This window comes from Rhizobium sp. rho-13.1, from assembly GCF_007000305.1.
Lineage (GTDB): Bacteria > Pseudomonadota > Alphaproteobacteria > Rhizobiales > Rhizobiaceae > Rhizobium > Rhizobium rhododendri.
Window position 1 is genome coordinate 1 of record NZ_SCFL01000016.1, and the last position, 86,003, is coordinate 86,003.

An 86,003-nucleotide genomic window follows, 5' to 3' on the forward strand; every position below is an offset into this window, starting at 1 on the left:
GTGCCGGCCTGTCACGCCGGAGGTCGCGGGTTCGAGCCCCGTCACTCGCGCCATTTCAAGTTAAGCAGATCTTCTGAAGATCGCCTTTCCGGTTGTTTGGGGCCACGGCTTTAGGGCCACATAATATGCGCGGGTGTAGCTCAGTTGGTTAGAGTGCCGGCCTGTCACGCCGGAGGTCGCGGGTTCGAGCCCCGTCACTCGCGCCATTAGCCAACGCTGATGACCCCTCCCAGAAAACCTTCGAAAGTGCGGCATAGTGGCATCGAAGCCGTGCGGTTTCTCCTGCTACGTGATCCGATGTCTGGTCACTCAAGACATTGCGGCTTCCGATAAGTCTTTATTTTCAATCATAATTCAGTACCTTGCCGACCTGTGCTGCCCTGTCGGTTTCTCTGTCTGCGCGCATAGGTATTAAGCTTTGCAGCCGACGTGTCCTGATGCGCGTCCAAATCCCCCGTCAAAGCTCTTGCACCGGCGCGTCGCCTGCGCTAACCACGGCGTGTTGCAATGCTCTTTCGCTTGCTGGGCAATCGCCCCGAGGTGCCGCCCCGGCGCTTCCCCCCGCAGGCAGGGATGGACACCATGACTGGACTTCTGAGCGCCTATATTCCGATCGCAATCTTCATCGGAATTGCCCTGATCATCGGCCTTGCGCTGCTGGTCACGCCTTTCGCCGTCGCCTTCAAGGCACCGGATCCGGAAAAGCTTTCGGCTTTCGAATGCGGCTTCAACGCCTTCGACGATGCCCGCATGAAATTCGACATCCGCTTCTACCTGGTATCGATTCTCTTCATCATCTTCGATCTGGAAGTTGCCTTCCTGTTTCCGTGGGCAGTGTCGTTCTCATCGATCGGCTGGTTTGGGCTGTGGTCCATGATGGTATTTCTCGGCGTGCTGACCATCGGATTCGTCTATGAATGGAAAAAGGGAGCCTTGGAATGGGAGTAGGCAATAGCAACGCGACGCTGATCGCGCCGCAGCCGAAGGGCCTTGTCGATCCGTCGACCGGCCGTCCCATCGGCAGCAACGATCCGTTTTTCGGCGAAGTGAACAACGAGCTGGCCGACAAGGGCTTCTTGACGACAACCACCGACAACCTCATCACTTGGGCTCGTACCGGCTCGCTGATGTGGATGCAGTTCGGGCTCGCCTGTTGCGCCGTGGAAGGCCTGATGCAGGTCTCCGGTCCGCGTTACGACATGGAGCGCTTCGGTGTTGCACCGCGCGCCTCTCCGCGCCAGTCCGACGTGATGATCGTGGCGGGCACTCTCACCAACAAGATGGCCCCGGCGCTCCGCAAGGTCTACGACCAGATGCCCGAGCCGCGCTATGTGATCTCGATGGGATCCTGCGCCAATGGTGGCGGCTACTACCACTATTCCTACTCGGTCGTGCGCGGCTGCGACCGCGTCGTGCCTGTCGATATCTACGTCCCGGGCTGTCCTCCTACGGCAGAAGCGCTTCTCTACGGCGTGCTCCTGCTGCAGAAAAAGATCCGCCGCACCGGCACGATCGAACGCTAGATCGAGGGACAAAGTATCATGACTGAAGCCCTGAGCGAACTTGCTGCCTACATCGGCGAAGCGCGCGGCACGCTGGTTTCCTCGTCGGAGATCAAGTTTGGCGAACTGACGCTCACAACGGATGTTGATAACATCGTCGCGCTCCTGACATTCCTGCGTGACGATCCGAAATGTGCGTTCATCGCGCTCACCGATATCTGCGGCGTAGACTGGCCACAGAGGCCGGAGCGTTTCGACGTGGTTTATCACCTTATGTCGCCGACGAAGAACCTACGCATCCGCATCAAGCTCGTTACGACGGAAGACCGTGCCGTTCCGTCCGCCGGCGGTGTATTTCGCGGTGCAGACTGGTTCGAGCGCGAGGCATGGGACCTGTTTGGGATCACATTCTCCGGCCACACGGACCTTCGCCGTATCCTTACCGACTACGGTTTCGAGGGTCATCCGCTGCGCAAGGATTTTCCGACAACGGGCTTCGTCGAAGTACGCTACGATGATCTGGCCAAGCGGGTCGTCTACGAGTCGGTCGAACTGAAACAGGAATTCCGCAATTTCGACTTCCTCAGCCCCTGGGAAGGCACAGACTACGTCCTGCCGCCCGTGGTGCTGCCGGGTGACGAGAAGGCGAAGCAGTAGGCGGCAGATTAGGCTATGGGGAATAGGCAGTAGGCAATAGTAGGGGAGACTGCGACGGCGATTAACTCTTATCAGGATCTGATAGTGTGGAAGCGCTCGATGGATATTGCAGTTGACTGCTACAGCCTGACCAAGACTTTTCCCAAAGACGAAATCTACGGCCTCGTTTCGCAGATAAGACGTTCCGCGGCCTCTGTTGCGGCGAATATTGCCGAAGGTTACGGACGAGAAACGACGGGCGCGTACCTTCATCATCTGAAGATCGCGCAGGGTTCGCTGAAGGAATTGGAAACGCATCTTATCTTGTGTTCACGCGTGGGATTGATTGAAGCGCATCAACTTGAAACGGCGCTTTCCACAAGTGAAGAAATCGGAAAAATGCTTCGCTCTCTCGTGCGGCGCCTGCAGGAGGTACGGAGCAAATGAAGGCTAAGACTGAACCGACTGCCTATTGCCTAATGGCTAATGCCTGCAGGAGCGGAGCGACGAGCAATGACTGAACACAACGTCCGTAATTTCACGATCAACTTCGGTCCGGAGCATCCGTCTGCGCATGGCGTGCTGCGTCTGGTGCTGGAGCTGGATGGGGAGATTGTCGAGCGCGTCGATCCGCACATCGGCCTGCTGCATCGTGGCACCGAGAAATTGATCGAGACCAAGACCTATCTGCAGGCTGTGCCCTATTTCGATCGGCTGGACTACGTTGCGCCGATGAACCAGGAGCACGCCTTTGCGCTCGGCGTCGAGAAGCTGCTTGGCCTCGAGATCCCTATTCGTGGCCAGTTGATTCGCGTGCTCTATTCGGAAATCGGCCGCATCCTGTCGCACATCATGAACGTCACGACCCAGGCGATGGACGTGGGCGCCATGACGCCGCCGGTCTGGGGCTTCGAAGAGCGCGAAAAGCTGATGATCTTCTACGAGCGCGCTTGCGGCGCTCGGTTACACGCAGCCTATTTCCGTCCGGGCGGCGTCCATCAGGACATTCCACCGGAGCTCGTCGAAGACATCGGCAAGTGGTGCGATCCCTTCCTGAAGATCCTCGATGACATCGAAGGCCTGCTCACCGGCAACCGAATTTTCAAGCAGCGCAACGTCGATATCGGCGTCGTGAAGCTGGAAGACGCATGGAACATGGGCTTTTCCGGCGTCATGATCCGTGGCTCCGGTGCCAAGTGGGACCTGCGTCGCTCGCAGCCGTACGAATGCTATTCCGATCTCGAATTCGACATCGCCATCGGCAAGAACGGCGACTGTTTCGACCGCTACCTGATCCGCATGGAAGAGATGCGCCAGTCGGTGCGGATCATGAAGCAGTGCGTCGACCGTCTTCTCGGTGTTGCAAAGACCGGGCCCGTGTCGTCGCTGGACGGCAAGGTCGTGCCGCCGAAGCGCGGCGATATGAAGCGTTCGATGGAAGGCCTCATCCACCATTTCAAGCTCTACACAGAGGGCTACCACGTGCCGGCCGGCGAAGTTTATGCGGCCGTCGAAGCACCGAAGGGCGAGTTCGGCGTCTACCTGGTGGCCGATGGATCGAACAAGCCATACCGCTGCAAGATCCGTGCGCCTGGCTTCGTTCACTTGCAGGCAATGGATTTCCTCTGCCGTGGGCACCAGCTGGCCGACGTCACCGCAGTTCTCGGCTCGCTCGACATCGTCTTCGGCGAGGTCGATCGCTGATGCAGCGTCTTCCCCTCGTCATTGCCGCTTTGATGTTTGCGTCGGTTGCCTCTGCGCAGCAGACGACGACCAAGCTTGGCTCGATGGGGCAGGTGGTGGGCAAGCCGATTACCGGCGACAGCACCGGGTCGGGTGCAGCCTCTGGCGAGCAGACCATGGCAGAGCTTCTGAACAAGGGTTATGATATCAAGGCCGCCGTGCCGAATGGCGGCAAGTTCATCGTATTTATGCAGAAAGACCAGTCGGCCTATGCCTGCGAGTTCCAGTCCCTGACGGGCGCGCGGTGTGGTTCCATAAACTGAGATAAGGCGTGAAAGTATGTCCGTTCGTCGACTAGGAGAAAATCAGTTCCAGCCTGCCGGCTTCGCGTTCAGCGACGAGAATTCCGCATGGGTGGACCGGACTATCCAGAAATATCCGGAAGGTCGCCAGCAATCGGCGGTGATCCCGGTGTTGATGCGCGCGCAGGATCAGGAAGGCTGGGTGTCCAAGGCTGCGATCGAAAAGGTCGCAGATATCCTCGGCATGGCCTATATCCGCGTCCTGGAAATCGCCACCTTCTACACCCAGTTCCAGCTGCAACCGGTCGGCACCCGCGCCCATGTGCAGGTATGCGGCACGACCCCTTGCATGCTGCGCGGCTCGCAGAAGCTGATGGATGTCTGCAAGAGCAAGATCCACGAGCACACCTTCGCCCGCAATGCCGAGGGCACGTTGTCCTGGGAAGAGGTCGAATGTCTCGGGGCCTGCGTCAATGCACCGATGGTGATGATCGGGCGCGATACCTACGAAGACCTGACACCGGAACGGCTTGGCGAGATCATCGATACTTTCGAGGCCGGCAAGGGCGCCGAGATCAAGCCGGGTCCGCAGATCGACCGCTGGTTCTCGTCCCCGGAAGGTGGCCCGACGGCTCTTCTCGGCGAATACCAGCCCTACACCAAGGCAGAGGACAAGCCGCCGGAGCCTGCTGCCCCTGCCGCTGAAGGCGCGACAACGCCGCCGTCTGAGGCAGCCAAGCCGAAAAGCACGGATGCCGAGACCAACGCTGCGCTGAAGAGCCCGGCCGATGGCAAGTCGGCAGCGCCAGCGGGTACTCCGAACGCACAGCCGGCAAAAGCGGACAACACTGCGTCCGGTCCGGCCAAGGCCGGCGCGACAGAGCCGGCTGAAGCGCCTGCAGCGCCGACGCCCAAGAAGCCGCAGTGATGATGACAGGAATGGCCAACGTCACGAATGATCGTCTCCAGATGAGCATGAAGCCTTTTCTGGCCGACATGGTTTTCGGAAACGCCGAAGCGGATGAATGCGTCGCGTCGATCCGTGGTCGGCTTCCAGTCCATACGCTAAACGCAAACGCTGCTCGCGGCGACGTTGCCAATCTGTATAGATCTGTTGGACGTATGAACATGCGACTGTCACGCATCGAAACACGTCTCGAAATAATCGACGAACCGGCGGAATAAGCACATGCTGAACGATCAGGATCGCATCTTCACAAACATCTACGGCCTTCGCGACAAGTCGCTGAAGGGCGCCATGAGCCGTGGCCACTGGGACGGCACCAAACAGATCCTCGAAAAGGGTCGCGACTGGATCATCAACGAGATGAAAGCCTCTGGCCTGCGCGGTCGTGGCGGCGCCGGCTTCCCGACCGGGCTTAAATGGTCGTTCATGCCGAAGGAAAACGACGGCCGCCCGCACTACCTCGTCGTCAACGCCGACGAATCGGAGCCGGGCACCTGCAAGGACCGCGACATCCTGCGCCACGATCCGCACACGCTGATCGAGGGCTGCGTCATCGCGTCCTTCGCCATGGGCGCCAACCACGCCTACATCTACGTTCGCGGCGAATACATCCGCGAGCGCGAGGCGCTTCAGGCGGCGATCGACGAATGCTATGATGCCGGCCTGCTCGGCAAGAACAACAAGCTCGGCTACGACATCGACATCATCGTCCATCACGGTGCCGGCGCCTACATCTGCGGCGAGGAAACCGCGCTGCTCGAAAGCCTCGAGGGCAAGAAGGGCCAGCCGCGCCTGAAGCCGCCGTTCCCGGCCAATATGGGCCTTTACGGCTGCCCGACGACGGTCAACAACGTCGAGTCGATCGCCGTTGCGCCGACCATCTTGCGCCGTGGCGCTGCATGGTTCTCCGGCATAGGCCGCCCGAACAACGTCGGCACCAAGCTGTTCATGCTGTCCGGTCACGTCAATAAGCCGGTCACCGTCGAAGAAAGCATGGGGATCACCTTCCGCGAGCTCGTAGAAAAGCATGCCGGTGGCATCCGCGGCGGCTGGGACAATCTGCTGGCGGTCATTCCCGGCGGCGCATCCTGCCCGATCGTTCCTGCCAAGGACATGATCGACGGCATCATGGATTTCGACGGCATGCGGGCGGCGGGTTCGTCCTTCGGTACCGGCGCCTCCATCGTCATGGACAAGTCCACCGACGTCATCAGGGCGATTGCCCGCATCTCGGCCTTCTTCAAGCACGAGAGCTGCGGCCAGTGCACGCCGTGCCGCGAAGGTACCGGCTGGATGTGGCGGGTGCTCGAGCGCATGGCGAAGGGCAATGCCCAGAAGCGCGAGATCGACATGCTTCTGCAGGTCACCAAGCAGATCGAAGGCCACACGATCTGCGCACTTGGCGACGCGGCATCATGGCCCGTGCAGGGCCTGATCCGGCATTTTCGTCCCGAGATCGAAAAGCGTATCGACCAATACAGTGCCAACGCGCTGGACCACGGCGCCGTACTCGAGGCGGCGGAATAGGAATAACGGCAATGGCGACGCACGAAGAGGCGCCGCTCTCCGACTGTGGCGGGGCAGCGAAAGCGGTGACCCGACGAGATGGCGACAGATACGCGGTTGACCCGGGCAACTGTCGGTAGAATGAAGGAAGCAGCCGTGTTGCGGATCGTCTCCGTTGATTCGGGTGCTTGGGGGGCAGGGGGCGACCAGGTGGTGGTCTCTGTAGGCGGAATGCTAGGCAATTGCATCGCGCGCGGCTTCTCGGCCGTTTGACGGCGAGGCTGTTGCGGTCATGAATTTGTTGCAGCCGGGTCCGGCGGCAAATGCGAAACAGGACTGAGTGGACGATGGCAAAACTGAAGATTGACGGCAAAGAGATCGAAGTCCCGGATCACTACACGCTCATCCAGGCGTGCGAGGAAGCCGGCGCCGAAGTTCCGCGCTTCTGTTTCCATGAACGCCTGTCGGTTGCCGGCAACTGCCGCATGTGCCTGATCGAGGTCAAGGGCGGACCGCCGAAGCCGCAGGCTTCCTGCGCCATGGGCGTGCGCGATATCAGAGGCGGCCCGAACGGCGAGCTGCCGGAAATCTTCACCAACACGCCTATGGTCAAGAAGGCCCGCGAGGGCGTGATGGAATTCCTGCTCATCAACCATCCGCTAGATTGCCCGATCTGCGACCAGGGTGGCGAATGCGACCTGCAGGACCAGGCGATGGCCTTCGGCATAGACTCGTCGCGCTACCGCGAAGACAAGCGTGCCGTCGAGGACAAGTACATCGGCCCGCTGGTCAAGACCGTGATGAACCGTTGCATCCACTGCACGCGCTGTGTCCGCTTCACCACCGAAGTCGGCGGCATCTCCGAGCTCGGCCTGATCGGCCGTGGCGAGGATGCAGAAATCACCACCTATCTCGAGCAGGCAATGACCTCCGAGCTGCAGGGCAATGTCGTGGACCTCTGCCCGGTCGGCGCGCTGACATCAAAGCCATTCGCCTTCACGGCCCGTCCTTGGGAACTCAACAAGACCGAATCGATCGACGTCATGGACGCGCTCGGTTCCGCCATCCGCGTCGATACCCGTGGTCGCGAAGTGATGCGCATCCTGCCGCGCACCAACGATGCTATCAACGAGGAATGGATCTCTGACAAGAGCCGGTACATCTGGGACGGCCTGAAGACGCAGCGTCTCGACAAGCCCTATGTCCGTCGCGACGGTCGCCTGCAGGTCGCTACCTGGGCAGAAGCCTTTGCCGCGATCAAGTCGGCAGTCGCCTCCACGTCGGGCGACAAGATCGGCGCAATCGCCGGCGATCTCGCCTCGGTCGAGGAAATGTACGCCCTTTCCGAACTCATGAAGGCGCTCGGGTCTGAAAACCTCGACTGTCGCCAGGATGGGGCGGCATTCGATCCGTCGCTCGGTCGCGCAAGCTATGTCTTCAATCCGACCATCGAGGGCATCGAGGCGGCAGACGCGCTGCTCATCGTCGGCGCCAATCCGCGGTACGAGGCCGCTGTCCTAAACGCGCGTATCCGCAAGCGCTGGCGTCGTGGCAAGTTCCCGATCGGCGTGATCGGTGAAGGCGGCGAGATGCGTTACAAGTACGATTATCTCGGTGCAGGTCCGGATACGCTGCTGGATGTCGTCAACGGCGGCCACGCTTTTGCAGAGATCCTGAAGAATGCCGAACGCCCGATGATCATCGTCGGATCCGGCGCGTTCATCCGTGAAGATGCGGCTGACATCGTTGCCAACGTCGCTAAGCTTGCCGTCGGAGTTGGTGCAGTCACCGAGGGCTGGAACGGGCTTGCCGTTCTGCACACGGTTGCCTCCCGCGTCGGTGGCCTCGATCTCGGCTTTGTGCCGGGTGAGAAGGGCGTCAACGCGGCCGCCATGCTGACGGCGATGGATGTTCTGTTCCTGCTCGGCGCCGACGAGATGGATTTCTCCGGCAAGACCGCAAAGTTCACGGTCTACATCGGGTCGCATGGCGACCAGGGTGCCCACACCGCCGACGTCATCCTGCCCGGCGCGACCTATACCGAGAAGTCGGGTATCTGGGTCAATACCGAGGGCCGTGTCCAGATGGGCAACCGCGCCGGCTTCGCACCGGGCGATGCGCGCGAGGATTGGGCGATCCTCCGGGCTCTCTCCGACGTCCTCGGAAAGAAGCTGCCATTTGATTCGCTGAGCCAGCTGCGGTCGAAACTCTACGCTGCATTCCCGCATTTCGCTGAGATCGACGAGATCGCCGTGGCTGACAGTGCCAGAATTGTCGCTTTGTCGAAGAAAGCCGGGAAGATGGGCAAATCCGCGTTTGCGTCGCCGATCAAAGACTTCTATTTGACGAACCCGATAGCGCGCGCCTCCGCTGTTATGGCGGAGTGCTCGGCATTGGCCCGCAACAACTTCCAGGCTGCGGCAGAGTAAGGGTAGGGGACGATGGATTCATTCTTCATGGCCTACGTCTGGCCGACGATCATCATGGTTGGACAGTCGCTCCTGCTGCTCGTCTGCCTGCTGATCTTCATCGCCTTCATCCTGCTTGCCGACCGCAAGATCTGGGCCGCAGTGCAACTGCGTCGCGGCCCGAACGTCGTAGGTCCTTTCGGCCTCTTCCAGTCGTTTGCCGACCTTTTGAAGTTCATGTTCAAGGAGCCGCTAATCCCGGCGGGCGCCAACAAGGGCGTCTTCCTGCTGGCGCCTCTGGTTTCGGTGACGCTGGCGCTGATGACCTGGGCGGTCATTCCGTTGGCCAACGGCTGGGTCATCGCCAACATCAATGTCGGCATCCTCTACATCCTGGCGATCTCGTCTCTCGAGGTCTACGCCATCATCATGGCCGGCTGGGGATCGAACTCGAAATATCCGTTCCTCGGCGCGCTGCGTTCTGCGGCACAGATGGTCTCCTACGAAGTCTCGATCGGCCTCGTGATCGTTACCGTGCTGCTCTGCGTTGGCTCTCTCAATCTCTCCGACATCGTGCTGTCTCAGAAGATCGGCCTTGGCACCAAGATCGGCTTGCCCTCGTCCTTCCTCGACTGGCATTGGCTGTCGCTGTTCCCGATGTTCATCATCTTCTTCATCTCGGCGCTGGCCGAGACGAACCGTCCTCCCTTCGATCTTCCTGAAGCGGAGTCCGAGCTGGTGGCCGGCTACATGGTCGAGTACGGCTCGTCGATGTACATGATGTTCATGCTTGGCGAATATTGCGCCATCGTCATGATGTGCTCGCTGACGACGATCCTGTTCCTCGGCGGCTGGTTGCCTCCGTTGGATGTCTGGTTCCTGAACTGGGTTCCCGGCGTCATCTGGTTCCTGATCAAGTCGTGCCTGGTGTTCTTCATGTTCGCCATGGTCAAGGCCTTCGTTCCGCGCTACCGCTACGACCAGCTCATGCGCCTCGGCTGGAAGGTATTCCTGCCGCTGTCGCTCGCCATGGTCGTCATCGTCGCATTCGTCCTGAAGCTGACGGGATGGGCATGATCATGTCCGTCTCGCTTTCATGCAGATTTGGAGTTTAAAATGGCCGGATTATCCAACGCCATCGGCTCGCTGTTTCTGAAGGAATTCGCCGGCGCCTTCCTGCTGACGATGCGCTATTTCTTCAAGCAGAAAGCGACCATCAACTATCCCTTCGAAAAGGGACCGGTCAGCCCGCGCTTCCGGGGCGAGCATGCGTTGCGCCGCTATCCGAACGGCGAAGAGCGCTGCATCGCCTGCAAGCTGTGCGAAGCGATCTGTCCGGCGCAGGCGATCACCATCGAGGCTGGCCCGCGCCGCAACGACGGAACCCGCCGCACCGTCCGTTATGACATTGACATGGTGAAGTGCATTTATTGCGGCTTCTGCCAGGAAGCCTGCCCGGTCGACGCCATCGTCGAGGGGCCGAATTTCGAGTTTGCCACGGAAACCCGCGAAGAACTGTATTTCGACAAGCAGCGGCTTCTGGATAACGGCGATCGCTGGGAGCGCGAAATCGCTCGCAACATCGCAATCGACTCGCCCTATCGCTGAGCCGTTGCGCCTGAATATGCCATGACGGCCGGCGGCACTATTCGCCATCGCCATGGTTCAAGATAGACCGGGGCTTCGCGTCATTGTTGCGAAGCCGCATCGGGCCGGGGGTTTTCTCCCGATTGCCCGGGGGAAGATGAAAAAGGCACCAACATGGGTCTGCAGGCTCTATTTTTCTATCTGTTCGCCTTCATCGCGGTAGCGTCGGCGTTCATGGTCATTTCGGCGCGGAACCCGGTTCACTCGGTCCTGTTCCTCATCCTGACATTCTTCAACGCGGCCGGCCTGTTCTTGCTTCTGGGTGCCGAGTTCCTGGCGATGATCCTGCTGGTCGTTTATGTCGGCGCCGTGGCGGTGTTGTTCCTTTTCGTCGTCATGATGCTCGACGTCGACTTTGCCGAACTGCGCTCCGGGCTTTTGAGCTACGCGCCGATCGGGGCGATAATCGGGATCATCCTCGCCGCCGAACTGATCGTCGTGGTCGGCGGCAGCGTCATTTCGCCTGAGATCGCCAAGACCGTGGCGATGCCTATCCCCGATCTTGCCACCCGCACGAACACCGCAGCGCTCGGCGACGTGCTCTATACAAACTACGTCTTCTTCTTCGAGATCGCCGGCCTCGTGCTGCTGGTGTCGATGATCGGCGCCATCGTGCTGACGCTGCGGCATCGGGTGAACATCAAGCGCCAGGATATTTCCAAACAGGTTGCCCGTACGCCGGCGACTGCCGTCGAGGTAGTTTCCGTCAAGCCCGGGCAGGGCATCTGAGCTGAGACGCGGGGATAAAGGAACAACACTATGGTCATCGGTCTTTCCCACTACCTGACGGTCAGCGCCATCCTCTTCGTGCTCGGCGTCTTCGGCATCTTCCTGAACCGCAAGAACGTCATCATCATCCTGATGTCGATCGAGCTCATCCTCCTTGCGGTCAACATCAACATGGTTGCCTTCTCGTCCTTCCTGAACGACATCGTCGGCCAGGTCTTCGCGCTGTTCATCCTGACCGTCGCTGCTGCTGAAGCTGCCATCGGCCTTGCAATTCTGGTGGTCTTCTACCGAAACCGCGGCTCCATCGCCGTGGAAGACGTCAATGTGATGAAGGGCTGATCGCGCTATGTTGTTGTATAAGGCAATCGTCTTTCTTCCCCTGATCGGTGCCCTGATCGTCGGCTATTTTGGCCGGCAGATGGGCGCCAAGGCGTCGGAATACCTCACATCCGGCCTGATGATCATCGTCGCCGTGCTGTCGTGGATCGTCTTCTTCCAGGTTGCCCTCGGCACCCAGGAAACGCTCGTCGTAGACCTGTTCCGCTGGATGCAGTCCGGCCGCTTCGATGTCTCCTGGCAGCTGCGCATCGACACGCTGACCGCCGTCATGTTCGTCGTGGTCAACACGGTCTCGACACTCGTGCACATATACTCGATCGGCTATATGCACGACGATCCCAACCGTCCGCGTTTCTTCGCCTATCTGTCGCTGTTCACCTTCATGATGCTCATGCTGGTGACCGCCAACAACCTGCTGCAGCTGTTCTTCGGCTGGGAAGGCGTCGGCCTGGCATCCTACCTGCTGATCGGCTTCTGGTTCCAGAAGCCTTCGGCCAACGCCGCCGCTATCAAGGCCTTCGTCGTCAACCGCATCGGCGACTTCGGCTTCCTGCTCGGCATCGCCGGCGTCTTCGTGCTGTTCGGCTCGGTCAGCTTCGACGTGATCTTCTCCAACGCCCAGTCCTTTGCTGCAAATAGCCGCGCCGATCAGGTGGTGCTTAGCTTCCTCGGCATGCACCTCAACCACACCAACGCCCTGACCGCCGTCTGCCTGCTGCTGTTCATGGGTGCCATGGGCAAGTCAGCGCAGTTCCTGCTGCACACCTGGCTGCCGGATGCCATGGAAGGCCCGACACCGGTGTCGGCGCTGATCCATGCCGCGACCATGGTGACGGCCGGTGTGTTCCTTGTTGCCCGCATGTCGCCGCTGTTCGAACTGTCGCCGGATGCGCTGGTCGTCGTCACCACCATCGGCGCCATCACCGCGTTCTTCGCGGCAACCGTCGGCCTGGTCCAGAACGACATCAAGCGCGTCATCGCCTATTCGACCTGTTCGCAGCTCGGCTACATGTTCGTGGCGCTGGGCGTCGGCGCCTATGGCCCGGCGATCTTTCACCTCTTCACCCACGCCTTCTTCAAGGCGCTGCTATTCCTCTGCGCCGGCTCTGTCATCCACTCCGTCGGCGGCGAGCAGGACATGCGCAAGATGGGCGGCCTGCGTCCACATATCCAGAAGACATTCTGGATGATGATTGTCGGCACGCTGGCAATCACCGGTTTTGGCATTCCGTTCACCTCGATCGGCTTTGCCGGCTTCTTCTCCAAGGATGCCATCATCGAGGCCTCCTTCGCCTCGAACAGCCCGGTCGCAGGCTTTGCCTTCACGCTGCTGGTCATTGCCGCGCTATTCACCAGCTTCTACTCCTGGCGCCTGATCTTCCTCACCTTCTTCGGCAAGCCACGCGCCTCGCACGAGGTCATGCACCATGTGCATGAATCCCCCAACGTCATGCTGGTGCCGCTCTATGTGCTCGGCCTCGGCGCGCTGGCGGCCGGCTTCCTCTTCCACAGCGAATTTGTCGGCGAAGGCTTCGAGCACTTCTGGAAGGGCGCCCTGTTCATGGCGCCGACCAACCATATCCTCGAAGAGATGGAGCATCTGCCGACTTGGGTCGAACTCAGCCCGTTCATCGCCATGGTGATCGGTTTCGTGCTGGCCTGGTACATGTACATCAAATCGCCGGAGACGCCGAAGGCGCTGGCCCGCCAGCAGCGCGTGCTCTACGAATTCCTGCTCAACAAGTGGTACTTCGACGAACTCTACGACTTCCTGTTCGTCCGGTCCTCCAAGGCCCTCGGCCGCTTCCTGTGGCACGGCGTGGATGAGGGCACGATCGATCGGTTCGGCCCGAACGGTGTTGCCGCCCGTGTCGTCGACCTTGCCAACCAGGTCGTTCGCTTGCAGACCGGCTACCTCTACCACTATGCCTTCGCGATGCTGCTCGGCGTTGCAGCCCTCGTTACCTGGATGATGCTCGGGAGTTCTATCTGATGACCGATTGGCCAATTCTTTCCACGGTCATTTTCCTGCCGCTGGTCGGCTGCCTGCTGTTGTTGTTCATGCGTGACGACACACCCGCCGGCCGCCAGAATATCATGATCATCTCGCTCGTGACGACGCTCGTCACCTTCGTGGTGTCACTCTTCGTCTGGATCGGCTTCGACAACGGCAATGCCGGCTTCCAGATGGTCGAGAAATACAACTGGCTTGCCCGCGGCATCTCCTATCATGTCGGCGTCGATGGCATTTCCATGCTGTTCATCGTGCTGTCGACCTTCCTGATGCCGTTCGGCGTGCTGACCTCATGGAATGCGATCACCTACCGCGTTCGCGACTACATGATCGCCTTTCTGGTGCTCGAAACGGTCATCCTCGGCGTGTTCGCGTCGCTCGATATCGTGCTGTTCTACGTATTCTTCGAGGCCAGCCTGATCCCGATGTTCCTGATCATCGGCGTATGGGGTGGCCCACGGCGCATCTATGCCTCGTTCAAGTTCTTCCTTTATACGCTGCTCGGCTCGATCTTCATGCTGGTCGCGATCATCGTCGTCTATAACGAGGTCGGCTCCACCGCCATTCCGGACATCCTTGCCCATCATTATACGGAGCGAATGCAGTTCTGGTTGTGGCTGGCGTTCTTTGTTTCCTTCGCGGTGAAAGTGCCGATGTGGCCGTTCCACACCTGGCTCCCCGACGCCCACGTCGAGGCGCCGACCGCAGGCTCGGTCGACCTTGCGGCGCTGCTTCTGAAGTTCGGCGGCTACGGCTTCCTGCGCTTCTCCCTGCCGATGTTCCCCGACGCGTCTGCCTATTTCGCGCCTATGATGATGGTGCTTTCGGTCATCGCCATCATCTACGCGTCCTACGTGGCCCTGATGCAGACGGACATCAAGAAGATGATCGCCTACTCCTCGGTCGCCCACATGGGCTACGTGACGATGGGTATCTTCGCGGTCAATCAGCAGGGCATCCACGGCGCCCTTTTCCAGATGCTGTCGCACGGTCTTATCTCTGGCGCGCTGTTCCTTTGCGTCGGCGTTATCTATGAGCGCATGCACACCCGCGACATCACCGCCTATGGCGGCATCGTCAGCACCATGCCGAAATACGCGGTGGCCTTCATGTTCTTCACCATGGCCAATGTCGGTCTGCCCGGCACGTCCGGTTTCGTCGGCGAGCTGCTGACTACGATCGGCGTCTTCCGCATCAGCACCTGGATGGCGTTCTTTGCCGCTACCGGCGTTATCCTGTCGGCTGCCTACATGCTCTGGCTCTATCGCCGAATGATCTTCGGTGCGGTCACCAACCCGAAGATCAAGGACCTCCTCGACATCTCGATCCGGGAAAAGTTCATCGTCTATCCGATGATCCTGGTGACGCTGTTCTTCGGGATCTATCCGCAGCCTGTTTTCGACGTCTCCGCTGCGTCTGTCGACTTGCTGATACATAACTACAATGCTGCGCTGCACGTCACGCCGCTTGCACCACAGCCGAAGTAAGAACGGGACGTATGGACATGATCGCGGAAACAATTTCAGCTAGTCTTTATCTCTCCGTCCCGGAGATCATCCTTGCTATCGGCGCGCTGGTGCTGCTGATGGTCGGCGTGTTCGCAGGTGAACGCTCGGGGCGGCTGGTCACCGGACTTGCCATTCTGGTGCTCATCGCCGCAGCGCTGTGGATCTTGTTCGTCCAGGGCACCGGCTCAGCCTATGGCGGTGCCTACGTCGCCGATGGCTACGCGCGCTTCATGAAGATCACGGCCCTGGTGGGCTCTGGCGTCGCCATGTTCATGGTGATGGGCGAGGGCAGCGACGAGCAGCTCGACCGCTTCGAATATCCGGTCCTGCTGCTGCTGGCGACGCTGGGCATCGTCCTGATGATCTCGGCCCACGACCTGATTTCGCTCTACCTGTCGTTGGAACTGCAGTCGCTGGCACTTTACGTCGTCTGCGCCATCAATCGCGACAGCCTGCGCTCGACGGAAGCCGGCCTCAAATATTTCGTCCTCGGCGCCCTCTCGTCCGGCATGCTGCTCTACGGCATGTCTCTGGTCTACGGCTTCACCGGCCACACGACGTTCGATGGCATCGCCACGGCGCTGGCCGGCGGACGGTCGCTCGGTCTGGTGTTCGGCCTGGTCTTCGTGATCGCCGGTCTCGCCTTCAAGATCTCGGCCGTGCCGTTCCATATGTGGACGCCTGATGTGTACGAAGGTGCACCCACCGGCGTTACAGCCTTCCTCTCGGGCGCACCTAAGGTCGCCGCCATGGCGCTGCTTGTGCGTATCACCACCACCGCTTTCCACCCCGTCATCGGCGACTGGCAGCAGATCATCATCTTCGTCGCAATCGCCTCGATGCTGCTCGGTTCCTTTGCCGCTGTCGGCCAGCCAAACATCAAGCGGCTGATGGCCTATTCGTCGATCGCAAACATGGGTTATGCGCTGGTCGGCCTTGCCGCCGCAAATGCACACGGCGTGTCGAGCGTGATGATGTATATGCTGATATACATGATCATGACGCTTGGCGCCTTTGCCTGCATCATGGCCATGCGCCTGAAGGACGGAACACGCGTAGAGAAGGTCAGCGATCTCGCCGGCCTGTCGGTGACCAACCCTTTCATGGCATTTGTGCTGACGATCCAGATGTTTTCCATGGCCGGCATTCCGCCCATGGCTGGCTTCTTTGCCAAGTATTTCGTCTTCACGGCGGCCGTCGAAGCGAAGCTCTATGCCCTGTCGGTCATCGGCCTGATGGCCTCGGTCGTCGGTGCCTACTACTATCTGCGCGTCGTTCGTGTCATGTGGTTCGATAAGGCGACTGTCGAGTTTGCGAGGGTTCCCGGCACGCTGCGCATCGTCTTCGGCGCTTCATGCATCTTCGTGCTCGCCTATGCCTTCTTCGGCGGCGCGCTTGGAACGGCGGCAGACGTCGCGGCCACGACGCTGTTTTGACGGCGGCGGATACAGGACGTCGGCGGGAGGTCGACTATCGGCACGTGGCGCTTGGCGAGACTATCTCTACCAACAGCGAATGCCTGTCGCGGGCACGGGCCGGCGACAGCGGCAATCTCTGGGTCACGGCTTCACGGCAGACAGGTGGGCGCGGGCGTCGTGGCCGTGCCTGGGCGTCCGAGCCTGGCAATCTCTATTCTTCCCTTCTGCTCATAGATCTCGCGCCGATGGAGCGGATTGGGTCGCTTCCTCTGGCTGTTGCGGTTGCGGTCCAGGAGGCAGTGCGATCGGTGATGCCAGCCGGCGGTAACCCGGTCGAAGTCAAATGGCCGAACGATGTCCTGATCGGCCGCAAAAAGACCAGCGGCATCCTGATCGAGGGCGAGGCGCTGTCTGACGGCCGCTACGCACTTGTCATAGGCATCGGCATAAATGTTGCGGTCATGCCCGACAACCCGCTATACCCGGTGACTTCGCTTGCCGAGCAAGGTGCTGCAGTTTCACCGGAAGAGTTGTTTGCGCACCTCTATGCGGCGATGGCAGAGGCTTTGAAGGAATGGAACGGCGGCCACGGTGTGGCGGATACGGTGGCGCGTTGGCGAAGGGTCGCCTGCGGCATCGGTGAGAAGATAATGGTAAACCTGCCTGACCGGTCGATTTCCGGCCATTTCGCAGGGATAGATGATAGTGGCTTGCTCAAGCTCGATACCGGCGATGGCCGGCTGATGACGATCGCCGCAGGCGACGTCTTTTTCGGATAATGGATTAAAGAACAGAATGGCTAATCAAGACGAACTGGTGTTCCTGCCGCTGGGCGGCGTTGGCGAGATCGGTATGAATCTCGCGCTCTACGGCTACGGCCCCAAGGACCATCGTCAATGGATCATGGTCGATTGCGGCGTGACTTTCCCCGGTCCGGACCTGCCGGGCGTCGATCTCGTGCTGCCTGACATCCGTTTCCTCGCCAAGGAACGCAAGAACCTCAAGGCGATCATCATCACCCACGCCCACGAGGACCACTACGGCGCCCTCAACGATCTGTGGCCAGGCCTGAATGTCCCGGTATACGCCTCCGGGTTCACCGCCGGCCTGCTGGAAGCCAAGCGCAACTATGAGCGCAACACAATGGGCCAGATCCCGATAACGCCATTCAAGGCCGGCGACCGGGTAAATATCGGTCCGTTCGAAGTCGAGGCTATCGGCGTGAACCACTCCATTCCAGAGCCGATGTCGCTTGTCATCCGAACGCCTCTGGGCAATGTCGTCCACACCGGCGACTGGAAGATCGACCACGAGCCGTCGCTTGGACCTTTCACCGATGAAGCCCGCTTCCGCCAGGTTGGCGACGAGGGCGTTCTGGCGCTGCTCTGCGATTCTACCAACGCCATGCGCGACGGCGTTTCCCCTTCCGAAAAATCCGTGTCCGAAAGCCTCGGCAGGATCATCGCCAGCGCCGAAGGCCGGGTGGCGATCACCACCTTCTCCTCGAACGTCGGTCGTATCCGCACCGTCGCCCAGGCTGCGGAAGCAGCCGGACGCGAGATCCTGCTGCTTGGTTCGTCGCTGAAGCGCGTCGTCGAGGTTGCACGCGACAATGGCCTGATGGAGGGCATTAAGCCGTTCATCGCCGAAGACGAGTACGGCTACATCCCCCGCGACAAGGTCGTCATCATCCTGACCGGCAGTCAGGGCGAGCAGCGCGCGGCACTCGCCAAGCTCTCCCGCGACGAGATGCGCAACGTCGCGCTGTCGTCCGGCGACATCGTCGTGTTTTCGTCGCGCGCCATTCCCGGCAACGAAAAGGCCATTGGCGATATCAAGAACGGCCTCATCGAGCAAGGCATCCAGATCATCACCGACAACGATGCCCTCGTGCATGTCTCCGGCCATCCCCGCCGCAACGAATTGCAGCAGATGTACCAGTGGGTTCGCCCACAGGTGCTCGTGCCTGTGCACGGCGAGGCCGCCCATCTCGTCGCCCAGAAACTGCTCGGCGAGCAGTCCGGCATTCCGCTCGTGCCGAAGGTTCGCAACGGCGACATTCTGCGCCTGGCGCCAGGTCCCGTCGAAGTCATCGGCGAAGCGCCGCACGGCCGTATTTTCAAGGACGGCACGCTGATCGGCGACTACGATGAAATGGGCATCGGCGACCGCAAGAAGCTCTCCTTCGTTGGCCATGTCACCATCAACGTTCTGCTCGACAGCAAACTGGACATCGTCGGAGACCCCGACCTCGTTGCAATCGGCCTGCCGCAGTTCGACGTCGAGGGCGAAGAGATGGAGGACACGCTGTTCGACGCGGTCGTCAGCGCCATCGAAAGCATTCCGCGCGCTCGCCGCAAGGATATCGCCATGCTGCAGGAAGCGGTACGCCGCGCCGTTCGCTCGACAGCCAATGCCGTCTGGGGGAAGAAGCCGATCGTCACCGTCTTCATGAACAAGATCTGAGGCATCACACACGGAGGCAGCCATGCTCGGGCGGGTTAATCACATTGCCATTGCCGTTCCCGACCTGGCTGCCGCTGCTGCTGTCTACCGGGACACACTGGGGGCGGCAGTGTCTCAGCCGCAGGCGCTCGCCGACCACGGCGTGACAGTCGTCTTCGTGGAACTTCCCAATACCAAGATCGAATTGCTGGAGCCGCTCGGCACCGGCTCGCCGCTTTCGGCATTCCTTGCCCGAAATCCGGATGGCGGCATGCACCATGTCTGCTACGAGGTGGACGACATCATCGTGGCCCGCGACCGGATGCTTGCCGGCGGGGCGAGGGTGCTTGGCGACGGTCAGCCGAAGATAGGCGCCCATGGCAGGCCGGTGCTCTTTCTCCATCCAAAGGATTTCATGGGCACGCTGATCGAGCTCGAACAGATCTGACAAGAAGCATGCGGCAGTGCTTGGCGCCGCCCCGCGTTGCCCTTATAGTCGGAGCGGGAGAGTGTGCAGTCCGGTCTTGATTTCCGCTGGCTGCCATCTGTGGTGAGGAGCGCAGCATGATACAGCCTGTACTATCGGCAATGGCAGTCTATTTTGTAGTGTGGTGGATCACGCTCTTCGCCATTCTGCCAATCGGCCTCCGGACGCAGGAGGAAGATAACCATGTTGTGCTCGGCACCGTGGCAAGCGCCCCAACGAAATTCAGGGCTGCAAGGGTGGTGATGCTGACGACGCTGACATCCGGTATTCTCTACGGCACGTGGTATATCTGTTCCACCTATCTGGGCCTCAGCATCGACGCCATTCCGCAGATCGTTCCGCGCTTCGAATAGTGGAATTGGATGTGGCAGCGCTTTGCGCGCGATAATCGGCAAGGTTGCTGTCATCGCTGCAACCCATGCAGTGTGTCATACGCCCGTCATCTATCGGATGCATAGACCGCACTGCGGGAAGTCCGATCCGCCGCCTGGATGTTAATATTTCGGGCTTCGTGAAAGGCCAAAAAAAAACAAGGCCAGAAGCCTTGTTTTCAAAGTATCGCGTGATCCGTAACCGTTACCGGGGCTGCGACTAAGCGCGCCTAAGATCTAATCCTCCCAAGACTTGACCGCGAGATCGACAGGAATTTAATCATCCTGCCTCTTTTGTGAGCTGAAACTAGCCCAAGGAGGGGGCTTTGTCATCTGTTTTTTTGCATATTTGTTACACCTGCGCAAATTTTTTCTGTTGACAAGTTTTTGCTAAAGTCGTCAATCGTGCGTCATTTTGGCGCGGTGGGCCGAAAGGTGGGGATGGCGCATCCGGTCCCCCGATGCGCCGTGAAGGCGGGCAAATGCGGGTTTCTTTCCGTCCGCGAAGCAGCTATGAACGCCCCCAGCGTTAACTTTTTTGCGATTCCGCCAATAGCGGATTCGTACAACCTCTGGAATATGCGATGCGCCTGTCCCGATACTTCATGCCTATCCTCAAGGAAAATCCCAAGGAAGCGGAAATCGTCTCGCATCGACTGATGCTGCGCGCCGGCATGATCCGCCAGCAGAGCCAGGGCATCTACTCGTGGCTGCCGCTCGGCAAGCGTGTTCTCGACAAGGTCAACAACATCATTCGCGAGGAGCAAAACCGCTCCGGCGCCATCGAACTGTCGATGCCGACCCTACAGTCAGCCGAACTCTGGCAGGAAAGCGGACGTTACGAAGCGTACGGCAAGGAAATGCTGCGCATCAAGGACCGTCAGGACCGGCCAATGCTCTACGGCCCGACCAACGAGGAAATGATCACCGACATTTTCCGTTCGTCGGTCAAATCCTACAAGGATCTGCCCCTCAACCTCTATCACATCCAGCTGAAATTCCGCGATGAGATCCGTCCGCGCTTCGGCACCATGCGCTCGCGCGAGTTCATGATGAAGGACGCCTATTCCTTCGACCTGACCAAGGAGGGTGCCGAACATTCTTACAAGAAGATGTTCGCGGCCTACCTGCGGACGTTCGAGCGGCTTGGCCTGCGCGCCATCCCGATGCGTGCCGACACCGGCCCCATCGGCGGCGACCTTAGCCATGAGTTCATCATTCTGGCCGACACCGGCGAGTCGGAAGTCTTCAGCCACCGCGACTTTGTGAAATTCGACATCCCCGCCGAGGACACTGACTTCGACGATATCGCCGGCATCAACGCGATCTTCGAAAAGTGGACATCGGTCTACGCCGCCACTTCCGAAATGCACGACGAGGCGGCCTTCGACGCCATCCCCGATAGCGAGCGCCTGTCCGCACGCGGTATCGAAGTCGGCCACATCTTCTATTTCGGAACCAAATATTCCGAGCCGATGAACGCCAAGGTACAGGGTCCCGATGGCAAGGAGCACCTCGTTCACATGGGCTCCTACGGCATCGGACCGACACGTCTGGTGCCTGCCATCATCGAAGCGTCGCACGATGAAAACGGAATCATCTGGCCAGCATCCGTGTCCCCCTTCGATGCCATCATCATCAACATGAAGGCGGGTGACGAAGCCTGTGATTCTGCCTGCGAAAAGCTTTATTCGACGCTTACCAAGGCGGGTAGGGACATCCTCCTCGATGACCGCGACGAACGAGCCGGCACGAAATTCGCGACGGCAGACCTGATCGGCGTGCCGCTGCAGATCATCGTCGGTCCGCGCTCCGTTGCGTCGGGCGAGGTGGAGGTCAAGGATCGCAAGACCGGTGCGCGCGAGACCATGACCATGGACGCTGCAATCAACCGGCTTCTGGGCTGAGCGAAGGACGACAGGGTATGGCGGTAAGCGGCGCAGCAGTGGCCAAACAGGAAAAGACATCTGGCGCTCGCTCGCCGTCGCGTGCATTTTCTGCATTCGAACGGCTCGTTGCCTGGCGCTACCTGCGCGCCCGGCGCAAGGAAGCCTATATCTCGGTGATTGCGGGCTTTTCCTTCATTGGCATCATGCTCGGCGTCGCGACGCTGATCATCGTGATGGCGGTCATGAACGGTTTCCGCACCGAACTGATTTCGCGCATCCTCGGCCTTAACGGCCATGTCATCGTCCAGCCTATCGACACTCCGCTGAACGACTACGCGGCACTTGCCAAGAAGTTTGCGGCCGTTCCCGGCGTGACCATGGCCCTGCCGCTGGTGGAGGGCGAAACGCTCGCCTCCGGCCGGGGTGGCGTCGGCAGCGGTGCGTTGATCCGCGGTATTCGTGCCGAGGATCTTGAGAAGCTGAAGACCGTCTCCGGCAACATAAAGAGCGGCGACATGGTGGGCTTTGCCGCCGGCACCGGTGTGCTGATCGGCTCGCGCATGGCACAGCAGCTGGGGCTGGCCGCCGGCGACCAGATCACTCTCATTGCACCCGACGGCGACGTCACGCCATTCGGCGTCAACCCGCGCGTAAAATCCTACACCGTCTCCGGTATCTTCGAGATAGGCATGTCCGAATACGATTCCTCCATCGTCTTCATGCCGCTCGAAGAGGCGCAGCTCTATTTCAACTCGCCCGGCATCGTCCAATCCATCGAGATCTTCGTCAACAAGCCCGACGATGTCGACACCATCAAGCCTTTGATAGAGGCAGCAGCCGGCCGGCAGGTCTACCTCACTGACTGGCGCGCCCGCAACGAGACGTTCTTCTCGGCCCTCCAAGTCGAGCGCAACGTCATGTTCATGATCCTGACGATGATCGTGCTGGTCGCGGCACTGAACATCATCTCCGGCCTCATCATGCTGGTGAAGGACAAGGGCAGCGACATCGCCATCCTCAGGACGATGGGGGCGACATCCGGCTCCATCATGCGGATATTCTTCATGACCGGGGCAGCTATCGGCATCGTCGGCACTTTTGGTGGGGTCGCGCTCGGCGTCCTCGTTTGCATCAACATCGAATCCATCCGCAAATTTTTCTCTTGGGTTTCCGGCACCGTGCTGTTCGATCCGCAGCTGTATTTCCTGAGCAAGCTGCCGGCCGAGATGAACCTCAGCGAAACTGTCACTGTCGTCGTCATGGCGCTTGGCCTGTCGTTCCTCGCCACGATCTTCCCCGCCTGGCGTGCCTCGCGGCTCGACCCGGTCCAGGCGCTGCGCTATGAATAAGGATGCCAGCATTTCCATGAAATCCAACGTCGTGCTTCAGCTGACCGGCATCGATCGCCACTATGGTGAGGGCGAGACCATGCTCTCCATCCTGAAGGATGCAGATTTCGCGCTCCATCGCGGCGAAATCGTCGCGCTCGTTGCACCGTCCGGCACCGGCAAGTCGACGCTGCTGCACGTCGCCGGCCTGCTCGAGCAGCCCGATGCCGGCGATGTCACGATCAACGGCAATCCCTGCAACAACCTCACCGACGAGAAGCGCACGGCCATCCGTCGCAACGACATCGGCTTTGTCTACCAGTTCCACCACCTGCTGCCGGAGTTCTCGGCCATCGAGAATGTCATGATGCCGCAGATGATCGCCGGACTGACGCAGAAGGAAGCCCGGGCCAGGGCAAGCCAGCTTCTCGACTACATGCGCGTCGGCCATCGCGGCGAGCACCGCCCGGCCGAGCTCTCCGGCGGCGAACAGCAGCGAGTCGCCATCGCCCGTGCCGTCGCCAACGCGCCACTGGTGCTTCTCGCCGACGAACCCACCGGCAATCTCGACCCCGGCACCGCCCACTACGTCTTCGATGCCCTGGAGGCGCTGGTGCGCCAATCGGGACTGGCCGCGATGATTGCCACCCACAATCACGATCTGGCTGCCCGCATGGACCGTCGCGTTACAATCTCGGGCGGCAAGGTCGTCGAATTCTGATCGTCGTGCCGGTCAAGGCACGATGAGGCCGCCGCGATAGTCGAGTTCATAGGCCGCGCGACCGTCTACGATGATATGCTCGCGCCCGCTGAAATGGGTGCAATCACCGCTACTCTCGTCCGTGTAGCGACCGAAGTCATGGTCGAACTGCAACCCACCGAGGAACCGCTTCTCCTCGACATACAGATGCCGCAACGCTGCCTTGATGACGCAGCCCGCCTTCACAGCATCGATCGTGCCGGCTCGATGATCCTCCCGAAATAATTCATCGCCCAGACGGGATCGCCTGATAACCACACCACCTCCTGGCCGGCAAAATCGGAGCCTCCGAAATAGCTGTCGAGATAACGCCACCGACCGCGCTCGTAACCGGTGTCGTGAGACCCCGGACGACAGGAAGATAGTTTTACCGCATCCGCTACATAGGTCTGCGATTTCGCCACGACAATAAAGTCATTCAGCAGCGTCCGATCCATAACTGCTCCCCTGGATGCATTCCCAGGGTTGCATTTTCACGCGGCCATGTAAAGAACAAAATAAGAACAAAGGCATCTGGCTGCAGGCGCTGTAATTGTCCCGGCGCTCATTCATCGCGGATGCCACACGCGTCCATGGCAGTTTGATCCGCCCAGTCGGCAACTGCGACCGTCCTCGCGTCGACTTTGCGTTCCTTGCCACCGCTGCTGACCTTGCCGCTGAGCACATTATAGTCGCAGGTGCCGCTGTTGTCGGGATCCAGCGTGTCGTGATGGGTGTAAGTGAAGCCGGCAACGACGAACGTCGCGTTGCGATAGGCGATCGTCAGCGTCTGCTCCCAGCGGTCGCGTCCACCACCGCTGTTTTCCGAATGGACGGAGATCGAGCCGTTAGGCAGCGTCGATATGCCTGCGTCCCTGCCGAACATTCCGTCGAGACTGGTATTGCCGGATACCTTGTTCGGTGCTGCTGCGGCGAGATGAAGGAGAAGATGCTCCCTGTCGCGCACGTAGATGTAGATGCCGATGTCGTCGCCATCATCCTCAGGGGCAATCAGCAGGGCGAGGTCAGCATTGCCGTCCCTGTTCCAGTCGCCGATCGCAGCTCCGATGATCTTTTCCGGCGCGATATCGCCGGCAAACGCACTCGACACGCATAAGGCGGCACCGACCAGCGCCAAGGCCAAATTTTTCATGATCATCTCCTCCACGCACGCTCATAGCATGGCGTCGGTGTACGTCCCAGCCATAGGGAATAGCGTAGCAGCATTTGAATCAAGCTCGCTGAAATGCTGTTGACAGGTGAATATAAAGGGAACATATAAGGAACATAACAACACCGGAGAGGCCCAATGACCGATATTATTCGAGACGTCGCCGCTTTCGCCTCCATCGTCATGTTCGTCACCAGCCTGTCGATCATCGTCATGGCGATGTAAGTTTTCGGGTATGACGACCGCCACGTGGTCTTGCCGACCTGAGTTGTTCTGGACTTTGCTAACCGCTATGCCGACAATAGGACCGATTCATTCGGGCATGCGGAAGGGCTTATCATGGCAGAGGCAACTGACAGGCAGGGCGGACCCTCTGGATCGTCGCCGGAGTTCGTGCATCTGCGTGTGCATTCGGCATATTCGCTTCTAGAAGGCGCTTTGCCGCTGAAGAAGATCCTCGCCAAGGCTTCAAGCGACAGCCAGCCGGCTCTGGCGATCACCGATACCAACAACCTGTTCATCGCGCTCGAGTTCTCCCAGAAGGCGATGGACGAGGGTCTGCAGCCGATCATCGGCTGCCAGGTTTCGATCGACATGGAAGACAGTGTCGAGGGCGAGAAGCGCAACGGCCAGCAGGGGCTCGCCAAGCTGCCTGCCATCGTGCTTCTGGCGGCCAGCGACGCCGGCTACGAGCGCATGGTCGATCTCGTCAGTCGCGCCTATCTCGGCGGCGACAATAGTCAGGCCGTGCATGTCAAGGCGTCCTGGCTGGAGGAGATCGGTACCGACGGCCTGATCGCGCTGTCCGGCTCCGTTGGCGGGCCCGTCGATATCGAAATCAAGGAAGGCCATCCGCAGAAGGCGGTGGCGAGGCTGCTGCGCCTGAAGGCGCTTTTCGGCGACCGGCTCTATGTCGAGTTGCAGCGCCACGGCACCTATGATCGCCGCCACGAACAACGCATGATTGCACTCGCCTACGAGCACGAACTGCCGTTGGTCGCCACCAACGAGGCCTTCTTTCCGACCCGCGACGACTACGATGCCCATGATGCGCTGATGGCTGTCGCCCACAATGCGATCGTCTCGGACGACAGCCGGTTTCGCCTCACGCCGGACCACTATCTGAAAAGCCGCGCCGAAATGGCAAGGCTGTTTGCCGATCTGCCGGAGGCGCTGGCCAACACCGTCGAGATCGCCGAGCGCTGTGCTTTCGTGCTGCAGACCCGCAAGCCGATCCTGCCGCGCTTCACCGGCGCCAGCGATGATCCGAAGGAGGCTGAGCGCGCCGAGGCACTCGAATTGCGGGCGCAAGCTGTCGAGGGGCTCGACCTGCGGCTGGCGACGCTCGGCACGGCGCCGGGCTATGACGAACGGGTCTATCGCGACCGGCTGGAATTCGAACTCGGTGTTATCGAGCGCATGGGTTTTCCGGGCTACTTCCTGATCGTTGCCGACTTCATCAAGTGGGCGAAGAACGAGGATATCCCGGTCGGTCCCGGGCGCGGATCGGGTGCGGGCTCGCTGGTGGCCTATGCCCTGACCATCACCGACGTCGACCCTTTGCGTTTCTCGCTGCTGTTCGAACGCTTTCTCAATCCCGATCGTGTGTCGATGCCAGACTTCGACATCGACTTCTGCCAGGACCGGCGCGAAGAAGTCATCCGCTACGTCCAGAAGAAATACGGCCGCGAGCAGGTGGCGCAGATCATCACCTTCGGATCCCTGCAGGCCCGCGCTGCCCTGCGCGACGTCGGCCGCGTGCTGGAAATGCCCTATGGCCAGGTCGACAAGATCTCGAAGCTGGTGCCGAACAACCCGGCCAATCCGGTGACGCTCGCACAGGCGATCAAGGACGAGCCGCGATTTCAGGAGGAGGCCGAGAAGGAGCCGGTGGTCGCCCGCCTGCTTGACATCGCGCAGAAGCTGGAGGGTCTTTATCGCCACGCCTCGACCCATGCCGCCGGTATCGTCATCGGCGACCGGCCGCTGTCGAAGCTGGTGCCGATGTACCGCGATCCGCGCTCCGACATGCCGGTCACCCAGTTCAACATGAAGTGGGTCGAACAGGCGGGCCTCGTCAAGTTCGACTTTCTCGGCCTCAAGACCCTGACGGTGCTGAAGACGGCAGTCGATTTTGTGAAGCTACGCGGCATCTCGGTCGACCTCGCCACCATTCCGCTTGATGACGCGGTAACCTACGAGAAGCTGGCGCGCGGCGAAACGGTCGGCATCTTCCAGGTGGAAAGCCAGGGGATGCGCAAGGCGCTGCTCGGCATGCGGCCGGACTGCATCGAGGACATCATCGCACTGGTGGCGCTTTATCGTCCCGGCCCGATGGAAAATATCCCGACCTACAATGCCCGCAAGCACGGCGAGGAGGAGATCGAGTCGATCCACCCGATGATCGATCACCTTGTCAAGGAAACGCAGGGCGTCATCGTCTACCAGGAACAGGTGATGCAGATCGCCCAGGTCCTGTCAGGCTATTCGCTTGGCGAGGCGGATCTTTTGCGCCGCGCCATGGGCAAGAAGATCAAGGCGGAGATGGACCAGCAGCGCGTTCGCTTCGTCGAAGGTTCGATGAAGAACGGCGTCTCGAAGGTGCAGTCCGACAACATCTTCGAACTCTTGGCCAAATTCGCCAATTACGGCTTCAACAAGTCGCATGCCGCCGCCTACGCCATCGTCTCCTACCAAACGGCCTATATGAAGGCCCATTACCCGGTCGAGTTCCTCGCCGCGTCGATGACGCTGGATATGGCCAACACTGAAAAGGTCAACGATTTCCGCCAGGATGCCAAGCGCCTCGGCATCGAGGTCGTGGCGCCGTCGGTACAGACTTCTTTCCGCCATTTCCAGACCGGCGACCGAACGATCTTTTATTCGCTGGCTGCCATCAAGGGCGTTGGCGATGCCGCCGTCGAGCACATCGTCGAGGTGCGTGGCGACAAGCCTTTCGCTAGCATCGAGGATTTCTGCCTGCGCATCGACCCGAAACAAGTCAATCGCCGTGTCCTCGAAAGCCTGCTCTATGCCGGCGCCTTTGATTGCTTCGGCATCGACCGGGCCCAGCTTCTGGCGGGCATGGAACGGCTGATCGGCTATGCCCAGCTTGCACAGGAAAACCGCCGCAGCGGCCAGCATGACATGTTCGGCTCGGGCTCCGCCTCCGGCCCGGAAAAGATTTCCTTCCCGGCCTTCACGCCGTGGCTTGCGTCCGAACGGCTGCTGAAGGAGTTCCAGGTACTCGGCTTCTATCTCACGGCCCATCCGCTCGATGCCTATAGCGGCGTGCTCGACAAGTTACGGGTGCAGAGCTTTGCGGACTTCTCTGCCGGCATCAAGCACGGCGCCGGCAATGCGCGGCTGGCCGGCACCGTCATCGCCAAGCAGGAGCGCAAGACGCGCACCGGCAACAAGATGGGGATCTACACATTCTCGGATGCCACCGGGCAGTTCGAGGCTGTCATGTTTTCCGAACTGCTGGCCCAGTACCGCGAAATCCTTGAGGTGGGCAAATCCTTCGTGCTGACCGCCGCCGCCGAGGAGAGGCCGGAAGGTATCAGCCTGCGGCTGAATTCCGTGCAGTCGCTGGAGGAAAAATCGCTGCAGATGCAGAAGGCCATGCGCGTCTTCGTGCGTGATTCAGGCCCGCTGAAGATGGTCGCCGCTCATCTCAACGCCAGGGGCGACGGCTTGGTATCCTTCATCGTCATCAAGGAAGACGGCAAGCGAGAGGTCGAAGTCGCACTGCCCAACAAGTATCGCATCTCCCCCGAAATCGCCGCCGCGATGCGCTCCGCACCGGGGGTGATCGACGTCGAACTGGTTTGATAGGTTACCCCTTCGTAGCCAGCCCGCCATGCCGCGTGATAGTGATGAAGTCGGTGCCTTCGCCGGTCTCCGGGCCGACGCCGGTGTCCGATATGGTCAGCGACGATCCCGTTGTCAGCAGGCCCTCGATCTTTTGCCTGACGTCGTCGGGGATCGAGATGCGGTCGAGTGCCCGGTCGGCGGCATCCAAGGCTTCCGATTGTTTCTCGCTGGTAATGCCGAAGCGCTTTTTCGTATCCCTGGACAGGTCGCCCTCAAGCGTCATGCCGTACCACTGCGCCTGGCCAATGGCGCGTTCCACGTCGTGGGCGGTAAAGAAATGCGTTCCGAGAGCTTCCTGTGGCTCCGCAATGGTTGCCGACGCCTCGAGCACCGGCTTGAAGCCCTGGCGGACCATGATGGCACCGTTCGGTGGTTCGCCCTTGCCGGCGGCGGCATAGACGGCCTTCATCAGTTCCGGCCCGATCAGCCCGCCTGTTGCGGGGAGACCATGGGCACTCCGAAAATCGCGGATAGCCCGGACGGTGGCAGGGCCGAGATAGCCGTCAGGAAGGCCTGCATCGAAGCCGAGCGTGGATAGAAGTTGCTGCAGGTCGCGGACGTTTTCGCGCAAGCCCCGTCGGGTGATCAAGATGCTCAGCGGCGCCTCGTTGCGCGGGGCAGTGAGTGCCGGCGGCGGTGGCAGCGCGGCAGTGTCGTTCATGGCTACTTCCACCGGCTCGGCGCGCAACAGAAAGCCTGACGTCGTCGGACGCAGAGACAGCTCGGAAAACATCGGGCCACTGACCGTCGGGGCCAGCGGATGAAACAGCGTCGCATGCTCGATCGGCTGGGGTACGACGGCGGCGTCATTGATGACAACGTGCACGCCGGGCTGCGTCATTGCGTAGAGCTTCTTGGCGAAGGCTTTTGGCATGCGGACGCAGCCGTGAGAGGCCGGATAGTTCGGCACAGAGCTGGATTCGTGGAGCGCGATGCCCGACCACGTCAGCCTTTGCATGAACGGCATCGGCGAATTCGAATAGATGTTTGAGCGGTGGTAGACCTCCTTTTCCAGGACCGAAAAGATGCCCGATGGCGTCGAATGGCCGGATTTTCCAGTCGATACTTTCGAGGTCGCGACCACGGTGTCGCCGTCATAGACCGATAACTGCTGCCGGTTCGTCGACACGACGATCTGAAGCACCCGGGCATCGGCCGCCTCGGCCGGATGGGTCACTGCGGTAGCCGAAAGCAAGCCGATACCAAGAACCAGACGCGTAAACATGATGTCCACCAAAAACGCAATACTCGTGACTATGACCATAGCAAGGGAAGTTTAAGGAAGACTTGAGACCGCATCGAATGCAAGTTAAGATTGTGTCGAGCGGGGATACCACTTTCATAACGGTTTAATAATAAACCTCTTGGCAACAACTCAAGAGATTGGTATTGCATCGAAAAAGCGGTATAGGTTGCTGTATGTTTCTGTCATGCGATGCACTTATACGTCTGCATGAATGACAGTTTATCGTAAATACTAATGAACCTTAAGGTAGATTAAATGTCGTCTACCGCCGTATATTCGGAAGGTGTCTCGGTATTAAGCCTCAGTGAGTTAGCCAGTTTGGAATATCTATGTCTGATAGTGATGTCGAAATGAAAATGCCGCACCAAGAGACTGCGTCGCGGATAGAAACTGTTGCTGTTATAATACCCTATTATAATGGTTCGAAATATATTCGTAGGTCGGCCGAGAGTGTGTTGGCGCAGACCGTTCCTGCGACAGAATTTGTAGTCGTCGATGACGGATCTTCACCAGAGGAAGCCGCCTTGCTTGACGAAATAGCCCAGTCCATGGGCTTTCGTGTCTTGAGAAAAGAGAATGGCGGCCAGGGGACTGCAAGAAACTACGGTGTTGCACATACGTCTTCGAGGTTCATCTGCTTTCTCGATCAGGATGACTTCTACCTGAAAACGCATATAGCAACGCTCCTCGACGCAGTTCCTCTTGACGATCCGCATTTTGGTTGGGTTTATGGCGACCTGATGGAGGCGGATGGCGAGGGCAATATAGTGCGCTCGGACATGGTCAAGCAGCATGCGTTGCACCCTAAGCGGTTCATCAATGACCTGCTTGCGAACGACATGTTTGTACTGCCGTCAGCGTCGTTGATCGAGCGCACAGCTTTCGAGGCAGTCGGCGGCTTCGATCCGCAATTTACCGGCTACGAAGATGACGACCTTTTCCTGCGTATCTTCCGTCGCGGGTATACGAATTACTTTGTCGATAAAGCCGTCACCGTCTGGTGCATCAACAGTGAGAGCACGTCGTACAGCATCAAGATGAGCCGAAGCCGGCTTCGCTATGTGAAAAAGCTCTGCTCGCAGTTTCCCGATGATGTCGACAAGAGGCGCAACTATGTGAGGGACCTCATCGCGCCGCGTTTTACGCATATGATAATTTCGGATGCCTTTACGGCCGTGGCATTTTCCAAGACGCCGCAACAGAAAAAGATGGCGGCTTACAAGGACGAACTGGTCGAAATCATGAATGGTTATGTAGAAACCATATTCGGATGTACGAAGCTGAGTATCAAAAATCGTATTGCGATATATGTGCAGTCAAAGATCATCAATCTGAAGTCGAAAAATCTTTCGTTGGCGGCGTTGTATCTTTTCCGGACGTCTAGACGGGCGAGAAATTTCATTCGGTGAAAATTGAGTGTGTCCACATCAGGCCTATCTCTATTTGCCACCAAGGCTCCCGACCATGTCTTTCGTGACCTCGACGATAAGGGATCTTAGCCAGCGGTGAGCCGGGTCTTGGCGATAGCGCACGTGCCAGGCCATTTCGACGGGAAATGTGCCGAGGTCCACGGGCGCAGGCAGGACCCGCAATCGCGGGTCCGCAGCAAGGTGGCGGCAAATAAGGCCGGGCAGGGTGGCGCAGTAGTCCGTCACGGCGATCATCTCCGGCACGGCCAGAAAGTGGGTGACGGACACAGCGACCTCGCGGTTCAAGCCCTTCTGTCCAAGCGCCTGGAAAAGACCGGCCCGCAGCCGTCCAGGCGGGATGACGTTGACATGCTTGAGGGTCTCGTACTGTTCCCGTGAAATACCGTCGCGGATGTCGGGATGTCCGGCTCTCACCACGCAGGCCAGCCCGTCGTCCATCAGGTGCTGGACGACCAGATTATCCGGCGGATCTACGATCCGGCCCATCACCATATCGGTCGCACCGGATACCGCGCCGGCTTCCGTGGCATCGTTGTTGAAGGGTATGAGACGCAGCCTGATGCCGGGCGCGCGTTCGCGTAGTTTCGAAACGATCGAGGGCATCAGGACAAATTCGACATAGCTGTTCGGTGCGATAGTGAAGAGCCGCTCGGCGTGCCACGGATCGAAATCCTGTTGCCCGACGATTGCCTCGTCGATCTTGGCGAGAGCATCGATGATCACAGGGGCTAGCTCTTCTGCCATCTGCGTCGGCCTCATGCCATAGCGCTCCCGGATAAACAGCGGGTCGCGCAGTGTCTCTCGCAGTCGGTTCAGGGCGTTCGACAAGGCCGGCTGGGTTATGCCCAACCGCTCGGCTGCACGGGTGACATTGCGCTCCTCCATCATGACGATGAAGACCGGTAGCAGATTGAGATCATACTTCATCCAGTCATCATCTTTCATGAATATCTGAAATACAACTAATAAATTTCCGAAATTCCTCGCCGAGGCGCATAGTCACCTCATCGGAAACGATGGCCGCGCCGCAAGCGGTTCGTCGGTACCGGAAGGAGGGCGTGGCGTGGTGCCGGGCCCGATTTCAAAACCCTCGATGGGATCTATAAAATGAAAATTCTGATGGTTCTGACCTCGCATGACGAACTCGGCAACACTGGCCGCAAGACCGGTTTCTGGCTCGAGGAGTTCGCCGCTCCCTATTATGCTTTCCTTCAGGCAGGCGCTGAGATCACCGTTGCTTCGCCGGCTGGCGGCCAGCCGCCTCTCGATCCGAAAAGCGACGAGGAGGGCTCCCAGACGGAGCAGACCCGCCGTTTCCATAACGACCAGAAGGCCCAGGCGGTTCTCGCCTCCACCGTCAAGCTTGGCTCCGTTTCGCACGAAGACTTTGACGGCGTCTTTTATCCCGGCGGCCATGGCCCCCTGTGGGATCTTGCCGAAGACAAGACCTCGATCGCGCTGATCGAAAGCACTTATCGGGCGGGCAAGCCGGTTGCCCTCGTCTGCCACGCGCCGGGTGTCCTGCGCCATGTGAAGGCTGCGGACGGAACACCGCTGGTGAGCGGCAAGAAGGTCACGGGCTTCAAGAACTCGGAAGAAGATGGCGTCGGCCTCACGGATGTCGTGCCTTTCCTGGTCGAGGATATGTTGAAGCAGAACGGCGGCGTCTATTCCAGCGGCGATGACTGGGCGTCCTACACGATCAAGGACGGTCTCCTGATCACCGGCCAGAATCCAGGCTCTTCCGTTGAGACGGCAGGCATCCTTGTCGCAGCACTGACCACCGCCAAGGCTGTGTAAGCACGGTTAACAGCTTTTCTCGCAGATATTTTTCGAACAATGGCCAGGCCGTCAAGCCTGGCCATTTTTATGGGGCCATGAGAGTTGCGGCAGGTGTGTCGTCTCCGAATTTGGCTCGGCTGACCGCTTCGGTCGCCTTCACTTTTCGGATGCCGGTTCGTTTTCCCATTGAGATTGGGCCCGTGAACTGCTGGTATGCCATTCATTAGTCCAGAGTTTTCGCTTTCCGATGATCACCGGAGCGGCTTATGTCGATTTCAAATGCGATCTATCGTCCCTTCGAAACCTTGATCCGGCCGCTCGATATCCCTTATCGGCCATTACCCACCAAAGGCCCCATCGCAGTTCTGCTCCACCTGATTAAGATGTTCCGCGGCGTGCTGATTGCCATGGCGCTGTGTTCGATGGTGGTCGAGGCGATCAACCTTACGATCATCTGGGGGCTCTCTGTGATTGTCGATGGCATCACCACACAGGGCGTCGCGAGCTTTGTCGATAGCAGGTCAGAACTGCTGGTCTTGCTTGCCCTCATGATCTTCCCGGTCATGCCGATATTTTTCTACGTCACCAACATCCTGAATTCCCACACCGTCGGCATCAGCCTGCCCATCGCCATCCAGTGGCAGGGGCACATGGCGGTGGAGCGGCAGGACCTTGCCTTCTTCCATGACCTGTTTGCAGGCCAGGTGGCGTCGCGGCTCAATCAGGTTGCCTATGCCGTTCAGCAACAGATGCTGATTACCTTCCAGACAGCACCGCGCTTCATGTTGCAGATTGTCGGCTCCGTATTCCTGCTGCTGACATTGTCGTGGCAACTGGCGCTTCCCGTCATCGTCTGGATTGCGCTGAACATTGCCTTCACCATCAAGGTCGTCCCCGATTTCACGGAGCGTGCCCGTCGCTCCGCCAAGCAGAACAGCCTTATCTCCGGTGCGCTGACAGACCTCTACAGCAATATCCAGATGGTCAAGCAGTTTGCCGCCGAAGACAGCGAGGCGGGCACGCTGAGGAAGATCATGTCCGAGGCGGTGCGTACACTCCATCATGAGCAGCGTATCTACCGGACGACCGAACTGGTCGTCATCAGCTTCAATATGCTGCTCTGGCTGGTGATGCTGGGGATCGGGTTTGTCGGGCTCTACGACCGCTTTGTCACCGTCGGCGATTTCGTGGCGACGGTCTATATCCTGCAGCGTCTGTCGGCGGGATCCTTCACCTTCCTGCAGATGGGCCAGCAAATCTTCAAGGCGCTCGGCACCATCAAGGACGCGATGCCTGTGATGACGACGCCGCCGACGATTACCGATATGCCCGGTGCGAAGAAACTCTCTGTGTCGCATGGGGAGATCCGCTTCGAGGGCGTCGCCTTCTCCTATGCATCCGGCAGGGCCATCATCACCGATCTCTCGCTGACGATAAGACCCGGCGAAAAGATCGGGCTTGTCGGCCTCTCCGGCGCCGGCAAGACGACGTTGGTGAACCTGCTGCTTCGATTTTATGATATCACTGCCGGCACGATCCGCATCGATGGCCAGGATATCCGGGAGGTCACCCAGGCGAGCCTGCGCAAGGGGATCGGCGTCATCGCCCAGGATGTAGCGCTCCTCCACCGCTCGGTTGCCGACAATATCCGCTACGGTCGCCCCGACGCGGATCAAGCGGAGATCGAGGCAGCAGCACAGGCTGCACGGGCCAACGATTTCATTGCCGAGCTTGCCGATGGCGAGGGGCGCAAGGGATTGGATGCCTTCGTCGGAGATCGCGGCATCAAGCTCTCCGGCGGCCAGCGCCAGCGGATTGCGATTGCACGCGTCATTCTGAAGGATGCGCCGATCCTGGTGCTCGACGAGGCGACCTCCGCCCTGGACAGCGAGTCGGAGGCGGCCATCGAGGAAAGGCTGAGCGCAGTGATGGAAGGGAAAACGGTGATTGCCATCGCCCATCGACTGTCGACAATTGCAAGAATGGACAGGATCGTGGTGCTCGATCAGGGAAGGATCGTCGAGGAGGGCACGCCGGATGCGTTGATCGAACAGGACGGTCTGTTTGCTCGTCTGTGGAAACGCCAGACAGGTGGCTTTATGCCGGAGGAGATCGGCTAGAGAATTGCATGCATCGCAGTTTTGCTGGGCGGCTCTGGCAGCATCAGTGAAGGGGGCACCTGTTCAGGCCTTCAAGACCGCTCCCGCTTGCCGGCGCCAAACGTGTACCCCGTTTCCACCGACGCATCCCCGAACTTGGCCCTGAGCTTGTCCATCGCTGCCTCGGCTGCAGCCCGGCGGGCGGCGGGTTCGTCCACCAGATCTGGCGGATCGGCGCGGCCGGCGTCGCAGAGGTCGCCGACCCCGATGCCGAGAAGGCGGAATTTCGTGCCGTCGGTCTCGGCCTCCAGCAGCCTGAGCCCGGTCCGGAAAATCCGGTCGGCCAGTTGTGTCGGGTCTTCGAGCTTGCGGTTGCGGGTGCGGCTCTTGAAGTCCGCCGTCTTCAGCTTCAGCACCACGGTATGGCCGGCGATGTCGCCCTTCTTCAGGCGTCTCGACACTTTTTCGGAGAGGTTGCGCAGAACAGGCACTAGGTCGTCATATCGGGAGATATCTTCGAAAAAGGTCGTCTCCGCAGACACGCTCTTGGCCGGGTCGTTCAGATGCACCTCGCGATCGTCTATGCCGCGCGCCAGCCGGAACAGCCGCTGCCCCATGACGCCGTAGCGGCGCATCAAGGCTCCTTCGTCCATTGCCTGCAACTGGCCGATGGTGCGGATGCCGTCGCCCTCCAGCGTCGCGGCAAACGCCTTGCCGACACCCCAGATGGTGGTGACGGGACGTGGCGCCAGGAACTCGACTGCCTCCTGTCGGCCAATGATCGAAAAGCCGCGTGGTTTATTGAGGTCGGAGGCGACCTTGGCGAGGAATTTGCAGTAGGACAGGCCGACCGACACCGTGATGCCGATCTCGGACTGCACCCGCCTGGCAAACTTCGCCAGGATACGGGCAGGGCGATCCTGGTGCAGAAGCTGCGTGCCGGCAAGTTCGAGAAAGGCCTCATCGATGGAAAGCGGCTGCACCAGAGGCGTCAGTTCCTCCATCATCGCCCTGACCTCGCGCCCGACCCGGACATATTTCTCCATGTCCGGGCGAATGACGACCGCGTTGGGACAGGCCTCGAGCGCTTTGTACATCGGCATGGCCGAACGAACGCCGTGAATGCGGGCGACGTAGCAGCAGGTCGAGACGACGCCGCGCTTGCCGCCGCCGATGATCACAGGCTTGTCTGCAAGCTCCGGATTGTCGCGCTTTTCGACCGACGCGTAGAAGGCGTCGCAGTCGATATGCGCGAGCGTCAGGTCGTTGAGTTCGCGGTGGTAGACAAGCCTTGGACTGCCGCACGCACGGCAACGCTTCACGACCGCCGGCTGTTCGCTCAGGCAATCGCGGCAGAAGCCGGGCGTGGTATCAGGCAAGTTGGTCATGATGAGAACAAATGGTGAACATCATCACTCTATGCATTATGGTCTAGCCACTCAAGGATGAAAATCGGCGCAAGAGGTGGAGCATGTATAAGTGCCTGCAGTCCAGGACCTCAAAGCCCGATATGCGCCCGGATCAACATGTCCGCCGCAGACCAGTCCTCGACGCTGACGATCCCGGGCGAGGGCACTGGAAGGAACGGCCGGAAATCGGCATTGGCCATGAGGTTGACCAGCAGGCAATCCGGCACGGCCTGTCCGACGGAGAGCAGATTTCTCTCGATGTCGTCCAGAAACACAACCGGCTGCGGCCTGTCGCCATGCAGCTGCGCGAGCACCGGCCCCTTTGGCTGCTCGGTAGCGATCATCGGGAAATGAAGCCCGAACCTGTCGAGCACGGCGCGGCGGGTTTGCTGGTGGCGCGGCGGCATGGCCGTCAGGAAGACGATATCGGCATCTCCGGCAAGGCCGGTGAGCGTTTCGACGACGCGCTCGGCCGGCGTCTGCCACTGGTCCTGCGTCAGGAAGAAATCCTCGAGGAAGGCCGAAACGGTTTCGTCGTCCGGCACCGTCCCATCCTGGTTCGAGACGACGTTGCCGTGAATACGGAAGGAGCGCGCCAGAAGGTCGTGATCCCTGGCGCGCAAAAAGCGGGTGAACGGCGTCAGAAACTCCAGAACAACCTCGTCGATGTCGCAAACCACGAGAGGTCTGTCCCGAAGCGGCACATGTCCTATGTCAGTTGTCTCGTCCAAGATCAGTATTCCCCCGAGCCGAGGCCTGGAGCTGAGAAGTGTGCGGAAGCCGCCATGACCGCCTCCGGCGCAGTGCCTGTCGCCGCACAGAAGGCCATAAGCGATGGCTCGTGGTTCATCAGGAAATCCAGGAGACCGCCGAGAAAGCTTGGCTCGTTGACAGCATTGCGCAACTGGGCGGCCTCCATTCCGGTCAGTGCCAGGAAGCGGCCGAACATATCCGGCTCGTTCGCCAGCCATCCGAGTACAGCGATAGCGATTTCCTGCGGATCTGCGTCAGATCCTTTCGGCTTCTTGAAGTTGCTTTGCATTTCGCGGGGCAAATTACCTTTTTCTCAACCAAATGCCGCTAGCGTCACCCTAACGGATTTATCGAATCGGCTTCCGCGCGACCTTATATTTTCGCTGAGTGGATTCAAGGCCGGTGGCGAGGACACTGTATTATGCCGAAGCAAGTGATGATTGTCGAAGACAACGAGCTGAACATGAAGCTCTTTCGCGATCTCATCGAGGCGTGCGGTTACTCGACGATCCAGACCCGCAACGGCATGGAGGCGCTCGAACTCGCCCGCAAGCACCGTCCCGACCTGATCCTGATGGACATTCAGCTGCCGGAAGTCTCTGGGCTGGAAGTGACGAAATGGTTGAAGGAAGACGACGAGCTGCACGTCATTCCTGTGATTGCCGTCACTGCTTTCGCGATGAAGGGCGACGAGGAGCGTATCCGCCAGGGCGGCTGCGAAGCTTATGTCTCCAAGCCGATTTCCGTGCCGAAATTCATTGAAACAATAAAGACCTATCTGGGCGACGCCTGAGCGTTGAAAAAGGCCATATGACCGCGCGAATTCTGGTTGTTGACGATATTCCGGCGAATGTGAAGCTTCTCGAAGCAAGGCTTCTGGCCGAGTATTTCGAAGTGCTGACCGCCGATAATGGCAGGGATGCGCTGGCCATCTGCGACACCACCCAGGTGGATCTCATTCTGCTCGATATCATGATGCCTGGCATGGATGGCTTTGAGGTCTGCGAGCGGCTGAAGGCAGATCCGAAGGTTGCCCATATCCCTGTTGTCATGGTGACGGCGCTCGACCAGCCGGCAGACCGTGTTCGCGGCCTCAAGGCCGGTGCCGACGACTTCCTGACAAAGCCGGTCAATGACCTCCAGCTGATTTCACGCGTCAAGAGCCTGCTGCGGCTGAAGACCCTGAGTGACGAGCTGCGCTCGCGTGCCGAGACCGCACGCACGCTCGGCTTTGAGGATGGCAGGATCGGCGAGGGCAAGGGCGAGGAGATTGCGCAGGTCCTGCTGGTCGACGGCCGCGCCAATTCGCAGGAGCGCATCGTGCGCGCCTTGAAGCCGATTGCCAATGTCGTGGCCATGTCCGACGCCCAGGCAGCCTTATTCGAAGCAGCGGAAAGCTCCTTCGAGCTGGTGATCGTCAACTCCAATTTCGACGACTATGATCCGCTGCGCCTTTGCTCGCAGTTGCGCTCGCTGGAGCGGACGCGATTTCTTCCGGTCCTGCTGATCACCGATCAGGGTGCCGACGAGATGATCGTCCGGGCACTCGAGCTCGGGGTCAACGATTACATCGTGCGTCCGGTGGATACCAACGAGCTCGTGGCGCGCTGCCTGACGCAGATCAAGCGCAAGCGCTACAATGATCGTCTGCGCGCCAGCGTCCAGGAGACCATCGAGCTTGCCGTCACCGACGCGCTGACCGGGCTGCACAACCGACGTTATCTCGACAACCACCTGGCCATTCTCTTCAAGCGATCCGTCCAGCGCGCCAGGCCGCTTTCGATCCTCATCAGTGATATCGACCGCTTCAAGGCCGTCAATGACCTCTACGGTCACGATGCCGGCGATCAGGTCCTGCGGGAATTTGCCGCCCGCGTACGCTCCACCGTCCGGGGCGCCGATCTCGCCTGCCGTTTCGGCGGTGAGGAATTCGTGGTCGTCATGCCGGATACATCGGCACCGGTCGCAGCCGCTATTGCGGAACGACTGCGTTCAGCCGTCGAAAGTACACCATTCACCCTGCGTGGAACCGGCCAGACCATCGCCATCACGGCTTCTTTCGGGATCTCATCCCGCGAGACATCGCTCGATGGGCCAGACGAACTGCTGAAGCAAGCCGACCGCGCCCTCTATGAGGCGAAAAACGGTGGACGAAACCGCGTGGTCGCTGCGGCCGCCTAGGACTGCAGCGCGTCCGGCGGTGCGAGAGGAAGTCAATCCAAGCTGTTTTGTGCGGCCATTACAAAAGTTTAATATCTGAAAAGTATCGCTTCCGGAATTCGTTCGCAGAAGATTAATAAGTAATTCTGCGTCATTTTATTTTCAAAGTCGCGAGAGTTCGCAATTTCAGTCAATAAGCACTTAAGATATATTGAGTTTTCGACAGTAGTGCAGGATGATTTCTGTCGTAATGCTGGCATACATCCATATCCATGCTGATGTCTTCGGACACAGATTTTGCAAGCAACGCCTGCTCAGTATAAAAAGATTGAGTCGTAACTGAAGGTATACTGACGTTTTACAGTATTTTTGAGTTTAAGCTAAAAAGCGTCGCATCCCAAGCTAGTTTCAACCGCATCCTATTTAACCATAGAGTCAGTCTGACCTCTTTTGACACTGAAGACTTCTTGATTTTAACCGACTTTTAAGCGAGTTTGCCGAGGTCGAACATCGTCCAGCCGGACAGAAATACCCCATGATGCTCAGGTCCGCCGCATCACCTGGTTCGTGGGGTCGGTCGGTCGGATGCATGCCCTGCGGTTCCTCGTACCGCTTTGCATCCGTCCGACCCCTAGTGAGCGCCGCTCTTTCCCGCCGGAAGAGCGGCGTTTTCTATAATGACAGGTCACGCGAACCGCTACCGCCGATCGGAGTTCGATACATCATATTAGTGATGTATGATTTATCATGCCGCGATTTTGCGTGCAATATCGCCCAGGAGATCGGTAGATATTAAACAAACGATCGGCAGACATTAAAAAAGGCGCAACCCCTGCAGGTGCGCCTTCTAAAACCTGAAAACCATAATGATCTTACTTGATCTTGGTTTCCTTGAACTCGACGTGCTTCTTGGCAATCGGGTCGTACTTCGTCTTGTTCATCTTGTCGGTCATCGTGCGGCTGTTCTTTGTGGTGACGTAGAAGAAGCCGGTGTCGGCCGTCGACAGAAGCTTGATCTTGATTGTTGTTGCCTTGGCCATGGTCGTCCTGCCTTTAAGAAAAATGATGCCGTGGACGGCCGGTTGCGGTCCACGGCAAATTATGGCGCGAAATTACAAATCGCGCCCGAAAAGTCAACCCCTCTTCCCCAGGAACAACAGTCTGACCCCGGAAAGCAACACATAAAGCCCGAAGAAACCGGCAATTGCCCAGGCAAATCCATCGGTGCCTGCTGCGTCGATAGCTGTACCGATCGCCTGTGGGCCGGCAACCGTGCCGATTGCATAACAAAACACGAATGCCGCATTGGCAGCGGCAAGATCCGGCCCTGTCAGCTGGGATCCGAGGTGGCTGAGGCCTACCGTATAGAGGCCGGAGACGCATCCTCCGAAGAAAAGAAGCAGGCCTGCGGTTATCATCCAGTTGCCCACCACCCATGGCAGCGCGAGCGCGCCGACCAGGCCCATGCAGGCCATGATGACTAGCAGCGGGCGCTTGTCCGTCAGTTTGTCCGATAGCAGGCCGAGCGGGATCTGGAAGACGACGTTGCCTATACCCATCATCGTCAGCAGCAAGGCGGCATGCGATTCGGTAAAGCCGGAGCGCGTCGCATAGATCGGAAACAGCGACAGACCGCCTGCCTCGACTGCGCCAAACACGAACACCGCGGCGGTAGCCGTCGGCACCAGGAAGACATAGCGCATGAAATGCATCTCGGGCTTTTCTTCCAGCACCGGGCTTTCGTTGCGGGCAATGAAGATTGGGATGGCGGCAACGAGAATGGCGACCGCGCCGATCAGGAAGGGCAAAATACCCTCGCTGCCAACCATGGAGAAAATCAGCGGTCCGGCAGCAAATCCCAACGACAGGACCGTGGCGTAGAGCCCGAGCACGAAGCCGCGCCTTGCCGGGGGAGAGGCGGCATTGATCCAGAATTCCGAAAGGATGAACAGCGTGGTCGTCGCGCCGTGGAAGACCAGCCGCAGCGGGAACCACATCCAGAAGGCCGTCGCATAGTAGAAGCCGACAGCGCTGACGGCCGAGAGAAATACCGCCCACATCATTGTCGAGGCAACGCCGAAGCGGTGCGCCAGCCGTGTGGTGATGGGCGCGGCGATCATTGCCGCGATCCCTGCCATCGCTGTGTTGAGGCCGATCAGCGACGACGAGATACCGCGCTTTTCAAGGATGATGCTGAAAAGGGGCAGGCCGAGACCGATGGCAATGCCAACGGCCGAAATCGACGAGATCGCGGCGAAAAGCGAGGGCCAGTGAATTTCTTCGACATGGCCGACCTTGCCGTTCGTCGGTTCAGTCATGGTTGATCCTTAGCATGGAGCGAACGAAACGTCCGCGTCGCAGAATTGAGAAAGGCATCTTGCCGGCTAATCCAGAGCGCCACATTCCGGGGCGTCCGGTCGATCGCAGCGGCCGGAGCATGCCCGACAATGCTGGCAATGTTCAGACAAGAATTAGCCTCCATGTCAACCCATGGCCGGTGCTGATGTCAGGTCGCGTGGGGAAAACCCTGCCGTTTCGGCTTGTCGCGGCGTCCTGCAGCCTTACCCGGTGCCGTTGCCTTCATCGAACTCGTCCGGCCGGTCTTCGTGACCGCCGAAGCCGTGCATGCGCAGAGCCCATTGCAGGCCGATCACGCCACCCTTGATCGGCTGGATGACGGCAAGTGCCGTCAGCACCGTGATCGGCGCCCAGATGGAAAGCGTCGCCCACATCGGCAGATGGTGCATCGTGTCCGATATCATGTAGCCGCCGACGACAACGTGGCCGAGCACGAGGATGACGAGATAGGGCGGCAGGTCGTCCGAGCGGTGGTGAAACATCTCCTCGCCGCAGACAGCGCAACTGTCCACCGGTTTCAGAAACGCCCGGAACAGCTTCCCACGTCCGCAGTTGGGACAACGGCTGCAGGCGCCGCGCAGGATAGCCTGGCCGAGCGCGCGCTCGGTTTTTTCAGGCCCGCCATAGCGAATGACGGGTGTCGAACCGCTTGCTGTCATCACTCCTCCTCCAGCCGCCCTCCAGCAGCTATTTACGTCCGCGCGGTGGCCTTGTCCCCGGCTTCTTGCGCACCGGCGTCGCGCCGCGTCCAGACTTGTGGAACGAGCGCATGCCACGCGGCAGTTCGCGGCCCTCGCTCAGCATCTCGAAGCGCAGGGCGCCCGCCAGCGGCACCGCTTCAACCAGCTTCACCTTGACGCTGTCGCCAAGCCGATAGCCGAGCCCTGTGCGGTCGCCGACCAGCGCCTGGTGCGCCTCGTCATAGATGTAATAGTCGTTGCTGAGCGTCGAGATCGGAATGAAACCATCGGCGCCGAATTCCGGCAGTCCGATGAACAGTCCCGACTTGGTGACGCCGCCAACGCGGCCGTCAAACTCTTCGCCGACACGGTTGCTCAGGTGATGGGCAATCAGGCGGTCTACGGTCTCGCGTTCGGCCGCCATGGCGCGCCGCTCGAAGGTCGAGATTTCGGCTGCGATGTCGTCGAGACCGGCTTCCTGCTCCGGCGTGATGCCGCCTTCGCCAAACCCGAGCGAACCCACCAGAGCGCGGTGAACGATAAGGTCGGCGTAGCGGCGGATCGGCGAGGTGAAGTGGGCGTACTTCATCAGGTTGAGGCCGAAATGGCCGATGTTTTCCGGGCTGTAGATCGCCTGGCTCTGGGAGCGCAGCACCATCTCGCTGACCATCGTCTGGTGCGGCGTGCCTTCTGCCTTGGCAAGGATACCGTTGAAATTGTTGGCCCGCATGTTGCCGCCCTTGGCGAGCGGAATGTCGAGCGTCGCAAGAAACGTTCTCAGGATCTCCTGCTTGGCGAGCGACGGGCCGTCATGGATGCGGAACACCAGCGGCTGCCGCTGCTTTTCCAGCGTCTCGGCAGCAGCGACGTTCGCCTGGATCATCATCTCTTCGATCAGTTTGTGCGCATCCAGCCGCGGCGGCACGACGACACGGTCGACAGTCCCGTCCGGCTTCAGCTGGATCTTGCGCTCGGGCATGTCGAGTTCCAGCGGCTGCCTGCGGTCGCGGCCGCGTTTCATCACGCCATAGGCATGGTAGAGCGGCTTCAGGATCGGTTCCAGCAGCGGTCCTGTCTGATCGTCAGGTGTTCCGTCGATCGCTGCCTGCGCCTGCTGGTAGGAGAGCTTGGCGGCACTCTTCATCATGATGCGGTGGAAGGTGTGGCCAATCTTGCGGCCCTCGCGCGAAAACACCATGCGCACGGCAATCGCCGGCCTGTCGACGCCTTCCTTCAGCGAGCAGAGATCGTTGGAGATCCGCTCCGGCAGCATCGGCACCACCCGGTCGGGGAAATAGACCGAGTTGCCGCGCTTCTGCGCCTCGCGGTCGAGCATGGAATTCGGCCTGACATACCAGGAGACGTCAGCGATTGCGACGTTGACGATGACGCCTTCGACATTGTCGGGAGAAGGGTCCAGCTCGGCATATACGGCGTCGTCGTGGTCCTTGGCGTCGGCCGGATCGATGGTGATCAATGGCACGTTGCGCCAGTCTTCGCGGCTTTTCATCGTCGCTGGCTTGGCATCGTCAGCCTCGGCCAGCACCGGCAGCGGGAAGATGTAGGGGATGCCATGGGCATGGATGGCAATCATCGAGATTGCCTTTTCCGAGCCGACGGAGCCAAGCACCGACAGGACTTTGGCGCGCGGCAGGCCAAAGCGGCCGAGACGCGCAACTTCGATCTCGACCAGGTCGCCATCCTTCGCGGTGCCGATATCCTCGGGATCGATGACCATTTCCTCGCCGCGCCGCTCCACCGGCATCAGCCGTCCGCCACCACCGGGCGTCTCTCGGAAAACGCCAAGTGCAGCACTGCGGCGGCGGTCTAGAACCTTGATGATCCGTGCCGTGTAAGCCGGTCCGCCGCGGTCTCCGGCCGGAAATATCTTTGCCAAAACCCGGTCGCCCATGCCGGCCACGGGTGCCTTGCCCTTGCCGTTGCGGCCGGCGGGCGAAGACGTCTGGCGGATGGCAACGGCAGGCGCGACGCCGGCATCTTCCGGCCATTCGGCCGGGCGGCCGATCAGCTCGCCGTCCTTGTCGCGGGTGGTGATGTCGAGCACGGTCACGGGGGGAAGGGCGCCGGGTCGCATCAGCGACTTGCGGTTCTTCTGCACCATGCCGTCCTCTTCGAGGTCGCGCAGCAGGTTTTTCAGCTCGACGCGTTGCTCGCCCTTCAGCCCGAAGGCCTTGGCCAGTTCGCGTTTGGAGGCTTGCTGTGGATGGTCGGCAATGAAGCGCAGAATGACTTCGCGCGGCGGCAATACACCCTGGACGATCGTGTCCCTGGCTGGCGCCGTAACATCACCCTTGGCAGCGCCAGTCTTGGCGGCACGCACGGGCTTGCCGAGACGACGTTCGACTGGCGACGGTCTGCTGCGCGGTTCTCTGCTCACTCTGCTGCCTTCTTCACTGTCTTCTTGGCGGCTGGCTTGGCCTTGGCCTTGGCTGCCGGCTTGGCGGCGGTCTTGGTCGTCTTTGCCAATGCGGCAGCGGTCTTCGTCTTCGCTGCTGCCTTCGCCTTCGGTGCGGCCTTGGCCTTGGCGGCAGCCTTCGGCTTGGCAGGCTTGCCGGCCTTCTCGACGATCAGGGCAAGCGCTTCCTCGACACTGACGCTCTGCGGATCCTTGCCCTTCGGCAACGTCGCATTGACCTTGCCCCAGTTGACATAGGGCCCATACTTGCCGTCGCGCACGGTGATCTTGCCGCCACCGTCCGGATGGTCGCCAAGGTCCTTCAACGCTGCCGGCGTGCCGCGACCGCTTGGGCCCTTGGCCTGCTTGTCGGCGAGCACCGTAACGGCGCGGTTGAGACCGACGGTGAATACGTCCTCGATGGTCTCGAGGTTGGCGTAGGAGCCGTCATGCAGCAGGAATGGCCCGTAGCGGCCGAGGCCGGACGAGATCATCTTGCCGCTTTCCGGATGCTTGCCGATATCGCGCGGCAGCGCGATCAGTGCCATCGCCTTCTCGTAATCGATATCCTCGGGCTTCCAACCCTTCGGCAGCGACGAGCGCTTGGCTTCCTTGCCCTCTCCACGCTGGATGTAGGGGCCGAAGCGACCGGAGCGCAGTGTCAGCTCTTCCTCGGTCACCGGATCCTTGCCGAGCGCCTTCGGCTCGCTGAGGCCGGTCGATTCCGCATCCGTGCCGCCTTCCGACGAGAGCTGGCGGGTGAAATTGCAGTCCGGATAGTTCGAGCAGCCAACAAAGGCGCCGTACTTGCCGAGCTTCAGCGACAGGTTGCCGGTGCCGCAGACCTGGCAGATGCGCGGATCGCTGCCGTCTTCGCGGGTCGGAAACACCAGCGGCGCCAGCGCCTCGTTCAGCGCATCGAGGACGTTGGTGACGCGCAGTTCCTTGGTGTCGTTGATCTGGGCGAAGAAAGCCGTCCAGAATTCGCGCAACACGTCCTTCCAGTTCAGTTCGCCGGCCGAGATTCGGTCGAGCTTTTCCTCGAGGTCGGCGGTGAAGTCGTATTCGACGTAGCGGGTGAAGAAGTTTTCGAGAAAGGCGGTGACCAGCCGGCCCTTGGCCTGCGGCACCAGCTTGCGCTTGTCGATCGTCACATAGTCGCGGTCGCGCAAGGTTGCCAGCGTTGCGGCATAGGTGGAAGGCCGGCCGATGCCGAGCTCTTCCATCTTCTTGATAAGTGTTGCTTCCGAATAGCGCGGTGGCGGTTCGGTGAAATGCTGCGTCGAGTTGATCTTCTGCTTGGCGAGGTTCTCGCGGGCGTTGATCTCCGGCAGGCGGCCGTCCTCTTCGCCATCATCGCTCTGCTCGCCGTCTTCCTTCTGGTCGGTATAGGCGGCGATGAAGCCATCGAAGCGGATGACGGAGCCAACGGCCCGCAGGCCGGCTTTGTCGCCACCATTGGTCGCCAGGATCTCGACGGTCGTCCGCTCGATCTCGGCAGACGCCATCTGGCTGGCAATCGCCCGTTTCCAAATCAGGTCGTAGAGACGAAGCTGGTCGGCATCGAGGGCGCTGCGCAGGTGATCGGGAATGCGTTCGAAGTCAGTAGGACGCACGGCCTCGTGCGCTTCCTGTGCATTCTTCGCCTTGCTCGAATAGAAACGGGCCTTTTCCGGCAGGTAGCGATTGCCGAACTGGCTGCCGATGGCGCTGCGCGCCGCATCGATCGCCTCCGGCGCCATCTGCACGCCATCGGTACGCATATAAGTAATAAGACCCACGGTCTCGCCACCGATGTCGATACCTTCATACAGCCGCTGCGCGACCTGCATGGTACGCGATGCGGAGAAGCCGAGCTTGGAAGAAGCCGCCTGCTGCAGCGTCGAGGTGGTGAACGGCGGCGAAGGATTGCGCTTGACGGGCTTCGCCTCGACGGTGTCGACGACGTAGCTGGCGCCTTCGAGCAATGTCTTGAGATTGCCGGCCTGTTCGCCGTTGGCAATCGAGCGGGCCTGCAGCCGCTTGCCGTCGGCGACCGTCAGGCGGGCTTCGAATTCATCGCCGCGCGGCGTCTTCAGCAGCGCCGAGAGGTTCCAGTATTCTTCGGAGACAAAGCGCTCGATTTCGGATTCGCGGTCGCAAACCAGACGCAGGGAAACAGACTGCACGCGGCCGGCAGAGCGGGCGCCGGGCAGCTTGCGCCATAGCACCGGCGACAGGTTGAAGCCGACGAGATAGTCGAGGGCCCGGCGCGCCAGATAGGCATCGACCAGCGGTCCGTCGATATCGCGCGGGTTGGCCATGGCGTCGAGAACGGATTTCTTGGTGATGGCGTTGAAGACGACGCGCTGCACCTTCTTGGTGCCGATCACCTTCTTCTTGTTGAGAAGGTCGAGCACATGCCAGGAGATCGCTTCACCTTCGCGATCAGGGTCGGTCGCGAGGATCAGGCCATCGGCCGTCTTCATGGCGTCCGTGATATCCTTCATGCGCTTGGCCGAGGCCGCGTCGACTTCCCAGAGCATCTCGAAGTCCTGGTCGGGCAAAACCGAACCATCCTTGGCGGGCAGATCGCGCACGTGACCGAAAGACGCCAGGACCTTGTAGTTGGGTCCCAGATATTTGTTGATCGTCTTGGCCTTGGCAGGCGATTCTACCACTACAACATTCATGATCATTCTCTAATTAGGAGGTCGCGCTGAGGAGAAACAGGCGGGTGTCCGGGCAATCTTCACTTCCCGGCCCCTCGACATGGACAGTGAAATCGCTGCGGTCAAGAGGGACGGTGCATTTTTGCCGCCTGCAACGTGACGCAACTTTTACGAGATATTAAACGTATTGCAATTATAGATAAATGCTTTATCGTCTTTGATATGCAGAGATAACGACAGTCCATGCAGTGATACACCCTTGCGACGGGAAGACGAAATGACGTCCAAACCTGTGAAAAATAAGGGAGGGCAGACCTCCATGGAAAGCTTTGCATTCATCCGCCAGATGTTGGGCGAGTTGCGGCAGGTGGCAGAAAGGGAACGTGCCGATCTTCTGTGCTACCTTCTGGAGATGGCCTACGTCGAGGCCGGCGACCTCCAGGCCGGCCATCGACCCCTCGCATCAATCCAGCATGGCGAGCGACACTAGCCCGCCGGGGTGTCGATGCAACCGTCCGGCGAGATCGAGTTCGATCAGGACCAGGTAGACCGATGCCGCCGCCAGCACCGTGTGGCGGATGATGTCGTCGATCTCGACCGGCGTGGGCCCGAGCGAATCGACGATGCGGGCGCGGTCGTTGTCATCGGGCGGCAGGAGCATCGGCTTGCCGGGATCTTCGCCAGGCTCCTCCGCCATCGGCGTCGAGAACAGGTCGATCTCCGACAGCGGCGCCAGCGCCTCGATGATATCGCCGGGGCTGGTCGCGATCATTGCGCCATCCTTCAGCAAGCCGTTCGTTCCCTGACAGCGCGGATCGAGCGGCGAGCCGGGCACGGCAAACACCAGCCGCCCGAATTCCCCGGCAAGCCGCGCCGTGATCAACGAGCCGGAGCGTGTCGCCGCCTCGACGACCACCAGACCCAGCGCGGCCCCAGCGATAAGTCGATTGCGACGGGGGAAGTCGCGGGCCCTCGGCTCCCAGCCGAATGGCATCTCGCTCAGCGCCATGCCATCGCCGTTCCAGATTTCATTGAGCAATCCGACGTTTTCGGGCGGGTAGGGCTGGTCCAGTCCTCCGGCCAGTGCCGCGATGGTGCCGGTCTCGATACTGGCCCGATGGGCTGCCGTATCGATGCCGCGCGCCAGCCCAGAGATCACCGCATAGCCGGCACGACCGCAGTCCCGCGCGATCATTGCCGCGAACTTGGCGCCGCTGATCGAGGCATTGCGCGAGCCGACGACACCGACCACGGGCTTCGTGCCCGTGGCAAGATTGCCCTTGGCCGCCAGCAGCGGCGGAGCACCGTCGATCTGCCGCAGCGCCGGAGGATAGTCGGGTTCGCCGATGCCGATGAAGCGCGCTCCGAAGCGCTCGGCAATCTCCAGTTCGCGCAGGGCATCGCTTTCGCTGCAGATGCGGATAGCCCGCGTTGCGCCGCCGCGCTGCGACAATTCCGGCAGCATCGCGAGCGCGGTTTCGGCCGAGCCGAAGTGGTTGATGAGGTCGCGGAAGGTGGCAGGCCCGACATTGTCGGAGCGGATCAGCCTGAGCCAGGCAATCCGTTGTTTTTCCGTCAGCGCAATCCCAGACCGTCTTGCGCTGTCCGTGGCCATGAACCTACCCCTTGGATCCGATCTTGCTTTCCGTCCCTGCAGTCAGCCTGGCGATGTTGGCCTTGTGTTTCCACCAGCAGATGAGGCTCATCAGCGTCATCGCCGCAGCAATCTTGTCGGGTCCCACTATCCACAGCGCAACCGGAATAACAAGTGTTGCAACCAGTGCGGACAGCGACGAGTACCGGCTGAGGAAGGCGCAAGTGAGCCAGACGACCGCAAACAGCAGCACCATAACCGGCGCCAGCGCCAGCAGGATACCGATATAGGTTGCCACACCCTTGCCGCCCCTGAAGCCGATCCAGACCGGAAAGATATGGCCGATGAACGCAGCAAAGCCCGCCAGCAGACCGGCCTCTGCGCCAAAAAGCCGCGTGCAGACAAATGCGGCGAGGGTGCCTTTGAGGGCATCGAGCAGCATCGTTGCGACTGCGAGCTTTTTGCTGCCGGTGCGCAGCACATTGGTTGCCCCGATGCTGCCGGAGCCGATTGACCTGACATCGCCGAGCCCGGCCATGCGGGTCAACACCAGTCCAAAGGGGATGGAGCCCAGCAAATAGCCGATAGCAAGGGCTGCCAGCGCTAGCGGCACGGTGATCTGCCAGTTCATGATGTCGTTCAAATCGTCCCCCTATAGTCCGGCATTTCCATCCGTTTTCAGTTCAGCGAATAGACCAATGCGCCCCCCACATAGGTCGCTACCGCCCGGCCGCTGAACCGGGCATCCTCGAACGGTGTATTCTTCGAGCGCGACAGAAGCATGTCCTTGGCGACAAGCCAAGGCTCGTCGATATCGATCAGCGTGATATCGGCTTTCGCGCCCGGCTGGAGCGTGCCGGCATCGAGCCCGAAGATCTGGGCCGGTCGCGTCGAGAGAGCATCGATCAGCCGCATCAGGCTGACCTGGCCGCTGTGGTGGAGGCGCAGGGCCGCGGCCAGCATGGTTTCCAGCCCGATGGCGCCGTCCGCCGCCTCAGCGAAAGGCAGCCGCTTGGTGTCGACATCCTGCGGATCGTGCGAGGAGACGATGATGTCGATCGTGCCATCGGCGAGCGCTTCGATCATAGCCATCCGGTCGTCTTCGGGTCTGAGCGGCGGATAGAGCTTGAAGAACGTACGGTATTCGCCGATGTCGTTCTCGTTCAGCGCCAGATTGTTGATTGAGATGCCGCAGGTGACCTTGGCGCCGCGTTTCCGGGCGCTCCTGATCGCCTCGGCCGACTCAGGCACCGAAATCATCGCGGCGTGGTAGTTGCTGCGGGTCAGTGCCGCGATCCGGAGGTCGCGCTCGAGCGGGATGATCTCTGCTTCCTTCGGAATACCCGACAGGCCGAGCCAGCTGGCGAACAGGCCTTCGTTCATGACGCCCTCTGCGCCGAGATGTTCGTCGCGCGGCACGGAAGCAATGACGGCGCCGAACTCGCGGCCGTAGGTCATAACCCGGCGCAGCACCTGCGCGTCGTGGATGCTGGCATGGCCATCTGTAAAGGCCACGGCGCCGGCTTCCCTCAACAGGCCGATCTCGGTCATTTCAGTGCCGGCCAGCCCCTTGGTAAGGGCAGCGGCGGGATAGACATTCACGACCGCCTTGTCGCGCGCCGTTTTCTTGACGAATTCGACCAGCGCGATGTCGTCTATGACGGGATCGGTATCCGGCATCATGATAAAGGAGGTTATGCCGCCGGCTGCTGCAGCGCGGCTGGCCGAGGCAATCGTCTCGCGGTACTCGCTGCCGGGTTCGCCGACATGCACGCGGGCATCCACGAGGCCGGGCACCGCTATCAGCCCGGCGCAATCGCGCACGGTGGCGCCCGCCGGAAACGGCAGGCCATCGGCTTGCTTGCCGGATGCAACGATGACGCCGTTCTCGACGATAACGGTGCCGGTCTCGTCGAGCTGGCGTGAGGGGTCGATGATGCGGACGTTGGTGAGGACGATGGTGTTCATGCGCGCGGCCCCTGGTTCTGCGAGACAAGCAGCGTTTCCATCACGGCCATCCTGACGGCGACCCCCATTTCCACCTGTTCGGCAATGACGCTCTGCGGGCCGTCGGCCACCTCGGAGGCGATTTCGACGCCACGGTTCATCGGCCCCGGATGCATCACAAGCGCATCCTCCTTGGCGGCTTTCAGCGTCTCGGCATCGAGCCCGTAGAAATGGAAATACTCGCGCACCGAAGGCACGAAGGCGCCGGACATGCGCTCGCGCTGCAAGCGCAGCATCATCACCACGTCTGCATCCTTCAAGCCTTCCTTCATCGAGTGGCAGATTTCCACGCCCATCTCGGCCATCCCGGTCGGCAGCAGCGTCGCCGGCGCCACGACGCGCACCCGGGCGCCCATGGCGTTGAGCAGCAATATGTTGGAGCGGGCGACGCGCGAATGCAGGACGTCGCCGCAGATAGCAACGATGATCCGCGACAGCTTGCCCTTGGCACGGCGGATGGTCAGCGCGTCCAGCAGCGCCTGGGTCGGATGCTCGTGCTGGCCATCGCCGGCATTGACGACGGCGCAGGAGACTTTTTGAGCCAACAATGCGGCAGCGCCGGCGCTCGAATGGCGGATGATCAGCACGTCCGGCCGCATGGCATTCAGCGTCATCGCCGTGTCGATGAGGGTTTCGCCCTTCTTCACCGAGGAATTGCCGACCGACATGTTCATGACGTCGGCGCCAAGCCGCTTGCCGGCGAGTTCGAACGACGCCTGCGTCCGCGTCGAGGCTTCAAAGAAAAGGTTGATCTGCGTCAGCCCGCGCAGCGTCGACGTCTTCTTCTCGCGCTGCCGGCTGATCTTCACCGCCTCGTCCGCCTTGTCGAGCAGATAGGTGATATCCTGCTCTTTGAGACCTTTGATGCCGATAAGGTGGCGGTGGGGAAAAAAGACCATGCGGGCGCCCTCGGATGTCGTCAGGGGCTCTATAATGAGCGCGCGGCGAGGGGGCAAGGCGGTTCGGAGAGTTCAGGCCGGGCGGGGCGACTTCGGCAACATGTTTATGGTGTTCCTTGGCAACTCGGGATCTATGCGTACCCGCTTGGGTCGGGCGGAAGAGAATGGCTTGCGCAATATCCCCGTCCGCCAATGTCCAATGGCCGACGTATTGCTTCAGGCTAGATGAGTTTGGGAATGACTCGATAGGTCGGAGCGCGCTCAATCCGATTACAGATAGCGGCCATGCGCGGATTTGCACGTTTGGCCTGTCGAAAACTCTCAAATGTCCGTTTGTCGACCATTGTAACGTCGGCATAGGGCGCAAGGCACGCCAGATAGCCATCGTTGAGTTCGCTGCCTTTGCGTTCGTTAAGCGTGGCGGCATGTTTGCGCAAGTTTGACGAGATGATCCACGATGGCAACCGATCCATCTTGACCGAGCGTTTCAGTTCAGGGAACGGAATGCCCATCCCCTCAGTGCAAATCTTCATCTGTTTTAGAAACTGCCCATGGTCGAGCACCTCGCCAAGGGTAGCGGTAACGTCGACGTCTGAAGGCTCTATTTCAAAGTATGCGAGAGATTGCCACACAAGATCCGCAGCCTTCAATGGCAAATGCTCGATCTCATCCGCGACTTTTTCCATGAACCCGCCAGCAATATCGTTGGGATCGGAGATCCTTCCGTCACCATATTTTCTGATATCCATCGCCAGACTGCCTCGAATCACATCCAATTGGCGACTCATGGACACCTTCGAACGGATCCGGCCGCCCAGTAATTCCGACATGGGTTTTGATCTTAGATCGACCGCCGTCGAGTGTGTGATAGCGACGTGGCTGCGGGCCTTGTGAGAACGAGCAAGAAAAAGCTTCCGCAATGCGAGCCAAACGTCTGGGTCAGAGCCGAGCATGTCTTCGCCGGTGCCTACGCGAATGATGGAACTGGTGACACGCGAACGCAATGTGGCGAGGTCATCGCCTGGATTGTGGTAGGCGGACAGGGCCTCTGCACCTAATATCGAGGTTATGCCGCCAATATCACCCTGCACGGATGACGTCGCAATCCAGGCAACGAGAGGCAGTGCATGAAGGAAGCGCAGGCGCGATCGCACCAAAACTTCATCATCGATAGCGCAAAGCTCTTCTAGATGATGGAGCGTCACCATAGGGATCGTGCCGGAATCCTCTAGCCACGACGAAAATTCCTCCGAATGGCGGCGTGCTACTGCATCGGTCGAAGACTTGTCACGCTGCCATTGCGTTAAATGTGACGTGTCGAGCGCCAAGTAGGTTGGCTTCAGTAGGATCACCCGGCATCCCTTCATTAGTCAAAAAATTACATCTGGTTGTCGTCCCAACGCTGCGCACAAAACGGTGAGGGCTTGGCTGACTGTTGTCGATCCAAAGTAAAGTCGTATTTCAGAAACGGCTTCAGGAGGTGGTAGCACACGAAACTGGTTCAAATCCTCCAGCATATTGAACAAAGTATCATTAGAGCGTTTCGGGGCCTAGTATGGGATACGATGGCACTACAGCTACCCAGAAGTACTTGGCGGTCGCCTCCAGTTTCACGGGCATACGCAGACATGGCGGTTGCCATCCCGCTGGCGGAGGCCAAGACCAACTGCTCCGTGTGGGAATGCGACGACCTTTCGTCTGAAGCTTCGCAGCATCCAGCGCGAATAAGCCAGCCCCACTGTGTACATCGCCATGAATCTTTTGCCTGGACGTTTCCACCATAGGTGACTTCGGCTAGAAGCGAATCATGACCCAAGCGCCCCGGAACGAAGACCCGTTGACCGATCTGAACCAGCCGAGCCTTTGGTCCGGCATCAATGCCTACCGTTCCGATCCGCTGATCGTTGACCTGACGGCCAATCTGCCGCGCAGCATTCGCGAAGACCTCGAGCAGATGGGGCGTTTCGTGACGTCGCATGAAGCGCAGGAATTGGCACGGATGGCAAACCAGGGCGTGCCGCAGCTGAAGACGCACGGGCCGCGCGGCGAACGGCTGGATATCGTCGAGTTCCATCCGGCCTGGCATGCGCTGATGCGCCGCTCGATGTCGGCGGGGCTTCATTCCTCGATCTGGGATCCGCAGGCGGATGTCGAGGCCAAGGACCAGGCGCACAAGGTACGAGCCGCGCGCTTCTACCTGACAGCGCAGCTCGAATGCGGCCATCTCTGCCCGCTGACGATGACCAGCGCCTCGGTGGCGGCGATGATGGCAGCCCCTGCGGTCCAGAAGGACTGGGCGCCAAAAATCCTGTCGCGGAAATATGATTCCACCAACAAGCCGGCCATGCAGAAATCCGCCGTCACCATCGGCATGGGTATGACGGAAAAGCAGGGCGGCACGGATGTGCGCGCCAATGTCACGTCGGCCGAGCGGGTGGGGGAGGGCATCTATCGGCTCTCCGGCCACAAATGGTTCCTGTCGGCGCCGATGAGCGATGCCTTCGTCATGCTCGCCCAGACGGGCGACGGGCTGGGCTGCTTCCTGGTGCCACGGCTGCTCGAGGACGGCTCGGCCAACGGGCTGCATTTCCAGCGCCTGAAGGACAAGATCGGCAACCGCTCGAATGCGTCCGCCGAAGTTGAATTCACCGATACGTTCGGCTTCCTGCTCGGCACTCCCGATGGCGGCGTCCGGACGATTCTCGACATGGTGACCCTGACGCGGCTCGATTGTGCGCTGGCGTCGTCGGGCATCATGCGCGCGTCGCTCGCCGAAGCGGTGCACCACGCGCGCGGTCGCAGCGTGTTCGGCAAGCCGCTGGTGAGCCAACCGATCATGACGCGCGTGCTCGCAGACATGGCGCTCGACGTCGCCGGTGCGACTGCCCTTTCGTTCCGTCTGGCCGAAGCCTTCGACAAGGCCCGCGACAGCGCTGACGACGCAGCCTACGCCCGGGTGATGACGCCGGTTGCCAAATACTGGTGCTGCAAGATCGCCCCGGCGCTGATCTACGAGGCGATGGAATGCATCGGCGGCAGCGGCTATATCGAGGAACGCCCCATTGCTCGCCACTACCGCGAGGCGCCGGTCAACGCCATCTGGGAAGGCTCCGGCAATGTCATGGCGCTCGATCTTCTGCGCGTTCTCAACCGTGGTCGAGACCTGTTTGAAACGGTATTCGCCGGACTTGCCCGCGATCTCGGTCCGGCCGGCAAGAAGACCATCGCCGTGCTGCGTGCCGCCATGGCGCTCTGCGAGCGCGACGAGGGCGCTGCCCGGCTGCTGATCGAGCAGCTCGCCTTGGCTGCCGCCGCCGCCGAACTCTACCGGCTCGGTGCCGGCAAAGTCGCCGATGCCTTCATCGAAACGCGTCTGGCCGGCGGCTGGCGCTCGACCTACGGCATGCTCGACAGCCGTTTCGACGCCAGCTACATCGTCGACCTGCTCTATCCACCCGCGACCTGACGGAGAGTTCGGCGCGCATCGAAACGCAAGGGGGGACATGTGGTAACGCTTCGCAGCTTTCGTCCCTCCGATATCGACAGCCTCTACGCCATCTCGCTCGCGACAGGCCATGCCGGCGGCGATGCCTGGCACCTCTACATCGATGGTCGGTTGATGGGGCATATCTACGTTGGCCCCTATGCGAAGTTCAGTCCGGAAACCGTGCTCGTAGCCGAGGACGAGGAGGGTGTCGGCGGCTATATCCTCGGCGTGTTCGACACGGCCGCCTTCGAGGACAGGCTTGAAGAGGACTGGTGGCCTGGTCTTCGCGCGATCTATCCGGAGCCGAGCGGCCCATCGTCGCAATGGAACGCCGACGAGCGCCGCTGCTTCATGATCCACCACCTCCGCCATACGCCCGAAAGCCTCATCGAACCTTATCCGGCGCATGTGCACATGAACCTTCTGCCGCGCCTGCAGCAACAGGGAATAGGCACAGCGCTCCTCGACCGCTGGATCACAATGGCCCGACAGGCCGGCGTCGGCGGCATCCACTTGGGAACCAATACTGCCAACCACGGCGCCTCGCGCTTCTGGCCGAAGCGCGGATTTGCGCAATTATCCCCACCCGTAGCGCCGCTCTCCGAAACCACGGTGTGGTTCGGGCGTAGGCTTTGATTACAATGAAAATCAGTGCGTCACGACTTTCAGGCCGAGATGGTCCCGCATGGGATCGAAATCGCGATCACGATGCAGAAGGCTATCCCGCAGACTACTGACAACCCTGAAGAAATGTGTTTGACGAGATCGATACCATACTCTCCCTCATACTCGCTCTTGTTGCCGGGCCAGCGACACGACGTCTGTCGGGTCAAACGACTCTTTCAGCTCACAGGGACTTGAGCTGACTGGATCCCCGCCACAAGGGCGAGGAGGAGGGAGGGCGAGGATGAGGGGAGTTTGGCAACCGGCTCAAATTCCCGAGTGACCTGCAGAGTTGTCGGATAATACCTTTGTCAGCAGTCTGAGGCTATGGCCCTCTTCTACGCAGGCCCTCTTCTACGCAGAACGTGCCATGATGAGATCGATTGACTTGCGGATAGTGATGCTCTTTTCGCGCAGCAGCCTTTAGTTCATCCAACGCTTTACTCTGGCGGTGTTACTTGGTGCAGCGCTATCCACAACCTTTGAAAAGCCCTGCGTTGTCGGCGAAATGACCGGCTGATAGTCACTGGCGATGACCACAGACAAAAACGATATGGCAGATTCGGTCCTTTTTCTGGAGAAGAACTCCGTTGCGCTTCTCTCCGAGCCGGTAAAGCCGCTGCGCAACCGACTTGCAACCGAACGCAATATCCTCGAATCCGCCAAGGCACTCCTGGCCGAACACGGCTTCCAGGCGTTCGGCATCAATGCCGTGGCCCGTCGCGCCGGCTGCGACAAGCAACTGATCTACCGCTATTATGGCGGGCTCGACGGTCTGGTCGAGGCTATCGGTGCTGATCTTGGCAGCTGGGTGAGGGATCGCATTCCCGACGACAGCGGTGGCATGTTCATGCTGACCTACGGCGACTTGATGGAGCGGCTGGCGCTGCTTTTCCTGGCTGCACTGCGCGCCGATCCGCTGATGCGTCGCATCGTCGCCTGGGAGGTGTCGGAGCAGACGGAACAAGTGCGAAAATTGTCCGAGGCGCGATCCAAGGCGCTGGCCGCCTGGATCGACCGGATGCGCGGATCGCTTGTGCCTCCCAAAGGTGTCGATGCGGTTGCCGTCAACGCCATCATTCTCGCGGCCATCCAGCATCTGGTGCTCTCGGCAGCCATCGGCGGCCAATGCGCGGGATTGTCGCTGAGGAGCGAGAAGGACTGGGACAAGGCAGCCACCGGCCTGAAGCGCATCGTCCGCGCCGTCTACGGCTGAGACAAGTTCTCCACAGGCCGTTAACCTTAACGAATGGTTTACGTTGCGGGAGGCCGGCTGACGGCACAAGGTGGCGCGGTCATCAATTGTTAACCAGTGTGGCCATGACAGCAAAACCGGCTAAAGCCGCTCTATTCCTGATTTCAATGATGTTTTTCGCCGTCCTGGCTCTCAATATTGCAGTGCCTGCGGTGATTCTGGGCTCATTGGCGCTGGTGAGCGGGCTGGTCCTTTGCAGCGGAGATGGCGTCGGATATCGGGGAGAGGCCGCATGAAGTGGTTTCTGCTGTTCTGGGGCGGGCCGATCTTCTTCCTCGGCAGCTGGTACTGGCTGTCCTACTACGACATCAGTTTCGGCATATTCATGTACACCCGCGAGGTTCACGACCTGACATTTCAGGTCTACGGTAAAGTCCTCGGACTACCCCCGGAATCGATCCCACCGCTGGTGCTGCGCGCTATTATCGTCGATAGTCTCGTGGTCTTCGCGCTGATCGGCTTTCGCAAGCGCAAGCTGATTGCAGCCTGGTGGCAGGCGCGTCAGGCCTCGAGATCCGGCGATCGATTGCGGGACAGCGAAGACAGCCTGTCGAGCGCGCCCTGAAGAATGAAGCTGGCCGCTGCCGAATCGATGCGCTCGGCACGTTTTGCCCTTGAAACATCCATGGCGATCAGCTGACGTTCTGCTGCGACCGTCGACAGGCGCTCGTCCCAGAAGACGAAGGGCAGGGCGGTCTTGTCCGACATGGCCCGCACGAAAGACCGGGTCGCCTGGACCCGCGGCCCCTGCGAGCCGTCCATGTTGACTGGCAGGCCGATGATGAACGCTGCTACTTTTTCCTTCTCCGCAAACGCCAGCAGTGCTGCAGCATCGGGCGTAAACTTCACCCGCCGCAGCACCGGACGTGGCGTCGCCAGTCTTCGCCCGATATCCGACATCGACAGCCCAATGGTCTTCGTACCGAGGTCGAGGCCTGCAATCGCCTGATTCGGCAGCAGGGTTTCCGCCAGTTCTTCGATGGTGAGGACTGTCATCGGGATATTGTCTCGTCAAAAGAAATTGAGCGGCGGATCACTGTCATTTTTTGCCTTTTGGGCTATGTCGCTAGTGTCCTTAGCATCAAGGTTCGAATTTGCATCCCTCAATTCACGGAGTTATCCCATGAAAGTCACCTGGCTCGGCCATGCCGCATTCCGCATCGAGACTTCCAAGGCAACGATCCTGATCGACCCGTTCCTGAGCTATAACCAGTCCTTCTCCGCAGCTGGCCTGACGGTTGCCGACGTGTCCAAGGGTGTCACCCATATCCTGTTGACACACGGCCACGCCGATCACGTGGGCGACACGGCAGCGATTGCCAAGGAGACCGGCGCGACCGTTCTCGCCAATGCCGATCTCGCAGCCTGGCTCAGCGGCAAAGGCGTCGAGAAGATCGAATCCGGCAACACCGGCGGCACGATCCACTTCGACGGCTTCACCGTGACCTTCACCAACGCCCTGCATTCGTCGGCCCAGCAAACGGAAGACGGCGTTTCGCACGCGCTCGGCAATCCGAACGGCCTCGTCCTGCATTTCGATGACGCGCCGACCCTCTACCACATGGGCGATACCGATATCTTCGGTGACATGGCGCTGATCAACGAATTGCACCAGCCTGAAATCGGTCTGGTGCCGATCGGCGACCGCTACACGATGGGCGGTGCCGTGGCTGCGCTTGCCTGCCAGCGATTCTTCAACTTCAAGTCGGTGATCCCCTGCCACTACGGCACCTTCCCGATCATCGATGCGACAGCCGAAAAGTTCGTCACCGCCATGGAAGGCGCATCCGCAAAGGTCGTCGTGCCGAAGGTCGGTGAGGAAATTACGTTCTGATTTACTTGCAGTTGTTAAACTGTATGCTCCGATAGGTTGAAAATAGTTCAGCCTATCGGAGACAGGTAATGGCAATAAAAGACAAGCACTCTATCCATTCCACATTGCGGGAGAACATTATTGAGCATCTCTTTGCGGGAGAGATTCTGAGGTCTCTTTGGCAAAAAGAGATAGTCGATGCCGAAATTCTTAAAAGTGAATTTGATGCCGGCGGCTACGACTTGGTCCTGACATGTAGACATGTAACTCGGCACATCCAGCTTAAGGTCAGCATCGAGAATGGTGCTCGTGCGGAGGTAGGAGTGAACCTTCGACTGGCCGAAAAGCCGAGTGGCTGTGTCATTTGGATCGTAGTAGACGACGCCTTAAACTTCAGGGAGTTTCGTTGGTTTGGCGATGTACCCGGCCAACCGCTGCCCGATGTAAGCGAAATGAATGTCGTCAAGCATACCAAAGGTAATGCGCAGGGAGTCAAGGCTGAGCGCTCTGGGCATAGATCAATTAAACGTAACAAATTTACGTCATTAAAAAATTTCGACAATTTACTTCATCATTTACTTGGTAATGAAATTTTCCAGCAGGAAAGCGTATAATATAGTCTGTCACTAGGGTAACATTAGCGCCCAAGACAAAGGGACTCTCTCTGTAGAAATAACCCTGTCGAAACATACTGCAGTTGCACCCGACGGACATGGCCTTTATAGCGTGGGAAACACATCCCAGCCGGAGAATTTCATGTCCGTCGATCTTGCCATCGTCAAGCGCGTTGCGCGCCTTGCCCGTATCGCCGTCACCGAGGATGAAGCCAACCGAATGGTCGGCGAGCTGAACGGCATCCTCGGCTTTGTCGAGCAACTCTCCGAGGTTGATGTGACGGGCATCGAGCCGATGACCTCGGTCACGCCGATGGCCATGAAGAAGCGCGAAGACGCCGTAACTGACGGCAGCAAGGCTGACGACGTCGTCGCCAATGCGCCGCTCACCGACCGCAATTTCTTCCTCGTTCCGAAGGTCGTCGAATAGGCCATCCGCGCCGTTCCGATCCATCCGACCGCAGCCTTTCCAGACCTGAAGTGAACCGATCATGAGCGAACTGACCAGCCTGACCATTGCCGAAGCCCGCGACAAGCTGCGTGGCAAGGAGATCACCGCGACCGAGCTTGCGACCGCCTACGTCGCGGCCATCGACGCGGCCAATGGCGCGCTGAATGCCTATGTCAAGGTGACGCCCGACAAGGCGCTCGACATGGCCAAGGCCTCCGACGCTCGCATCGCCGCCGGTTCGGCCGGTGCGCTGGAAGGCATTCCGCTCGGCATCAAGGATCTGTTCGGCACGGAAGGCGTCCACACCCAGGCGTGCAGCCACATCCTCGACGGCTTCGAGCCGCGTTACGAATCGACCGTTATCCAGAACCTCTGGAACGACGGCGCCGTCATGCTCGGCAAATTGAACATGGACGAATTCGCCATGGGCTCGTCGAACGAAAGCTCCTATTACGGCCCTGTCATCAACCCCTGGCGCGCTGCGGGCTCCAACCAGCAGCTCGTGCCCGGCGGCTCCTCCGGCGGGTCTGCTGCCGCGGTTGCGGCGCATCTCTGCGCCGGCGCCACTGCCACAGACACCGGCGGCTCGATCCGCCAGCCAGCCGCCTTCACCGGTACCGTTGGTATAAAGCCGACCTACGGCCGCTGCTCGCGCTGGGGTATCGTCGCCTTCGCCTCGTCGCTCGACCAGGCCGGCCCGATTGCCCGGGACGTGCGCGATGCCGCCATCCTCCTGAAGTCGATGGCATCTGTCGACGCCAAGGACACCACATCGGTTGATCTTCCCGTCCCAGACTATGAGGCAGCGCTCGGCCAGTCGCTGAAGGGCATGACGATCGGCATTCCGCGCGAATACCGCGTCGAGGGTATGCCCGGCGAAATCGAGACCCTTTGGCAGAAGGGCATTTCCTGGCTGAAGGATGCCGGCGCCGATATCGTCGATATCTCGCTGCCGCATACCAAATACGCGCTACCGGCCTACTACATCGTCGCTCCGGCCGAAGCCTCGTCGAACCTTGCCCGCTATGACGGCGTCCGCTACGGCTTGCGCGTCGACGGCAAGGACATCCTCGACATGTACGAGAAGACCCGCGCTGCGGGCTTCGGCACCGAGGTCAAGCGCCGCATCATGATCGGCACCTATGTGTTGTCGGCCGGCTATTACGATGCCTATTACCTGCAGGCGCAAAAAGTCCGCACGCTGATCAAGCGCGACTTCGAACTTGCCTTCCATGCCGGTGTCGATGCCATCCTGACGCCCGCCACGCCGTCCTCCGCCTTCGGCATTGCCGATGAGGAACTGGCCGCCGATCCTGTCAAGATGTACCTCAACGACATCTTCACGGTGACGGTCAATATGGCTGGCCTGCCAGGCATCGCCGTCCCCGCCGGTCTTGACGCGAAGGGCCTGCCGCTCGGCCTGCAGCTCATCGGCAAGCCGTTCGACGAGGAAACTCTGTTCAAGACCGCTCATGTCATCGAGCAGGCAGCCGGCAAGTTCACGCCTGCCAAGTGGTGGTAGGAGCCTGAATGCGGGTTCGCGGTCGGAGATCGCGGGCTCGATGTGACATTCGTCCGCAACAGATGAATTGAAACCCCGTCGGTATGGTGCGCTACGCACATGCCGGAGCTTACGGACGCCCTCGAGCATCCTGGCAAAGTGCCTTCATGTACACGCGCGCCATGACCTGTCTGACTTCCTCGGAGATCGGCATGGGCGTCGATCAATAGCCAGGAAATATTCAAGCCATGGATTGGGTCCCTATATTATTCATTACGTTCAAAGTTCTGGCGTTGGGAACGGGTATGTTCTTCGCCATAAAGTGGCATCACGACCAACGGACCTCGTCCAAGCCGACCGATATGATCAAAGTCGCGCTGGAGGTTGCATGCTATCTGCTGATGGTGGTGATCGTGTTCGCGCTGGTTTACGTCCTGTTGGGCTATCTCGATTTACTTCCTGCCGGTTTGGGTTCTGATTGAGCGGACGTAGAAGCCCGGAACCAAAGTCATCAATCCGGGCCTTGCCTCGTTGGCGGCACCAAAGGCTCTCCCGCTCAATAAGGTCTCGCTGACCAGCGGTTGTGTACAGCCACGGAAACCGTGACTGTCTCTTAGCCAGCTTCGCTGAGCATCTGGCAAAAGCTGTCATCAAATGTTTTACTGGGTCAGTAACGCGTGGGGTGCTCATGATTCACATTCGCAATGCCCATGAAGGCGAGACGGAGATCCTGACCAACATCGGGCTTCGCGCCTGGCAGAAGGCCATGGCGGCGATTGGGGACAGCGACGTCATGATGGACGGCGCGAGGGACTCCTTCTCGAATTTTACCCGCGACTCCTGGCTGACGATCACCGTTGTCGAAAATCACGGGGTTGCCTGCGGCTGGGCGGCGCGTGAAAAGCTGGACGAGAACATCACGGATTTCTGGATCGACCCTGACGAACTCAGGCAGGGACTGGGTTCGGCCCTGCTGGCGCAGATCGAGAGCGATATTGCCGCTCAGGGCTTCGACACCGCAGCGCTGCAGACCCACTCCGGCAATGCCGAGGCTATCGGCTTCTTCAAGACGCATGGTTATACCGTCCACTGGCTGTCTGTCGTCTATTCGCCCTCCCTCGACCGGGATCTGCCGACCGTCGGCCTGTCTAAATCGCTGCTTCCGCCGGACGGCGACCTTTACGGCACCAGCTTCTGAAAGGGGTCGAGGTCTCAGCTTCCTATGAGGGCCAGCGTCCGGTCGTCGGGGATCCCGTCGAAGAAGCGATCGAGTGCCCGCTGGAAAAGCGAATCGCGCCCGCTGACAGCTGCGAAGAGCGTCATGCTCGGTCGGAATTTCAGATCGTCGGGAGAACCGAGAATGGCGTGGCGGAGCGCCCGCCGTCGGACGTACCTCCGGCAGAGAGCATTGCCTGCACGCAGGCCGTCAACCGTTTCCCGAGCAGCGGGTGGGAGATATAAGCCGAGGCTTCCTCCTTGGAGCGGATCGCATATCGCTGCGCCATTGAAGATGCACCAAGCCCGGCTATCTGCGGAAAGACGAACCACCTCCAGTGCGAGCGCTTGGAACCGGCCAGGAGTTCCGCCAGCGCCTGTTCGTATATGCCAGCCTGCGCCTCGACAAACCTGTCGAGGTCATAGGGGTCGGTCGAAGCGGCCATCGTCATTCTCCCGCGTGCGCGTCACCTATATTTTGGGCGCTCCGGCGTTCCGGCAAGGCAATGGTCGGCCAAGGGGCGCTGGCGTCGATCAATTGCCGTCTGCAGCGCCCGAAAGCCTTGCACGCCAAAGCCATTTCCTTTACCTCACAGACAAGAAATCCAGCCTTTGAAGAGCATCCCATGACCCTTGTCGACGTCCGCACGCCTGATCCGAAACGCTTCATTCCCGGCGCCACAGGCGACTGGGAAGTGGTCATCGGCATGGAGGTGCATGCGCAGGTCCTCTCCAAGTCCAAGCTGTTCTCCGGCGCCTCCACCGAGTTCGGCAAACCGGCCAATTCCAACGTATCGCTGGTCGATGCCGCCATGCCCGGGATGCTCCCCGTGATCAACGAGGAATGCGTCAAGCAGGCGGTGCGCACCGGCCTCGGCCTGAAGGCGCAGATCAACAAGCGCTCGCTGTTCGACCGCAAGAACTATTTCTATCCCGACCTGCCGCAGGGCTACCAGATCTCGCAGTTCAAGGACCCGATCGTCGGCGAAGGCCAGATCGTCATCTCGCTCGGCCCCGATCGCCAGGGCCAGTTCGAGGATATCGAGATCGGAATCGAGCGCCTTCACCTCGAGCAGGACGCCGGCAAGTCGATGCACGACCAGCACGCCACCATGTCCTATGTCGACCTCAACCGCTCCGGCGTGGCGCTGATGGAGATCGTCTCCAAGCCCGACATGCGCTCGTCCGACGAAGCCAAGGCCTACATGACCAAGCTGCGCTCGATCGTACGCTATCTCGGTACCTGCGACGGCAACATGGACGAGGGCTCGATGCGCGCCGACGTGAACGTTTCCGTGCGCAAGCCCGGCGGCGATTTCGGCACGCGCTGCGAGATCAAGAACGTCAACTCCATCCGCTTCATCGGCCAGGCCATCGAATACGAAGCCCGCCGCCAGATCGCCATTCTGGAAGATGGCGGCTCCATCGACCAAGAAACCCGGCTGTTCGATCCCGCCAAGGGTGAGACCCGCTCGATGCGCTCCAAGGAAGACGCGCACGACTACCGCTATTTCCCCGATCCGGACCTTTTGCCGCTGGAATTCGACGATGCCTTCATCGCCGCACTCGCCAAGGATCTGCCGGAGTTGCCGGATGCCAAGAAGGAGCGCTTCGTGCGCGAACTCGGCCTCTCCGTCTATGACGCGTCTGTGCTGGTCTCCGAGAAGGCGATTGCCGATTATTACGAGGCACTGGCCGCCGGCCGCGATGGCAAGATGGCCGCAAACTGGGTCATCAACGACTTGTTAGGCGCCTTGAACAGAACCGGTAAAAGCATTGAAGAGACTCCGGTTTCCGCAATCCAGCTCGGCGGCATCCTCGACCTGATCAAGTCCGAGGCCATCTCCGGCAAGATTGCCAAGGATGTCTTCGAGATCATCCTCAACGAGGGTGGCGATCCGGCCGAGATCGTCGAAAGCCGCGGCATGCGCCAGGTGACGGATACCGGCGCCATCGAAAAGGCGGTCGATGAGATCATCGCTGCCAACCCGGATCAGGTCGCCAAAGTTCTGGCCAAGCCGACACTCGCCGGCTGGTTCGTCGGCCAGGTGATGAAGTCGACCGGCGGCAAGGCGAACCCGCAGGCCGTGCAGGCTTTGGTCAAGGCCAAGCTCGGCATCGTTGAGGAGTAGGCATGTACTTCGTGCGCACCGCCAGCGCCCGCGACCTCGACAAAGTCCGCGCGCTGCTGAACGAGACCTGGCACGCGACCTACGACAATCTCTACGGCGCAGCCAAGGTCGAGGAGATCCATGCGTCGTGGCATTCGGCTGCAGCGCTGAAAACGCGCCTGGAGAAGAAGGATTCCGAGTTTGTCGTCGCCGATGACGGCAAGGAGCTCGGCGGCATGGGTTACGCGGCCCTGTCCGAGGAGACGGCCAAGGTCGCCGTGCTGCACATGCTCTACGTCAGGCCTTCGGCGCAGCGGCAGGGTGTCGGTCGCGATCTCTTCGCAGAGCTCGAGACCTGTTTTCCCGATGCCGATCGGATGCGTGTCGAGGTAGAGCCGGAAAATGCACCGGCCATCGCCTTCTACCAGAGCCTCGGCTTCGATGAAGTTGGTCGGAACAAGAATGATGGCCCGAAGCAATCCGGCTTGCCGACACTGGTGTTAGAGCGCGCCTTGACGAACCACTGATCGACAGAATGTCTCTCCGCTTTCCATCGCGTTGCTGGCTGACTCGGCATCATTTCATCCGGCGCAAGCTCGCCCCCCTCTGTCACTTCGTGACATCTCCCCCACAAGGGGGGGAGATTGGCTGGAGATGCATCGCCTGTCCCAAAGGCAGTGACGTTTCTTTGCCCTTTGGTCAGGCGACCCGGCGGTTGCGGCTGATCTCCCCCTTGTGGGGGAGATGTCGGCGTAGCCGACAGAGGGGGTTACTCGCTGCAGTCTCGGCGAGATGAATACGATGCAGACGGTGCCATGAACCAGCCACCAGATGGCCAGCCACGAAGGTAGAACTCCATGACCAGCCTGACCATCCGCGAAGCCCGCGAGGCAGACCTGCCCGCCCTGATCGCGCTGTTTGCGGCCGACCCGCTCGGCGGCCATGGCGACACGCTGGATGCGGAAGCGTCCCCCGCTTATCTCGAAGCCTTCCGGACAATCGCAGCCTCGCCCGACCAGACCCTTTATGTCGCGGAGCGCAACGGCGAAGTCGTCGGCACCTTCCAGACCATGTTCACCACCTCGCTCACGGGCCGGGGCGGGTCGGCAATGATCATCGAGGCGGTGCAGACGCGCGACGACATGCGCGGGCAGGGGATCGGTGCTGCGATGATCCACCACTGTATCGCGGACGCAAAGCGTCGTGGCGCAAGGCTGGTGCAGCTGACATCCAACGCGACCCGCAAGGATGCCCATCGCTTCTACGAGCGGCTGGGCTTCAAGCCGAGCCATCTCGGCTTCAAGATGGCGCTTAAATGACAGCCTGATCGGCTGGAATCGCTGGACAATATTTTCTTCCGGCGGCATAAGCTTTGGATCGAATTCTGCTCCCGCCCGCGCCGGTTCGCCGGGCCTCGAGGAAAAGACAATGATGAAATTCCTGCTGCTGACCTTCACCTGGTGGAACGGTGCGACTGTCGGCACCCGGCTGGCGATCTGGCGCTTCGGCAAGCGCGTCGGCGAGGATGAAGCCGGCAACGTCTACTATGAAGGCGGCATGTCGTCCTACGGCCTGCGCAAGCGCTACGTCGTCTACAACGGCTATGCCGAGGCCTCGGCTATCCCGCCGGGCTGGCACGGCTGGATGCACCATCGCACAGACGTTCCGCCGTCGGAGGAGACCTACGTCCCCAAGGAATGGCAGAAGGCTCACAAGCAGAACCTGACGGGCACGCCGCAGGCCTATCGTCCGCCGGGCTCGCTTGCCGTTGCCGGCGAGCGCCCGCGCGTCACCGGCGACTACGACGCATGGACGCCCGGCAACTGATCGGATCGTTCAACCCGCGCTTTGGCCACATTTGGCGTTTACGCGCTGTAAACCGGCTGCTCGTCGCATGAGCTCTGCCGACCGATACCACGCTGGAGACTGGCGGATATGACGTTTTTCACGCGAGGCGCTTCTTTGCGTGCGGCGACCGCAGCGATGTTTGCCCTTGGCGCCATTGCAGTATCCGCCCCGGCCGAAGCCGCCCGTATCTCCAATCCTGTCGCAGTGTTTTCAGGCCTCGACAAGATCACCGGCCGTATCACCACATTTGACGTATACTTGAACGAAACCGTCCAATTCGGTGCCCTTCAGGTGACGCCAAAAGCCTGCTATTCGCGCGACGATGCCGAGCAGCAAAAGGTCGACGGATTCGTCGAGGTCGACGAAATCACGCTCGACCGCCGCATCCGCCGCATCTTCACCGGCTGGATGTTCGCAGACAGCCCCGGCCTCAACGCCGTCGAGCACCCGATCTACGACGTCTGGCTGAAAGAGTGTAAACAAAAGTCCGACGTCCCACCACCGGATGCGGCGAAGACGAATTAGGGTGGTGTTGATGGGTCAATGGATACGTCACCACTGGATCCAGTACCCAATGAGCAAGAACGCGGTTTACTCATCTTACTTGGTCGCCGCCCCGCCTCCCTCATTCCTGTGCTCGTCACAGGAATCCAGGCACGTCGCGTCTGCGACGTAGTATGACTTTCACAGATAGAAAAGATGTAGGACACGCCCAAGGACTTGGGCTTACTGGATCCCTGTGACGAGCACAGGGAAGAGGGAGGGTGGGATTGCGCTCTCCGGCCTTGCGATTGCCTTTGCCTTCCCGATTCTTCGCTAACTTGGGCAGCAAATTCTGCTCACGCCTCAGAATTCCAGATTGCGGCTTTCCATCGCCGCCTTCAACAGCACCGCATACTCGTCCTTCGGCACATCGATGGCGCCGAAGCTCTTGAGATGCTCGGTCGTGAACTGGGTGTCCAGCAGCGTAAACCCCTTGGCCCGCAGGCGCTCCACGAGATGCACCAGGCAGATCTTCGAGGCATCCGTTCTGCGCGAAAACATGCTTTCGCCAAAAAACGCTGAGCCGAGCGAGACGCCGTACAGGCCGCCGACGAGCTGGTTGCCGTCCCAGGCTTCGACCGAATGGGTGTGGCCGACGCGGTGGAGGGCGGAGTAGAGGTTGCGGATTGTGGAATTGATCCAGGTGGATGGCCGGCCGGTCGTGGCCTCGCCGCAGGCTGATATGACGGCGTCGAAATCGTAATCGAAGCGGATGTCGAAGGGGGATTTGCGGACGGTCTTGGCGAGACTTTTGGAGACGTGGAACCCGTCGAGCGGCAGGATACCACGCATCTCAGGCTCGACCCAGAAAATCTCCGGATCGTCTGCCGATTCGGCCATCGGAAAAAGGCCGATGGAATAGGCCCGCAGAAGGATCTCGGGGGTAAGCCCTTGCGATCTTCTGCGGGAGCCTGCCATTGCTTACTCTACCGGCTTTTCGAGGTAGTGCTCCAGCCAGTGGATATCGTAATCGCCATTGGCGATATCCTGGTTGGAGACCAGATCCTGGAACAGCGGCAGGGTGGTTTTGATGCCGTCGACGACGAATTCGTCGAGTGCACGACGAAGCCGCATCATGCATTCGACACGGGTGCGGCCGTGAACGATCAGCTTGCCGATCAGGCTGTCGTAGTAGGGCGGGATCTTGTAGCCCTGATACACCCCGGAATCGATGCGCACGCCAAGACCGCCGGGCGCATGGAAATGCGTGATCGTGCCGGGCGAGGGCACGAAGGTGCGCGCGTCCTCGGCGTTGATCCGGCATTCGATGGCGTGGCCCTGGAAATGTACCTCGTCCTGCGTCACCGAAAGACCGCCACCGGAGGCAACGCGGATCTGCTCGTGCACGAGATCGATGCCGGTGATGGCTTCCGTGACGGGATGCTCGACCTGCAGGCGGGTGTTCATTTCGATGAAATAGAACTCGCCGTTTTCATAGAGAAACTCGATGGTGCCGGCGCCGCGATATTTCAGCTTCTTCATGGCATCGGCGCAGATCTGGCCGATCTTCATCCGCTGCTCGACATTGAGCGCCGGCGAATTGGCTTCTTCCCAGACCTTCTGATGGCGCCGCTGCAGCGAGCAGTCGCGCTCACCGAGATGGATGGCGTTGCCTTCGCCGTCGCCGAACACCTGAACTTCGATATGGCGCGGCGTCGTCAGGTATTTTTCCATGTAGACGGCGTCGTTGCCAAAGGCAGCAAGCGATTCCGAGCGCGCCGTCGACCAGGCCTCGAGCACATCATCCGGCGAGTGTGCCAGCTTCATGCCGCGTCCGCCACCGCCGGCCGTTGCCTTGATCAGCACGGGGTAGCCGATTTCGGCAGCCGTCTTGATGGCGTCGGCTTCTGTCTTGACCTCGCCGTCGGAGCCGGGAACGACCGGAATGCCGAGTTCGACAGCCGTCAGCTTGGCGGTGATCTTGTCGCCCATCAGCCGGATATGTTCGGCCGTCGGCCCGATGAAGGTGATGCCGTGGGCCTCGAGTATATCGGCGAACTTGGCGTTCTCTGACAAGAAGCCGTAGCCGGGATGCACGGCATCTGCGCCGGTGATCTCGCAGGCAGCAACGATCTGGTGGATGTTGAGATAGCTATCGCGGGCCTGCGGGGGGCCGATGCAGACGCTCTCGTCGGCAAGCCGCACATGCATCGCATCGGCATCGGCCGTCGAGTGAACGGCAACGCACGGAATGCCGAGCTCCTTGCAGGCGCGCAGCACGCGAAGGGCGATCTCGCCGCGATTGGCTATGAGGATCTTGGAAATCATGGGCATGGGCCTACTACTCGATGATGACGAGAGCTTCGCCATATTCGACCGGCCGCCCGTCTTCGATGAGGATTTCTGTCACCTTGCCGGACTTCGGCGCAGGGATCTGGTTCATCGTCTTCATGGCTTCGATGATCAGCAGCGTCTGGCCTTCCTTGACCATGGCGCCGACTTCGATGAAGGCGCGGGCGCCGGGAGCGGACGCCATGTAGACCGTACCGACCATCGGCGCCAGAACGACGTTGTCGGGGTTGCGCGCAGGGGCTGCCGGAGCGGTGGCAACGGCTGCGGCAGGTGCTGCCATCTGCTGCTGCGGCGCTGTCATCATCGGTGCCTGGACATACTGCGTCGTGCCGGCGCGGGAAACGCGGATGCGCAGATCGTCCTGTTCGACCTCGATCTCGGTCAGATCGGTCTCGTTGAGGATGTTTGCGAGATTGCGGATCAGTGCCTCGTCGATACCCGGTTTGTTGTCAGCCATGGAATTTGCCCTGTGTCATTCTTGTTATTGCGTCAATTTGGTTTGGCGCGATGCGCCTCTGTCGTCTGCTAGGCGGGCCGCCGCCGCGCACCGCTTCCTTCGTGAGCCGCTTCCCGTAGCATCGGGATCCCGCTGTCGCCAGCGTCTGGCTCAGGCACGACTGACGCTGGGAGCGCCGGGCCGTTGAGGAGAAGAATGGTGTGCGTCATCATCGGTTCCGTCAAAGTCCAGGGCAACCTATAGACTCCCGCGCCTCCGGAGGAAAGCCCCCAAGGCACGGGACGCACGCGCTGCTGCGGCAGCCAGCCCTTGTCCACATCTAACAGGGGGCGATTGCGGCAATATGATGGGGGATGGGTACGTAGACCAGCCGATCAGCAGCTGGTCTTGCCGCAGGCCCGCACGCTGGCGACCTTTTCCTTCAGTGCATCGAGGCCGATGGCGCCGGAGACAGCCTCGTTGCCGATGACATAGGCCGGCGTACCGGTAACGCCGAGGTCCGTCGCCAGCTGGTATGTGGCCTTGACGCTGTCGGTGTTCGGGTTGGCGGCCATCTCCTTGCGCAGCGCATCTTCCTTGACGCCCAGCGTGCCGGCGACCTCGATGGCGCTGTCCTCGGTGGCGCGACCCTCGCTGGAGAGCAGCGTATGGCTGAATTCGGCATATTTTGCCGGTGCCAGACGGCGGAAAGCATCGGAAACGCGCGAGGCTGCCACCGAATCCGGCCCGAGAATCGGGAATTCCTTGAGGACATAGCGAATGTTCTTGTCGGCCTTTAGCAGCGCGTCGGTGTCGGCAAGCGCGTGGCGGCAGTAGCCGCAATTATAGTCGAAGAACTCGACGATGGTGACATCGCCCTTGTCATTGCCGATGTTGACATCGGACTTGCTGTTGAAGATTTCGTCCTTGTTATCGGAAATCGCCTTGTTCGACTGGCTGAGGCGCTGCTCTTCCTGCTTCTTTTCGAGCGCCGCCTGCACATCCAGCATGACTTCCGGATGGCTGACGAGGTATTCCTTGATGAAGTCGCCCATCTCCTTCTTCTGCGCCTCGTCCATCGCCAGCGCCGGCTGGGAGAAGGCAAGCGACGAGAACAGGGCAACCGCCGAAAGGCTCATCAGGGTTTTCGAAAGCAGGGCCATAAAATCCTCGTCATCTGGTAACTGGGCAGGGTGTTCGGGTTCAGCTATCACCGCGTGGTTAACATCTGCTGACACAAAGCGGCAAGGTAAGATGCTGCGGTAAAAGGTCAAACAGCTAATTTCATCAGTGCCGCACAATCGCGCCATTGTGAACACGCAAGCTTTGCGGCAATTGTCTGGCCACGCAAACAGTCGAGAAGGTGCCGAATTTGTTTTCCCTATCCAAGCGCAGCGACGTCGAGCCGTTTCACGCCATGGACGTCCTGGCCGAGGCGACGCGGCGTCGTCAGGCCGGCCATCCCGTCATTTCCATGGCCGTCGGCCAGCCATCGCACCCGACGCCGAAGGCAGCGCTGGAGGCCGCCCGCAGCGCGCTGGAGCACGGCCGCATCGGCTATACCGACGCGCTCGGCATGGCTGCCCTGAAGCAGGCGATATCCGGCCACTACAAGTCCCACCACGACCTTTCCATCGACCCCGCGCGCATCGCCATCACCACAGGTTCGTCGGCCGGCTTCAATCTGGCCTTCCTCGCTCTGTTCGATCCCGGCGATTACGTCGCCATCGCACGGCCCGGCTATCCCGCCTATCGCAACATCCTGTCTGCCCTCGGCCTTCAGGTCATCGAGGTACCGGTCAGCGCCGAGACAGCGTTTACGCTGACGCCCGAGAGCCTCAAGGCGGCACAGGTCGAAAGCGGCAAGCGGCTGAAGGGCGTGCTGCTTGCCAGCCCCGCCAACCCGACAGGAACCGTCACCAGCCGGGAAGGGCTGGAGGCGCTGGCCGCTTACTGTGCTGACAACGCCATCGCCTTCATTTCTGATGAGATCTACCACGGTCTGACATTCGTCGGAGAAGAGACCAGCGCACTCGAAATCACCAATGACGCCATCGTCATCAACTCGTTCTCGAAATATTACTGCATGACCGGCTGGCGGGTTGGCTGGATGGTGCTGCCGGAGCGCCTGGTGCGGCCGATCGAGCGTGTCGCCCAAAGCCTCTACATCTCGGCGCCGGAACTGTCGCAGATCGCAGCCACCGCAGCACTGGGTGCGGGCGCCGAACTAGACGTCTACAAGGCGAGCTACGCCCGAAACCGCGACCTGCTCGCCAGCCGCCTGCCAGAGATCGGCTTTTCCATAGCCTCGCCCATGGACGGCGCCTTCTACGCCTATGTTGACGTCAGCCGCTTCACCAACGACAGCATGGGCTTTGCGCGCAAGATGCTTGCCGAGATCAACGTCGCCGCCACCCCCGGCCTGGATTTCGATCCGCTGGAAGGTTTTCGGGCGCTGCGGTTTTCCTATGCGGGCTCGAACAGAGAGATCGAGGAAGCCGTCGAACGGCTCGCAGATTGGTTGAAATAGGATTATTTTTCAGAGGCTTGGCAGCATCCGCGGAATCTATCAGGCAAGCGGTTGATTCGAAGTATGAGGCAAGAACCATGTCAGCCCCGGCGTGATCTCCCCCTTGTGGGGGAGATGTCGGCTCGGCCGACAGAGGGGGCTGGATACCAACACCCCCAGATTTGTCGCGCCACCCCCCTCTGTCACCTCCGGTGACATCTCCCCCACAAGGGGGGAGATCAGACTGCAGCGCTAAAAATCGATACCGTGTCTTTGCCATCGGCGTTTGCTCGAGCGATGCAAGCCATCGTGACAAAGCAAAAACAAGCGACCGGGGTCGTCCAGGGCAACCCATGGGTCTAAGCTTCCGAATACTTATGTGGCAACTCGCGATGTAGCTTTCAAATTTCCTCGAGAAGTTTGTCGGGCGTGCGTTACTTGTGTGTGAGCAACTGTCAGCACGAACAGTCACGGTAAAGGAGTGAAAGTTGGAGGCTTTACATGGTGGGAGAGCCGGGAAGATCTGGCGGGAGGGAAAGACGGTCCGCCGGCCGGCTGGATCATGGACCCCGACTGTTCATAGGTTTTTGCGGCATCTGCAATCCAAAGGCTTCATGAGCGCACCAACGCCCTTAGCAATCGATGGGACGTATGAGGTGGTGAGTTACGTGGACGGGCGCGTATGTGAGCATCTTGGTGATCAGGATGTCGGTTCAGAGCAGATGTTGGCTTCGGCAGGGAAGCTTCTCCGGTACTTCCATCGCGCATCAGAGGGTTTCTTGAAACGGATCGCGCGGTGCAGACGTGGTTTCTGCAGGCGCAAGAGCCGGAGGAGATCGTGTGTCACGGTGACTTCGCGCCCTACAACGTGACTGCCATCGACGGAATTGCGACAGGAATCATAGATTTTGATACTGCACATCCGGGACCCGCTCTATGGGACTTGGCGTATGCAGTTTACCGATGGGCGCCACTGTCCGATCCATCCAATCACGGCGTGGTATTTGAACTCGAAGAACAGTTTCAGCGAGCGACAATTTTCTGCGATGCTTATGGTGCGACACATGAAGAGAGAGTTCAGCTTCCGGAAGTCATATGCAGACGCCTGACGGCGCTGGTAAACTTCATTCGCGCAAGCGCTGAGGCTGGCGACGAGATATTTGTGCAGAACGTTGAAGCTGGACATACAGATGTATATCTGCGGGATATTGTTCACATCCAGAGGCAGGCGGATCCATTGATCTCAGCCTTGACCCGTTAAGCGCGCTGGCCAGTTAGCAGAAGTAGAAATAGTCCGTCTGCCGCTACTTCGGTCCAAATCCCAACCAAACACACCATAAAAAAATCCGGCTGCATCGCTGCAGCCGGATTTTATTCATTGGCCTCCGAAAATCTTTCAGAAGAAGCCGCGGCGTTGCCACCAGCCGGCTTTTTTCGGCTTGCCGTCGCCGTCGGTTGCCTTGTCCGTGGCCTGGGTCGATTTGACCGCAGGCTCGGAGGAGGCGAGGTTGGACTGGCGGTTGGCGCGGGCCGGCTTCTCGGCTTCTGTCGCCGGGGATTCTGCAGGCTGGGCGCTGGAAGCTGTGGCAACCGGAGCCTCTGGCTCGATAGCCACGGGCTGAGACACCACAGGTTCGGCGGCAACTGCAGGCTCGGCAACGGCTTCAGTTGCAGGTGCCTCGGCAGCTTCGGCCTTCGGTTTGCGACGGCTGCGGCCCTTCGGCTTGACTTGTTCCTCTGTTGCAACTTCGGCCTCGATCGAGGCAGGCTGCTCGAGAGCAGGGGCTTCGGTCGGCGCGCTGGTTGCGGCGGTCTCGTCGCCTTCGTCGGCAGACGTTGCTTCTTCGCTGTCCGTGCCTTCGCCGTCGGCGATCAGGTTGCCGTTCTCGTCGCGATTGCGGCGACCGCCACGCTTGCCACGACGGCGACGCTTGCGCTTGCCCTGCTCGTCGCTCGACAGTGCCGAGACTTCGTCTTCACCCTCAACTGCGGCCTTGCCGTCGTCGCTGTCGTCCTCGTCGTCGCCATCTGCGTCGTCACTGTCGTCGCCAACAATGTCATTGCCGTCGGCATCCTGCATGACCTGGCCGTCGGCTCCGCCGTTCTTGCCCCGACGTCTGCGGCGACGCTTGCGCTTGCGGTTCGGGTCGCCCTCGGAGCGGGCCACGGCCTGTTCGACAGGAGCGGCCTTTTCCTCGATCTCTTCTTCTTCGTCCTCGTCGATCTCGACGGGAACGTCGTCGTCCTCATCTTCCTCGACGGCCGCGAAGTTGAACAGCGTTTCGATCTTTACCGGGTTCTCGACGGCTTCGCCGCGATCGATGGCAAAGTGCTGCGCACCGACGCTCGGGTCGCTGTCGATAATGATCGACACCCCGAACCGGTTTTCATAATCGATGATCGTCGCCCGCTTGTGGTTAAGCAGGTAAAGCGCCGTTTCCGGCGTGCAGCGCACGGTGATGTCGTGCGTCGTGTTCTTCAGCAGGTATTCCTCGATGCCTCGCAGCACATGCAGGGCAACCGACGACTGCGAGCGCACCAATCCGGTGCCGCCGCAATGCGAGCAGACCTGCGTGGTCGATTCCAGCACGGAAGCGCGAATACGCTGGCGCGACATTTCGAGAAGGCCGAAATGCGAGATGCGACCGACCTGGATGCGGGCGCGGTCGTCCTTCAGGCATTCCTTCAGCTTCTTCTCGACAGCGCGGTTGTTGCGCTTTTCTTCCATGTCGATGAAGTCGATGACGATCAGGCCGGCAAGGTCGCGCAGGCGCAACTGGCGGGCGACTTCCTCGGCCGCTTCCAGGTTTGTCTGCAGCGCAGTTTCTTCGATCGAGTGCTCGCGGGTAGAGCGGCCCGAGTTGACGTCGATCGCTACCAGCGCTTCGGTCTGGTTGAGGATCAGGTAGCCGCCGGACTTCAGCGTCACCTGCGGCTGCAACATGCGGTCAAGCTGCGCCTCGATTCCGGAGCGCGAGAAGATCGGGTGGATATCACGGTAAGGCTGAACCACCTTTGCGTGGCTCGGCATCAGCATCTTCATGAAGTCTTTGGCTTCACGATAGCCTTCTTCACCGGCGACGATGACTTCCGAAATGTCCTTGTTGTAGAGATCGCGGATCGAGCGCTTGATCAACGAGCCTTCTTCATAGACCAGCGTCGGCGCAGTGGAGGCGAGGGTGAGCGTCCGGACGTTCTCCCAAAGGCGCATCAGATATTCGAAGTCGCGCTTGACTTCGACCTTGGTACGGTTGGCACCAGCCGTGCGCAGGATGACGCCCATGCCCAAAGGCACTTCGAGCATCCGGGCGATTTCCTTCAGGCGCTTGCGATCCTGCGGGTTGGTGATCTTGCGCGAGATGCCGCCACCGCGTGCGGTGTTTGGCATGAGCACCGAGTAACGGCCGGCGAGCGACAGATAGGTGGTGAGTGCTGCACCCTTGTTGCCACGTTCTTCCTTGGCCACCTGCACCAGCAGGATCTGCCGGCGCTTGATGACTTCCTGGATGCGGTACTGCTTGCGCGGACGGCGCGCGGCGCGCTCGGGAACCTCTTCCATGGCATCTTCGGCGCCAACGGATTCGATGATCTCTTCTTCGTGGTCGTCATCATCGTCGTCGTCGTTGTTGCGACGGCTGGACGGACGAACGTCTTCCGAAACCTCGTCGGTTTCGACCATGGCAGCCATCGAGCCGGACGAACCTTCGTCGCTCTCGGAGGATGCGGCCTCGACGTCGGATGGCGTCGCATCTTCGGCGACGACCTTCTTGGCGCGGCTGCGGCGTGGCTTTGCCACCTTCTTCACAGGCGTTTCGGCTTCAGCTTCTGCAGCTGGCGCTTCAGCGCTTACAGGCTCGGCATCGGCAACCGGCTCGGCGGAAACCTCGACAGGTGCCGGCTCAGCAGCAGCGGCGCCGGCTTCTGCAGCGACGGGTTCCTGTGCAACCACGGCATCTTCGGCAACGGGAGCGACAGGCTCCGGCGCAGCGACGATGCCGACATCTGGCTGCTCCTGCTCGGCCAGATCGAAGGCGGTCTCGACGTGTTCGACGTCGTTGTCGCGGCGATGCTCTTCAGCCTCGGCGCGCAGCAGCGCTTGGCGGTCGGCAAGCGGGATCTGGTAGTAATCGGGGTGGATTTCGGCAAAGGCCAGGAAGCCGTGCCGGTTGCCGCCGTAATCGACGAATGCAGCCTGCAGGGACGGCTCGACGCGGGTGACTTTGGCCAGGTAGATGTTGCCGCGAATTTGCTTCTTGTGCTCTGACTCGAAGTCGAATTCTTCTATGCGGTTCCCTCGAACCACGACAACGCGCGTCTCTTCCTCGTGAGACGCGTCGATAAGCATTTTGTCTGCCATGAAAGCTGTGCTCCTCGGCGCAGCCCCTGGGGATATGACCGGACTGTCGTTAAGACAGGCTGGATGCACTCCGCCACTGCGGCGCCGGATAATGATAGTCGCGATGGGTCTCTGCGATTGCGCAACAGCCAGACAACAGCCGGGAGAACCCGGGGCCTGTACACTTTAGAAAAAAGCTGCTGCGACAACATCCGTAACCAAGCGAGATCGACAATGCCCTAGACCCAGTTGGGTCCGATGAATTTGCCCTTCTTGAAGGGCGTTTGGTGGCTTTTCCACCGATGAAATTCCTGCACGAAGCCGGAAATTCGGGATCCAGTATCAGGATGGAAGCACTCAGACGGCGGACGATGGCCGGTTGTGGCGCCATAGATTTGGGCGGCTGCCTTTGCGGCGACTCTATCCCGTCAACACTTCTACCCTATTGTTCGTTGTATGATCTAACCGTCACAATAGCAAGGACAAAGCCAAGTGTGCCATAATAATGATGGATTCCTCGGATGAACCCATAGCTGGCGATCATTGTACGATTCGGAGCCCGGTTTGACGCTGGACGAGGGCTGCAATCAGCTGTTTTCGGCGTCTTCTCCCGCGTGGTTCATAGTGCTGCCGGATGGGCGTGTCGATCGATTTAAGGAACTGAAGCATGGCGGGGTGTATCTGGTGAGCGCAAGGCAAGGCGGCAGAATTCTGGCGGCGCTCGGCGTCATGCTGCTTACAACGATCGCGACAGCTCGGGCCGCTCCGGCTACTGTGCCATCAGCCGCATCGCCGGTCACCGCTGCCTCCGCCGATCCCATCCTCGCCTATGGTGCCCGCATTGCTGGCGACGACGCCCGCACACGCGTGGTCATCGAACTCGACCGCGAGCCGTCCGTTGCCGTGCATTACCTTGCCGATCCGCCACGCGTCGTTGTCGACCTGCCTGCAACAGCCTTCGGTTTTCCGGCCAAGGATCTCGATGCCCGCGGGCTTTTTAAGGATATCCGATACGGGACGATGGACAAGGACAGTGCCCGCATCGTTCTGACTGCCATCAAACCGGTTAAACTGGTGGTCGCGCGGGTGCAGTCGAACGAAACCGGCAGGGGATACCGTCTGGTGCTCGACGCCGAGATGGTGCCGCCGGAACAGTACGCCGAACTCGTGCGCAAGCAGACATGGACCGACGAGGATACCGCCGCCGATGTCGGCCCGGTGGTCCCCGTCGAAAACGTCAAGCCGAACGATTTCCTGATTGCGGTGGATGCCGGCCACGGTGGCATCGATGCCGGTGCCATGGCGAGCGACGGCCTGACACCCGAAAAGCAGATTACGCTCGCCTTCGCCAAGGCGCTGACGGAAAAGTTGAACGCCCAACCCGGCATCAAGGCCTTCCTCACCCGGGACAGCGATTCCTACCTCTCGCTGTCGCAGCGCGTGACGATCGCCCGCCAGAACCACGCCGCCCTGTTCATATCGCTGCACGCCGACACGTTGAAGCAGAAGGATATTCGCGGTTCGACAGTCTACACCATATCCGACAAGGCGTCGGATCGGCTGGCCGCAGACGTCGCGGACCGTGAAAATTCTTCCGACAAGCTGGCTGGCAGCGAGGTCAAGGCGCCGCCGCCGGGCGTGGCCGACATCCTGACTGACCTTACCCGACGCGAGACGCAGGCCTTCTCCGTATCGCTCGCGCAGGATGTCCTGAATTCATTCAAGGGCCAGATCGCGATGATCAACAATCCCCACCGGTATGCCGGCTTCCAGGTGCTGACGGCGCCCGACGTGCCCTCCATCCTGGTCGAACTCGGCTTCCTGTCCAACAAGGAAGACGAAAAGCTGCTGCTCGACGAAGAGTGGAGGGGCAAGCTGGTGGACCGGCTGACCGAGGCAGTTCGGCAATACAGGGCAGTGACGGTCGCAAACGGCGGTTGACTGGGATATAGTGGCTTGTCTGCCACAGGCCGGCCAGAAGGTCCGCCGTCGACTGGAGAATGAGGCGACAGAGCCCTATTTCGCTCACATTGCCGCCGTCGAACGGAACTATGGTGGAGGAGGCGGAGCAAAGGGCTTTTGTCGCCTCTGATCTCTTGCTAATAGGCTTCGCGCGTGCAAGACGCCCGGGTATGCGGATATTTTGCCCGTGCGCCGAATTTTTCTACACACACTGGTAGCGACGATATGGTCAGACTTATTGGATATTTCTTTGGCTTGGCCTGCATCGTCTTCGTCGGCGCTGCTGCGGCTGCCGCCGTCTATCTGGGCGTCGTCTCCAAGGATCTGCCGAATTACGAAGTGCTGGCCAACTATGCGCCGCCGGTGACCACCCGCATCCATGCCGGCAACGGCGCGCTGATGGCCGAATATGCCCGCGAACGCCGGCTCTTCCTGCCTATTCAGGCTATTCCCGATCGCGTTAAAGCCGCCTTCCTCTCCGCGGAAGACAAGAATTTCTACAACCACGCTGGCGTCGACATCACCGGTCTTGGCCGCGCCGTACTCGTAAACCTGCAGAATTTCGGTTCCGGTCGTCGTCCGGTGGGCGCCTCGACGATTACCCAGCAGGTGGCCAAGAACTTCCTGCTGTCGGCCGACCAGACCTTCGACCGCAAGCTGAAGGAAGCGATCCTGTCCTTCCGCATCGAGCAGGCCTACAGCAAAGACAAGATCCTCGAACTCTATCTCAACGAGATCTACTTCGGCCTCAACGCCTATGGCATCGCCTCTGCGTCGCTGACCTATTTCGACAAGCCGGTAACGGACCTGACGATTGCCGAGACCGCTTATATGGCGTCGCTGCCGAAAGGTCCTGCCAACTACAATCCTTTCCGTCATGCCGACGCCGCCATCGCCCGCCGCAACTGGGTCATCGACCGCATGGTCGAGAATGGCTATGTCAGCCAGGCCGACGGCGAGGATGCGAAGAAGCAGCCGCTCGGCGTCGTAACCCGCAGATCCGGCGGCACGGTCGTCGCCGCCGACTTCTTCTCCGAAGAAGTACGCCGGCAGATCATCGATAAGTATGGCGACAAGCAGCTCTATGAAGGCGGTCTTTCAGTCCGCACCTCGCTCGATCCGCAGTTGCAGATCGAGGCACGCAAGGCGCTGCAGGACGGTCTGGTCGGTTATGACGAGCGTCGCGGTTATCACGGTCCGCTGAAGCAGATCTCGACAGCGACAGACTGGGGCATCGAGCTCTCAAAAATACCTGCCTTGTCGGATGTTCCCGAATGGAAGATTGCCGTCGTGTTGGCGGTCTCGAGCGATGGTGTCGATATCGGCCTGCAGCCGGATGTCGATCCATCCGGCAAGCTGTCGACAGAGCGCAAGCGCGCCTCGATTGCAGCCGCCGATATGCGCTGGGCGTATCGTTCCGCCGAAGCCAATGGCAAGACGGCGAAAACACCGGCCGGCGTCCTCTCGCCCGGCGACGTCATCTATGTCGAGAAACTGGCTGATTCCGCCGGCTACCGCCTTCGCCAGCCGCCGAAGGTACAGGGCGGCCTGGTGGCGATGGACCCGCATACCGGTCGCGTTCTCGCCATGGTCGGCGGCTTCTCCTACGGTCAGTCGCAGTTCAACCGCGCCACCCAGGCCATGCGCCAGCCCGGCTCGTCCTTCAAGCCGTTCGTCTACGCTGCTGCCATGGACAACGGCTATACGCCGGCCTCGGTCGCGCTCGACGATCCAATTGAAATCCAGCTGTCGAACGGTACGGTCTGGCGGCCGGAAAACTATGAAGGCGAGGGCGGCGGCGCCCACACGCTCCGCTTCGGCATCGAGCACTCGCGCAACCTGATGACAGTGCGACTGGCAAACGACATGGGCATGAACCTCGTTGCCGAATATGCCGAACGGTTCGGCATCTATGACAAGATGGCGCCTGTGCTTGCCATGTCGCTCGGCGCTGGCGAAACGACTGTGCTGCGCATGGTCTCGGCCTATTCGGTCATTGCCAACGGCGGCAAGCAGATCAAGCCGACGCTGATCGACCGCATCCAGGATCGTTACGGCAAGACCATCTTCAAGCATGAGGAGCGCGTCTGCGACGGCTGCAATGCCACGGACTGGCAGAACCAGCAGGAGCCGACGGTTGTCGATAACCGCGAACAGGTTCTCGACCCGATGACCGCCTATCAGGTGACGTCGATGCTGCAGGGCGTCATCATCCGCGGCACCGCTGCTGGCAAGATCAAGCTCAACACCGAAGTTGCCGGAAAGACTGGGACGACCAACGACCAGAAGGATGCTTGGTTCGTCGGCTACACCCCGAACCTCGTGGCTGGTCTGTATGTCGGCTACGACACGCCGACCGATCTCGGTCGCGGCGTGCAGGGCGCCTCTTTGGCGGCCCCGATCTTCAACGACTTCATGCAGGCTGCCACCAAGGGCGAGCCGCCTGAGAAATTCGTCGTGCCGACCGGAATGACCATGGCATCCGTCGATCGAAAGACCGGCATGGCCGCCCAGCCCGGCGATCCCGATTCGATCGTCGAGGCATTCAAGCCCGGCACCGGACCTGCGACCTCCTACACCGTCATCGGCGCCGGCAATGCCGGTGGCGAGGTGCAACTGGCGCCGGAAGAAATCCTGAAGACATCACCGCAGGCCAACCAGGCCGTGACATCAGGCAGCGGCGGACTTTATTAAGCGGAAATTGCTGGATTAAGCGGAAATGGCTGGCGAGGCCGGCTCCGATATATCGCCACTACGACTTGGCGGCTGCCGGCGTGTCGAACAGACCGGTCGGAAAACCGTCGAGACTGACCTGGTTCTTTTCACGCCAGTAGTCCTCGATCCCATCCACGCCCTTGGCTTTTGCCCAGGCGTCCATCTGGGTGCGCTCTTCCCGGTATTCAAACAGTGGAACGCCGTAGCCGCAGGATGTCTGAACGATATCGAAATCGAGCCACACCATCTGGCGAGCCCCAAGCGGCGCCGTGTTTTCGTATTTTTCCTGCAGAAGCTTGGCAAATTCGTCGCTATTGCGGTGAATGACGCGTCCCTTGCCGTAGAGCCTGAGGATGAGCGGCGGTCCCTCGACGGAGCAGAACATCATCGTCAGTCGGTCGTTTATTCTCAGATGGGCGGCAGTCTCGTTGCCGCTGCCGCTGCGATCGAGATACATCGCGGCATTGTTGCCGAGAATGCGGAACAGGTCTGTGCTGCGCGGCGACATGTTGACGTGGCCCGTTGGAGCGGCCGTCGCCGTGAAAAACATGTGCTGCGCTTCAATGAAGCGATGGTGATGGGGTTCTAGCGTTTCGAAAAATTTGGCCATGCCGAACTTTAGGGTTCTAATTCCAGCATGCCAAGACGATGTTTTGCGAAGAATTCATGACCATGGCCGGTTTCACGCCCGAGGTCTGGCTCAGTCTATGAAATCGCCTTGATCTCGAGTTCGCCATCTCCAATGACGACGACGTCGCCGACAGCCTTGCCGAGCAGAAGGCGCGCGACAGGAGAGACGAAGGATATCGACCCGGCCTTTGGGTCCGCCTCGTCCTCGCCAACGATTCGGTATGTCTGCACCCGGCCATCGTCGCGGCTGAAAGTGACGGTATTGCCAAAACCGACGGTATCGGCGTTTTCCGGGGCAGGGATCACCTGTGCCGTCCGAAGCCTGGCCGCAAGATAGCGCGTATCGCGCAGCGGGATGGCTGTCTGCCGACGCCGCTCGTTGACCTCGTCGATCTTGCTTGCCACCTCATAGGCGGCGCGCGCCTGCTGCATCTGCAGTTCGAGCGCCTTGAGGCCAGCTTCAGTCACAAGGTTCGGGTGCGTGGAAATCGGACGATCCGGCAACAGGGTCTCGGATGCCGTCTCGAAACTCTCTTCCTTGGTGAAGGCAACGGCCAATCTCGAACTCCATTTCAGACTTTGCGCGGACAAGGTTGTGCGCGGAAGACAACGACCTCCACGATACGCTGTTCCACGCAAAGGCGCCAATCTTCGTGTATTGCGGCGTTAGGCGGTGGCGGTTTCCGTGTCGATTGCCGGTTTCAGGCCGATGGCGACGGCCTCATCGACGGCGAGTGCCGCCATGGCAAGGGCAGCCTCCCGCGTCCTCGCTGCAGCGATAAAGCGGCCATTGTGGCAGAAGCTGGCGCCTTCGACACCGGACGCCGCCTCCAGTTCGCCATTGGTGAGCCCCGCCCATGCAGCGGGCAGGTCGGCTCTCAGTTCGAAGCCTTCTGCAGCGCGGCGAATGCCGGTCACGCACCAGTCCTTGTCGCGCGGGTGAACCACGAACAGCAGCTGATCGGCCCCGGCCTTGACGATAGCCGGGCGGAACGGCATGCCCATCGGCAGTTCGAGAATACGTCCATCCCCGGCATCGACGATAGCCTTGTGGACCAATGCCTCCGCACGCAATTTTGCGGCGCTGCGGGCAATCCGTGCCTCGACGAAGCTGCGGGCGATTGCTAGAGCGGCGTGAAAACAACGATCGTCGGCTTCAGGGTCTGTCTCGTCGAACACCGGTTTCAACGTTTCCAGCAGCGCCGGCAGAGTCAGCCCGGCCAGCGGCCCCGTTGGACTAAGAGCGCCATTGTCCATGAGGTCGATCGGCAGGACGAAGCTGCTGTCGAAGGAAGCATGGATAGGGTCGATGTCCGCGTCTGCAATAGCCGACGCGGCGAGGTAGTCGCGACCGTAATGCTTCCAGACCAGCCCGAACGAGCTATACGGCTGCCCATCGTCGCGCAGGGGCGCGCCGCGCTGGTGGTGATCGAAGATCTGCTGGTCCGCGTCATAGCTGCCGCCGACATCGTAAATGATCCGATCCGGATTCGGCTTGATCCACTCTGGTGACCGGCTGCGGACGATTCGCGCGGCGGGGTACAATTTGGTGAGGATGACGCTCGACAGAAGCTCGTCGGCATGAAAGCCACCGGAATGGGTGACGAGAAAATCTGGATTCATGCCGTATGTGCCCCGTGCCTGGCGGAATGCCAGCCTGTTGAACGCACCAGATAACCAATGCCGCCGGCGATCTCAACCCCGTGAAATTGCGAATAGGGCGCGATCGGTTGCGAGGAACGGCATCGCCTCCGATCCCGGGGAGCGGCTTCGACTTGACGACATCGACATATCCGTTATTCTGGATATATGGAAAATGACAATGCGATTCTGGCTTTTGCAGCCTTGGCCCAGTCGACGCGGCTCGCGACATTCCGCCTGCTCGTAAGCCACGAGCCGCACGGAGTGCCTGCTGGCGAACTGGCGCGGATGCTGGACATCCCGCAGAACACCATGTCGGCGCATTTGGCGACGCTGTCTCGCGCAGGCCTGGTGAGGAGCGAGCGCCGCAGCCGATCGATCATTTACCGCGCGGATCTGGAAGGCTTCGAGCGCCTGACCCTTTTCATGATCAAGGACTGCTGCGGCGGAGATCCCGCCCTTTGCGCGCCCCTGGTGTCCAGACTGATTCCGCGCTGTGGACAGGAAAACCCGACATGAGCGACGTTATAGTGAAGCTGCTCGATGCAATAGAGTTTTCGCTGCCGGCTGCAAAACGATCCATTCCTTCCCGTGAAATCGCCCGATGATGTCAAATTTCGAGCGCTACCTCACTGTTTGGGTTTTCCTATGCATCATCGTTGGCATCGCCCTCGGCCATCTGATGCCCGGCATCTTCCATGCCGTCGGCGCGGCTGAGATTGCAAAGGTTAATATCCCCGTCGCCATCCTCATCTGGCTGATGATTATTCCCATGCTTCTCAAGATCGACTTCGGCTCGCTGTCCAAGGTCGGCAGGTACTGGCGTGGGATCGGGGTCACCCTGTTCATCAACTGGGCTGTGAAGCCGTTTTCGATGGCGCTGCTGGGATGGCTTTTCATCGGCTGGCTTTTCCGCCCGTTTTTGCCTGCAACCCAGATCGATTCCTACATCGCAGGCCTCATCATACTGGCGGCTGCCCCATGCACTGCAATGGTCTTCGTCTGGTCCAATCTGACCAAGGGCGAACCTCACTTCACGCTGTCTCAGGTCGCTCTCAACGATGCCATCATGATCGTCGCCTTCGCGCCTATCGTCGGACTGCTCCTCGGATTATCGGCGATTACGGTACCGTGGGACACGCTGATGATATCGGTGGCGCTCTATATCCTCATCCCTGTTGCAATCGCCCAGATACTGCGCCGCAGTTTCCTTTCCAGCGGCCGGACGGCTGTCTTTGAAACCTTGATGGCGAAGCTCCAGCCGCTGTCGCTGGTCGCTCTTCTGGCGACGCTCGTGTTGCTCTTCGGCTTTCAGGGCGAGCAGATCATCGCCCAGCCTACGATCATAGCCCTGCTGGCGGTGCCGATCCTGATCCAGGTCTATTTCAATTCCGGCCTGGCTTATATCCTGAACCGCATCTCGGGAGAGCAGCATTGCGTGGCCGGCCCGTCGGCGCTGATCGGCGCCAGCAATTTCTTCGAACTTGCGGTGGCCGCTGCGATCAGCCTGTTCGGGTTCCAGTCGGGCGCGG

76 protein-coding genes, 1 tRNA gene and 4 pseudogenes are annotated in these 86,003 nt (G+C 60.2%); 54 read left to right on the plus strand and 27 right to left on the minus strand.

Annotation, left to right across the window (positions count from 1 at the left end):
• Positions 1–129: 129 nt before the first annotated feature.
• From EQW76_RS23900 to EQW76_RS24020, 25 genes and pseudogenes are all read left to right on the plus strand, one after another.
• A tRNA-Asp gene (locus EQW76_RS23900) sits at positions 130–206 on the plus strand.
• A gap of 376 nt (positions 207–582) precedes the next feature.
• Positions 583–948: an NADH-quinone oxidoreductase subunit A gene (locus EQW76_RS23905; protein ID WP_111220802.1), complete on the plus strand. Its 366-nt coding sequence runs from the start codon at positions 583–585 to the stop codon at positions 946–948.
• Positions 939–1,523, plus strand: coding sequence for an NADH-quinone oxidoreductase subunit B (locus tag EQW76_RS23910; protein ID WP_142829058.1), 585 nt, complete (start codon positions 939–941; stop codon positions 1,521–1,523). The genes EQW76_RS23905 and EQW76_RS23910 overlap by 10 nt, the downstream gene beginning before the upstream one ends.
• An 18-nt stretch (positions 1,524–1,541) precedes the next feature.
• Complete coding sequence (locus EQW76_RS23915; RefSeq protein ID WP_143123307.1) at positions 1,542–2,159, plus strand: NADH-quinone oxidoreductase subunit C; 618 nt, start codon at positions 1,542–1,544, stop codon at positions 2,157–2,159.
• 36 nt (positions 2,160–2,195) lie between these two features.
• Positions 2,196–2,585 carry a four helix bundle protein gene (locus EQW76_RS23920; RefSeq protein WP_224128272.1) on the plus strand — a complete coding sequence of 130 codons (390 nt, stop codon included), beginning with the start codon at positions 2,196–2,198 and terminating at the stop codon, positions 2,583–2,585.
• Positions 2,586–2,651: 66 nt separating this feature from the next.
• Positions 2,652–3,842: an NADH-quinone oxidoreductase subunit D gene (locus tag EQW76_RS23925; protein ID WP_142829055.1), complete on the plus strand. Its 1,191-nt coding sequence runs from the start codon at positions 2,652–2,654 to the stop codon at positions 3,840–3,842.
• Positions 3,842–4,144, plus strand: coding sequence for a hypothetical protein (locus EQW76_RS23930; RefSeq protein WP_142829054.1), 303 nt, complete (start codon positions 3,842–3,844; stop codon positions 4,142–4,144). The genes EQW76_RS23925 and EQW76_RS23930 overlap by 1 nt, the downstream gene beginning before the upstream one ends.
• A 16-nt stretch (positions 4,145–4,160) precedes the next feature.
• Positions 4,161–4,910, plus strand: a pseudogene (gene nuoE / locus EQW76_RS23935) (NADH-quinone oxidoreductase subunit NuoE); the annotation flags it as partial.
• Positions 4,911–5,062: 152 nt separating this feature from the next.
• Positions 5,063–5,308: a hypothetical protein gene (locus tag EQW76_RS23940; RefSeq protein WP_142829052.1), complete on the plus strand. Its 246-nt coding sequence runs from the start codon at positions 5,063–5,065 to the stop codon at positions 5,306–5,308.
• Between the two features lie 4 nt (positions 5,309–5,312).
• Positions 5,313–6,617: an NADH-quinone oxidoreductase subunit NuoF gene (gene nuoF / locus EQW76_RS23945; RefSeq protein WP_142829051.1), complete on the plus strand. Its 1,305-nt coding sequence runs from the start codon at positions 5,313–5,315 to the stop codon at positions 6,615–6,617.
• Positions 6,618–6,943: 326 nt separating this feature from the next.
• On the plus strand, positions 6,944–9,025 hold the full coding sequence (nuoG, locus tag EQW76_RS23950) for an NADH-quinone oxidoreductase subunit NuoG (RefSeq protein WP_142829050.1): 2,082 nt from the start codon (positions 6,944–6,946) through the stop codon (positions 9,023–9,025).
• A 12-nt stretch (positions 9,026–9,037) separates the two neighbouring features.
• The gene (nuoH, locus tag EQW76_RS23955; protein WP_142829049.1) at positions 9,038–10,081 is read left to right on the plus strand and encodes an NADH-quinone oxidoreductase subunit NuoH; all 1,044 of its coding nucleotides are present in this window, start codon (positions 9,038–9,040) and stop codon (positions 10,079–10,081) included.
• A 39-nt stretch (positions 10,082–10,120) separates the two neighbouring features.
• Positions 10,121–10,612: an NADH-quinone oxidoreductase subunit NuoI gene (gene nuoI, locus EQW76_RS23960; protein ID WP_111220581.1), complete on the plus strand. Its 492-nt coding sequence runs from the start codon at positions 10,121–10,123 to the stop codon at positions 10,610–10,612.
• A gap of 153 nt (positions 10,613–10,765) precedes the next feature.
• Positions 10,766–11,380, plus strand: coding sequence for an NADH-quinone oxidoreductase subunit J (locus EQW76_RS23965; protein WP_142829048.1), 615 nt, complete (start codon positions 10,766–10,768; stop codon positions 11,378–11,380).
• A gap of 30 nt (positions 11,381–11,410) precedes the next feature.
• Entirely contained in the window at positions 11,411–11,719 is a 309-nt protein-coding gene (nuoK, locus tag EQW76_RS23970; protein ID WP_004122490.1) for an NADH-quinone oxidoreductase subunit NuoK, read from the plus strand.
• 7 nt (positions 11,720–11,726) lie between these two features.
• The gene (gene nuoL, locus EQW76_RS23975; protein ID WP_143123309.1) at positions 11,727–13,712 is read left to right on the plus strand and encodes an NADH-quinone oxidoreductase subunit L; all 1,986 of its coding nucleotides are present in this window, start codon (positions 11,727–11,729) and stop codon (positions 13,710–13,712) included.
• Positions 13,712–15,220 carry an NADH-quinone oxidoreductase subunit M gene (locus EQW76_RS23980; RefSeq protein ID WP_143123310.1) on the plus strand — a complete coding sequence of 503 codons (1,509 nt, stop codon included), beginning with the start codon at positions 13,712–13,714 and terminating at the stop codon, positions 15,218–15,220. Before nuoL ends, EQW76_RS23980 begins: the two co-directional genes overlap by 1 nt.
• Before the next feature lie 17 nt (positions 15,221–15,237).
• Positions 15,238–16,677, plus strand: coding sequence for an NADH-quinone oxidoreductase subunit NuoN (nuoN, locus tag EQW76_RS23985; RefSeq protein ID WP_142829044.1), 1,440 nt, complete (start codon positions 15,238–15,240; stop codon positions 16,675–16,677).
• Positions 16,674–17,438: a biotin--[acetyl-CoA-carboxylase] ligase gene (locus EQW76_RS23990; protein ID WP_224128257.1), complete on the plus strand. Its 765-nt coding sequence runs from the start codon at positions 16,674–16,676 to the stop codon at positions 17,436–17,438. The genes nuoN and EQW76_RS23990 overlap by 4 nt, the downstream gene beginning before the upstream one ends.
• A 16-nt stretch (positions 17,439–17,454) precedes the next feature.
• Entirely contained in the window at positions 17,455–19,125 is a 1,671-nt protein-coding gene (locus tag EQW76_RS23995) for a ribonuclease J (protein ID WP_111220587.1), read from the plus strand.
• A 22-nt stretch (positions 19,126–19,147) separates the two neighbouring features.
• Positions 19,148–19,552: a methylmalonyl-CoA epimerase gene (gene mce, locus EQW76_RS24000; RefSeq protein WP_143123311.1), complete on the plus strand. Its 405-nt coding sequence runs from the start codon at positions 19,148–19,150 to the stop codon at positions 19,550–19,552.
• 116 nt (positions 19,553–19,668) lie between these two features.
• Entirely contained in the window at positions 19,669–19,944 is a 276-nt protein-coding gene (locus tag EQW76_RS24005; RefSeq protein ID WP_111220589.1) for a DUF1467 family protein, read from the plus strand.
• 602 nt (positions 19,945–20,546) lie between these two features.
• Complete coding sequence (gene proS / locus EQW76_RS24010) at positions 20,547–21,869, plus strand: proline--tRNA ligase (protein WP_142829039.1); 1,323 nt, start codon at positions 20,547–20,549, stop codon at positions 21,867–21,869.
• A 17-nt stretch (positions 21,870–21,886) separates the two neighbouring features.
• Complete coding sequence (locus tag EQW76_RS24015) at positions 21,887–23,200, plus strand: lipoprotein-releasing ABC transporter permease subunit (RefSeq protein WP_142829037.1); 1,314 nt, start codon at positions 21,887–21,889, stop codon at positions 23,198–23,200.
• Between the two features lie 16 nt (positions 23,201–23,216).
• Positions 23,217–23,900 (plus strand): ABC transporter ATP-binding protein, encoded by a 684-nt coding sequence (locus EQW76_RS24020; protein WP_142829072.1) that lies wholly within the window; start codon positions 23,217–23,219, stop codon positions 23,898–23,900.
• 12 nt (positions 23,901–23,912) lie between these two features.
• On the opposite strand, the pseudogene EQW76_RS24025 reads toward EQW76_RS24020, so the two are convergent.
• Both EQW76_RS24025 and EQW76_RS24030 read right to left on the minus strand, forming a co-directional pair.
• Positions 23,913–24,376, minus strand: a pseudogene (locus EQW76_RS24025) (DUF5680 domain-containing protein).
• Between the two features lie 107 nt (positions 24,377–24,483).
• Positions 24,484–25,071: a hypothetical protein gene (locus EQW76_RS24030; RefSeq protein ID WP_202617109.1), complete on the minus strand. Its 588-nt coding sequence runs from the start codon at positions 25,069–25,071 to the stop codon at positions 24,484–24,486.
• A gap of 357 nt (positions 25,072–25,428) precedes the next feature.
• On the opposite strand from EQW76_RS24030, the gene dnaE reads away from it, so the two are divergent.
• The gene (dnaE, locus tag EQW76_RS24035; protein WP_142829035.1) at positions 25,429–28,923 is read left to right on the plus strand and encodes a DNA polymerase III subunit alpha; all 3,495 of its coding nucleotides are present in this window, start codon (positions 25,429–25,431) and stop codon (positions 28,921–28,923) included.
• Between the two features lie 4 nt (positions 28,924–28,927).
• On the opposite strand, the gene EQW76_RS24040 is transcribed toward dnaE, so the two are convergent.
• Complete coding sequence (locus tag EQW76_RS24040) at positions 28,928–30,190, minus strand: L,D-transpeptidase family protein (RefSeq protein ID WP_142829033.1); 1,263 nt, start codon at positions 30,188–30,190, stop codon at positions 28,928–28,930.
• 350 nt (positions 30,191–30,540) lie between these two features.
• On the opposite strand from EQW76_RS24040, the gene EQW76_RS24045 reads away from it, so the two are divergent.
• On the plus strand, positions 30,541–31,620 hold the full coding sequence (locus tag EQW76_RS24045) for a glycosyltransferase family A protein (RefSeq protein ID WP_202617108.1): 1,080 nt from the start codon (positions 30,541–30,543) through the stop codon (positions 31,618–31,620).
• Positions 31,621–31,650: 30 nt separating this feature from the next.
• On the opposite strand, the gene EQW76_RS24050 is transcribed toward EQW76_RS24045, so the two are convergent.
• Positions 31,651–32,568, minus strand: a complete 918-nt coding sequence (locus EQW76_RS24050) for a LysR substrate-binding domain-containing protein (RefSeq protein WP_142829066.1) — start codon at positions 32,566–32,568, stop codon at positions 31,651–31,653.
• A 180-nt stretch (positions 32,569–32,748) separates the two neighbouring features.
• Between EQW76_RS24050 and EQW76_RS24055 the strand changes: the two genes are divergently transcribed.
• On the plus strand, positions 32,749–33,441 hold the full coding sequence (locus EQW76_RS24055; RefSeq protein ID WP_142829031.1) for a type 1 glutamine amidotransferase domain-containing protein: 693 nt from the start codon (positions 32,749–32,751) through the stop codon (positions 33,439–33,441).
• Between the two features lie 248 nt (positions 33,442–33,689).
• Positions 33,690–35,543, plus strand: coding sequence for an ABC transporter ATP-binding protein (locus EQW76_RS24060; RefSeq protein WP_142829029.1), 1,854 nt, complete (start codon positions 33,690–33,692; stop codon positions 35,541–35,543).
• 71 nt (positions 35,544–35,614) lie between these two features.
• Here the strand turns inward: EQW76_RS24060 and EQW76_RS24065 are convergent, their stop codons facing one another.
• From EQW76_RS24065 to EQW76_RS24075, 3 genes are all read right to left on the minus strand, one after another.
• Positions 35,615–36,910, minus strand: a complete 1,296-nt coding sequence (locus EQW76_RS24065; RefSeq protein ID WP_142829027.1) for a DNA polymerase IV — start codon at positions 36,908–36,910, stop codon at positions 35,615–35,617.
• Between the two features lie 110 nt (positions 36,911–37,020).
• Complete coding sequence (locus tag EQW76_RS24070; protein WP_142829025.1) at positions 37,021–37,662, minus strand: hypothetical protein; 642 nt, start codon at positions 37,660–37,662, stop codon at positions 37,021–37,023.
• Between the two features lie 2 nt (positions 37,663–37,664).
• The gene (locus tag EQW76_RS24075) at positions 37,665–37,973 is read right to left on the minus strand and encodes a DUF3572 domain-containing protein (protein WP_142829023.1); all 309 of its coding nucleotides are present in this window, start codon (positions 37,971–37,973) and stop codon (positions 37,665–37,667) included.
• Positions 37,974–38,105: 132 nt separating this feature from the next.
• Between EQW76_RS24075 and EQW76_RS24080 the strand changes: the two genes are divergently transcribed.
• Both EQW76_RS24080 and EQW76_RS24085 read left to right on the plus strand, forming a co-directional pair.
• A complete protein-coding gene (locus tag EQW76_RS24080; RefSeq protein ID WP_111220600.1) occupies positions 38,106–38,477 on the plus strand; it encodes a response regulator in 372 nt (123 codons plus the stop codon).
• A gap of 17 nt (positions 38,478–38,494) precedes the next feature.
• Positions 38,495–39,865 (plus strand): PleD family two-component system response regulator, encoded by a 1,371-nt coding sequence (locus EQW76_RS24085; protein ID WP_142829021.1) that lies wholly within the window; start codon positions 38,495–38,497, stop codon positions 39,863–39,865.
• An 851-nt stretch (positions 39,866–40,716) separates the two neighbouring features.
• Here the strand turns inward: EQW76_RS24085 and rpmG are convergent.
• The 5 genes from rpmG to topA form a co-directional block, all read right to left on the minus strand.
• Entirely contained in the window at positions 40,717–40,884 is a 168-nt protein-coding gene (rpmG, locus tag EQW76_RS24090) for a 50S ribosomal protein L33 (RefSeq protein ID WP_111220602.1), read from the minus strand.
• A gap of 93 nt (positions 40,885–40,977) precedes the next feature.
• The gene (locus tag EQW76_RS24095) at positions 40,978–42,162 is read right to left on the minus strand and encodes an MFS transporter (RefSeq protein ID WP_142829019.1); all 1,185 of its coding nucleotides are present in this window, start codon (positions 42,160–42,162) and stop codon (positions 40,978–40,980) included.
• A 243-nt stretch (positions 42,163–42,405) separates the two neighbouring features.
• On the minus strand, positions 42,406–42,861 hold the full coding sequence (locus EQW76_RS24100; RefSeq protein ID WP_142829018.1) for a DUF983 domain-containing protein: 456 nt from the start codon (positions 42,859–42,861) through the stop codon (positions 42,406–42,408).
• A 28-nt stretch (positions 42,862–42,889) separates the two neighbouring features.
• Entirely contained in the window at positions 42,890–45,280 is a 2,391-nt protein-coding gene (gene rnr / locus EQW76_RS24105; RefSeq protein WP_143123312.1) for a ribonuclease R, read from the minus strand.
• Positions 45,277–47,970: a type I DNA topoisomerase gene (gene topA, locus EQW76_RS24110; RefSeq protein ID WP_143123313.1), complete on the minus strand. Its 2,694-nt coding sequence runs from the start codon at positions 47,968–47,970 to the stop codon at positions 45,277–45,279. Before topA ends, rnr begins: the two co-directional genes overlap by 4 nt.
• Before the next feature lie 256 nt (positions 47,971–48,226).
• Here topA and EQW76_RS24115 point away from each other — a divergent pair, with 256 nt between their 5' ends.
• Entirely contained in the window at positions 48,227–48,439 is a 213-nt protein-coding gene (locus EQW76_RS24115) for a hypothetical protein (protein WP_111220607.1), read from the plus strand.
• On the opposite strand, the gene dprA is transcribed toward EQW76_RS24115, so the two are convergent.
• The 5 genes from dprA to EQW76_RS24140 all read right to left on the minus strand — a co-directional run bounded on the left by dprA (position 48,413) and on the right by EQW76_RS24140 (position 53,801).
• Entirely contained in the window at positions 48,413–49,564 is a 1,152-nt protein-coding gene (gene dprA / locus EQW76_RS24120) for a DNA-processing protein DprA (RefSeq protein ID WP_142829012.1), read from the minus strand. The two genes, EQW76_RS24115 and dprA, sit on opposite strands and share 27 nt — an antisense overlap.
• Positions 49,565–49,568: 4 nt before the next feature.
• A complete protein-coding gene (gene plsY / locus EQW76_RS24125; RefSeq protein WP_142829064.1) occupies positions 49,569–50,174 on the minus strand; it encodes a glycerol-3-phosphate 1-O-acyltransferase PlsY in 606 nt (201 codons plus the stop codon).
• Between the two features lie 47 nt (positions 50,175–50,221).
• Entirely contained in the window at positions 50,222–51,511 is a 1,290-nt protein-coding gene (locus tag EQW76_RS24130; protein WP_142829010.1) for a dihydroorotase, read from the minus strand.
• Positions 51,508–52,449 carry an aspartate carbamoyltransferase catalytic subunit gene (locus EQW76_RS24135; RefSeq protein WP_142829008.1) on the minus strand — a complete coding sequence of 314 codons (942 nt, stop codon included), beginning with the start codon at positions 52,447–52,449 and terminating at the stop codon, positions 51,508–51,510. The genes EQW76_RS24130 and EQW76_RS24135 overlap by 4 nt, the downstream gene beginning before the upstream one ends.
• Positions 52,450–52,670: 221 nt before the next feature.
• On the minus strand, positions 52,671–53,801 hold the full coding sequence (locus tag EQW76_RS24140; RefSeq protein ID WP_142829007.1) for a hypothetical protein: 1,131 nt from the start codon (positions 53,799–53,801) through the stop codon (positions 52,671–52,673).
• Positions 53,802–54,256: 455 nt separating this feature from the next.
• Here EQW76_RS24140 and EQW76_RS24145 point away from each other — a divergent pair, with 455 nt between their 5' ends.
• From EQW76_RS24145 to EQW76_RS24160, 5 genes are all read left to right on the plus strand, one after another.
• Positions 54,257–55,915, plus strand: coding sequence for an acyl-CoA dehydrogenase family protein (locus tag EQW76_RS24145; protein WP_142829005.1), 1,659 nt, complete (start codon positions 54,257–54,259; stop codon positions 55,913–55,915).
• Between the two features lie 39 nt (positions 55,916–55,954).
• A complete protein-coding gene (locus tag EQW76_RS24150; RefSeq protein WP_143123314.1) occupies positions 55,955–56,572 on the plus strand; it encodes a GNAT family N-acetyltransferase in 618 nt (205 codons plus the stop codon).
• A gap of 580 nt (positions 56,573–57,152) precedes the next feature.
• Positions 57,153–57,815, plus strand: coding sequence for a TetR/AcrR family transcriptional regulator (locus EQW76_RS24155; RefSeq protein ID WP_142829003.1), 663 nt, complete (start codon positions 57,153–57,155; stop codon positions 57,813–57,815).
• 104 nt (positions 57,816–57,919) lie between these two features.
• The gene (locus tag EQW76_RS29470) at positions 57,920–58,090 is read left to right on the plus strand and encodes a hypothetical protein (RefSeq protein WP_202617107.1); all 171 of its coding nucleotides are present in this window, start codon (positions 57,920–57,922) and stop codon (positions 58,088–58,090) included.
• The gene (locus EQW76_RS24160) at positions 58,087–58,419 is read left to right on the plus strand and encodes a DUF6105 family protein (RefSeq protein ID WP_142829001.1); all 333 of its coding nucleotides are present in this window, start codon (positions 58,087–58,089) and stop codon (positions 58,417–58,419) included. Before EQW76_RS29470 ends, EQW76_RS24160 begins: the two co-directional genes overlap by 4 nt.
• Here the strand turns inward: EQW76_RS24160 and ruvX are convergent.
• Positions 58,356–58,850 (minus strand): Holliday junction resolvase RuvX, encoded by a 495-nt coding sequence (ruvX, locus tag EQW76_RS24165; RefSeq protein ID WP_142828999.1) that lies wholly within the window; start codon positions 58,848–58,850, stop codon positions 58,356–58,358. The genes EQW76_RS24160 and ruvX overlap by 64 nt on opposite strands.
• A gap of 127 nt (positions 58,851–58,977) precedes the next feature.
• Here ruvX and EQW76_RS24170 point away from each other — a divergent pair, with 127 nt between their 5' ends.
• The 6 genes from EQW76_RS24170 to EQW76_RS24195 all read left to right on the plus strand — a co-directional run bounded on the left by EQW76_RS24170 (position 58,978) and on the right by EQW76_RS24195 (position 63,431).
• The gene (locus tag EQW76_RS24170) at positions 58,978–59,688 is read left to right on the plus strand and encodes a metal-dependent hydrolase (RefSeq protein ID WP_142828997.1); all 711 of its coding nucleotides are present in this window, start codon (positions 58,978–58,980) and stop codon (positions 59,686–59,688) included.
• A gap of 68 nt (positions 59,689–59,756) precedes the next feature.
• Entirely contained in the window at positions 59,757–60,281 is a 525-nt protein-coding gene (locus EQW76_RS24175) for a hypothetical protein (RefSeq protein WP_143123315.1), read from the plus strand.
• Between the two features lie 142 nt (positions 60,282–60,423).
• On the plus strand, positions 60,424–60,711 hold the full coding sequence (gatC, locus tag EQW76_RS24180; RefSeq protein WP_142828993.1) for an Asp-tRNA(Asn)/Glu-tRNA(Gln) amidotransferase subunit GatC: 288 nt from the start codon (positions 60,424–60,426) through the stop codon (positions 60,709–60,711).
• Positions 60,712–60,772: 61 nt separating this feature from the next.
• Positions 60,773–62,254: an Asp-tRNA(Asn)/Glu-tRNA(Gln) amidotransferase subunit GatA gene (gene gatA / locus EQW76_RS24185; protein WP_142828992.1), complete on the plus strand. Its 1,482-nt coding sequence runs from the start codon at positions 60,773–60,775 to the stop codon at positions 62,252–62,254.
• A 227-nt stretch (positions 62,255–62,481) separates the two neighbouring features.
• Positions 62,482–62,715, plus strand: coding sequence for a hypothetical protein (locus EQW76_RS24190; RefSeq protein WP_142828990.1), 234 nt, complete (start codon positions 62,482–62,484; stop codon positions 62,713–62,715).
• Between the two features lie 206 nt (positions 62,716–62,921).
• Positions 62,922–63,431, plus strand: coding sequence for a GNAT family N-acetyltransferase (locus EQW76_RS24195; protein WP_142828989.1), 510 nt, complete (start codon positions 62,922–62,924; stop codon positions 63,429–63,431).
• A 14-nt stretch (positions 63,432–63,445) separates the two neighbouring features.
• On the opposite strand, the pseudogene EQW76_RS24200 reads toward EQW76_RS24195, so the two are convergent.
• Positions 63,446–63,894, minus strand: a pseudogene (locus tag EQW76_RS24200) (DUF1810 domain-containing protein).
• A 180-nt stretch (positions 63,895–64,074) separates the two neighbouring features.
• Here EQW76_RS24200 and gatB point away from each other — a divergent pair.
• The 5 genes from gatB (at position 64,075) to EQW76_RS24225 (ending at position 67,932) form a co-directional block, all read left to right on the plus strand.
• Positions 64,075–65,580, plus strand: coding sequence for an Asp-tRNA(Asn)/Glu-tRNA(Gln) amidotransferase subunit GatB (gatB, locus tag EQW76_RS24205; RefSeq protein ID WP_142828987.1), 1,506 nt, complete (start codon positions 64,075–64,077; stop codon positions 65,578–65,580).
• Between the two features lie 2 nt (positions 65,581–65,582).
• The gene (locus tag EQW76_RS24210) at positions 65,583–66,086 is read left to right on the plus strand and encodes a GNAT family N-acetyltransferase (RefSeq protein ID WP_142828985.1); all 504 of its coding nucleotides are present in this window, start codon (positions 65,583–65,585) and stop codon (positions 66,084–66,086) included.
• Positions 66,087–66,416: 330 nt separating this feature from the next.
• On the plus strand, positions 66,417–66,878 hold the full coding sequence (locus EQW76_RS24215; protein ID WP_143123316.1) for a GNAT family N-acetyltransferase: 462 nt from the start codon (positions 66,417–66,419) through the stop codon (positions 66,876–66,878).
• Positions 66,879–66,987: 109 nt separating this feature from the next.
• Positions 66,988–67,386 carry an NADH:ubiquinone oxidoreductase subunit NDUFA12 gene (locus EQW76_RS24220; protein ID WP_142828981.1) on the plus strand — a complete coding sequence of 133 codons (399 nt, stop codon included), beginning with the start codon at positions 66,988–66,990 and terminating at the stop codon, positions 67,384–67,386.
• Positions 67,387–67,494: 108 nt separating this feature from the next.
• Positions 67,495–67,932: a DUF2155 domain-containing protein gene (locus tag EQW76_RS24225; RefSeq protein WP_142828979.1), complete on the plus strand. Its 438-nt coding sequence runs from the start codon at positions 67,495–67,497 to the stop codon at positions 67,930–67,932.
• 321 nt (positions 67,933–68,253) lie between these two features.
• On the opposite strand, the gene aat is transcribed toward EQW76_RS24225, so the two are convergent.
• From aat to EQW76_RS24245, 4 genes are all read right to left on the minus strand, one after another.
• Positions 68,254–68,868, minus strand: a complete 615-nt coding sequence (gene aat, locus EQW76_RS24230; RefSeq protein ID WP_143123317.1) for a leucyl/phenylalanyl-tRNA--protein transferase — start codon at positions 68,866–68,868, stop codon at positions 68,254–68,256.
• Positions 68,869–68,871: 3 nt separating this feature from the next.
• The gene (gene accC, locus EQW76_RS24235) at positions 68,872–70,224 is read right to left on the minus strand and encodes an acetyl-CoA carboxylase biotin carboxylase subunit (protein WP_202617106.1); all 1,353 of its coding nucleotides are present in this window, start codon (positions 70,222–70,224) and stop codon (positions 68,872–68,874) included.
• Positions 70,225–70,231: 7 nt separating this feature from the next.
• Positions 70,232–70,699 carry an acetyl-CoA carboxylase biotin carboxyl carrier protein gene (gene accB / locus EQW76_RS24240; RefSeq protein WP_142828932.1) on the minus strand — a complete coding sequence of 156 codons (468 nt, stop codon included), beginning with the start codon at positions 70,697–70,699 and terminating at the stop codon, positions 70,232–70,234.
• Between the two features lie 374 nt (positions 70,700–71,073).
• Positions 71,074–71,841, minus strand: a complete 768-nt coding sequence (locus tag EQW76_RS24245) for a DsbA family protein (protein WP_142828930.1) — start codon at positions 71,839–71,841, stop codon at positions 71,074–71,076.
• A 209-nt stretch (positions 71,842–72,050) separates the two neighbouring features.
• On the opposite strand from EQW76_RS24245, the gene EQW76_RS24250 reads away from it, so the two are divergent.
• Both EQW76_RS24250 and EQW76_RS24255 read left to right on the plus strand, forming a co-directional pair.
• Positions 72,051–73,208 carry an aminotransferase class I/II-fold pyridoxal phosphate-dependent enzyme gene (locus EQW76_RS24250; protein WP_142828928.1) on the plus strand — a complete coding sequence of 386 codons (1,158 nt, stop codon included), beginning with the start codon at positions 72,051–72,053 and terminating at the stop codon, positions 73,206–73,208.
• A 467-nt stretch (positions 73,209–73,675) separates the two neighbouring features.
• Positions 73,676–74,448 (plus strand): annotated as a pseudogene (locus EQW76_RS24255) (phosphotransferase).
• A 135-nt stretch (positions 74,449–74,583) separates the two neighbouring features.
• On the opposite strand, the gene EQW76_RS24260 reads toward EQW76_RS24255, so the two are convergent.
• The gene (locus EQW76_RS24260) at positions 74,584–77,544 is read right to left on the minus strand and encodes an Rne/Rng family ribonuclease (RefSeq protein ID WP_142828926.1); all 2,961 of its coding nucleotides are present in this window, start codon (positions 77,542–77,544) and stop codon (positions 74,584–74,586) included.
• A gap of 708 nt (positions 77,545–78,252) precedes the next feature.
• Between EQW76_RS24260 and EQW76_RS24270 the strand changes: the two genes are divergently transcribed.
• Both EQW76_RS24270 and EQW76_RS24275 read left to right on the plus strand, forming a co-directional pair.
• Entirely contained in the window at positions 78,253–79,464 is a 1,212-nt protein-coding gene (locus tag EQW76_RS24270; RefSeq protein WP_142829062.1) for an N-acetylmuramoyl-L-alanine amidase, read from the plus strand.
• 246 nt (positions 79,465–79,710) lie between these two features.
• Entirely contained in the window at positions 79,711–82,179 is a 2,469-nt protein-coding gene (locus tag EQW76_RS24275; RefSeq protein ID WP_142828924.1) for a penicillin-binding protein 1A, read from the plus strand.
• Positions 82,180–82,237: 58 nt separating this feature from the next.
• Here the strand turns inward: EQW76_RS24275 and EQW76_RS24280 are convergent, their stop codons facing one another.
• The 3 genes from EQW76_RS24280 to EQW76_RS24290 all read right to left on the minus strand — a co-directional run bounded on the left by EQW76_RS24280 (position 82,238) and on the right by EQW76_RS24290 (position 84,453).
• Positions 82,238–82,810: a pyridoxamine 5'-phosphate oxidase family protein gene (locus EQW76_RS24280; protein WP_142828922.1), complete on the minus strand. Its 573-nt coding sequence runs from the start codon at positions 82,808–82,810 to the stop codon at positions 82,238–82,240.
• A gap of 95 nt (positions 82,811–82,905) precedes the next feature.
• Positions 82,906–83,388, minus strand: coding sequence for a transcription elongation factor GreA (greA, locus tag EQW76_RS24285; protein ID WP_142828920.1), 483 nt, complete (start codon positions 83,386–83,388; stop codon positions 82,906–82,908).
• 108 nt (positions 83,389–83,496) lie between these two features.
• Entirely contained in the window at positions 83,497–84,453 is a 957-nt protein-coding gene (locus EQW76_RS24290; protein ID WP_142828918.1) for an MYG1 family protein, read from the minus strand.
• Positions 84,454–84,639: 186 nt separating this feature from the next.
• Between EQW76_RS24290 and EQW76_RS24295 the strand changes: the two genes are divergently transcribed.
• Both EQW76_RS24295 and arsB read left to right on the plus strand, forming a co-directional pair.
• A complete protein-coding gene (locus tag EQW76_RS24295) occupies positions 84,640–84,990 on the plus strand; it encodes a metalloregulator ArsR/SmtB family transcription factor (RefSeq protein ID WP_142828916.1) in 351 nt (116 codons plus the stop codon).
• Between the two features lie 88 nt (positions 84,991–85,078).
• On the plus strand, positions 85,079–86,003 hold a 925-nt coding region (gene arsB / locus EQW76_RS24300), incomplete at its 3' end, for an ACR3 family arsenite efflux transporter (RefSeq protein ID WP_143123318.1).

Excerpts from the sequence above, each read along its gene's own strand:
- EQW76_RS23940 (WP_142829052.1), top strand. The coding sequence starts at position 5,063 with ATGGCCAACGTCACGAATGATCGTCTCCAGATGAGCATGAAGCCTTTT.
- EQW76_RS24130 (WP_142829010.1), bottom strand. The coding sequence starts at position 51,511 with ATGAACACCATCGTCCTCACCAACGTCCGCATCATCGACCCCTCACGC.
- nuoF (WP_142829051.1), top strand. The coding sequence starts at position 5,313 with ATGCTGAACGATCAGGATCGCATCTTCACAAACATCTACGGCCTTCGC.
- EQW76_RS24040 (WP_142829033.1), bottom strand. The coding sequence starts at position 30,190 with ATGTTTACGCGTCTGGTTCTTGGTATCGGCTTGCTTTCGGCTACCGCA.
- dprA (WP_142829012.1), bottom strand. The coding sequence starts at position 49,564 with ATGGCCACGGACAGCGCAAGACGGTCTGGGATTGCGCTGACGGAAAAA.
- nuoN (WP_142829044.1), top strand. The coding sequence starts at position 15,238 with ATGATCGCGGAAACAATTTCAGCTAGTCTTTATCTCTCCGTCCCGGAG.
- EQW76_RS24095 (WP_142829019.1), bottom strand. The coding sequence starts at position 42,162 with ATGACTGAACCGACGAACGGCAAGGTCGGCCATGTCGAAGAAATTCAC.
- nuoK (WP_004122490.1), top strand. The coding sequence starts at position 11,411 with ATGGTCATCGGTCTTTCCCACTACCTGACGGTCAGCGCCATCCTCTTC.
- EQW76_RS24030 (WP_202617109.1), bottom strand. The coding sequence starts at position 25,071 with ATGAAAAATTTGGCCTTGGCGCTGGTCGGTGCCGCCTTATGCGTGTCG.
- EQW76_RS24225 (WP_142828979.1), top strand. The coding sequence starts at position 67,495 with ATGACGTTTTTCACGCGAGGCGCTTCTTTGCGTGCGGCGACCGCAGCG.
- accB (WP_142828932.1), bottom strand. The coding sequence starts at position 70,699 with ATGGCTGACAACAAACCGGGTATCGACGAGGCACTGATCCGCAATCTC.
- EQW76_RS24295 (WP_142828916.1), top strand. The coding sequence starts at position 84,640 with ATGGAAAATGACAATGCGATTCTGGCTTTTGCAGCCTTGGCCCAGTCG.
- EQW76_RS24170 (WP_142828997.1), top strand. The coding sequence starts at position 58,978 with ATGAAAGTCACCTGGCTCGGCCATGCCGCATTCCGCATCGAGACTTCC.
- EQW76_RS23905 (WP_111220802.1), top strand. The coding sequence starts at position 583 with ATGACTGGACTTCTGAGCGCCTATATTCCGATCGCAATCTTCATCGGA.
- EQW76_RS24160 (WP_142829001.1), top strand. The coding sequence starts at position 58,087 with ATGAAGTGGTTTCTGCTGTTCTGGGGCGGGCCGATCTTCTTCCTCGGC.
- EQW76_RS24215 (WP_143123316.1), top strand. The coding sequence starts at position 66,417 with ATGACCAGCCTGACCATCCGCGAAGCCCGCGAGGCAGACCTGCCCGCC.
- EQW76_RS24270 (WP_142829062.1), top strand. The coding sequence starts at position 78,253 with ATGCTGCTTACAACGATCGCGACAGCTCGGGCCGCTCCGGCTACTGTG.
- EQW76_RS24060 (WP_142829029.1), top strand. The coding sequence starts at position 33,690 with ATGTCGATTTCAAATGCGATCTATCGTCCCTTCGAAACCTTGATCCGG.
- EQW76_RS24145 (WP_142829005.1), top strand. The coding sequence starts at position 54,257 with ATGACCCAAGCGCCCCGGAACGAAGACCCGTTGACCGATCTGAACCAG.
- EQW76_RS24015 (WP_142829037.1), top strand. The coding sequence starts at position 21,887 with ATGGCGGTAAGCGGCGCAGCAGTGGCCAAACAGGAAAAGACATCTGGC.
- nuoI (WP_111220581.1), top strand. The coding sequence starts at position 10,121 with ATGGCCGGATTATCCAACGCCATCGGCTCGCTGTTTCTGAAGGAATTC.
- EQW76_RS24100 (WP_142829018.1), bottom strand. The coding sequence starts at position 42,861 with ATGACAGCAAGCGGTTCGACACCCGTCATTCGCTATGGCGGGCCTGAA.
- EQW76_RS24020 (WP_142829072.1), top strand. The coding sequence starts at position 23,217 with ATGAAATCCAACGTCGTGCTTCAGCTGACCGGCATCGATCGCCACTAT.
- gatB (WP_142828987.1), top strand. The coding sequence starts at position 64,075 with ATGACCCTTGTCGACGTCCGCACGCCTGATCCGAAACGCTTCATTCCC.
- nuoL (WP_143123309.1), top strand. The coding sequence starts at position 11,727 with ATGTTGTTGTATAAGGCAATCGTCTTTCTTCCCCTGATCGGTGCCCTG.
- EQW76_RS24290 (WP_142828918.1), bottom strand. The coding sequence starts at position 84,453 with ATGAATCCAGATTTTCTCGTCACCCATTCCGGTGGCTTTCATGCCGAC.
- EQW76_RS24050 (WP_142829066.1), bottom strand. The coding sequence starts at position 32,568 with ATGAAGTATGATCTCAATCTGCTACCGGTCTTCATCGTCATGATGGAG.
- EQW76_RS24220 (WP_142828981.1), top strand. The coding sequence starts at position 66,988 with ATGATGAAATTCCTGCTGCTGACCTTCACCTGGTGGAACGGTGCGACT.
- topA (WP_143123313.1), bottom strand. The coding sequence starts at position 47,970 with ATGAATGTTGTAGTGGTAGAATCGCCTGCCAAGGCCAAGACGATCAAC.
- EQW76_RS24065 (WP_142829027.1), bottom strand. The coding sequence starts at position 36,910 with ATGACCAACTTGCCTGATACCACGCCCGGCTTCTGCCGCGATTGCCTG.
- rpmG (WP_111220602.1), bottom strand. The coding sequence starts at position 40,884 with ATGGCCAAGGCAACAACAATCAAGATCAAGCTTCTGTCGACGGCCGAC.
- ruvX (WP_142828999.1), bottom strand. The coding sequence starts at position 58,850 with ATGACAGTCCTCACCATCGAAGAACTGGCGGAAACCCTGCTGCCGAAT.
- EQW76_RS24190 (WP_142828990.1), top strand. The coding sequence starts at position 62,482 with ATGGATTGGGTCCCTATATTATTCATTACGTTCAAAGTTCTGGCGTTG.
- EQW76_RS24280 (WP_142828922.1), bottom strand. The coding sequence starts at position 82,810 with ATGGCCAAATTTTTCGAAACGCTAGAACCCCATCACCATCGCTTCATT.
- proS (WP_142829039.1), top strand. The coding sequence starts at position 20,547 with ATGCGCCTGTCCCGATACTTCATGCCTATCCTCAAGGAAAATCCCAAG.
- EQW76_RS24055 (WP_142829031.1), top strand. The coding sequence starts at position 32,749 with ATGAAAATTCTGATGGTTCTGACCTCGCATGACGAACTCGGCAACACT.
- EQW76_RS24210 (WP_142828985.1), top strand. The coding sequence starts at position 65,583 with ATGTACTTCGTGCGCACCGCCAGCGCCCGCGACCTCGACAAAGTCCGC.
- EQW76_RS29470 (WP_202617107.1), top strand. The coding sequence starts at position 57,920 with ATGACAGCAAAACCGGCTAAAGCCGCTCTATTCCTGATTTCAATGATG.
- EQW76_RS23980 (WP_143123310.1), top strand. The coding sequence starts at position 13,712 with ATGACCGATTGGCCAATTCTTTCCACGGTCATTTTCCTGCCGCTGGTC.
- EQW76_RS23995 (WP_111220587.1), top strand. The coding sequence starts at position 17,455 with ATGGCTAATCAAGACGAACTGGTGTTCCTGCCGCTGGGCGGCGTTGGC.
- EQW76_RS24075 (WP_142829023.1), bottom strand. The coding sequence starts at position 37,973 with ATGCAAAGCAACTTCAAGAAGCCGAAAGGATCTGACGCAGATCCGCAG.
- mce (WP_143123311.1), top strand. The coding sequence starts at position 19,148 with ATGCTCGGGCGGGTTAATCACATTGCCATTGCCGTTCCCGACCTGGCT.
- nuoH (WP_142829049.1), top strand. The coding sequence starts at position 9,038 with ATGGATTCATTCTTCATGGCCTACGTCTGGCCGACGATCATCATGGTT.
- EQW76_RS24155 (WP_142829003.1), top strand. The coding sequence starts at position 57,153 with ATGGCAGATTCGGTCCTTTTTCTGGAGAAGAACTCCGTTGCGCTTCTC.
- EQW76_RS23910 (WP_142829058.1), top strand. The coding sequence starts at position 939 with ATGGGAGTAGGCAATAGCAACGCGACGCTGATCGCGCCGCAGCCGAAG.
- aat (WP_143123317.1), bottom strand. The coding sequence starts at position 68,868 with ATGGCAGGCTCCCGCAGAAGATCGCAAGGGCTTACCCCCGAGATCCTT.
- EQW76_RS23930 (WP_142829054.1), top strand. The coding sequence starts at position 3,842 with ATGCAGCGTCTTCCCCTCGTCATTGCCGCTTTGATGTTTGCGTCGGTT.
- EQW76_RS24135 (WP_142829008.1), bottom strand. The coding sequence starts at position 52,449 with ATGGTCTTTTTTCCCCACCGCCACCTTATCGGCATCAAAGGTCTCAAA.
- nuoG (WP_142829050.1), top strand. The coding sequence starts at position 6,944 with ATGGCAAAACTGAAGATTGACGGCAAAGAGATCGAAGTCCCGGATCAC.
- EQW76_RS24195 (WP_142828989.1), top strand. The coding sequence starts at position 62,922 with ATGATTCACATTCGCAATGCCCATGAAGGCGAGACGGAGATCCTGACC.
- EQW76_RS23965 (WP_142829048.1), top strand. The coding sequence starts at position 10,766 with ATGGGTCTGCAGGCTCTATTTTTCTATCTGTTCGCCTTCATCGCGGTA.
- EQW76_RS24115 (WP_111220607.1), top strand. The coding sequence starts at position 48,227 with ATGACGTCCAAACCTGTGAAAAATAAGGGAGGGCAGACCTCCATGGAA.
- gatA (WP_142828992.1), top strand. The coding sequence starts at position 60,773 with ATGAGCGAACTGACCAGCCTGACCATTGCCGAAGCCCGCGACAAGCTG.
- EQW76_RS23915 (WP_143123307.1), top strand. The coding sequence starts at position 1,542 with ATGACTGAAGCCCTGAGCGAACTTGCTGCCTACATCGGCGAAGCGCGC.
- EQW76_RS24260 (WP_142828926.1), bottom strand. The coding sequence starts at position 77,544 with ATGGCAGACAAAATGCTTATCGACGCGTCTCACGAGGAAGAGACGCGC.
- EQW76_RS24175 (WP_143123315.1), top strand. The coding sequence starts at position 59,757 with ATGGCAATAAAAGACAAGCACTCTATCCATTCCACATTGCGGGAGAAC.
- EQW76_RS24005 (WP_111220589.1), top strand. The coding sequence starts at position 19,669 with ATGATACAGCCTGTACTATCGGCAATGGCAGTCTATTTTGTAGTGTGG.
- EQW76_RS23925 (WP_142829055.1), top strand. The coding sequence starts at position 2,652 with ATGACTGAACACAACGTCCGTAATTTCACGATCAACTTCGGTCCGGAG.
- EQW76_RS24275 (WP_142828924.1), top strand. The coding sequence starts at position 79,711 with ATGGTCAGACTTATTGGATATTTCTTTGGCTTGGCCTGCATCGTCTTC.
- gatC (WP_142828993.1), top strand. The coding sequence starts at position 60,424 with ATGTCCGTCGATCTTGCCATCGTCAAGCGCGTTGCGCGCCTTGCCCGT.
- accC (WP_202617106.1), bottom strand. The coding sequence starts at position 70,224 with ATGCCCATGATTTCCAAGATCCTCATAGCCAATCGCGGCGAGATCGCC.
- EQW76_RS24045 (WP_202617108.1), top strand. The coding sequence starts at position 30,541 with ATGTCTGATAGTGATGTCGAAATGAAAATGCCGCACCAAGAGACTGCG.
- dnaE (WP_142829035.1), top strand. The coding sequence starts at position 25,429 with ATGGCAGAGGCAACTGACAGGCAGGGCGGACCCTCTGGATCGTCGCCG.
- EQW76_RS24245 (WP_142828930.1), bottom strand. The coding sequence starts at position 71,841 with ATGGCCCTGCTTTCGAAAACCCTGATGAGCCTTTCGGCGGTTGCCCTG.
- EQW76_RS24085 (WP_142829021.1), top strand. The coding sequence starts at position 38,495 with ATGACCGCGCGAATTCTGGTTGTTGACGATATTCCGGCGAATGTGAAG.
- EQW76_RS24080 (WP_111220600.1), top strand. The coding sequence starts at position 38,106 with ATGCCGAAGCAAGTGATGATTGTCGAAGACAACGAGCTGAACATGAAG.
- plsY (WP_142829064.1), bottom strand. The coding sequence starts at position 50,174 with ATGAACTGGCAGATCACCGTGCCGCTAGCGCTGGCAGCCCTTGCTATC.